This window comes from Sphingopyxis sp. LC363, assembly GCF_000756385.1.
In the GTDB taxonomy this organism is placed as follows: domain Bacteria; phylum Pseudomonadota; class Alphaproteobacteria; order Sphingomonadales; family Sphingomonadaceae; genus Sphingopyxis.
In genome coordinates this window covers 115343-228447 of record NZ_JNFC01000012.1, presented here as the reverse complement: position 1 = coordinate 228447, position 113105 = coordinate 115343, and the positions used below count along the sequence as shown (strand labels likewise).

Sequence of the window (113105 nt, the reverse complement as noted above, 5' to 3'; positions counted from 1 at the left end):
TGGCCAAAGAGGAGCTGATGACCTTCGAGGGGCAGATCGACGAGATCCTGCCCGACGGACGCTTCGGCGTCATACTCGAAAATGGCCATCGGGTGATCGTCTATACGGCAGGCCGGATGCGGCGTTTCCGCATCCGGTCGGTCGTCGGCGATGCCGTGCGCGTCGAAATGACGCCCTATGACCTGACCAAGGGCCGCCTCGTCTACCGCGAACGCGGCGGCGGGCCGGTCGCCCCGAGCCAGCGCAAGAGGCGCGGGCTCTGAACGAAGAAGACCGGCGAACCGCGCCGGCTTCCAACAAGCAAAACACTCGAAATCAAAGATAAAGATGATGACACTATTCAATAACAACAATGCAATTTTCCCCGCTCTGCCCGCGCTGTCGCTGGCCGGCAAGGCGATGACGGCGACCCCGCCGCGCCGCCGCCGCCCGACGCTGTCGCGCCGCGAGCTCCGGCGCCTGATCGCCGATATGGTCGATTGATCGACCCGAACCTTTAAAGGAGCAGCCATGTCGGCCACGATCGAATTCTATGTCGCACAGGCCGAAAAATGCACCGCGGAGGCCGAGGCCTCGGCGCTGACGCAGGTCCGCGACCGCAATTTGCGCGCCGCGGCGGCGTGGCAGGCGATGGCCGACAAGCTGCTCCACACCGAAAAGCTGCGCGCCGAAAAGAACGCCGCGATGGCGGCGGCACACGGCGGTTGACGCGAGGCGCGGCGGCGCGTCATGGCTTGGTCATGTTCACGCCCCGCCCCTTCACTCACCGTATCGCCCCCCCCGCCGACCTCGAAGCGCTGCGCGCCGTGGTGGCGCTCGCCATCGCCGAGCTGCAGAAAGGCTTTCTCGGCCCCGAACAGATCGCCGCGAGCCACGCGGTGATGGGCCTCGATACCCAGCTCATCGCAGACGGCACCTATTTCATCGTCGAGGAAGAAGGCCGGATCGCCGGCTGCGGCGGCTGGTCGCACCGCGCGACGCTCTATGGCGGCGACCACAGCAAGGATCCCGCAACCCCGCCCCGCTCGACCCCGCCACCGACGCGGCGCGCATCCGCGCCATGTATACCCACCCCGCCTTCGCCCGCCGCGGCGTCGGCCGCCTTGTCATGTCGCTGTGCGAGGATGCGGCGCGCGCCGCGGGCTTCCGCCGCGCCGAAATGATGGCGACGCTGTCGGGCGAGCCGCTCTACCGCGCCTGCGGCTACACCCCCATCGAACAGGTCGCGGCTCCCGGCCCGGGCGGCGTCGCCGTGCCGCTGGTCCGTATGGGAAAGGCGCTCGATTGATCGCTACGGGGAACCGAAAGGCCGATGCGACGTTTTCGCCGTTCAGCCCGGGTTATGGTCGATCGTGGCACGATCGGCCATGCCAAGGAAAGGATCAAAGATGCGCAAGACCCTTATCGCCGCCATGATGGCGGTCGTCGCCCTTCCCGCCGCGCCGGCGCTCGCCGACCCGCCGCCTTGGGCCCCCGCGCACGGAAAACGCGCCAAACAGGCCGCCATCTACGACAATTATGGCCGCTATTATGAGCCGCGCCGGCTCGATCGCGGCTCGCGGATCTGGCGCGGCGACGATGGCCGCTACCACTGCCGCCGCGACAACGGGACGACCGGGCTGATCATCGGCGGCGCCGTCGGCGCGCTCGTCGGGCGCGAACTCGACGGCGGTCGCGACCGAACGGTGGGCACGATTATCGGTGCCGCCGGCGGCGCGCTGCTGGGGCGCGCGATCGATCGCGGCGAGCTTCGCTGCCGCTGATGGCAAGCCGCATGCGGGCGGGTCAGTCGACGACCCAATAATCGGCCGCCCCGCCCGGTTCGTACCCACGGCGGCAAATCACCTCGTCCCCGCTCGACAATTCGGCCCATTCGCCGATCGGCTCGCGCTCCATCATCGCCAGCGCCGCGGCGACATCCTCGGCCTCGAACGCCACGCGCTTCTCCATACCGAACCAGGCATCGCGATAACGCAGGAGGAAAGGCGCCAGGATACGCGCTTTGGCGGCGGTTTCGGGGCGCGGCAGACAGTCGCAATCGCTGTCCTTTTGGCCGCTGATGGCGTGGGGAAATTTCATGGGGAGAGCCTTCGGTGGGGGAAACGAAGGGGGCGGTCGCATCGGCCTGTTCGGCCATGACCGCCGCCGGGGCGAAATTGGGTCGGCGACGCATCTCCTTTTGGGCGCACAAGCGTGATCGGATCATCGCGCAAGCCGCGACGAGTCCCGAAAAAGATATTTTATTTCATTGCCATATAGCGCGCGCTCGCCCGTCTTTCCCTTCGACGAGCGGCGCGTTCGAATCGACAAACGACTTGACGGTTATCCGCCATCCCGGCTGGCGGGGCGGCGGCGCCACAGGATCAGCCCCGCGACCCCCAGCCCGAACAGGCCGACCATCCCCGGCTCGGGCACCGGCACCGCGCCGCCGGTAGATCCCCCGCCGCTGGGCGCCCCGCCCCCGGTCGAGCTGTCGCCGCCGGTCGACGTGCCGCCCGAAGGCGGGGTCACATAGCCCCCCTTGAAGATCCCGACGTGCATCTCGCCATTCTGCTTGAGGTTGCCGAACACCCCCGATCCCTGGATGTAATTGCGCGTCTCGGCATCGGCGAGCGGCGCAAGCACCGACCCGCCCCAAGCGGTGGTCAGTTTGAGTTCCTCGGCATCGGGAAAGTTCCAGATCACCCGTTCGCCAAGATTGTTGGTGCCGCCGAGGAAATTGTCGTTGAGATTGACCGATCGGCCGCTGACGTTGACGATCGCGGTGTCGGCGCCGCCCAGGTTGAACTGGATCTCGCCGATCTTGTCGAGGTCGGCGGCGGCGATGTTGAACACGGCGAGCCCCTGCGCGTTCGGCTGCGCGTTGAAAATGCCCCGATTGCCCTGCGCCGTCATCTGGCTGTTAGCCGCCAGCGTGCCCATGTCGAACGACAGGCTGCCGAGGCTGCTCTTGAGGTCGGCCTTCTGCTGCTGCAAACCCAGGCCGAACGCCGGGTTGCTCCGGTCGAGGTTCGACAGGACGCTGTTCTGGTTGACGTTGGTGTTGCTGATCGTCCCGCCGACCTTCACCATCTGGTTCGGACCGTTGAGGTTGAAGCCGCTCGTTACATTGCCCCCGACGACCGCGCCCGCCCCGTTGTTCAGATTCTTGTGGCTGCCTGTGACATTGCCGACGACAGTTAGTCCCGGCTGGCCGTTCGGCGAGGTCGTGGCGCGGATACCGTAATTCGACGAATTGCCCGTCAAATTGCCGCCGACGAAGGTACGCCCCTCGACCTCGGAGGAGGATTCGAGATTGCCGAGCACGACGAGATTCCATTCGCGCAGCGCGTCGATGCCGGTGATCGACTTGCTCTGCGCGAGCGCCGGGATCGTCAGCGCGGTCGCGGTAAGCGCAGCGGAAAACAGGGTGCGGATGGGAAAGGCCACGAGTTTGTCCCATATTCGAAGAGGAAAGCGCCGACGCCCATAGGGCCGTTCGTCGCCACCTTACACCGAAGTGCGGCGAGCCGTTGTCCCGTTCCGGAACAGTGGCCGATTTTCGGCGAAAGACCGTTGGAAATCTGCGGCGGGCGTCGTCAATCGATCGACAGGAAAGCGGTCACTGTCAACCGCCCCCTAATCGGATCGGCCGGCAGCGGGTTGGCGGCCGAAATCGCGCCGCTGTGCAGGTTCCAGCTGCGATAGAGCAGCGCGCGATTGTAACGCGCCGGCTTAGCCCGGATGCGTTCGAACAACGGCGTATCGCCCAGCATATATCCGGGCGGCGGGACCCCGCCGTGGCGCATCTCGGTATCGAGATGGCGGAAGAAGATATCGCGCCGCGCGGCATTCACCGTCTCGAATCCCGTCGCACGATGACGAAAGAAGGCGGTCCCGTCGCCGCCTTCGGGCGAGAGATAATGGACGAGCGCGATGCGATCCTCGGTGAAGGCGTCGACATGCGGCAGGCGCTGCGGGATCGTCAGTTCGCCGGGCGGGGTCGACACGATCGAAAAGCTAGCATCGACGACGCGTAGCGCGCCCCGCCGTTCGAAGGCGGCCGCCGCGGCCTCGGCGATAAGCGGGAGCTGCGTCGACAGATAGGCCTCGGGCAGCGCCGCGCGCACTCCCGGATAATGGTTGAGCGCCAGGGCAAAGTCCGCAGCCGCCGCGAAATCGCGCAGGGCGTCGGGATCGGGCGCGAAATCGTCGAGCACGACGAGCGGCTGCCCCTCGGTGCCGATCGTCTCGATGCGCATCTCCGTCATTCGCTACACGCCGCCGCGCGTTCCAGCAGGAAATCGCGCTCGCGCTCATTTCTCGTCAGCGCGGCCGCCGCTTCGAATGCGGCCCGCGCCTCGTCGCGGCGACCGGCACGAAGCAGGAAATCGCCCCGTGCGGCGGGAAGCGGCGCATAGTTTCGCAGCATCGCCGCGTCGGCGATATCGTCGACCAGCCGTAATCCCGCCTCGGGGCCGAACGCCATGCTGTGCGCGACCGCGCGGTTGAGTTCGACCACGGGCGACGGCATCACCTGCCCCAGCCGGTCATAGAGCGCGGCGATACGCCGCCAGTCGGTCGCCTCCGCCGACCGTGCGCGGGCATGGCACGCAGCAAGCGCCGCCTGCAACGCATAGGGACCGTCGGCACCGCCCAACGCCTCGGCGCGGTTCAGCGCATTCAACCCGCGCCGGATCAGCAGCTGGTCCCAGCGCGCGCGGTTCTGCTCGGTCAGCGGCACGAAACGCCCGTCGGGCCCGGCGCGCGCCGTCAGCCGCGATGCCTGGATCTCGACCAGCGCGAGCAATCCCAGCACCTCGGGCTGTTCGGGCATCAACCCGGCGAGGATACGCGCCAGCCGCTGCGCTTCGGCGCAGAGCGGCGGGCGGACGAGCGAGGGCCCCGCGGTCGCGGCATAGCCTTCGTTGAAGATCAGATAGACGACTTCGAGCACCGAGCCGAGCCGCGCCGCCAGTTCGGCGCCGCGGGGCACTTCGAACGCGACACCTGCCTTGGCGATCGCTTTCTTCGCCCGCGTGATCCGCGCTGCGATCGTTGCCTCGTTCGACAGGAAGGCGCGCGCGATTTCCTCGACGGTCAGCCCGCCCACGAGCCGCAGCGTCAGCGCGGCGCGAGCCTCGGGCGAAATCACGGGGTGGCAGGCGGCGAAGATCAGCCCGAGCAACTCATCGCCCAGCGGATCGTCGAGCGCCGCTTCGGCGGCTTCCACGCGCATATCCTGTTCCTCGTCGAGTTCGCGGCCGATTTCGGCCTGTTTTCGCGAGCGCATCGCGTCGTGCCGGACGCCGTCGATCAGGCGCCGCTTCGCCGCGGCGGTCAGCCAGGCGCCCGGCCGGTCGGGCACACCGCTCTTCGGCCATTCGGTGAGCGCGATCAGCAGCGCTTCCTGCGCCAGCTCTTCCGCGCGGTCGACATCGCGCGTCATCCGAGCCAGCGAGGCGACCAGCCGCGCCCGCTCGATCCGGAATATCGCCTCGATCGCCCGATGGGCCTCGTCCTTCGCCATGCCTGCCTTCTCGGGCAAGGGAGCCGGGGAGGCAAGCATGGCGGCCGGCATCGATTATTGGCCGCTGAGCCTGTCGCGCAGCTGTTGCTCGCGCTCGGCCAGTTCGGGGGTCAGCGCGTCGCCGAAATCCTCCATTTCATAAAAGGGGCGGATTTCGAGTTCGCTCGGTCCCGGCATCGGGTTGGGGCAGCGTTTCGCCCACGCGACCGCTTCGTCCATATCCTTGACCTCCCAAACCCAATAGCCGGCGACCAGCTCGCGCGTCTCGGCGAAGGGGCCGTCGATCACGGTGCGGCCCGGACCGTCGAACGCGATGCGCTTGCCGGCCGATGAGGGCTTCAGCCCGTCGCCGTCGACCATCACGCCGGCATTGACCAGTTCCTCGTTGAACTTGCCCATCGCCTCGAACATTTCGGTCATTTCCTCGGTCGGCGGCAGGCCCTTTTCGCTGTCTTCGGTCGCTTTCACGAAAACCATCACACGCATTTTCCATCTCCTTTTGATCGGGCCAACAGCGGCTCGTATCCAGACGACGAACGAGCCGCCGTCAAATCGACACGGGGCGAGAAAAAATTTTCAGGCGACCTCCGCCAGCGACTGCGGCGTCGAGAAACGCTGGCGATATTCGCCGGGCGACAAGCCGGTCAGGCGGTGAAACAATTTGCGGAACGCCGCCGCATCCTCATATCCGACGCTCCACGCGATCTGGTCGACCGTCCGCCGCGTGAACTCAAGCAGTTCGCGTGCCTTTCCGACGCGGATATGCTGGACATATTCGACCGGCGTCATGCCCGTCGCAGCCTTGAAGCGGCGCTGGAAGGTGCGCTCCTCCAACCCCGCCTCGCGCGCCATGTCGCCCACGCCGCTTACCCTTCCCTCCTTCGCCTGCAGCCAATGCTGCACCTTCAGGACCGCCTCGTCCCCATGCGTCAGCCGCGGTGCGAAGCTCGCATAATTTTTCTGTTCGCGCCCCGCCGGGTCGATCAGGAAGAAACGCGCGGTTTCCATCATCACCGTGGGGCCGAGCAATCGCTCGACGATGCGAAGTCCGAGATCGGTCCATGCCATCAGCCCGCCCGCAGTGACGATATCGCCGTCGTCGACCACCATCCGGTCGGCCTCCAGCCGCACTTCGGGAAAGCGCATCCGGAACTCCTCGGCAAAGAACCAGTGCGTCGTCGCCGGCCGCCCCGCGAGCAATCCCGTCGCGGCGAGCGCAAAGGCGCCGCCGCAATTCGATGCGAGCACGGTGCCCTGCGCGTGCCGGTCTACCAGCCAGCGTGCGTAGGGCGCGACCTCGTCGGGCTCGAGCAGCTTGTGGAGGCTCCCGGGCGCGATCAGTACCGCGGGCGAATTGCTCGCCGGCTCGTCCGGATGGCTGTCGAAACAGCGCGCGAAACCCCCGCGCTCCTGCAAGCGCCAGTGGCTCGCCCGGATCGGGCGGCGCCCATGATCGATCGCGAACCGCCCGGCAACGTCGAACAGGTCGGTAATCCCGTGGACCATGCCGATCTGGCAGTCGGGATAGAGCATCATCCCTACTTCGACGAGCGCCGGCGGCGCATCGGGCACCTTCAATCTGGGCATGGTGGCTCCTTTGTCGGAATCGGCCCGCATAATGTCGCGTCCGCCAATCCCGCGCAAGGACGCAGCAGCCTATCTCCCTCTCATCGGGGCGGACACCCCGCCCCTCGAAACGAAAGGAATCAGGACATGACCACGATCACGACCAAGGACGGCACCAACATCTTCTTCAAGGACTGGGGTCCGAAAGACGGCCAGCCGATCGTCTTTTCGCACGGCTGGCCGCTGTCGGCCGACGCCTGGGACGCCCAGATGGTATTTTTCGCCAATCAGGGCTTCCGCACCATCGCGCACGACCGCCGCAGCCATGGCCGCTCGGATCAGGTCTGGGAAAACAACAATATGGACCAGTACGCCGATGACCTCGGCGAGTTGATCGAACAGCTGGACCTCAAAGACGTCATCCTCGTCGGCCACTCGACCGGCGGCGGCGAAGTCACTCGCTATATCGGCCGCCACGGCACCGCCCGCGTCGCCAAGGTAGCGCTGATCGGCGCGGTCCCGCCGCTGATGCTCAAGACCGAAGCCAATCCCGGCGGCCTGCCGATCGACGTCTTCGACGGCATCCGCAAGGGCACGTTCGACAACCGCCCGCAGTTCTTCAAGGACCTGACCCTGCCCTTCTACGGCTATAACCGCGACGGCGCGGCGGTCAGCGAGGCGGTGCGCGACGAATTTGTGCGTCAGGGCATGAACGGCGGCCTCAAGGGCCTGCTCGACAGCATCCGCGCCTTTTCGGAAAGCGACTTCAACGAGGACCTCAAGAAGTTCGATAAGCCCACGCTCGTCCTCCACGGGGACGACGACCAGATCGTGCCGATCGGCGCCGCGGCGCTTTCGACGGTCAAGATCGTCAAACATGCGGTGCTCAAGGTCTATGAAGGTGCCGACCACGGCCTGACCGTCACCCATCAGGACCGCTTCAACGCCGATCTCCTCGACTTCATCAACGGCTGACCGAACGGACGGGCGGCGACCCGCTCGCCGTCCGCTCCAAACAAGGAGTAACCACCATGATCCTCGGCCTCACCATCCCGCAGTTCACCGCACTCCATGTCGCGATCAGCCTGATCGGCATCGGTGCGGGCCTTGTCGCCCTTCCCGCCTTCGCGCGCGGGCGCCTCCTCCGCCGCGCCACCCACATCTTCCTCTGGGCGACCTTGCTCACCAGCCTCACCGGTTTCCTCTTCCCCATCCTTGCCTTCACGCCGGCGCTCGGTACGGGAATCCTCTCGACGCTGATCCTCGTCTTCGCCTTCGCTGCCTTTTACGGCCGCAAGCTCGCCGGTCGCGCCGCCACCGTCTATGCGGTCAGCGCCACCGCCGCGCTCTATCTCAACCTCTTCGTGCTCGTCGTGCAGTCCTTCCTCAAGGTCCCCGCGCTCAACGCGCTCGCCCCGAGCGGCACCGAAGCTCCGTTCGCCGCCGCGCAGGGCGCGCTCCTCGTCGCCGCGATCCTCTTCGGATATGTCGCGGTCAGGGCCAGCCGGCGCCCGATCGCAGTCTGATCGGCCCCGAAAGGATCAAGGGCGGCCAGGCGGCCGCCCTTGGTGCGTCAGGCCCACAGCGCGTTGAGCGCGATCACGATCGCGACCTCGGTGAAATTTCCCAGCCCATGCGCGACGATCGGCGCCAGCAGGCTCCGCGACCGCTCCATCAGCCAGACATAGATCAGCCCCCAGGCCAAGGCGTAAATCTGCTGCGCCATCGCCTGATAGAAGGGATCGACGGTAAAGGATTTCCAGTGCGCCAGCCCGAACATCAGCGCGACGAGATAGGCGGCGACGGGCAGGTCGAACGACCCGATCCGCAGCCGTCCGGGCACGAGTACGACCAGCATTCCGACGAGCAGCCCGCGAAAGATCGTCTCTTCCGCCAGCCCCGTCGTGATCATCCCGAGCAGATATCCCGCCGAATCGAGCGGCGCCTTTGAATAGTCCATGTTCGGCGGCGTCTGCGCGGCGAGCGCAGGCCAGTAATCGGCGACGAGCATCACCAGCCCCATCCCGATGCCGATCAACGCGGCGATCCCGACATAGCTCGCGCCCGGCGGCCAGCGCAGATGCGGGTCGGCCGCAGGCAGCAACCGGCGCATGACAAGGATCGCGGCCAGCCCGAGCAGCGCCTGGAATGCGATCGCCAGGAGCAGGAAAACCGAGATATAGCCGTCCCAGAGCGGCGCGCCGGCAAAATAGATTTCGCGGGCGGTGACGCGGCCAAGCTCGAGTATGGCCTGCATCAGCACCGCGGCGAGCAGAATCGGCCACAGTCGGAAGCGGAAACCGGAAAGCGCCACAAGCGGGCGCGGCGAAGCGGGAGAGAGGCTTGTCATACGACCGGCCTAACGTCGTTGCGCCTCACATTTCTTGAAAAAATGTGACGTGTGGCAGCTACCGGCCGGAAGCGGACGTAAGCGATCCTTCCCCACAGGGGGAGGGGAGGATTTACACGCCCGCTCTCCATCTCAATGCCGCTACGCCCTCAACCCACCGCCATCCGCCACCGCCGCGGCGACAGCCCGGTCACCTTCGTCACCGCGCGCGTCATATGCGCCTGATCGGCATAGCCCGCCTCGATCGCGACCCCGGCAAGGCTGTCCTTGCTCTCCACGATCATCCGCCACGCGCGCTTCGCCTGGCAATCGGCGCGATAGGCGGCGGGCGGCACGCCATAGAGCGTCTCGAAACAGCGCGAGACATGTTCGCGCGACCGGCCGCGCGCCGCCGCCCATTCGCCGATCCGCGGCGGCGCGGAGGTCCGCAGCGCCGCCGACAATTGGTCGGGCAAATCCCCCTCTTCACCGGCGGTCACCGGCACGACTTCGCCGAGCAGCGCGGTCACCGCCGCGACCGGATCGCGTTCGGCCAGCCGGACAATCCGGTCGGGATCGGCGATCCGCGCGCGCGCCGGCCATTCGCGCCCGTCGAACGGCAGCGGCAGGTCGAGCACCATCGTCCGCTTCGCCGAAATCCGGTCGCGGTGCGCCGAAAAAGGCCCGTGAAGCAGCCCCCCGCCCGCCTGCGCGGCGATCCGTCCGGCATCGCCCGCCTCTTCATAAGCGCCCACCAGCACGACCGTCGCATAGGGTTCGCAGTGGCGGTGGCGCGCAATGTCGGTGGCGGGGGGCAAGAGGCTGGGCTGGAGCAACTGCATCGCCCGATAATGTCGCGCCCCGCGGCCCGCCGCAACCGATGCCGGACCAACCCCCGTCTCCACTCGATGGACAGCGGGGGTAGGCACAAGTTAGGAAGTCCGTCCGCAAGAATTCGAGGAGCGATCACCGTGGACACACCCCCCTTCAGCCTTCGCGCGATCGACCATGTGGTTCTGCGCGTCGTCGACGTGGGCCGCATGGTGGCCTTTTACCGCGAGGTTATCGGCTGCACCGACGAACGCACCCAAGCCGAAATCGGACTTTATCAATTGCGCGCGGGCGGCTCGCTGATCGACCTCGTCACCGTCGACGGCAAGCTGGGCGCGATGGGCGGTGCGGCGCCGGGTGCCGAAGGCCGCAACGTCGACCATTTCGCGATCGCGATAACCCCCTTCGACGACGCGGCGATCCGCGCCCACCTCGACCGCCACGGCGTCGCCGTCGAGCAGGCGGGCCCGCGTTACGGCGCCGAAGGCGAGGGCCCGTCGATCTACATCGCCGACCCCGAAGGCAATATCGTCGAGCTCAAGGGTCCCGCCTTCGACTAGGGTCAGGACCGTAGCATCTTGCGCAACCTTCCGTTTACGTTAAGGTCAGTTGCAATTGGCAACCGGAGAGACTGATTCATGGCCCTTCCCCCGATTTTCGACCGCCTGCGCCTGCCCGTCATCGGCTCGCCGCTGTTCATCGTCTCGGGCCCCGATCTCGTCATCGCGCAATGCAAGGCGGGCATCGTCGGCAGTTTCCCCGCATTGAATGCGCGGCCGCAGTCGCTGCTCGACGAATGGCTCCACCGGATCACCGAGGAACTCGCCGCGTGGGACCGCGACAATCCCGACCGCCTCTCGGCGCCCTATGCGGTCAATCAGATCGTCCATAAATCGAACGACCGGCTCGAACAGGACATCGCGACCTGCGCCAAATGGAAGGTGCCGATCACGATCACCTCCTTGGGCGCGCGCGAGGAACTCAATCAGGCGGTCCATAGCTGGGGCGGCATCACGCTCCACGACGTGATCGACGATCGCTTCGCGCGCAAGGCGGTCGAAAAGGGCGCCGACGGCCTGATTCCCGTCGCGGCGGGCGCGGGCGGCCACGCCGGGCGCCAGTCCCCTTTCGCCCTCGTGCAGGAAATCCGCGAATGGTTCGACGGCCCCGTCGCCCTGTCGGGCGCGATCGGCCATGGCCGCTCGATCCTTGCCGCGCAGGCGTGCGGCGCCGACCTCGCCTATATCGGCAGCGCCTTCATCGCGACCGTCGAAGCCAATGCCGAGGACGGCTACAAAAACGGCATCGTCGAGGGCCGGGCTGCGGATATCGTCTATTCGAACCTCTTCACCGGCGTCCACGGCAATTATCTCCGCCAGTCGATCGTCTCGGCGGGCATGGACCCCGACAATCTGCCCGAAGGCGATTTGAAGACGATGAACTTCGGTTCGGGAGGCAATACCAAGGCAAAAGCGTGGAAGGATATCTGGGGCTCGGGCCAGGGAATCGGCCCCGTCACCGCAGTGCGCCCCGTCGCCCAATATGTCGCCGAACTAGAAGAACAATATCTCGCCGCCCGCCGCGAACTCGAAGCGAAGGTGCGGCTTTAAGCCCAACATAGCCCGGCCAGACGGCAACGGCGGCTTTGGGGTGGAGAGCGGACATTCCACAACCGTCGCCCCCGCGAAGGCGGGGGCCGCTAGCGGCCTTACTCAGCGGCATTGTGTAAAACGACAGCGGCCCCCGCCTTCGCGGGGGCGACGGCTAGGTTCGGTCGTTAGCCGCCGCCTATTCCCCGAACAACCGCTCGATCGCTTCGTCCAGATAGGGGCGGTCGACGAACAGCCGCATCGGATCGCGCCGGTTGAGCCAGAATCCCGCTCCATGCCTGTCGGTCAGCGCGCGCCGGGTCGTGTCCTGCAGCAACCTCAGACGCATAACGGCGGCGCGACGCGCAGCGCGGATGTCGGCCGCCGCCTGCAGCGCGAAATGCACCCTGATCCTTTCGACCCGTGCGGTAACGACATCGCTGTAACCGCGATGCGGCCCCCGATGCAGGGCATGACCCGATCGCAGCGGCGGCGCCCCATGCCAGCCGCGCCCGATCAACCGTCGCGGCCGAATTCGACGATCACCGTCGATCTTTGGCTCGCGCCATCCATAGGCGGCAACAGGTCGATCCACTCGCCCGCATCCAGCCCGCGCATCGTCCGCGCGGTCCGGACCGGACCGTTGAGCATCATGTCGAGCGCGAGCCGCGACAGGCGCCGTACCATTTCGGCGACCGTCCAGCCGTCCGGAATGCGCGCTTCGAGTTCCTGGTCCGCAAAGAGCGCCAACCCGCGCGTCGCCATGATCCCGCCGTCGCCCGTATCGCGTCGGCGAAATGCGACGAGATGCAGCACCGGCGGCATCCCGCTGACCAGCATTTCGGCGATCGAGGCACGGAACTGCGGCGCATCGGACCAGAGCCGCGCGGGCGACCAGAAGAGATGGCTGGCATCGAACAGGTCGATCAGCAGCAACATCATCTTGAAGAATTCGCGCATCCGCGTCGTCTGCGACGGCGATGCGCCGCGATCGTTTTCAGAAATGAAAATCCAGCAGTCCCGGCTCTCGCGCCATCCGCGCGGCAGGCTGGCGGCGAGCAGGCTCGTCGACGGATGATCGGGATCGGCCAGATCGAGCGCCGCGCCCGCCGCCGGGCCGGCGAGCACCGACACCGCCCCGAACGTCAAGCGAAAACATGGTGCCGTGATCCGCGCTTCGAGATCGGCGCCGACATCGCGAACCCGCTCGGGCTGCAACCCCATATGCCGAAGCGATGTTTCGATCGCGTCGTCCGATGCGCCGCGCATCGCGGGGCCGAGAATCAGTGCGAAGGGTTCCGGCGGAACCGGCAGGATCAACGCATCGCGGTCATCGACATCCATCTGTTGCGCGCCCTTCATGGGTTCGCGGCTTGCATCGCAAGACCGATCCGAATGTTCAAACGCTTATCGACGCATGTCGGAAAGTTAATCGGACGGCCCATGCTCCGCCGGCGGCGTCAGATCGCGACCTGGCTGCCCAACTCGACGACCCGGTTCGTCGGCAGGCGGAAATATTCCATCGCGCTTTCCGAGTTGCGGAGCATCCAGGCGAACAGCTTTTCGCGCCAGATCGGCATTCCCGGCTTGCTCGCCGCGATCAACGTCTGTCGCGAGAGGAAAAAGCTCGTTTCGAGCATCTTGAACTCGCCGCCGCAGCTCGTCACGCGTTTGAGCGCGTCGGGCACGTCGATCGGCTGCATGAAGCCGTAGTTCAGGATCAGCCGGTGGAACCCCTGCCCCAGATCGTCGAGCGCGCATTTATTCTCCTCGCGCACATAGGGCACGTCGGCGATCTTGATCGTCAGCAGGATGATGCGCTCGTGCAGCACCTTGTTATGCTTCAGATTGTGGAGCAGCGCGTGCGGCACGCCGTCGCTGCTCGACGTCATGAATACCGCGGTCCCGGGAACGCGCGTCGCACTGTTCGCCGCCGATTTCACGAACACCGGGATCGGCATCGCGCCTTCGGCCATTTCCTGCTGCATCAGCTTGCGCCCCCGCGACCAGGTCGTGAGCATGGTGAAGATCGTCAGGCCGATCGCCAGCGGCACCCAGCCGCCGTCGGGCACCTTGACCAGATTCGCGCCGAAATAGGCGATGTCGACGATGAAGAAGATCGCGAGGATCGGCAGCGCCTTCCACGCCGGCCACTTCCACAAGGTGAAGAGCACGACGCTCATCAGGCAGGTGTCGATGAACATCGCGCCGGTCACCGCGATGCCATAGGCGGCGGCGAGGTTGCTCGACGATCCGAAGCCGAGGACGAGCAGGGTTACCATCACCATCAGCCCCCAATTGACCATCGGGATATAGATCTGCCCCGCAGCAGAGGCGCTGGTGTGTTCGACGCGCAGCCGCGGCATGAAGCCCAATTGGATCGCCTGCTGCGTCAGCGAAAAGGCACCCGAAATCACCGCCTGGCTCGCAATGATCGTCGCGAGGATCGCGAGGATGACGACTGGAATCTGCCACGCGTCGGGCATCATCTGGAAAAAGGGATCGGCGATCAGGTCGCCGCGCGGCCCCATTTCGGCATCGAGCACCATCGCGCCCTGCCCCATATAGTTGAGCATCAGCGCGGGCAGGACGAAGGCCAGCCAGCTCAGTCCGATCGGCCCGCGCCCGAAATGCCCCATGTCGGCATAGAGCGCCTCGGCCCCCGTCACTGCGAGCACGACCGCGCCCAGCGCGATGAAGGCGGTGAAGCCGTCGACGTAGAAGAAACGCAGCGCGTTCATCGGGTTCAGCGTTTCGAGGATGATCCCCGGATGATCGACGATATGGATGAGCCCGAGGATCGCGAGCATCGTGAAATAGGCCAGCATGATCGGCCCGAACAGCATTCCGACCTTCGCCGTCCCGCGCGACTGGATCGCGAACAGCCCGATCAGGATCGCGAGCGCGATCGGCACGATATAGGGCTCGAACCCCTTGTTGACGTAGCTCAAGCCCTCGGTCGCCGAGAGCACCGACATCGCCGGCGTGATCATGCTGTCGCCATAGAAAAGCGCGGTAGCAAAGACGCCGAGCAGGATGATCGGCCACGTCCAGCGTTTTTCGCCCGACGAACGGCTGATCAATGCAAGCAAGGCGAGGCTGCCGCCCTCGCCCTTGTTGTCGGCGCGCATGATCGTCATGACATATTTGAACGTCACGACGAGCATCATCGACCAGAAAACGAGGCTGAGGACGCCATAGATGTGCAGCCGGTCGGCCTCGATCGGGTGATGCCCGGCAAAGGTTTCGCGAAAGGCGTAGAGCGGGCTGGTGCCGATGTCGCCGAACACGACCCCGATCGCGCCGACGGCCAGCTTCAGCTTGCCATCGCCATGATGTCCATGGCCGTGATGGCCGGTATCGGCGGCAGCCTCGATGGCGCTTTGCGCGCCTTCGGCCGCCTGTTGCGACTCAGCAGTCATGGCGCGCCTTTAGACGAGCCTGCGCTTTTGGAACAGGTTTCAATTTGGGACGCCCCCCGCTGGCGCAGCGGCTGGAGTTTCGCCAGAGGTTTCAGGGGGAAGCTGCGGGCCCAGCGCCTGCCTCAGCTGCGCCAGCCGCATCTCGAGATCTCTTCGCCACGGCGCATCGACGGGGCTGCGCGCGAGCAGCCCGCTCCACACCGCCTCGGCGCCCTTGAGGTCGCCGCCCTGCGCGAGCGCGAGTCCCGCAAAAAAGGGCGGCGCCGGATGCGACGGGTCGCGCTTCGCCGCCTCGTCGAACGCGAGCGCCGCCGCCGGCGACATCATGCCGCCGCCATGCGCCGCGAGCGCGTTGCCCAGCCCGACCCACAGGTCGACATTGTCGGGATATTTCTCGAGCCCCTTTTCAAGCGTCTTCGCCGCGAGCTCGGTCTTGCCCGTGCGCGCGAAGCCGTCGGACATGCCGAGCCACTGCGCCGCGGGTCCGAAACGTTCGGCCATGCCTTGCCGCTGGTCGGTGATCGCCTCGCCAAAGCCTTCGGGCTCCTCCGGCGCCGCGACGGGCTTGCCCGGCAACGCCGGACTCCCCTGCAGCGCATAGCCCGCGAGCCCCAGCATCACCGCCGCCGCCGCGAGCGGCCGCGCCGCCGCGGGCAGCCGGCCGAGCCAGAAAATACCGCCGATCGTCAGCATCGCGGCCAGGATGACCCAAAGCCAGATCATGCGCCGCCCTCCGCATCGTCCTTGCCGCGCCGGAACCGCCCGAACGCCAGCCATCCGCCGATCGCAAGAAACAGGAGCGGCCCCAGCCACAGCAGCGCCGTCGCGCCGTCGAACGGCGGGTCGTAACTCACCCAATTGCCATAGCGTGCGACGAGCCAGGCCTTGATCTCGTCCGGGCTCTCGCCCGCCGCAATCTTGCTCCGCACCTCGTGCCGCATGTCGCCCGCGAGCGGCGCGTCCGAATCGGCGATCGACTGCCCCTGACAGACGAGGCAGCGCAATTCCTCCATCAACGCCTTGGCGCGCGCTTCCTTGGCCGGATCGTTCAGCTGCTGATAGGCATAGGGCGCCGGCGGCAACCGGTCCTGCGCCGCCAGCGGCAGCGTCAGCGCGCCAAGCAGACAGAGCAGGATCAGCCGCAGGCTCACTTCATCGCCTCCAGCTTCGCGACGATTTCGGGCACCTGATCGGCGAGGATCACGCCCTGAATCTGCTCGCGGATGATTCCCTTGCCGTCGATCAGGAAGGTTTCAGGCACCCCCGACGACCCGAGCGCGATCTGGACGCTGCTCTGCATGTCCGACCCGATGCGGTCGAACGGATTGCCATATTCTCTCAGGAACATCGCGACATCCTCGGGGCGGTCGCGAATCGCGATGCCGTCGATCGGCACCCCCGCGGCCTTCAGCGCCTCGAGCTGCGGCGCCTCGGCGCGGCACGGGATGCACCAGCTTGCAAAGACATTGACGAGGCGCGGCTTGCCGTCGGCAAGCTGGCTGCTCTTCAGCCCTTCGACTCCAGCGGTCGCGGGCGGCAGGTCGAACAAGGGCATCGGCTTGTCGATCCACTGCGACTGGATCAGCGTCTCGGCGGGCGTCACCAGTCGATAGATGAAGGCGCCGAACAGCAGCCCCATGATCGCCAAAGGCACGAAAAGGACCCAGCGGTTCTTCATGGCGCGAAACGTTCCTGTAATTTGCGGGCACGCCGCGCGCGCCAGATTGCCAAAAGCTGCGCGCGGCCGAGCATCGACAGCGCCGCGCCGACGGCGATCAGGCCGCCGCCGAGCCAGATCCACCACACCAGCGGCTTCCACCACAGGCGGATCTGGTAGCGGTCGGCGCGCCCGTCGTCGCTCGTCACCGGCTGGCCGAGCACGGCATAAAGCTGCCCGCCCGGCCGCGTCAGCAGCGCCGCCTCGTTGGTCTCGGTCGGCGCGGTGCCCATCAGGCCGGGAAAGGTGCGTGCCTCGGGCTTCATCGTAAAGCGGCTTCCCGACGATGTCGTCGCGACCAGCGTCCCCTCGATCGCGGTATAATTCGGCCCCGCGACGGGCTTCACCCCGACGAACTTCACCGAAAAATCGCCGATCCTGATATCGTCGCCGGGTGCCGCCGCGACCAGCCGCTCCTTGATGAACGCGCTTTCGGCGCCCATGCCGGCGAGGCACACCGCGACGCCGAAATGCGCCACCACCATGCCCCACGTCGGCAGCGGCGTGCGGCGAAGATTGCGTCCCCACAGCGGCGCAAGGCTCGCGACCGCGACGATCCCCGCGACGGTCATCCCGAGCAGCGGCAAGATGCCCACCTTGCCGCCGAACAGGACCAGCCCGAACAGCACCGCGGCGCCCGCGAACAGCGCCAGCGGCAGCCGCGACCACAGCCGCTTCCCGTCATCCTTGCGCCAACTGAGCAACGGCCCCGCGACCATGACGAGGCACAGGATCAGCGCGAGCGGCCCCGCGACCTTGTTGTAATAGGGCGGGCCGACCGAAATCTTCTCGCCCATCGCCTCGGCGACGATCGGATAGAGCGTGCCGAGCAGCACGAGCGCGAGGATCGTCGTCAGAAGCAGATTGTTGATGACGAGCGAGCCTTCGCGGCTCAGCAGCGCGAATTTCTTGCCCTCGGCGACCGTTCCCGCGCGCAGCGCGAACAGGGTGAGCGCGCCGCCGATATAGATCGCCATCAGCACGAGCAGAAAGGTCCCGCGCTCGGGATCGACCGCAAAGCTGTGGACGCTCGTCAAGAGCCCCGACCGCACGATGAAGGTGCCGACCATCGACATCGAAAAGCCGATCACCGCGAGCATCACCGTCCAGGCGCGCAAGGCGTTGCGCGTCGCGGTCACCGCGACCGAATGGAGCAAGGCCGCACCCGCGAGCCACGGCACGAGCGAGACATTCTCCACCGGGTCCCAGAACCACCAGCCGCCCCAGCCGAGCTCATAATAGGCCCAGTAACTGCCCGCGGTGATCCCCAATGTCAGGAAAATCCAGCTCCCGAGCACCCACGGCCGCATCGCGCGCGCGAACGCCGGGCCGATCTCACGCGTGATCAGCGCGCCGACGGCAAAGCTGAATGCGACCGACAACCCGACATAGCCGACGTAGAGCGTCGGCGGATGGAAGGCCAAACCGATGTCCTGCAACAGCGGGTTCAATCCCTGCCCGTCGGGCGGCGCCACCGGCAGCCGTTTGAACGGGTTCGACGAAAAGAGCAGGAACGCGAAAAAACCAAGGCTGAGCGCCGCCTGCGCCGCGAGCGTCGCGACCAGCGTATCCTCGCGCAGCCTTTTCTCGAAAATCGCGATCAACCCGCCGGACAGCGACAGGATCATCAGCCACAGCAGCATCGATCCTTCGTGATTGCCCCACGTCCCCGCGATCTTGAAGATCATCGGTTTCAGGCTGTTGCTGTTGCGCGCGACGAGTTCGACCGACATGTCCGACCGCACGAACAGCGCGATCAGCAGGCCGAAGGCGGCCGTGGTCAGCACGCCCTGCGCAACGCTCGCCGGCCGGACGAGTGATGCGAGATCCTTGGGTCCGCCGCGCAGGAACAGGGTTCCAGCGATAAGCGTAAGGCATGCGAGCGCCGCGGCGATCCAAAGCAGAGCAAGGCCGAGTTCGGCGATCATTGGGCTACACCTCTACCCAACACGCCGTCACCCCGGCGAAGGCCGGGGTCTCGCCGTCTGCGCCCATACGCTCCGGCGAGACCCCGGCCTTCGCCGGGATGACGGAATAGGGTAAGCCGGATCATACCCCCGCCGGCGCTTTCATATTCTTCGGCATCTCGCCCATCTGCGGCGGCATATAGCGCTCGTCATGCTTCGCGAGGATACGATCGGCAACGAACACCCCGTCGGCGCGCATCCGGCCGTCGGCGACCATGCCGCTCTCCTCGCCGAACAGGTCGGGGACAATGCCCTTATATTCGACCGGCACCGACGCCTTGCCGTCGGTCGCGACGAAGCGGATCGTCAGCCCGTCGGCCTGCCGCGCGATGCTGCCCTTTGCGACCATGCCGCCCAGCCGCATCGCCTCGCCGACTTCGGCCTTGCCGCCCTGCACTTCGATCGGCGTGCGGAAATAGGCCGCCTCGTCACGCAGCGCGCTCGCCGCGAGCACGCCCGCACCGCCGATGCCCGCGAGTGCCACGGCAGCCAAAATCAATCTTTGATGCTTCGGTTTCATCGAGGATCCCTGCGCAGCGCATCGCTGCGCTTCTCGGCCTTTTTCATCGCACGCCAGCTCGCCCACAGCACCGCCCCGGTCAGCACGGCCGTGAGCCCATAGGCCGCGGCGACGAACGCCCATTGGCCGCCCCCGCTGATCACCCCCGTCACGCGTCAATCCTCCTCGTCGGCCAATCGCCGCAGCCGCGCCGCGACGCGATTGTCGGCGATGATCCGCCGCATCCGCATCAATACGATCGCCCCGAATAGCAGCGAAAAGCCGAGCACGGTCAAGCCCAGCGGCCACAACAAGGCGCCGTCGATGCTCGAACCGGTCAGTGTGATGCTCGGCCCTTGATGCAGGCTGTTCCACCACACGACGCTGCGGTTGATGATCGGAATATTGATCGCGCCGACGAGCGCATAGATCGCCGCGCCGCGCGACAGCGAACCGCCCTGCCGCTGGCCGTCATCGCCGCTCGTCAGCGCAATGAAGCCCGCGTAAAGGAACAGCAGGACGAGCATCGAGGTCATCCGCCCGTCCCACTCCCACCAGGTCCCCCAGGTCGGACGGCCCCAGATCGATCCGGTCGCGAGGCACAGCGCGGTGAACAGCATCCCCGGCACCGCGATCGCACGCGCCGCGATGCCCGACAAGGGATGGCGCCATACGAGCTGGACCAATCCCGCCACCGCCAGCGACGTCCAGCCGCCCATGCCGAGCCAGGCCGAGGGGACATGGACATAAAGAATGCGCGCGGTTTCGCCCTGCTTGTAATCGCCCGGCACCATCGTCAGCCCGGCGAACGCACCGCCGAGCACGAGCAACAGCCCGGCGCCGAGCAACCACGGCGTCAGCGGCTTGGCGATCGCCAGAAAACGGGTCGGATTGGCATAGGCGTGCATCGGTTTCGCGTCGTCCTTAGGCGAGCCGGAGAAAGCGGTCCAGCGATTTGCCCGGCGCGACCCGGCCCACGCTCTTTGCCACGACAAGCGACAGGATCAACCTCCGGAATGAAGAACGGCCGAATGCGGCCGATACCAGTCGTCGCCCCCGCGAAGGCGGGGGCCGCTAGCGGCCTCACTCGGCGGCGTTGCGTAAACTGACAGCGGCCCCCGCCTTCGCGGGGGCGACGGTTATAGGGAACGCCCGCTCCCCCCCCTAAACCGCCGCAAACTCACCCCTCCGGCCGCGTCCAAATCCAGCTCCCGGTCACCGCCGCGGCGAGCACCGGCAGCATCACCCATGGCCAGGGCGAAAAGATCGCGGCGAGCACGATACTCAGCGCAAAGGCGGCCGTCGCGGCGATCTTGCCCTTGCGGCTGATCGCCCCCTTCTCGCGCCACGCGACGATATGATGCCCGAAATGCGGATGGTTCAGCAGCCAGGCCTCGAGCCGCGGCGACGATCGTGCGAAACAGAAGGCCGCGAGGATGACGAACGGCACGGTCGGCAGCAGCGGCAGAAAGGCGCCGATCGCGCCAAGCCCCAACGACGCCCAGCCCGCGACCAGATAGAAATGCCGTTTCATGCCAAGCTGGCTTAGCGGAAATGAACGTCCGCACCACCCATCAATATCGTCATCCCGAAACGGATTAACCCCGCCCGATCAACTTCTGCGCCATCCGGTCCGCGACAACCGACGCCGGCGTCCCGCTCGCCTTGCTCTCGGCCCAGATTTCGGCCAGCCGGCCCGGGATCTGGTGAATGCGGCTCTCGACTTCCTCGCGGCTGCCCTGCCCCAGATATTCGAGCGCGACGTTGATGATGCCGCCCGCGTTGATCACATAATCGGGGGCATAGACAATGCCGCGATCGTGCACGCGCTGGCCATCGGCGGCGGTCGCGAGCTGGTTGTTCGCGCCGCCCGCAACGATCGGCACGCGCAGCTTGGCGATGCTTTGCTCGGTCAGGATCGCGCCGAGCGCGTTGGGGCTCAGCACATCGGCCTCGACCTCCATGATCGCCGCCGAATCGGCGAGCTCGGCGCCGAGTTCTTCGGCGAGCGCCTTCGCACGCGCCAGATTGACATCGGCTAGGGTCAGCTTCGCACCTTCGGCCGCCAGCCGCCGCGCAACGCCGCCGCCGACGCTGCCGACGCCCTGGATCGCGATGCGGACATCCTTGGCGCTGTCGGTGTTCAGCCCTTCGCGAATCGCCGCCTTGATGCCCAGATAGACGCCGAGCGCGGTGAACGGCCCTGGGTCGCCGCCGGCATCGGCACCGCTCGCCACCGGCAAGCCGCTGACATGCTTCGTCTGCTTGGCGATCTCGACCATGTCGGCGTCGGTGATCCCGACATCCTCGGCGGTCACATAAGCGCCGCCGAGCGAATCGACCGCGCGGCCGAACGCCGCGAGCAGCTCGGGGGTCTTTGCCGCGCCTTCGTCGGCGAGGATCACGCCCTTGCCGCCGCCCATCGGCAGGCCGGCCATCGCATTTTTGTAGCTCATGCCGCGCGACAGGCGCAGCGCGTCGGTGATCGCCGCCGCGCGCTGCGGATAATGCCAGTAACGCACCCCGCCCGCGCCGGGGCCGAGGTGCGTCGAGTGGACCGCGATGACCGCCGTAAGCCCGCTCGCCCGATCGCGGAACATGTGGACATGTTCATGATCGTCGAAATCGGCGAAATCCCAGACAGCAGACATGCGCGGCTCCTCGCATTAGAAAATTACGTATAGACGCAATAATCCAATAGAGATGAAGAGTCACCCCAAATCCCGCATATGCGCAACGATAGAGAAAATGGGGCGATCAACGGGGCTCGAACCCGCGACCTCCGGTACCACAAACCGGCGCTCTAACCAACTGAGCTATGATCGCCACATGCCCGGCGAAACCGCCTGCGACAGCGCGCGGCGATAGGCGCGCCCACCCCCTTCGTCAAGCATTGTTCGCTTGGGAGCAAGCCACTAAAAGCGCGCCATGGCTGGCAATGATCATGTCGACATGGCGACCTCGGACGCCGACCGCACCGCCGACCGGCTCGCCGCGGTCCCCGGCATCCGCCGCGCGCCGACGCCGAAGCTGCAGCAGTTCATGCTGCCCGGCTTTCTCGACCCCGACACCTGCGCCGCGCTGATCGCGCAGATCGACCGCGACGTGCGCCCGTCGACCATCGCCGACCCGAATGGCGACGCAGCCTTCCGCACCAGCACGACCTGCGACCTCGACCACCGCGACCCGCTGGTGATCGCTGTCAACAACCGCCTTCACGACCTGACCGGCATTCCGCTCGAATATGGCGAGCCGATGCAGGGCCAGCGCTACGACGTCGGGCAGGAATTCAAGGCGCACACCGACTATTTCGATCCGCACGGCGCCGATTGGGAAACCTATTGCGCGGTGCCCGGCCAGCGGAGCTGGACGCTAATGATCTATCTGAACGAGCCGGCGGCGGGCGGCGCGACGCGCTTCCTCGCCACCGGCAAAATGCACCAGCCCGAGGTCGGCAAGCTGCTCGCCTGGAACAATATAAGGCTCGACGGCAAAGCGAACCCCGACACGCTCCACCACGGGATGAAGGTGCGCAAGGGCCGCAAATATATCATCACCAAATGGTTCCGCGAACGGCCGTGGCCGTGGGCGGAGGGGGAGCTGGGATGACGGCATAAAAGAGACGTCACCCCGGCGAAGGCCGGGGTCTCGCTCGTGCGTCTCGACGCGCCGATGAGATCCCGGCCTTCGCCGGGATGACGAATTGAGGATTACTTCACCAGCCGATACTGGAAATTCAGCGTCAGCGTGTTCGCGACCTGCCCCGGCTCGACGGGCGTCGCTTTCGCCTCCGCCGCCATCAGCCCGCGCGCATAGGGCATCGGCGGCTGCGGGCCGCCAAAGCTGCCTTCGCTGATCGAGACCAGCTCGACGCCGCGGAAACCGGCCAGCTTCGCATAATCCTGCGCTTTCGCCTCGGCCGCCTTGATCGCCGCGCCGCGCGCGCCGACCAGCTGGGCGTCGGCATCCTTCATGCCGAACCACGGCCCGTCGATATTGGTGCCACCCGCGGCGACCAGCGCGTCGAGTAGCGGACCGATGTCGTCGATCTTGCCCGTGGTCGCGCGAACCGTGTTGCTGACCTGATAGCCGAGGAAGCGCGGCGGCTGGCCGTCGGTGCGGTTGTTATAGTCGTACTGCGGCGACAGGTTGATGCCGCTCGTCTGGATGTCCTCGGCCTTGATCCCGCGCGCCTTCGCTGCGGCGATCAGCTTGTCCATCGCCGCGGCATTGGCGCGCATCGCTTCGACCGCGGTCGGCGCGGTCGTTGTCACGCCGGCGCCGACGGTCGCCTGGTCGGGGCGCGAGCGCACCTCCTCGCTGACGCTGAAGCTCAGGATCGGACCTTGCGTCGTTGCTGCCGTCACCGTTGAACCTCCTTGCTGCGCGACAGCGGGCGCCGCCGCCATCAGGGCCAGACCGGATGCCATAGCTGCGAGCATTTGCTTCGTCATTTCATTCTCCTGCGAACCGGGCTTTCGGTTCATTATGATCTCCGCCCCGTAACGCAGACGGAGCGAACGCGTTCCGGCCTTTGCCCGCTGCGCGCTTGCATCAGGCTGAACGTATCGGTAGCGCGCCGTTCATCATGGCTGCTCCCATTCTCTCCTATGAAGGCCTCGGCCTCGTCCAAGGCAGCGGCTGGCTGTTCCGGGACCTCGACATCTATGTCGGCGAACGCGACCGCCTCGCGCTCATCGGCCGCAACGGCGCCGGCAAGACGACTTTGCTTAAACTGCTCGCGGGGCGCCTCGACCCCGACAAGGGCAAGCGCACGATCGTCCCCGGCACCCATGTCGTGATGCTCGAACAGGAGCCCGACTTCCGTCCCTTTGCAACACTGATGGACTTCGCCATTTCCGGCGACGACGGCCCGCCCGAACATGAGGTGGCCGCCATCGCCGACCAGCTCGGCATCGACATGAGCCGCACCGCCGCCAGCGCCTCGGGCGGCGAGCGGCGCCGCGCCGCGCTCGCCCGCGCGCTCGCGCAGAATCCCGACGTGCTGCTGCTCGACGAGCCGACCAACCATCTCGACCTCGCCGCGATCGACTGGCTCGAAAGCTGGCTCGCGCGCTACACCGGCGCCTTCGTCGTGATCAGCCACGACCGTACCTTTCTCACCCGCCTGACGCGTCAGACGCTGTGGCTCGACCGCGGCAGCATCCGCCGAAAGGAAATCGGCTTCGGCGGCTTCGAGGAATGGAGCGACGCGGTCGCCGCCGAGGAAGCGCGCGCCGCGCAAAAGCTCGATTCGAAACTGCGGCTCGAGGCGCACTGGCTCGAACGCGGCGTCACCGCGCGGCGCAAGCGCAATCAGGGCCGACTCGAGAAGCTCAAGGAAATGCGCGCCACCCGCGCCGCGATGATCGGCGGCCCCGGCGTCGCCAAGCTCGGCCTCGCTAACGACGATGTGCGCTCGAAATCGGTGATCGTCGCCGAGGACGTGTCGAAAAGCTTCGGTGACCGCACGATCATCAAAAACCTCGACTTCCGCGTCCAGCGCGGCGACCGCATCGGCATCGTGGGTGCCAACGGCGCGGGCAAGTCGACCTTGCTCAAACTGCTGACCGGCGAGATCGAACCCGACAGCGGCATCATCACCCTCGCCCCGACGCTCGACGGCATCATCATCGACCAGCAGCGCAGCCTGATGTCGCCCGACAAGACCGTCCGCGACATCCTCGCCGACGGCGGCGACTGGGTCGAGGTGCGCGGCGTCAAAAAACATATCCAGGGCTATCTCAAGGAATTCCTCTTCGACCCCGGCGTCGTCGAGGCGAGTGTGGGCGCGCTCTCGGGCGGCGAACGCTCGCGCTTGCTCCTTGCGCGCGAATTCGCCCGCGAATCGAACCTGCTCGTCCTCGACGAGCCGACCAACGACCTCGACCTCGAAACGCTCGACCTGCTCCAGGAAGTCATCGCCGACTATGCCGGCACCGTCCTGCTCGTCAGCCACGACCGCGACTTCCTCGACCGCACCGTCACCGTGACGCTCGGCCTCGACGGGTCGGGCAAGGTCGATATCGTCGCGGGTGGCTATGCCGACTGGGAAGCGAAGCGGACCAAGCCGAATGCCGCCAAAACCAAGGCATCGGGCACCGCGCCGCCTCCGCCGCCCACAGCGCGCAAGAAACTGAGCTACAAGGACCAGCGCGACTACGACCTGCTGCCCGCCCGGATTGAGGAGATCGAGACGGAGATGGCGGGGATCGAAACCGAGCTGTCCGACGGCGCCCTGTTCACCCGCGACAGTGCGCGCTTCAACGCCCTCACTGCAAAGCTGGACACGCTGCGTGAAGAAAAGGCGACGGCAGAAGATCGCTGGCTCGCGCTGGCGGAAGAAGTCGAAGCGTTAGGGTAAACGGCGATCGCCAGCTTCGACGGCGGGGCGGCTTAAGCATGGGGAGCTACCGTTACGATAGTGAGCTGATTTCTCCTCCCGCAAGCGGGAGGGGCGAAGAAAGGTCAGCTTCCGGTCGTTTCCTGCCATTTCGTCACCCCGTCCCGTAAAACCCCGCCAGCCGGTCGAGCGCCAGCCCCAGCACCAGCTTGCCCGACCGCGCCGGCCAGCCGAGCCCCTTCTCCGCGCAGCCGATCCCCTCGCCCGCGCAGATCACCCGCCAGCAGATATCGGCGAGCCCCGGCCCTGCCGCGTCGAGCGCCGCGTGAAAGCGCCGGTGCGCATCGATCCGGGCGAGCGACGCGTCGGATGCGGGCGCGCCGCCGCGGCTCTTTCCCGGCGGCGCGGCATCCCAGCGCATCGTCACCCGCGCCGACAGCCCCGCGCGCTCGTAATCGCTGCGAAGCCGCTCGCCCGCCCCGAGCTGCGCCGGGGTGAGCATTCCGCGTGACGCGAGCCAAGCGATCGGACTCTCGGCGACATTCACCGTTACATGCCGCATCACCTGCGGCCCGGCCTTGCCCGGATCGACCCGGTCGTCAGGATGGATGCGCGTTTCGAGGCGGCGTGCGGTCATGCGATTCTCCTTTGCTGCACGCCGGGCTTGACACTGGATTATTTTGTAGGAAAGAGGAAACCGATTTGGTTATTCGAGGGCCGTCCACATGATCAATAGCATTCGCTCCGTCCGCCGCGCCAAGGGCCTGACGCTCGAGGAGGTCGGCCAGCGCTGCGTCCCGCCGACCACGGCGCAGACGATCGGCCGCCTCGAAACGGGCACGCGCACCCTGTCGCTCGGCTGGATGAACCGCATCGCCGCGGCGCTCGGCGTCGACGCCGCCGAGCTCGTCCAGCTGCCGCAGGATACGCAGCTCACGATCACCGCGCTGCTCGGCGCCGAGGGCGCGCAGGCGCCGACGCGCGTCGAGCAGGCGCTCACCGCGCGCCCGGGCGAGGATATGGTCGCGGTGCGCGTCACCTCGTCGATCGGCGATTATCGCGCGGGCGACGAAATCTGGTGCCGCCGCATCGAGGGCGACTGGGCGGGCGTGCTCAATCGCGATCTGCTCGTGCCACGCCCCGCCGGCCGTTTCTTCTTCGCGCGCCTGCTCAACGTCGACGGCGAAAAGCTGCATCTGCTCCCGCTCGGCACCGGTCAGCGCCAGCAGGTCGTCAGCAATCCGCCTTGGGCGGCCGTCGCCGTCCGCCTGCTCCGCACGCTATAACAGCATTCCGTTCGCCCTGAGTTTGTCGAAGGGCCGTCCTTTTTCTCTAAACGCGCAAGGAAGAACGGTGCTTCGACAAGCTCGGCACAAACGGCGGCGAGGTCGGGCATGAATCAGCCCCTCCGCGTCCTCAGCATCGCGACGCTGTTCCCCGACGCCGCGCGGGCGAACTTCGGCCTGTTCGTCGAGAAAAGCCTGCGCGCGCTCGCCGCACAGCCCGGGATTGAACTCACCATCGTCGCGCCGGTCGGCCTGCCGCCCTTTCCGCTGTCGCTGCACCGGCGCTACCGCGCGCTTCGCGGCCTGCCGCGAGCCGAGCAATGGAACGGCGTCACCGTCCTGCGCCCGCGCTTCACGCTGATCCCGCGCTACGGTGTGCGCTTCAATCCCGCGCAGATTGCGCGCGGGGTCCTCGCCGCGGTGCGCGATCGCAAATTCGACGTCGTCGATGCGCAATTCTTCTACCCCGACGGCCCTGCCGCGATGCGCGTGGCCCACGCGCTCGGCCTCCCCTTTTCGGCGAAGGCGCGCGGCGCCGACATCAGCCATTTCGGCCATGGCCCCGCGACAAGATCGCAAGTGATCGAAGCCGGCGCCAGGGCCGCGGGTCTGCTTGCGGTATCCGAAGCGATGCGCGGCGACATGGCGGCGATCGGCATCGACCCGCAAAAGGTCGCGGTCCACTACACCGGCATCGACACCGCGCGCTTCCACCCCGGCGACCGCGCGGCGGCCCGCGCCGCGCTCGGCATGGGCGATGCGCCCGCACTCCTCACCGTCGGCGCGCTCATCGCGCGCAAGGGGCAGGCGCTGGTGATCGCGGCGCTGCCCGCGCTGCCCGGCGCCCACTACTGGCTCGCCGGCGCCGGCGAGGAAGAAGCCCGCTACCGCGCGCTCGCCCGCGAACTCGGCGTCGAAACCCGCGTCCATTTCTTCGGCCCCGTCGCCAACGCCGACCTGCCGCAGCTCTATCGCGCCGCCGATGCCGTCGTCATGCCTTCGGCGAGCGAGGGCCTTGCCAATGCGTGGGTCGAAGCGCTCGCCTGCGGCACGCCGATCGTCATCAGCGACGCCGGCGGCGCCGCCGAACTCGTTAGGTCACCGCTCGCGGGGCGTATCGTCGAGCGCACGCCGCAGGCGATCGCCGAAGCGGTGCAAGTGCTCCTCGCCACCCCGCCCTCTCCCGCCGACGTCGCCGCCAGCCTCGGCGGGCGTTTCGACTGGGATCGCAACGGCCGCGAGCTCGCCAATCATCTGCGTCGCTGTGCCGGGGTCTAGATACGCCAACGCCGGCCCGCTCGCGGAGCGGACCGGCGCGGGTTATTCCTGAATGCCGACGATCAGACGACTGCGCCGTCGTCCTTGCGCTCGACGCGCTCGCCGCCCTCGATCCCCGCGACGGTGCGCGGCACAAAGCTGTGCGGACCGACCTTCAGCCACACCAGCACCGGCGTCGACATCAGGATCGACGAATAGGTGCCGACGAAGACGCCGAACAGCATCGCCGCGGTGAAGCCGAAAATGACGTCGGGGCCCATCACCAGCAACACGCCAAGCGCGAGCAGGATCGACACGCTGGTCATCACGGTGCGCGCCAGGGTTTCGTTGATGCTGAGGTTCAGCAGCGGGACGATGTCCATCTTGCGATATTTTTTGAGGTTCTCGCGAATACGGTCATAAACCACAATCGTGTCGTTGAGCGAATAACCGACGATCGTCAGCAGCGCTGCAACGCTGTTCAGGTCGAATTGCAACTGGGTGATCGCGAAAAAGCCGAAGGTCAGCGCAACCTCGTGGAACAGACGGCCGAGCGCGCCGACCCCGAACTGCCATTCGAAGCGGATCCAGATATAGATCGAGATGCCGAGCATCGCGAGCGCAAGGCTGATCGCGCCGGTGCGCAGCAATTCTTCGGACACCTTGCCCGACACGGTTTCGACCGATCCGGTCTTCGCGGTCGGGAACGCCTTCTGGATGCCGGCGACAAGCTGCTGCCCCGCGCGTTCGGCCGCGGCCTTGTCGCCATCGGGAAGCGCGGTGCGGATCGACACCGCGCTGTCCGACCCGAATTGCTGGATCGTCGCCTCGCCGATGCCGATCTCGCGCACGGCTTCGCGAATATCCTCGATCGGCGGCATTTCCTGGGTGAACTCGACGCGAACCGACTGGCCGCCGACGAAGTCGATGCCAAGGTTCAGGCCCTTGACCGCCACCAGCGCGATCGAGACCACGACAAGAAAAAAGCTCATGAAGGAGGCGAGCTTGCGCCACTTCAAAAAGTCGTAATTGGTGTCGTCGGGGACGAGTTTGAGCAGGCGCATCTTTCGCTCCCTCCTTTAGATATTGATCGACGTCGGGCGATTGGTCCGCAGCCAATGGGCGACGAACATGCGCGTGACGGTAACTGCGGTGAAGACGCTGGTGACGATCCCGATGGTCAGCACCACCGCGAAGCCCTTGATCGGGCCCGAACCGAACCAGAACATCAGCGCCGCGGCGATGACATTGGTGACGTTGGCGTCGAAAATCGCGCGGCTGGCCTCGGTATAGCCGAGTTCGACCGCCTGGAACGGCCGCCGCCCGCGTTTCAATTCCTCGCGGATACGCTCGTTGATCAGTACGTTCGCATCGACCGCCGCGCCGACGGTCAGCACGAAGCCTGCGATGCCCGGCAAGGTCAGCGTCGCATTGAATGCCGCCATGATCGCGATGATCAGGAAGACGTTGAAGACCAGCGCGAGGTTCGCATAGCCGCCAAAGCGGCCATAGACGACGAGCATCAGCGTCAGCACCGCCACCGTCGCGATGATCCCCGCCAGCACGCCCTTTTCGATCGAATCCTGCCCAAGTTCGGGCGAAACGGTGCGCTCTTCGACGACCGTCATCTTCACCGGCAATGCGCCCGAACGCAGAGAGATCGCCAGCGCGTTGGCGCTCGCGACGCTGAAGCTGCCCGAAATCTGCGCGCTGCCGCCCAGGATCGGTTCATTGATCGACGGCGCCGACAGCACCTTGCCGTCGAGCACCATCGCAAAGCGCTTGCCGACATTCTGCGCGGTCACCTTGGCAAAGGTGCTCGATCCGCCCGAATCGAAACGAATCGAAACGACCGGCTGCCCGGATTGCGGGTCATAGCTCTGCTGCGCGTTGATCAACTGCTCGCCGCTGATCATCACTTGGCGGCGCAGGACCTCGAACGGCGCGCCGCTGCCCTCGCCCTCGGCATAGGGGACGATTTCGCTGCCCACCGGCACGCGACCAGCAGCGGCTTCGGCCGGGTCGGCATTGGTGTCGACCATGCGGAATTCGAGGCGCGCGGTCTTGCCGATCAGCTCCTTGAGCGCGGCCGGATCCTGCAGGCCAGGGACCTGCACAACGACGCGGTCATTGCCTTCGCGGATGATCGTCGGTTCGCGCGTGCCGAGCGCGTTGACGCGCTTGTCGATGATGTCGCGCGCCGTATCCATCGCGTTCGCGACCGCCTGCGCCTGTCCCGCGCTCGTCGGGGTCAGCACGATACGCTGCGAATCGACGACATTGATATTCCAGTCGCGCTGGCCGGTGAGGCCCGCACCCTGCGTCTCGCTGAACAGTCGCTCGCGCGCCTCGTCGAGCTGCGCCTGATCGCGAACGAGGAAGCTGATCCCGCCGCCCGCATTCGACAGCTCGCCGATCGCGATATCGTCGTCGGGACCGCTGTCGCCGCGCATCGCGGTGCGTACGGTCTTTTCCATATTGGTAAGCTGCGTCTTGCGCAGATCGGCGATATCGGCCTCGAGCAAGAGGTGGCTACCACCGGCTAGGTCGAGCCCCAGGTTGACCTTCGCCTGCGCAAAGCCCGGCAGGCTTTCGAACGCCTTGGTCGGCAGGAAGCTGGGGATGGAAAAGAGAATACCGAGCAGCAGGATGATGCTGATGCCGATGGTCTTCCAGCGCGGGAAATCGAGCATAGTCTTGAGGATCCGATAGCAAGAGCGGGGGCCGCGGGAGAGCCGGCCCCGCCGCGTCAGTCGTTGGCGGGCTTGCCACCGGGCTGCAGGACGTCGGCCAGGGTCGACTTCACGACCTTGATCTTCACCCCCTGTGCGATTTCGACATCGACGAAATCATCGTCGACGCGCGTGATCTTGCCGACGATGCCGCCCCCGGTCACCACCTGATCGCGCGGCTTGACCGCCGCGACCTTGGCGCGATGTTCCTTCGCGCGCACCTGCTGCGGGCGGATCAGGAAGAACCAGAAAACCGCGAAGATCAGCAGATAGGGGACCAGCATCAGGAAACCGGCAGCCCCGCCGCCCGATCCGGCCGCCTGGGTCAGAAGCAATTGCGTCGACATGGATGAAAAACTTTCGTTACAGGCAGCGCCCGATCCCCTCCGGAGCGAGCGCGCAAATATGGCGCGGCGCCTATCATGCAGGGGCCTTGCGCGCAACCGGTCGTGCGCCCCTCCCCCGTGGCAAGCGCGCCCGAAATGGGGTCCCGGGCGGCGAGATCAAGCCCGTGGCATCGATCGGGTCGAAAAGCCGCCATCGCGGCTTGCATCCCCCGCCAAGGCGCGCTAGGGGCCTCGCCTGCCCAATCGGGCCGGTCGGGACGTAGCGCAGCCTGGTAGCGCATCACACTGGGGGTGTGGGGGTCGGAGGTTCGAATCCTCTCGTCCCGACCAATTTTACCGGCAGGAACAGCAAAGCGCAGGGATGGCGAAAGCCACCCCTACCGCCATGCGCGCGGGCCGCGCACAGCTATGCAAGATTTGCACCCGACCGCGGGGAGTTGGCAGCTTCACGACGAACGTCTGAAAAGGGGTGGGGAGCTGTCGTCCAGATCCTCCCCTTTTGCGCAGCAATGGGGAGGTGGCAGCCCGCAGGGCTGACGGAGGGGTCGACGCCGTCAGGCGTCGGTGCAAGGCCAGACCCCTCCACCAAGCGATCCTGATCGCCACCGCTTGAGCATCGCGATACAGCGCACTACGAGCGCCCGCATGGAATTTGCTCCCGAAATCTTCGCCTTCCTGATCGCCGTCGCCTTTCTCGCGGGGACGATCGACGCGATGGCGGGCGGCGGCGGCCTCCTCACGATCCCGGCGCTGATGGCCGCGGGCGTGCCGCCGGTGTCGGCGCTCGCGACGAACAAGCTGCAAAGCACGATCGGCACCGGATCCGCGTTTGCGACCTTCTGGCGCGCGGGGCATGTCGACCTCCGCCGCTTCGCCTGGCCCGCGACCGGCGCCTTTGCCGGCTCGGTGCTAGGCGCGACGGCGGTGCAATATGTGGGCTCGGATTTTCTCGCCGCTTTCGTGCCCATCCTCCTGATTGCGATGGGGCTTTATTTCCTGCTCGCACCATCGATGAGCAGCGTCGACCGCCACGCGCGCACCGGCCCGCTCGGCCTCACCCTCATCGTCGCCGCGCTCGGCTTCTACGACGGCTTCTTCGGTCCGGGCACCGGCTCGTTCCTGACGCTGACGCTCGTCGCGCTCGGCGGACTCGGGCTGGTCCGCGCGATCGGCAACACGAAACTCCTCAACCTCGCGACCAATATCGCGGGCCTGCTCGCGATGATCGTCGGCGGCCACGTCCTCTGGCTGCTCGGCCTGTCGATGGCCGCCGCCAATGTCGCGGGCAATCAGCTCGGCGCGCGGCTCGCGATCCGCTTCGGTGGGCGCGGGGTGCGGCCGCTGCTCGTCGTCATGTCCTTCGCGCTCACCGCGAAGCTGCTCGTCGACCCCGCCAATCCGCTCTGGAGTCTGTTTTAGGACTCGCCCTCGCCGTCGCCCTCAGCCGGCGGCGGCGGCGCGGCCCGCATCTTGCGGGTGGCTTGCATTTCGGCCTTGTCGACCGCGCCATCGCCATTGGCATCGGCGCGCTTGATGAAGGCGTCGATCTTTTGGGGGCTCTTCAGCGTCGCGTCGCCCCGCCGTTCGGCACGCATTTCCATCATCTTGGTAATTTCGGCCTTGTCGAGCTTGCCGTCGCCATTGGCGTCCATCCGCTCGAACATGCGCCCGCCGCCCTGCGGCGGCTGCGCGGCGGCAACGGCCGGCAGCGCCAGACCCAGCGAAGCGACAATCCATATAGCTGTCTTCACGTCATTTCCTCTCGAATGATGCGGCGAACCCACCGCGACGCCCCGGCGTCAACCCAATGACGGCGCGATGTCGCAAAATTGTCCCAGCACCGCTCGGACCGTCACGGTTTCAGCACGACCTTCCCCACCACCGCGCGCCGCTCGAGCATTGCAAAGCCCTCGCGCCAGTCGGCGAGGTCGAGCGCGGCGTGGACGTGCGGTCGGATCTTGCCTGCATTCGCCAGCGCGTCGATCGCCGCGACATTCTCCGCCCCGCGCTCGGGAAAGCGCCGGCCATATTCGCCCGCGCGCACGCCGACGACCGAGAATCCCTTGATCAGCGGCATATTCACCGACACCTCGGGAATCCGGCCCGAGGCAAAGCCGACGACGAGCAGGCGTCCCCCAAACGCGATGCAGCGCGTCGATTCGTCGAAGACATCGCCGCCGACCGGATCGAAGATCACATCGGCGCCCTTGCCGCCGGTCAGCGCCTTCACCTCCTCGCGGAACCCCGCCCCCGCCGCGATCACCGCATCGGGCGCATAAAGCCGCGCGACCGCGTCGCGTTTTTCTTCGCTGCTCGCCGCCGCGATCACCCTTGCGCCCAGGGCCTTCGCCAGATCGACCGTTGCCAGCCCGACGCCCCCCGCCGCGCCATGGACGAGCAGCCACTCGCCCGGTTCGATCCGCGCGCAGCGGATGAGCGCGACATAGGCGGTCAGATAGGCGACCGGATAGGCGGCCGCCGCCTCCCAGCTCAAACCGGGGGGTTTCGCGCGCAACGCGCTGGCAGGAACGACGGCATATTCGGCCATCGCGCCAAAGCGATTGCCGCCGACGACCGCGTCGCCCGCCGTCCAGCCGGCCACCTCCTCGCCCACCGCATCGACCTCGCCCGCGAACTCCAGCCCCGACACAAAGGGAAGCTCGGGCTTCAGCTGATAGCCGCCCGATGTCATCAGCAGGTCGGGAAAATTCACGGCCGCCGCGCGCACGCGCACCCGGACTTCGCCGGGTCCGGGCACCGGCATCGGCAGTTCGGCCAGTCCCGCGCCGCCATGGTCGGGGAGCAATTCACGCACCTGCAAAGCCCGCATCGCGAAAAAGCCTTTCCTACAATATTCCAATATGGCTCGTTCTGCTCATTCAACCAACCAGAAGGAGCGAATCATGCCAAGACCCGACCCACTAGCCAGCGACGCCGACGCGTTGATCGACGCCGTCATCGACCGCGAAGGCCGTTATGTAAACCACCCCGCCGATCGCGGCGGCCCAACCTGCTGGGGCATCACCGAAGCGGTGGCGCGCGCCGAGGGCTATACGGGGAACATGCGGGACCTCCCGCGCGCCGATGCCGCGTCGATCTATCACCGCCTCTATTGGCTGCGTCCCGGTTTCGACCGCGTTGCGCTGCGCGCCGCGAAGATCGCCGCCGAACTGTTCGATACCGGCGTCAATATGGGCACTGGCACCGCGGCGGGTTTCCTTCAGCGCGCGCTCAACGCGCTCAACCGCGCCGCGCGCGATTATCCCGACATCGCGGTCGACCGCGAAATCGGCCCCCGCACCCTGTCGGCGCTCGACGGCTTTTTGAAAGCGCGCGGCAGGGGCGGCGAAACCGTCCTCCTCCGCGCGATGGAGGCGCTGCAGGGCGAACGCTACATCGCGCTCGCCGAGCGCCGCCCGAGCCAGGAAGCCTTTCTCTACGGCTGGCTCGCGAACCGCGTCGGCGACGCAAACCCCTGATTGGGCGCGCATAGGAGCGTCAACTTAGTCAACTTTCAAAGGATATCGATATGAGCATCATCGAAGGCCTGATCGGCCCCATCGCCAAGCTGATCGACAAGATCATTCCCGATCCCGAAGCGCGCGACCGCGCCAAGCTCGAACTGATCAAGCTCGAGGGCAGCCAGGAAATGGAGGCGATCCGCACCCGGATGACTGCGATCGTCGCCGAGGCGAACAGCGCCGACCCGTGGACCAGCCGCGCGCGGCCGAGCTTCCTCTACGTCATGTATGCGCTCTTGCTCTGGGCGATCCCGATGGGCCTGATCGCAGCCGCGCGGCCCGACATGGCAAAGGGCATCGCCGAGGGCATGAATGCCTATCTCGCGGGTATCCCCGAACCGCTCTACGCGCTCTTCGGCACGGGGTATCTGGGGTATACGGCTGCCAGAGCTTGGGGGAAAGCGAAGGGGGTCGAAAGCTAACACCCACATCCGTTCGTGCTGAGCTTGTCGAAGCACCGTTCTTCTTCTGAACATCGCAAAAGAAGGAACAGCCCTTCGACAGGCTCAGGGCAAATGGATTCAAAGATGGGTTTACTCCACCACCCCCGCCAAATTCGCGAGCGAGCTATTGAGCCCCGCTTCATGATCCTTCGCCGAAATCCCCGGCGGCACATGGTGCGCGTCGATCGTGACCAGCGTGCCGCCGCCCTTGCGCGACAGATACCAGTGCATCGCCATCGTTCCCGAAAAGCGCGGATCGTCGGACTCGAACTCGACCTCCCAGACGATCAAACGCCCCTCGTCGAGCGTCGGGATATGCACTTCGACGACATCGCTGTCGTCGTCGCTCTTGGTCTCGACATCCGGGTCGTCGAAGGTGAGCCGCAGCCGGAATCCGCCGCCCGCGCGCAAGTCGCAATGCTCGAACGCGCCCGTCGCGCCCTCGGGCGGCAACCAGCGCGCCAGCTTGTCGGCGCTGGTGAAGGCCGCGAACACGTCGACCAGTGGCGCCGCGATCAGCCGCTCGGCATGATCGGTGCGCCGCGTCTTCTTGGTGGGTTTCAAGTCCGTCGGCTTCAGGCGAGCGCGGCTTTGACCGCCGCAACGGCGTCGTTCGCCGCGCCGCCGTCGGGACCACCGCCCTGCGCCATGTCGGGACGGCCGCCACCACCCTGCCCGCCGAGCGCCGCGACCGCGGCCTTGACGAGATCGACCGCGCTATGGCTACCCGTCCGGTCGTCGGTCACCCCGACCGCGACCGAGGCGCGACCGTCGTTGACCGCGACCAGCATCGCGACGCCGCTGCCGACCTGTTTCTTGAGGCCGTCGACCGTGCCGCGCAATTCCTTGGGATCGAGCCCGTCGACCACCTGCGCGAGGAACGCGACATCGCCGACCTGCTCGACCGCGGGTCCGGCAGCCGAACCGCTGCCGCCGCCCCCGGAACCGCCGAGGGCGAGCGCCTTCTTCGCATCGGCGAGCTCGCGCTCGGCCTTCTTGAGCTGCTCGGCGAGCGCCGCGACGCGCGCCGGCACCTCGTCGGGCGAGGTCTTGAGCGCCGCCGCTGCCGCTTTCAGCGCCTCGTCGCGGCCGTTCAGCCACTGCCGTGCCGCCTCGCCGGTCAGCGCCTCGATGCGCCGCACGCCCGAGGAGACCGCGCTTTCGCTCACGATCTTGAACAACGCGATGTCGCCGAGCGCCCGGACGTGCGTCCCGCCGCAAAGCTCGACCGAATAATGATGATCGGCCGCCGCACCCATCGAAAGCACGCGCACTTCATCGCCGTATTTCTCGCCGAACAGCGCCAACGCCCCCGCCGCAAACGCGTCGTCGGGCGTCATCAGCCGCGTCGACACCGCCTCGTTGCCGCGGATCTGAGCGTTCACCTGCGCTTCGATCTCGGCGATCTCCTCGGCGCTCAGCGCCTTGGGATGCGAGAAGTCGAAGCGGAAACGATCCTCGGCGACCAGACTGCCCTTCTGCGTCACATGCCCGCCGAGCTGGTTGCGGAGAGCGGCGTGCAGCAGGTGCGTCGCGCTGTGGTTGGCGCGGATGCGGTCGCGGCGTTCGGCATCGACCGTCAGCTGCACCGTGTCGCCGACCTTCAGCGTTCCGGCTTCGAGCTTCGCCTGATGCGTGTGCAGGCGGCCGAGCGGCTTGCCGGTGTCGCTCACCGACGCCTTCGCGCCTTCGAGCGTCGCGATCGTCCCCGCGTCACCCATCTGGCCGCCGCTTTCGCCATAGAAGGGCGTCTGGTTGGTCAGCACGACGACCTCGTCGCCCGCCTTGGCTTCGTCGACCGGCTTGCCGTCCTTGACGAGGCCGATGACCGTCGCTTCGCCCGCTGTCGAGGTATAGCCGGTGAACTCGGTGCTGCCGTTGGTCTCGGCGAGGTCGAACCAGATTTCGTCCGACGCCTTCTCGCCGCTGCCCTTCCACGCCGCGCGCGCCGCCGCCTTCTGCTGCGCCATCGCCGCGTCGAAGCCGGCGCGGTCGACCGTGATATCCTGCGTGCGCAGCGCGTCTTCGGTCAGATCGTAAGGGAAGCCGAAAGTGTCGTAGAGCTTGAACGCGACATCGCCCGCCAGCGTATCGCCCTTGCCCATGCCCACCGTTGCCTCGTCGAGCAGCTTCAGCCCCTTGTCGAGCGTCTGGCGGAACTTGGTTTCCTCGCGTTCGAGCGTCTCGGCGATCAGCGGCTGCGCGCGGATCAGCTCGGGATAGGCGGCGCCCATCTCGGCGGTCAGCGACGGCAGCAACCGGTGCATCAGCGGGTCTTTCGCGCCAAGCAGATGCGCGTGACGCATCGCGCGGCGCATGATCCGGCGCAGCACATAGCCGCGTCCTTCATTGGACGGCAGCACGCCATCGGCGACAAGGAAGCTCGATGCGCGCAGGTGATCGGCGATCACGCGGTGGCTTGCCTGCGTCGCGCCTTCGGCGGGCACGCCCGTCAGGTCGACCGACGCCGCGATCAGCGCCTTGAACGTGTCGGTGTCGTAATTGTCGTGGACGCCCTGCATCACCGCGGCGACGCGCTCGATCCCCATGCCGGTGTCGATGCTCGGCCGCGGCAGGTCGACGCGCTCGCCCCCCGGCATCTGCTCATATTGCATAAACACGAGGTTCCAGATCTCGACGAAACGATCGCCGTCCTCTTCGGGCGAGCCTGGCGGGCCGCCCCAGATATGGTCGCCATGGTCATAGAAGATTTCGCTGCACGGCCCGCACGGCCCGGTGTCGCCCATCGACCAGAAATTGTCGCTCGTCGCGATACGGATAATCCGCTCGTCGGGCAGGCCGGCGATCTTCTTCCACAGGTCGAACGCCTCGTCGTCGGTGTGATAGACGGTGGCGGTCAGCTTCTCGGGAGCGAGGCCCCAGGTCTTGGTGATCAGCGTCCAGGCATGGTGGATCGCCTGTTCCTTGAAATAGTCGCCGAAGGAGAAATTCCCCAGCATTTCAAAAAATGTATGGTGCCGCGCCGTATAGCCGACATTGTCGAGATCGTTATGCTTGCCGCCGGCGCGCACGCACTTCTGCGCCGACACCGCGGTGCTGTAGGGGCGCTTCTCGAGCCCCGTGAAGACATTCTTGAACGGCACCATGCCCGCGTTGACGAACATCAGCGTCGGGTCGTTATACGGCACAAGCGGCGCCGACGGCTCGATATGGTGGCCCGCTCCCCCGAAATAGTCGAGGAAAGAGCGGCGAATGTCGTTGGTCGATGTCATGCGCGCGATCTAGTGCGGAATGGCGCGTTTCTCAAGCGCGATACGCGCGGCAGCCGAACGCCGGTGAGCGGACCCAAATCGGGTTCGGGGTCAAAAGGCGGTCGCGATGCCCTTGCCCAGATAGCAGGGCAGTTGGTGCAGCACGTCGGCCTTCGGCACTCCGTCTTCGATCAGGTCGGGCGGCACTTCGGACGTGTCGATGCGCACGACCGTCCAGCCGGCGCCCGGCGCGGCGCGGTGGACGACGACATAGCCGCAGTCCATCGTGCCGTCCTTGCGGTCGCCGCGAAAATCGAAGGCGGCATAGAGTCCCGCGGGCTGACCGGCGGGATCGAGATACCAGCTGAGGCGCAGCGGGCGGATTTGCCCGTCGGCCCACAAGGTTTCCCGCTTGCGCAGGTTCATTTCCCATTCGAGCCGCGGGTTCGATGCCTGGAACGACAGGCGAAACATCGCATAGGCGGCCGCGAAATCGCGCTTTTCGAGCGCGAGCGTATATTCGGCGAACCGGTCGACGGCGCCTTCCTCGTCGGACGACGAAGGCTGGAACGTGACGCCCTCGGGAGCGACGACCTCGCGCTCGACCTCGGGCGCGAGCGTCGGCGGCGCCGCCACAGCCGCCGGGGTCGCCGCCATCAAGGCCGCGCCGGCGAACAGCACGCAGCCCCGAAGATCAATAGCCATAATAGGCGCCGCCCTTTTCGCGCGCGCGGCGCCATGCCGGCCGGTCGTGGCACGCGCTCACAAAGGCGGCGAGTTTGGGATAGCGCGGTGCCATGCCCTGCATGATCGCGATTTCGGCGGGGAAGCTCAGCATGATGTCGGCCGCCGACAAATCGTCGCCGATGAAATGACCATTTTCGCCGACGCGGCTTTCCATATAGGCGAAATGCGCGTCGAGCTGCTGCGCGATGCGCGGCTCGAGCGGCGCCGCGGCTTCGCCGAGCCGCGCGGTATAAAGCCGCAGCAGGATCGGCGTCATCGCCGACCCTTCTGCGAAGTGCAGCCATTCAAGGTGGCTGATATGGGCATCGCTGCCGCGTTCGGGAACCAGATGCCCGCCGCCGTGCCGCTCGCAGAGATATTCGGTGATCGCGCCCGATTCGGTGATGACGCGGCCCCCACCGCCGGAGGCGGAATCGTCGAACGCCTCGATCACCGGCGACTTGCCAAGCGGATGCACCGCGAGCAGTTCGGGCGGGGCGAGATTGGTGACCGGATCGCGGTCGTAATATTTGATTTCGTACGCCGCGCCGATTTCTTCGAGCAGCCACAGGATGCGCTGCGAGCGGCTGTTGTTGAGGTGGTGGACGATCAGGCTCATGGGCTTTCCTTTGGATCAGGGCCGATAGGGGCCGTTGCGGTCGATCAGCGCCGCGAGTTCGCGTACGAGTTTGGCGCCGAGGATGGCGGTGACGCAGCCGACGTCGCGGCCGGGATGCAGCTCGACGATGTCCGCCCCGACGATCGGCGCGGTCTGTTTGTGCAGCACCGCGAGCAGTTCGCGAACCGTCAGTCCGCCGGGCTCGGGATGCGCCACGCCGGGCGCGGCCGACGGGTCGAGGCCGTCGAGGTCGATCGAGATATAGAGCGGGCCGCCCAGAACCGGGACGCGGTCGGGCGAGAAATCGGCCATCGGCACGATTTCGACACCGAAGCGCGCCGCCTGTTCGCGGCAATGATGGTTGAGGGTGCGGATGCCGACCTGCACCAGCCGCTTCGCGTGGCCCGCCTCGCAAATGCGCGCGAAGGGCGACGCATGGCTGCGCGGGTTGCCGGCGAAATCGTCGTAGAGGTCGGGGTGCGCGTCGAAGTGGAGGATCGTCACCGGTCCGTGACAAGCGGCAGCGGCCTCGACGAGCGGGAAGGTGACGGCGTGGTCGCCGCCGAGGGCGAGCGGAATTTCTCCATCTTCGCGCACATAAGCGATGTGGCGGCGGATCATTGCGTCGTCCTGCGCCGTGTTCTCGGTGAGCGGGAGATCGCCGTCGTCGGTGAGGGCGATGTCGGTCCCGATTTCGCGGCCGAGCTCGCTCGCCATATTGCCGCGGTCGCACCACAGCGCCTCGCGAATTGCGGCAGGAGCGGCGGCGGCGCCGCGTTCGAAGCTGCTGTTGATGTCGGTGGGCAGGCCGAAGAGGCGGATCGCGGGCATGCGCCGCTTGTAGCCGCTGCCAAGGTCCGCGCAAGGATCAACGGCGGGCGGGCCGACCTGCTTGGGAGGGGGAGAGCGCAGGTCAAAGGGGCTGGTGGCCCGCCGCCGTCGGCCGGCTGGTTCGAGCAAGGCGAACCGGCCGGAAACAACAGGATCAGATGTCGTCGTCGCCCTCGTCGTCGGGGCCGGCCATCATTTCCTCGGCCACTTCGTCGGTGCGGCCGCGGATCGCGGCTTCGAGCCGCTCGCGCAGTTCAGGGTTCTCGGTCAGGAAATTCTTCGCATTTTCGCGGCCCTGCCCGATGCGGATCGAGTCATAGCTGAACCAGGCGCCCGACTTCTCGACAAGGCCGGCCTTGACGCCGATGTCGAGGATCTCGCCGATCTTCGAAATGCCCTGCCCGTACATGATGTCGAATTCGACCTGCTTGAACGGCGGCGCGACCTTGTTCTTGACGACCTTGACGCGGGTGGTGTTGCCGACGATCTCGTCGCCATTCTTGATCTGGCCGGTGCGGCGGATGTCGAGGCGGACCGAGGCGTAGAATTTGAGCGCGTTGCCGCCGGTCGTAGTTTCGGGGTTGCCGTACATCACGCCGATCTTCATGCGCAGCTGGTTGATGAAGATCACCATGCAGCGCGAGCGGCTGATCGAGCCGGTGAGCTTGCGCAGGCTTTGCGACATCAGACGCGCCTGCAGGCCGACATGGCTGTCGCCCATTTCGCCCTCGATTTCGGCGCGCGGGACGAGCGCGGCGACCGAGTCGACGACGAGCACGTCGATCGCGTTCGAACGCACGAGCGTGTCGACGATTTCGAGCGCCTGCTCGCCGGTGTCGGGCTGCGACACGATCAGCTCGTCGATATTGACGCCAAGCTTGCGCGCATAGACCGGGTCGAGCGCATGTTCGGCGTCGACGAAGGCGACGGTGCCACCGGTCTTCTGCGCTTCGGCGAGCGTGTGCAGCGCGAGGGTGGTCTTGCCCGAGCTTTCGGGACCGTAGATTTCGATGACGCGGCCGCGCGGCAGCCCGCCGACTCCGAGCGCGATGTCGAGCCCGAGCGAACCGGTCGAGATCGCCTCGACCTGCATCGCTTCCTTCGAGCCCAATTTCATCACCGAGCCCTTGCCGAACGCGCGGTCGATCTGCGCGAGCGCGGCGTCGAGCGCCTTCTGCCTGTCCGTGTTGTTCACTGATTTCCCCGATTCGACGAGTGACAATTGTCCGGCCATTTGCCGTCCCTTTCCAGCTCTAGAGCGACAGCGGAAGCATCGCAACGCCCGAACCATGTGCCATATTTGTTCTCATGGAACAAGAGGGGAACAAAATATTATCGCTTGGATATCGTCGCCCCCGCGAAGGCGGGGGCCGTTGCCGGACTCGCACTTCACCGCCGGACAAGCCTCCAGCGGCCCCCGCCTTCGCGGGGGCGACGGGCTATTGCGCCCCAAATTCCTCCAGCGCCGCCTCGATATCGCTGATCCGGAAAGGCTTGGTGATCAGCGTGCGATGCGCGTGCGCGGGCGGAATGACGTCGCCTCCGCCCGAGGTGAAGGCGAAGGGAATATTTTTGGCGGCAAGCGCGTCGGCGACCGGCCAGCCCTTTTCGTCGCCGAGGTTGATGTCGACGAGCGCGCCGCCGAGCGGTTCGGCGGCGATGAGCGCGAGCGCTTCCTCGTTGCTCGTCGCCTGCGCTGGTTCGGGCAGGTCGAGCGCGTCGAACATGTCGGCGAGCATCATGCCGATCAGCACATCGTCCTCGACGAGCAGGATGCGATGGTTACTGACCATTCGGCACCCGATGCGCGGCGTCGTCGAGCGCCGCCGAAGTCGCCTCGGCGAGCTGCGCGACCGAAAAGGGCTTGGGCAGGAAGGCGACGTCGTCGATGTCGATCGACTGACGCAGTTGTTCCTCGGCGTAGCCCGACATGAAAAGGACGGGCAGGTCGGGGCGCCTGGCGCGCATCGCGCGCACCATCGCCGGGCCGTCCATCGTCGGCATCACGACGTCGCTGATGATCAAATCGACCTTCTCCATCTGCGCAAAGCGTTCGAGTCCCTCTTCGCCCTGCGAAGCGGTGACGACCTTATAACCCGCACGGGTCAGCGCACGTTCCGCGACCGCGCGCACCATATCCTCATCCTCGACGAGCAGAATGGTCCCGGTGCCCCACTGGCTCTTCTTCGGCTTGGCCGGCGGTGGCACGACCGAAGACGTATCGCCCCCGGCGCGATGGACGGGCAGATAGATCGAAAAACTCGTCCCCTGCCCCGGCTTGCTGTCGGCGAAGATGAAGCCCGCCGACTGCTTGATGATGCCATAGACGGTCGAAAGCCCGAGCCCGGTCCCCTTGCCGACATCCTTGGTCGTGAAGAAGGGTTCGAAAATCTTGGGCAGCACATCGGCGGGAATGCCCGTGCCGGTGTCGCTGACCTTGAGCGCGCAATAATCGGCGGGCGGCATGAATTCATTGCCCATCTGGCGCACGTCGGCCGCCGAGACCGGATAGGTTTCGATCGTCAGCGTTCCGCCGCCCGGCATCGCGTCGCGCGCATTGACCGCGAGGTTGATGATCACCTGTTCGAGCTGGCCCGGATCGGCGCGCACCGCGCCGAGCCCGCGGCCATGATGTACCGAGAGCTGGACGGTCTCGCCGATCAGCCGCTTCAAAAGATGCGACACTTCGGAGATCACGTCGGGGAGCTGCAGGATTTGCGGCCGCAATGTTTGCTGGCGCGAGAAGGCGAGCAATTGCCGCGTCAGGCTGGCGGCACGATTGGCGTTGCTGCGGATCTGTTGAATATCATCATAATCGCTGTCGCCCGGCGTGTGGCGCATCAGCATCAGGTCGCACGCGCCGAGCACCGCGGTCAGGATATTGTTGAAATCATGCGCGACGCCGCCCGCGAGCTGGCCGACCGCCTGCATCTTCGACGCCTGCGCGACCTGACGCTTGAGGCGCGATTCCTCGCTCGAATCCTTCAGGCTCAGGAGCACCGCGGCCTCGCCCAGCCCGCGCACGCCGACGACGCGCATCGACACCGGATCGCCGCTCTGTCCCGCGAGGCGGATCGACAGGTCGCCGCCGACCTGCTGCCCGCTGCTGTGGCGGCGGATCATGTCGGCGAGCGGCCCCTTGTCCTCACCCACGACGATGTCGCCGGGGTAGCGCGGCATTTTACCCTCGGGCAGGCTCGCCGCGCGGACGAAGGCGCGGTTCATGTAAAGGAAGCGCCCGTCGCGATCGACCATCGCGAGCCCGAAAGGCAGCAGCGACAGCAGGGTTTCGACATAGGTCTGTGCGGTGCCACGGTCGGTCGGGCCCATTTCCTCGTCGAGCAGCGCGAGCAGCATCGGCGTGTTGCTGTCGGCGGGGGCGAGCGGGATCTGGATCAGGCGCACCGGGGGCGCGCGGTCGCCTTCGCGCGCGAAATAGAGCGCGCCGGCATCGTCGAGGCGGATCATCGGCGCGACGTCGCGGCCGGCATAATGAACCGCGTCATCCTCACCCAGCGCGCGGAGGAGGAAAGCCTGATTGGCGACGCGCAGCCGCCCTTCGGAGCTGACGAGCGCCGCCATCACCCCCGAATGACCAAGCGTGCGCCCCGCGGGACCGTCGAGATGCCGGCCGATTTCAGCGACGAGATCGAGCCGTTCGAGCGCCGAGAAGCGCCAGACGAGATAATCCTCCGACTGTCCTGTGCGCGTCACCTGCGCACGCAATTGCAGCGGGCCGATCGCGATATCTTCGGCATATCCCTCGCCGTCGCGCCACGCGACGCGGCCGGCATTTTTCAGCTCTTCGGCGCCGCGCCCTTCGAGCGGCAGGCCCGGCGGCGTCACGAAGCCATTGAACCATGTTCCGAACAGGTCGTTCGCGCAGACCATCCGCCCCGCGCGGTCGGTCACTGCGATCGCGACATCGTCGTGACTGACCGCCTGGCGCAGCATCGTCCAGTCGGGCGCGACCGCCTCCCCCGACACCGCCGCGGGGAACAGGCGGCGCGCGAGCAGCACGCCACCCACAGCAACGGCAAGCCCGGCAAGGAAGCCCGCCGCCAACACCATGTCGCGCGTCGCCCAGAACAGCAATGCGGCGGACAGCGCAGCCAGTCCGCCGAGTATCGCCTTGTCGACCGGCGACAGGCTGGCCGGCGTTGACAGGAGCCCGGCGGGGCCCGCTCCCCTGATGACATCACCATCAGCGGAGGGCAGGCTTTGCACGGTCAACGGCTGTCTTTCCTAATGGCGCATCACCAGATGCGGACGCGGTCCTTGGGCGCCAGATAGAGCTTCTGGCCTTGCTTGATCTGATAGGCCTTATACCAAGGGTCAAGATTGCGCGAGACCCAAGTCCGCTGGATCGAGGGCGAATGCGGATCGGTCGTGATGCGCTGCGACAGATTCTGTTCGCGATAATTGCGGCGCCAGACCTGCGCCCAGCCGAGGAAGAAGCGCTGGTCGCCGGTCAGCCCGTCGATCACCGGCGCTTCCTTGCCGCCCAGCGACTTTTTATAGGCGTCGTAAGCGATCGTCAGGCCCGCGAGGTCGCCGATATTCTCACCCAGCGTGAAGGTGCCATCGAGCTTTTCGCCCGGCAGGACTTCATAGGCGTCATATTGCGCGACGAGCGCCTTGCCCGCCGCCTCGAACGCCGCGACGTCGGCGGGGGTCCACCAGTCTGCGAGCTTGCCGGTCTCGTCATATTTCGCGCCCTGATCGTCGAAATGATGGCTGATTTCATGGCCGATCACCGCGCCGATGCCGCCATAGTTGATCGCATCGTCGGCGTGCGGATCGAAGAAGGGCGGCTGCAGGATCGCGGCGGGGAAGACGATCTCGTTCATCCCGAAATTGGCATAGGCGTTCACCGTCATCGGGGTCATTCCCCACTCCCAGCGGCGGATCGGGCCGCCGAGGCGGCTGATATTGTCGTCGTGCGCGAACTGGTTCGAGCGGAGCGCGTTACCGAACAGGTCGCCGGCCTTGATTTCGAGCGTGCTATAATCTTTCCAGCGGTCGGGATAGCCGATCTTGGTCGTGAAATTGGCGAGCTTCTTCTTCGCCTTCACCTTGGTTTCGGGCTGCATCCACGTCAGGTTGGTAATGCGCGTGTCGAGCGCGGCAAGCACATTCTTGACGAGTATGTCCATCGCCGCCTTGGTTTCGGGCGGAAAATATTTCGCGACATAATCCTTGCCGACGGCCTCGCCCATATTGCCCGTCGTGAAGTCGACCGCGCGCTTCCAGCGTTCCTGCATCTCCGGTGTGCCCGACAAGGCGGTGCCGTAGAAGGAGAAAGCCTCCTGCGCGACGGCGTCGGGCAGCACGCCCGAGAAGCCGTCGAGGCTGCGCACGACCAGCATGTCGCGGATCACGCCGATCGGCGCATCGGCGAGCAGCTTCGCCTCGCCGGTGAAGGCGCTCGGCTGCGACACGAGGATCGAATCCTCATTGACGCCGACGCCGCGGATGAAGGTCGCCCAGTCGAAACCCGGCGCAGCCTGCGCCAGCTCGGCGATCGTCATCTTGTTATAGACTTTGGTCGCGTCGCTGCTGTCATTCTTGTCCCAGTGGACGGTCGCGACCTGCTTTTCGAAGTCATAGATCGCCTTGGCGCGCCCCGCGGCGTCCTTTTCGCCCGCGAGCGTCAGGATATTTTCGAGATGCTTCAGGTATGCGGCCTGCAGCTTGGCGTTCCGCTCATTTTCCTTCAGGTAGAAATCGCGGTCGGGCATGCCGATGCCGCCCTGGAACATCGTATAGATGTAAACCTCGGGATTCTTGTCATCCTGCCCGACATAGCCGCCGAAGAAATGCTGGACGCCGCTGCGGTCGGCTTCGGCGAGCAGCCCGGCGAGGCCGGCCTTGTCGACGGCACGGATTTTGTTCAGCCAGGGCTCGATGGGCGCGAGGCCCTTTGCCTCGACCGCCGGCGCGTCGAGATAGGAGGCATAGGCGCGCCCGATCATGCTGTTCGGGTCGGCCTTCGCCGCTTCGAGGATTTCCTGCGTGCGCTTCTGCGACAGGTCGGCGAGCGCGGTGAACATGCCGTAATTCGACTTGTCGGCCGGGATCTGGGTGTTCTTCGCCCAGGTGCCGTTGGCATAGGCATAGAAATCGTCACCCGGCTGGACGCTCTTGTCCATGCCCGAAAGATCGAAGCCGAAGTCGCCGATTTCAGGCTTGGCATCGGTTTGGGCGGCGGGCGCGGCCTGCTCCCGTGCGGTGGCCGGGACGGCGGCAAGCGTCAGCGCGCCAAGCGCGGCGGTCGCCAGCAGCGGCGAAGAGAGTTTCAAGCGAATCATGATATTCCCCGATTATCGATTTGAAGCGACGATCCGCGCCGTCGAAAAACGCCGCGGATCAGCGATGCAACAGCTATAGGCCCCGTTTTCGGGGCGGTTCAACCGGCGGCCGTGTCGCTCGTCGATGCCTCAAGTCGTTGGTCGCGTGCGCGCGCCAGCTTGCGCCGCCAGCGGAGGCGGATCCAATTGTCCCAGAACAGGGTCGCGAGCACATAGCCTACCGCCGCCGAGACGACCGAGATCACGAACAGCCCCGCAAGCATTGCAGGCGCGGCGTCCGAAAACACCCAGCGCACCCACTCGCCCGCCGACGCGCCATGCTCGATCATCGCCGAAAAGGTCGCGCTGTTGGCGTGAAGCCCGAACAGCCAGTCGCCGAGCCACACCGAGGCGAGGATGATGAACGGCGTCGTCACCGGGTTCGAGAGGAAGGTCATCGCCGCACCGATCGGAATGTTCGCGCGAACGGGCAGTGCGAGCAGCGCGACACCCAATATCTGCACGCCGGGGATCAGGAAAAAGATGCCGACGAACAGCCCGAGCGCGGTGCCGCGCGGCACCGAGGTGCGCGTGAAGCGCCACAAATGGCTGTGCGCGACCCGGTGCGCGAAGGGCTTGATGAAGCGGCTTTCGAGCAGCTCCTCGCGCGTCGGCGAGTTGCGGCGGATCCAGTTCATCACCGCCGCCTTGTCCCGCCCCTTTTGGTCGCGCTGCTTACCGCCGCTCATCCGCGGTCCTTCATCAGCCGCTGCTTGTCGCGCTTCCAGTCGCGTTCCTTGATCGACTCGCGCTTGTCGTGCGCCTTCTTGCCCTTGGCGAGCGCGAGCTCGACCTTCGCGCGGCCGCGGCTGTTGAAATAGACGCTCAGGGGGACGAGCGTCATGCCCTGGCGCATCACGCCGGCGTGCAGCTTGTTGATCTCGCGCCAGTTGAGCAGCAGCTTGCGCGGGCGCTTCGGCTCGTGATTGAAGCGGTTGCCGTGGCTGAATTCGGGGATATTGGCGTTAATCAACCACACCTCGCCGCCGGTTACCTCGGCATAGCTCTCGGCAATCGTGCCCTCGCCGAAGCGGAGCGACTTCACCTCGGTGCCCTGCAGCGCGATGCCGGCCTCGAACACCTGTTCGATCGCATAGTCGAAGCGCGCGCGCCGGTTTTCGGCGACGACTTTCTTCTTGTCGAATTCGGCGGCGGACTGCGGACGGGCCATGACGAAAGCTTAAATCACTCCTGCCGCGGACAATGCGGCGTCGACGGCGGCGCGCGACGCATCGTTCGCCGGGATGATAGGTAGGCGCACTTCGGGCGAAAACCAGTCGTGGAGACGCGACAGCGCATATTTGACCGGTCCGGGCGAGGTGTCGGAGAACATCGCCTTGTGCAGATCGAACAACCGGTCGTGGAGCGTCAGCGCGCGTGTCCAGTCCCCAGCGGCGCAGGCCGCGGCGAAATCGGCGCAGAGGCGCGGGGCGACGTTGGCGGTAACCGAGATGCAGCCCACACCGCCCATCACCGCGTGCGGAAGCCAGAGGTCGTCGTTGCCCGAGAGCTGGCAGAAATCCTTGCCCGCTCCCGCACGATGCACGGTGACGCGCGCGAGGTCGCCGCTTGCATCCTTGATCGCGACGACGCTCGGGATTTCGGCGAGCTTGCACATCGTCTCGGCGCTGATGTCGGCGACGGTGCGGCCGGGGACGTTGTAGACGACGATCGGCAGGTCGCTCGCGTCGGCGAGCGCCCGGAAATGCGCGATCATCCCCTCCTGGCTCGGCCGGTTGTAATAGGGTGCGACGACGAGCGCGGCGGTCGCGCCGGCGGCTTGCGCGTGGCGCATGTGGCGGATCGCGGTCGCGGTGTCGTTCGACCCGCAACCGGCGATCACGGGTACGCGTCCCGCCGCAGCCTGGATACAGGTGTCGATGACCTGATAATGTTCGTCGAAGCCGAGCGTCGGGCTCTCGCCGGTCGTTCCGCACGGGACCAGCGCGCTGGTACCCTCTTTGATCTGCCAATCCACGAGGCGCGCAAAGGCGGGCGCGTCGAACGCCCCATCGCGGAATGGCGTCACCAAGGCGGGAATCGAACCCGAAAACATGCTCCGCTCCTTTACAACGACCCGTTGCGACCGGTAGAATCCGGCCAGCGCGCCGCTATTGAACGTCTATTCAGCGCCCCGCAAGGAGTTTGGCACTAACATGGCCGTCATGACCACGCTGCCCCGCATTTCCCGCCTGGCCCTCGCTGCGGCCCTCCTGATCCCCACCGTCGCCCATGCGAGCGAACTCACCCCCGAGCAAATGGCCTGGTATCGCGCCCAGATGGGGCTCGCATCGGTATCGGGACCGCCGCCATCGCCCAATTCGGTCGGCGATGCGGTGATGGAGTGGCGCCGCCTGACCGCGAACACCGGCGCGTCGTTCGACCAGCTTTCGCGCTTTCTGATGGCGAACCGCGGCTGGCCCGACGCCGAAAAGCTGCGCACGCGAGCAGAGAAAGCGATCTCGCTCGACAGCTACGACCCCGCGCGCACCCTTGCCTATTTCCAGTCCTATCCGCCGCAGACCGCGAGCGGGCAGCTTCGCTACGCCCTCGCGCTCAACGCCGCAGGCCGGCGCGAGGACGCCAACGCCGCGGTCCGCCGCGCGTGGACGAGCGGGCCGCTCGACGATTATGAAACGAGCCGCGCGCTCAGCATGTTCCCCGGCGCGATCACCCCCGCCGACCATGACGCGCGCATGGACAAGCTGCTGTGGCTCAACGCGACCGCGGCGGCGAGCCGCCAGCTCGCTTACACCTCGCCCGCCAAGCGCAGCATCTTCGCGGCACGGCTCGCGATGCGCAGCGGCGCGGTCGACGCGGCTTTTCAGGCGGCGGCGGTCGAAAGCGCGAACCCGTCGCTGACGCGCACCGACCCCGGCTATATCACCGCGAAAGCGACCTGGCTGCGTGCGTCGGGGCGCGCCGGCGAAGCGCGCGCGCTGCTCGCCGCGCCGCGGTCGCTGGCAAAACCGCCGACCGATGCCGAAGAATGGCTGGAAACCTTGCTCACCAACGCACGGCTTGCCGATTCGGGCGGCGACAAGCTGACCGCCTATAATATCGCGCGCCAGCTCGACGACGCGCTGCCGCCCGGCACCGTCGTCCGCGAAACCCCGCTCGGCGTGCGCGACGATTACACATCGCTCGCCTGGCTCGCCGGGCAGCTCGCGCTGAACGACCTGCGCCGCCCGGCCGAAGCGGTGCGGCATTTTCGCGCCTATGGCGAAGCCGCACGCTCGGCGCAGACGCGCACCAAGGGCTTTTACTGGGCGGGCCGCGCGGCACTGGCAGCGGGCGACCGCACCAGCGCAAACGCGCATTTCACCGACGCGGCGCAGCATTACGACCAGTTCTACGGCCAGCTCTCGCTCGAAAGGCTGAACCGCCCGCAGCCCAAGCCGACGCCCGACCCGACGATCGAGGTCAGCAGCGGCGAGCGCCGCGCGTTCGAGGACGACCGGCTGGTGCGCGCCGCACGCGCGCTCGGCGAGATCGGCGCATGGCGCGAACAATCGGCGTTCCTGCGCGCGCTCGCGCAACAGGCCAGCTCCCCCGCCGACCATGTGCTCGCCGGGCAGCTTGCCAAGCAAATCGGGCGCCCCGACCTGGGCGTGATGATCGGACGCAGCGCGCAGGCGAACAGCCTCGACGCGGTCGAGGTGTCGGGCTTCCCGACGGTGCGCGTGCCGTCGGGCCACGAAAGCAACTGGACCTTCATCCACGCGATCACGCGGCAGGAAAGCCAGTTCGACCGCGCCGCGATCAGCCATGCCGGCGCGCGCGGCATGATGCAGCTGATGCCGGGCACCGCACGCGAAGTCGCGGGCAAGCTGGGGATGAGTTACGACGCGGGATCGCTGACCACCGACACCAACTACAACATGACCCTGGGGTCGACCTATTTCCAGCAGATGCTGCGCTATTATGGCGGCAGCTATCCGCTCGCGGTCGCGGCCTATAATGCCGGCCCCGGCAATGTGAACAAATGGCTGCGCGCCAACGGCGATCCGCGCACCGGCGCGGTCGACATTATCGACTGGATCGAGGCGATCCCGATCTTCGAGACGAAAAATTATGTCCAGCGCGTGCTCGAAAATGCGGTGGTCTATGACACGCTGCGCGACGGCGGCACCGCGCGGGCGAAGGCCCCGCTGAGCTTCTACCTCGGCAAGCGCACGCCGGGGTAAGAACCGCATGGCGGGGGACAAGACGAACATCATCAGCCCTGCGGGCTATGCCGCGCTGCGCGCCGAATATGACGCGCTGCTTGGACAGGAGCGGCCCAAGCTGGTCGAGGTGATCAGCTGGGCCGCAGGCAACGGCGACCGCAGCGAGAATGGCGACTATATCTATGGCCGCAAGCGGCTGCGCGAGATCGACCGGCGCCTGGGCTTTCTTGCCCGGCGCATGAAGGCGGCGCGCGTCGTCGACCCGGCCGAGCAACCCGACAAGAGTCGCATCTGGTTCGGCGCGACGGTCGAGCTTGCCGATGACGACGATGCGCGGCGCGTGGTCACATTGGTGGGCGATGACGAGGCCGAGGCCGGCGAAGGCCGGATCGGCTGGAACAGCCCCCTCGCCCGCGCGTTACGCGGCGCTGCGGTGGGCGATCTGCGCACCGTGCAGCTCCCCGCCGGGCCGAAGGAATGGGAAGTGATGGGGGTCGGCTATCCCACCGCTTGATTTTCGCCCCTATCCTCACGTTCGCCAAACTTACCCAAACGAATCAATGGGGGGAACGACGGCTTTCGACCGATTGCGGACATTTGGCTTTCTCGGACTTCATGTTATCTGCGGAGTATGTCTAGCGTCGTATCAGCCAGCCGTACGAGAACGGGGAGCGCTCGCAGGAAGGCGCGCGCTCACCAGTCGGTGCCGAAACTGGACGGGAGTTTAGATCATGTCGGTGACCCGTTCGGCCAGAGCAGAGCTGCCAAGCAGGCTGCGATTGAAAAGTTCAGAAGCGCTGCGGCGCTCAAAAATAAGGCAGAGTAGCTTCGGGCTTTGCTAGATGCGCGCTACGACGGGAAGCGACCGAACCTAGCCGTCGCCCCCGCGAAGGCGGGGGCCGCTGTCGTTTTACACAATGCCGCTGAGTAAGGCCGCTAGCGGCCCCCGCCTTCGCGGGGGCGACGGTTGTGGAATGTCCGCTCCCCACCCCAAAACTGACATTCCATGCAGCGTTGCGCGCGTCACCATCGACAAAGTGGATGAAGCGCTAACGGCCAATAATCCGATGCCGGGCCGACTATAATGGAGGAAAGATCACGGCTGCAGCAGCGCCGGAATGATCCACACCGCCGACAGTATGATGATCACCGCGATCAACGAAATGGCCAGTACATAGCGGACATTATGTCCCTTTACCCCGCTGCTTGCCTCGGTCTCGGTCACTTCGACATGGTCATCGACGACTTTCATGGTTCGTCTCCCTTTCTGGTTTCTTCAGAACGCGGCCCGTGTGCGGGCGTTCCCGCACGCGGGGCCTGGAGAGAGTTGCCAGAGGGTCTGTAAGCCGGGTTCTGTCCCCCCCTTGCGGGGATAGGCGATCATTCCTCTAGGCGGACGGTTGCCCGAACGCTCAAGCAGTCAACCCGGACGGCGGGGCCGGAACCGACCCTGGATAAATCCGTGCCATCCCTATTCGACCTTGCTCCCGGTGGGGTTTGCCGTGCCGCGTCCGTTACCGTCCGCGCGGTGCGCTCTTACCGCACCCTTTCACCTTTCGCCGGGCCGAGGCCTTTGGCGGTCTGCTCTCTGTGGCACTTTCCCTGAACCGGCCCTTCGGACCGGCCCGCCGGACGTTATCCGGCACCGTGGTTTCCGTGGAGCCCGGACTTTCCTCCCCCGCTTGCGCGGCGGCGATCGCCCGACCCTCTGGCGCGGATGATTATAAGCCTTCCTGCCGAGTTTGACGAGTCAATTGCCCTCGGGCTGCGGCAGCAACAGCGCGAGCAGGATCGCGCGGCATTCGCCGTCGATCGTGCCGTCGATCAGTTCGGGGCGGAAACGCCGCTGGAACGCCACCGTCGCCGCGAAGCCGTCGGTCACGTCATAACCGAAGCGTTCGAGCGCGAGCAGGAAGCCCGCGTCGGTCCACAAGGGATCGGTGAGCTTCTTTGTGGGGCGCGGCAGCGCGAGGCGGCGGCGCGCAAGTTCCTCCCAGGGGAAAAGCTCGCCCGGATCCTGTTTGCGCGTCGGGGCGATATCCGAATGGCCGACGACATTGCCGCGGGTGATCGCGTGGCGGTCCTTGACCATGTGGACGAGACGGACGACCGAGGCGATCTGCGGGTCGGGAAAGGGCACATAGCCCCATTCATGCCCCGGGTTGACGATCTCGATCCCGACGCTCGCCGAATTGATGTCGCTGACGCCGCGCCAGTGCGATTTGCCCGCGTGCCAGGCGCGCTTGTCCTCGGGCACCATATGGGTGATCTGGCCGTCCTCGCTGACGACATAGTGCGCCGACACCTTCGCCTCTGGATTGGCAAGCCAATCAATGGCTTCGGCACCGGTCTTCATACCGGTATAGTGGAGAATGATCATCGAAATGGGCAGCGAACGCTCGTCGAAGTTGGGAGACCAGCGTTCGATAAAATCGCTCATGCGCTTTGCGGGTCCATCCTGTTCTTGCCAATCCGTCGATTGCGCCAGCGGGGCGCAAAAAGCAAGGTCAGGCGGCGATCGAGCGCGAATCTGGCCGGCGGACCTGCTGGTCGGCGGGTTCGTAAAGGCCGCGCAGGCGCGGGCTCGCGACGAACTGGTCGGTCTGCCCAAGCACCGTTTCGCCGGCGCCGAGAACGAGGAAGCTTTGCGGCGCCGCCATCGCGCGCAGCCGCGCAAAGGCTTTCTGGCGCATCGGTGCCGAAAAATAGAGCAGCAGGTTGCGGCAGAAAATGAGGTCCGCCGGGCTCGCCAGCGGCGGCCGGTCGGTGAGCATATTCTGCACCGAAAAGTCAATCCGGCGCCTGATATCCGCCTTGGCGAGCCAGCCGCCCTCGGTCTGATCGAACCAGCGCACCATTCGTTGGACGGGCAGCCCGCGCTGAATCTCGAACTGAGTGTAGAGGCCGACGCGCGCGCGGCCGATCGCATGATGGCTGACGTCGGTGCCGACGATATCGACCTGCCACCCCGCCCATTTCGCGCCCTGTTCGGCGATCAGCATCGCCATCGAATAGGCTTCCTGTCCCGTCGATACGCCGCAATGCCAGATCGTCAGCCGGCGGCGCAGCTTGTTGATCTCGCGAATTTGCTCGAGTGCTGTCGCAGCTATCTCGTCAAAAACGCTGTATTCGCGATAGAAATAGGTCTCGTTGTTGAGCATGGCGTCGACCGTATCGTCGAGCAGTGCCCGGCTGGTCGAGGTGACGAGCGCGGCGACCAGCGCGTCGAGATCGGCGATGCCGTGACGCTGCATCACCGGTTTGAGCGACATTTCGATCCGCCAGATGCGGCTGGGCGAAAGCGTCTGCCCGGTGCGCGATTCGAGCACGCCCATCAGGACGCGATAGGCCGATTCGCTGGCGCTGCCCCCCATCATGACTTGCGCCTTCCGGGCAGGAAGCTGCCGAGCATCAGCGCGATCGCGTCAGGATTGAGCGTCACCGCGGCGATGCCCGACTTCGCCACCGCGCCCGGCATGCCCCAGATCACGCAGCTTTCGGGCGCCTGCGCGAAGATCGTTCCGCCCGCATCCTTCAATCGCGCCGCGCCGATCGCGCCGTCACGGCCCATGCCGCTGAGGATCACGGCGATGCCGCCCTTGCCATAGACGCCGGCGACCGAAGCGAGCATCGGGTCGGCGGACGGACAACAACCATTGTCGACGGGGTGATGATCGAGCGCGATTTCGCGGCGCCGGGCGCCCTCGACGACGATCAGATGCGCGTTGCCGGGCGCGAGATAGATAGAGTTTGGTTCGATCGCCATGCCCGCTTCGGCGACGCGCACCCGGCGCGCCGTCATCATCCCGATCTGCTTCGCGTAAAACTCCATGAAGGCGTCGGGCAGATGCTGGGTCAGCAGGATCGGTGCGCTGATCCGCGGATCGAGGTGCGCGAGGAAATTGGTGAAGGCGGGAATGCCGCCGGTCGACGCCGCGACCGCGATGCACTCGATCGGCTGGTCGGTGTCGATCGCGAGCGCGGCCGGCTGCGACGCGCGGCGTTCGGCGGCCGGCACCGGCGCCGGATGGTCCTGCCGGTGGCCGAGCGTCATGATCCGCTCGGTCAGCACATCGGCGAAGCGCCCCGAAAAGCTGCCGCGCCCGGGCTTGGCAAGCGTGTCGCTAGCACCGAGCGCGAGCGCCTCGATCGCGGCGGGGCCGCCCTCAACGCAGTTCGAGGAGAGGATGAGCACGCGGGCCTTTTCGGCGCGTTCCAATATGTGCGGCAGCGCGTCGATGCCGTTCATGCCCGGCATTTCGACGTCGAGCACGACGACATCGACGGGCTCGCGCGAGAGATAGTCGAGCGCGTCCTGCGCCGAGGCGACCGAAGCGCAGATTTTGAGCCCCGCGCGCTGATCGACGATCCGTTCGAGGATGCTGCGAACGACGAGGCTGTCGTCGACGAGCATCACGCGCACGGTGCGTGCGGTTGGCTCCGGGTCCGGTATCAGGGGTTGCGGTTGAGCCACGCGCAGGGTTTCCGGATTCAGGCGATGCCGACGAGCTGCAATTTTCCTTCCAGCGTTTCGCGGTCGAACGGCTTCATCACATATTCGTCGGCGCCCGCCTCGATCGCGGCGCGGATATGGTCGATGCTGTTTTCGGTGGTGCAGAAAACGACGCGCGGCCGCTCGTGATGCCCATAGTCGAGATCGTTGAACGCGCCGAGGAACTCCATGCCGCTCATCACCGGCATATTCCAGTCGAGCAGGATCACGTCGGGCCGATTGGCGCGGCAAAAGGTCAGCGCCTCCTGCCCGTCGGCCGCTTCATCGACGGCAAAGGACATGCTTTCAAGGATATGGCGCGCGACCTTGCGAATGACTTTGCTGTCATCGACCACCAGACAAGATTTCGACATTCAATTAACTCCGACCCCCGGGAATTTGGGATGTTTACCGCCAAGGCGTGTGCAGCCCGTTAATAAACGGCCAGATTCATGCGGCAATTAAGGTAGGCAGCGAGATAAAGTTGGACGGGTCGACGACGAGCAGCGAAGCGCCCTGATATTCGATCACCGCGTCGGCGACGCGCGCCCACCCGGGAAGCAGCTTGCCGGTGATGCGCGTCTCGGGCGCCTCGATAAAACAGACATCCTCGATTTCGTCGGCGAGCAACGCATAGCCATGCTCGGCGACCTCGACGACGATCACCCGCTGTCCCGGCGCCACGGGCACCGCGGAAAGGCCGATGACGACATGCGGATCGACGAGGGTGAAGACGCGGCTGCGCAACGCGAAAAGCCCCGCGACATGCGGCGGCGCACCGGGCACCTCGACCGGAGTGCCGACGGTGACGACCGAATGGATCGCGCGGCTGCGCAGCGCGACGCGCGTGTCGGCGATGCGCGCGACGAGATAGAGTTTTTCCATCATTTGCCCGCTCCCCCGACGCTGCGGCGCATCGCATCGAGCAGCGCCTGGCGGTCGTAGCGATAGACGGTTTCGTCCTCCGGTCCCGCCGCCGCGATCGACGTGCGCAGCCGGATCACCGGCACACCCCCGGCGAGCTGCAAGCAGAGCGCGTCGTCGCCGGTGAGGCAGAGCAGCACGTCAGGCGCCTCGTCGGACGGGTCGCCGTCCGCGATCACCCGGTAACCGGCGCTGCGCAGGATCGGGGCGAGGAAATTGTCGCCCCAGCCGTCGCGATCGTCGGCAAGCCGGCACAGTGGCTGGCGCGGAGTCAGAGCAGTCGCCGCGCCCGCGGCATATTGCTCCATCAGCCAGAAGGGATCGATGAGCTCGACCGGCTCGCCGCCGACGAGCACGACACCGGCGACCAGCCCCGGCGCCGCCGACGGCTGCACCGCGTCGGGCAGGCGGACGATGTCGATCACCTCCGCAATCGGGTAACAGAGCACCGCCTGACCGTCGTAGAGGCGAAGGAGTTTCAGCGTTCCTTGACCCCCAGGCAGCGCCGCAGCATGCACCGGGAAGATTTCGTCGCCGATCTGGGCCTGTATCCGCCCCGCGCTTTCGAACAAGGCCGACACCGGCACTTCCTCGACCCGCTCGATCACCGACAGACGAATGCCGCGAATGCGGGCGTTCGTGTCGCGGAAGAGCAAAAGCTGCGCGGCATTGCGCGCTGCCACCGCCTCGGCTTCGGCTTCGGCGGTCCGGTCGCGGCTGCGGCCCGCCTCGCTCGCATCGATGGCGGCGGCGGCGAGCAGACCCTGAACGTCGAGCAGCAGCACCGGGCGGCCGTTGTCGGGGAGCGTGGTTCCGGCATAAAGCCCGGTCGCCATGATCATCGGCGCGGCGGGCTTGATCACCAGTTCCTCATGATCGTGGATCGCGGCGACGCTCAGCGCATAGCTTTGCCCCTGCCCCGGCCGGACGATGACCAGCGCACGATCGTCGACGTCGTCGCCATCGTGGCGCTCGCGGCCGAGTATGGTTTCGAGGCGGAGCAGCGGATATTGCTCTTCGCGCACCGTCGCCAATTCGCCGCCGCCGACCCGGTCGATACGCACCGTATCGCCGCTTTCGAGCAGGATTTCACGCACCGCACCGCGTGGAATCGCGAAATATTGCCCCGCTGCACGCACCATCAGGCCCGAGATGATCGTCAGCGTCATCGGCACACGAAGCAGGATCGTCAGTCCGCGGCCCTCGTCGTTGCGCAGTTCGACAATGCCGCCGATCTTTTCGACATTCGCCTTGACGATATCCATCCCGACGCCGCGGCCGGAGATGGCGGTGACCTTCGCAGCGGTCGAGAATCCCGGCCGGAAGATCAGCTCGAGCTTTTCCTTCGGCCCCAGCGCGCGCGCTTCGGTCGCGGTCACAAGGCGCGCCGCGATGGCCTTTGCGACGAGCGCATCGGGAGAGAGCCCGCGGCCGTCGTCGCGGATTTCGATTTCGATCTGATTGCCCGACTGGCGCGCCGACACCGAAATGGTCGCCGTAATCTCCTTGCCCGCCGCGACGCGATCCTCGAGCGGCTCGACGCCGTGATCGATCGCGTTGCGGACGATATGGATCAACGGATCGCGGATATTCTCCATCATTTCGCGGTCGAGTTCGACTTCGCCGCCGCTCGTCTGGAAAGCGATTTTCTTGCCCAATTCCTGCGCCAGATCGCGGACGATGCGCGGCAGCGGCGCGAACAGCTTGTCGATCCGCTGCATCCGCATTTGGCTGACCGACTGCCGCATTCCCGCGATCGAATCGGACAGACGGTCGAACGAGGCGATCAGCGACAGGTCCGCCCCCGATTCGCGCAGCATCCGGGCGAATTCGTTGCGCGCGAGCACAATGTCGGTGACGCCCGTCATCACGCTGTCGAGCAGCGGCAGCGGGACGCGGATCGAACGCCAGCTTTGCAGATCGGCGCCAAGATCGTCCTCCCGGCGCAGCGGAACCCCCGCGATTTCGTGCGGGGCATCCGCCTCCGCCCGCTGAACCAAGGCGCCGATGACGTCGCGGTCGTCGCCTGCAGGTTCGCTTCCATCCTGTCCAAGCGCGGCGCACAGCTCGTTCAGCCGGTCGAGGACGCCGAGCACGCCCGTGACGAGCGCGGCGTTCGCGGCGCGGTTGCCGCGGCGCACCTGATCGAGCGCATCTTCGGCGGCATGCGACAGCGCCGTGACCCGCGGCAGGGCAAGGAAGCCCGAGCTGCCCTTGATCGTGTGGACGAAACGGAAAATGGCGTCGAGCTGCGCGCGGTCGGTGGGATCCGCCTCCCACGCGACGATCGCCCCGCCCGCTTCGGCGAGGATTTCCGCCGTTTCGGCCAAAAAGTCGTTCAGCAGATCGTCCATCGCCGTACCGGTGCGCCCCAAAAACTGAGGCTTCACCATGGCCGACAATGGTTAAGGTTGGCTTTACTTGGCCTGCCCGGCGACGGGAAAGCGAGGGGGCAAACCATTGTTTCGCGACCGCTCGGCGCGATCGGCGGGCAATGCGGGGGAACCCTGCCCGCGGCTGCGCGTATTCGGGCACGAGCTGACCGGGAGGAATTTCATGCGATTGAAGATATTTGCGCTGACAGGTGCGGCGGCGCTGGTGCTGACTGCGTGCACGACGAAGGAAGAGCAGGCGCAAGACGGCACGACGAACACCTCCACCGGCGGTGTCGTGCGCGAGGAGGCCAAAGCCGAAACGGGAACCCCGCCGGTCACGCCGATGCCCGCGGCGACGGTCATCCAGTCGCAGCCCGGCCCCGACGGTTCGCAGGTCGACCTGCTTTCGGTCAAGGTCACGGGCGATATCCTGACGGTCACCCTGCGTTGCTCGAGCCCCGAGCGATATAATCGCGAAACGATCCGCGTCGCCCAGGTCAGCGTGATCGACGATGCCACGTCGCAGCGCATTGGCGTGCTGAAGGACAATGAAGGCAATGCGATGGTGTCGAACCTCAGCCGCAGCAGCAGCCCTGATAACGACAATATGATGGTCGATTGCACCTCCAAGCCCGGCGTGATGTGGGCCAAATTTCCGGCGCCGCCGGCCACCAGCCCCACGGTTTCGATCAATCTTCCCGGGGTCGCGCCCTTCGACGGCATTTCCGTCCAGCGATGAAGCGGGCGCTTCTGTCCGTCGCCGCCGCCGCTTCGATCGGTGGCTGTTCGGCGAACGCCCCGGCCGATGCCGCCAACGAGGACGAAAGCCCGACCGCGACGCCGGCTGCCGCCGACCCGGCCCCACCGCCGGCTGGCCCGAGCCTGAGCGCAAAAGTCAGCCCGCTCACGGGCGCGGTCAGCGGGCTTCGGACGCGGGTCACCGACATGGGCACGATCATCGACCTGCCCGCCGACGCGCTGTTCGAATATGACAAGGCCGTGCTGACCCCTGCGGCCGAGGTGGAACTGCGCAAGGCGACCGAGATGATCCGCCGCAGCCCGTCCGGGGCGATCCGGGTGATCGGACATACCGACAGCAAGGGCGATGAAGCCTACAACCAGAGGCTTTCCGAAGCGCGCGCGAAGACCGTCGCGGATTGGCTTCGCGAGCAGGTCGGCGTTCGCCAGCGCGAGTTTCTGGTGTCGGGCCGGGGCGAAACCGCGCCGATCGCGCCCAACGAAAGTGCCGCGGGCGGCGATGATTCCGCCGGGCGCGCAAAGAACCGGCGGGTCGAGCTGGTTGTGCCGACAACAGGCAGCCGATCGTCAGCCCCCGCCGGGTGACGCCGTCGCGGGAGAAGGCCGTCAGCGCCCTCTAAGTACCGCGCCGACGAGCAGCGAGGTCGGCGTCTCGCGCGCCAGCATCACAGTGCCGTCGCTCTGCCGCGCGACCGCCTGCACCAGTACCGCGGGCGCGGTGCGCGAGGTCATGGCGGTTGCGCCTTCGCCTTCGGCGAGGATGCGTTCGACATCGGCATCGAGGAAAATCCGCTCGGCCTCTACGTGCAGCGCGATTTCGATGCCTTCCGCCTGCTTTTCGCAGCCGATATCGAGCCGGCCGCCGCGCACCAGCGCATCGACGAGCAGCAGCGCGAGGTTGAGGATGATCTTGACCGCCGGCTTGGGCAGCGGATCGCTGCCGATCATCCAGTTAAGCTCGATCGCGCGGTCGCCAATGATGCCCTGGATTGCCGATTTGGCTTCATCGGCCGGCACGAGTTCGCCGAAGCCGCCCGCCGAACCGAAGGCAAGGCGAAAGAATTTGAGCTTGTTCGCCGAGGTGCGCGCGCTCTGCTCGAGCAATTCGATGCAGCGCGCCCGCATGTCGGGGTCTTTTTCGTCGGCGAGCAGTTCGAGGCCGTTGGCGAAGGCGCCGACCGGGCTCAAGAGGTCGTGACACAGGCGCGAAGCCAGCATCGAGGCGAAATCGACGCGATCGTCGGACATGGATGAACAGGCTCCCCAGCGCAGTGGCCGGATATTTCCGGCGTGGATCGCTCCTAGGGCAGGGATAGGCGCGAGGGCAAGCTGGTTCCTGGTCCATTCACCTCACTCGCCGTCATCGGGCGCGCGCCTCCGCCCCTTGAAAATCGGTGCCCCGGCCCCATATCCCCAGCGATGTTGGGGGACGACGAGATACTTACCGTGACGCTTCAGGATCGCGCGGCCGGGTTGCGGCTCGACCGGGCGCTCGCCGAAGCGCTCCCATCCCTTTCGCGCGAGCGGTTGAAGACGCTGATCAAGGGCGGCCGCGTTGCCGATGCGAGCGGCACGATCTTGTGGGACCCGTCGGCCAAAGCCGCTGCGCCCGCGACGATCGAGGTTCGCCTGCCCGCCGCGAAGCCCGCGCATAACGTCGCGCAGGACATGGACCTTGTCATCGCGTTCGAGGACGAGCATCTGATCGTCATCGACAAGCCCGCCGGGATGGTCGTCCATCCCGCCGCGGGCAATCTCGACGGCACGATGGTCAATGCGCTGCTCCATCATTGCGCGGGGCAATTGTCGGGAATCGGCGGTGTCGCGCGCCCGGGGATCGTCCACCGGATCGACAAGGACACGAGCGGGCTGATCGTCGCCGCCAAGCACGACAAGGCGCACGAAGGGCTCGCGAAGCAATTCGCCGCGCACAGCATCGACCGCCGCTACCTCGCGATCGCGACCGGGCGCCCGATGCCCGCGAACGGCACCGTCGATGCCGCGCTCGGCCGGTCTGCTACCCACCGCAAGAAAATGGCGGTGGTCGCCGAAGGACGCGGCAAGCGTGCGGTCACCCATTACCGGACGGTCGAACCGCTGAAGAACGCGACGCTCGTCGAATGCCGGCTCGAAACCGGGCGCACCCACCAGGTGCGCGTCCATATGGCGCATATCGGCCATCCGCTCGTCGGCGATCCGGTCTATGGCCGGGCCAAAAAGCCGCTGTCGGAGGTGCTGAAAGCGCGGCATTTCGCGCGGCAGGCATTGCACGCGGCCCATTTGGGCTTTATTCATCCGGTGACCGGTAACAGGATCGCGCTCGACAGCGAACTCCCAGCGGACATGCGGGAACTGATCGATGAATTGCGCGTTTAGGTTTCGAATGAAAATCTATTTTGACCGTGGATGTCAACCGCGGCATATCTCTCCTCTGGAATTTTAGGGAAGACGCTATGGCTAACAAAAGCAACGTTCCGGCAGTGGTGCCCGCGCTCGGCGGTGAGGCGAGCCTGAACCGCTATCTGGCCGAAATCCGCAAATTTCCGCTTCTGACGCCCGAGCAGGAATATATGCTCGCCAAGCGTTTTCAGGAGCATGAAGACAGCGAGGCGGCGGCGCAACTCGTCACCTCGCACCTCCGCCTCGTCGCGAAGATCGCGATGGGTTATCGCGGCTATGGCCTGCCGGTCAGCGAGTTGATCAGCGAAGGCAATATCGGATTGATGCAGGGCGTGAAGAAGTTCGACCCCGAACGCGGCTTCCGCCTCGCGACCTATGCGATGTGGTGGATCCGCGCCTCGATCCAGGAATTCATCCTCCGCTCGTGGAGCCTCGTCAAGATGGGCACCACCGCGGCGCAGAAGAAGCTGTTCTTCAACCTCCGCCGGATGAAGAACAATCTCGAAGCCTTCGAGGACGGCGACCTGTCGCCCGAGCATGTCGCCAAGATCGCGACCGACCTTGGCGTGACCGAGGACGAGGTCGTCAGCATGAACCGCCGCATGGCGATGGGCGGCGACACCTCGCTCAACGTGCCCATGGGCGAGGATGGCGACAGCCAGTGGCAGGATCTGCTCGGCGACGAAGGCCCGCTGCAGGACGAACGCGTCGCCGAAGCGCAGGAACGCGACGTGCGGCATGCGCTGCTCAACGAGGCGCTCGAGACGCTCAACGAACGCGAGCGCCACATTCTGACCGAGCGCCGCCTGACCGACGACCCCAAGACGCTCGAGGATTTGAGCCAAGTCTATGACGTCAGCCGCGAGCGCGTCCGCCAGATCGAGGTGCGTGCGTTCGAAAAGCTGCAAAAGGCGATGCTCAAGCTCGCGGGCGACCGGCGCCTCGTCGGGGCCTGACTGCTCAGAAACGCCGGGCGTAGCCCGCGTAGAGCTGAATGTCGGCGCTGTTACGATTGAGCCCGGCATTGACGCCCATGTCCCATTGGCTGTCGGCGCCGGACTCCCATCCCAGCGACAGACCGGCCAGAGCCTCGGTCGCATGCCCGCCGGGATCGCGGTCGCGGGTCAGCGACAGTTCGGCCGTCGCCGACACCTCGTCCGACAGGGCGAACCCCAGGCCGGCGACCGATCCATAGGCGAGGTGGCGCCCGTCGCCATCGGCATCGACCGCCGCATCGACATGCGGCGAGAGCCCGAGCGAAATCGCGCCGAGTTCGAAACTGACCGGCACGATCAGCCCCGCGCCCCAGTCGCCCGCCCCGACTCCCTCCCCGCCCACCGCCAGCGTGGCGTAAGGCATCAGCGCGGCCGAGAAGCCCGAGCTGTCGGGATTGATGAGATTCTGGCGCAGCGCGAGCGTGACGTCGCCGGTTCGCGTCCATCGCGCAACATCGCCGGTCGGCCGGTCGCGCTCGCGCACATGGCCGAGCATCGTCCAGCCTATCTGGGCTTCGAGCGACGGCGTAAGTCCCGTGCGGAGCAGCGCGCCGCCGAAGGCGAAGCTGTCGGTGCGGCTGTCGGCATCGCGGTCGAGCGTCCAGTCGGCGATCCCGGTCTCAAGCATCGTTGCGCCCGAATCGAGTGTGCAGGCGGGCGTCCCCAGCCCCGGCCGGTCGGGGCAAAGATCGCGGCGCCCATCTTGCCCGAGCGCCGGCACGGTGAAAGTGAGCGCAGCGACGAGCAGGACGGATCGAAGTGGCATCGGAGCCTCTCTTTCGTCGCTTTTCTTTCCGAAACCCGATCGACCTATCAAGCCCGCTTGCCTCGAAACGGCAAGCGGTTAATTTGCCGCCATGGCAACCTCCTCCCGCGCGAAGAAGCGCAAGCTCCCCTGGTATCTCCGTCCGTTCAAATGGCTGCTCTGGTTCGTCGTCATCTCGGTCGTGTGGGTGCTCGTCTACGTCGTCGTGCCGCCGCCTGTGACGCTGACAATGCTGCTCGACAGCAACGGCATCACCAAGGATTGGGAAAGCCTGTCGAACATCGACCGCAACATGGTGCGCGCGGTGATCGCGGCCGAGGACGGCAAATTCTGCAGCCATAAGGGCTTCGACCGCGACGCGATCGAAGAGGCGATCGAGCGCAACGCCAAGGGCAAGAAGCTGCGCGGCGGATCGACGGTCAGCCAGCAGACCGCGAAGAATGTCTTCCTGTGGCAGGGCAGCGGGTGGACGCGCTATGTCCGCAAGGTACCCGAAGTGTGGTTCACCTTCCTGATCGAGACGATCTGGGGCAAAAGGCGGATCATGGAGGTTTACCTCAACGTCGCCGAGACGGGCATCGGCACCTATGGCGTCGAGGCGGGCGCGCAGCGCTATTTCAAGCATGGCGCGGCCAAGCTGACTCCGCGCGAGGCGGCGCGGATCGCGGCGATCCTGCCGCTGCCCAAGAAGCGCGAGGCGATCAGCCCGTCGGGCTTCACGCGGCGTTACGGCAACACGATCACCGCGCGTATCGGCGTGGTGCGGCGCGACGGGCTGGATGCGTGCGTTTATAAATAGCGGTTTCGCCGGGGTGGTTTCCAGTCATTCGTCATCCCGGACTTGATCGGGATCCACCGCGGCGCCGGAGTCATGGACCCCGGATCAAGTCCGGGGTGACGATTATGGGTGGGTCAGCAACCGGCCGCCAACAGCCACGCCTCAACCGGATCGCCGCTAGGCCGGCTTCCAGCTCTTGCGCTCTTCGGCCTGTTTGAGCACTTCGAACGCCGCCTGCCCCGCCGCGAAGCGCTTTGCGGCCTCGGCGTCGCCGGGCTTGACGTCGGGGTGGCATTCCTTGGCAAGATTGCGCCACGCCTTTTTCGTTGCCTCGAAATCGGCATCGGGCTCGAGGTCGAGGATTTCGAGCGCGCGCATTTCGTCGGCGCTGCGGCTGCCGTCGCCCGATCCGCCCCACGCATAATGCTGCGCACGGGCATAGCTGCGTGCACCCTGCGCCTCCTCGGCGGCGCGCGCCGCGGCGTCCTCGGCCGAAAGGCCGGCGAAATAGTCCCAGCCGCGATTATATTCGGCAGCGTGCGCTTCGCAGAAATACCAGCGTTCGGGGCTGTTCGGCGATTTGGGCGCGGGGCAATTGCCGGGGTTGGTGCAGCCATGCCGGTCGCACAGGCGCACCTTCTGCGTCTCGCGCGACGAGCCATAGGCGCGCCAGCGGGGAAAACCCCAGTCGTCGGATCTCTTGGCGCGGCTCATTCCATCCCATGTAGCGGCGGAGGGCCGGAATTGCTAGCCGAGCGGGCCGAAAAACCTAGTCTTTGGGCTTGTACCCAAACGCTTTCGCCGCGAGTTTGACGACCGCCGGATCGCGGTCGGGCGGCGTCATCGGCACCGCCGCCTCGAGCGTTTCGACAATGTGGGTCAGCGCCGCGATACGCGCGGCCTTCTTGTTGTTGCCGTCGATCACCTTCCACGGCGCCCAGCGCGTGCTTGTCTGCGCAAACATTTCTTCGATCGCGGCGAGATAGTCCTTGCGTTTCGACCGGTTGCGATAATCTTCGATTCCGGTCTTCCAGCGCTTCCACGGGTCGTCGAGGCGCGCGGCGAAACGCTCGTCCTGCTCCTCCTGCGTGATATGGACGAACAGCTTGACGAGATTGGTCGCGCTGCCGGTCAGTTGCGCTTCGAACTCGTTGATCTCGTCATAGCCCTTGCGCCATTCGGCCTCGCTCGCGAAGCCTTCGACACGCTCGACGAGGACGCGGCCGTACCAGCTGCGGTCAAAGATCGAAATTTCGCGATTGCCGGGCAGGCGTTTCCAGAAGCGCCAGAGGAAATGGCGCGCCTTTTCCTCGTCGGTCGGTGCGCCGATCGGCCAGACCTCGAAAAAGCGCGGGTCAAGCGACGCGGTCAGCCGCTGGATGATCCCGCCCTTCCCCGCCGCATCCCAGCCTTCGAACATGATAATGCTGCGCTGGCCGTGGATGATATGCGCGGCCTGGAGCCGTTCGAGCCGATCCTCGAGCTCCCCGAGATCGTCGGAATAGTCGCCGTCATATTTGGCGGCGGTTTCATAATCGGAAAGGGCAATGCTCATCCGCCCACCCTAGCGCGCGTCGCCCTTCGCACCAAGCAGGCGATGCGCCGATGTCATTTTCTGGCACAGCACGGACCGATTTAACTGGGCGCGTCCTTATCAGAGAAAATTGGCGAGCAGTGCGGCGACGCGCGCCGGATTCTCCATCGGAATAAAATGGCTATGCTCGGCCCACAGCTCGTCACGCTCGGCGCCGATCGCCGAACCGAGGCCGGTCCAGGTCGGGCTCAATGAAAAGTCGAGTTCACCGCCGCGTTCGCCGGTTGGGGCGCGGATTAACGTCGAGGGCACCGACAGATAGTGCAACCATTCGTGCGGACTGGTGCGCAGCGCGTTCTGATAGACCGATGCCTCCAGAGCCGGTGGGCAGGCCAGCTCGAACCCTTCCCCATTGGCTGCGGGAAGCAGACCATGGGTGCAATAATCGGCGAGCACGTGCGGGTCCCAGCTCGCATAGGGCGGGCGGTCGGCGAAGCGTGCACGCATCTCTTCGGCGGCGGCCCAAACGTTGCGGCGCCGCGCGACGGGATGGCCGGCGGGATCGGGAATCGGCTTGGCACTCTCGCCCTCGTAAAAGGCGGGGTGCATGATCACCGGGTCGATCAGGACGAGGTGGGCGAAGGCGGCGGGCCGCTGCGACGCGAGGCGGGTCAGCACATAGGCGCCCATGCTGTGGCCGCAGCCGACGAGCGGATGGCCGCCGAGGCCGTCGAGCAAGGGCAGCAGCGCATCCGCGGTCGCCGACCAGCTGGCGAGGGTCGCGGGGCGATAGCTACGTCCATGACCGCGATGGTCGGGCGCGATGACGTGCGTGCCCGAAGGCAAGGCCGCAACCACCTGATCCCACAGGCGCGCGTGAAAGCCCGTGGCGTGGAGGAGGAGCAGCGAGGGCCGGTCCGAACGGTCGCCCCACTCGAACCAGCAAATCTCGCCGTCCGGTGTTTCCAGCCGGTGCTCCCGGGGTTCGCTCATCCCTTAGTTCTTCGGCCCGTCGACGAGGCGGATGCTGAGTTCCTTGAGCTGCTTGTCGCTGACCGGCGCGGGGGCGCCCATCATCAGATCCTCGGCCTTCTGGTTCATCGGGAAGACGACCACCTCGCGGATGTTGGGCTCGTCGGCGAGCAGCATCACGATGCGGTCGACGCCCGGCGCCGAACCGCCGTGCGGCGGCGCGCCGAACTTGAAGGCGTTGATCATGCCGCTGAAATTCGCATCGACATCGGCCTGCGAATAGCCGGCGATCTCGAACGCCTTGTACATGATGTCCGGACGGTGGTTACGGATCGCGCCCGACGACAGCTCGACGCCGTTGCAGACGATGTCATATTGCCAGGCGAGGATGTCGAGCGGATCCTTCGTCTCGAGCGCTTCGAGTTCGCCCTGCGGCATCGAGAAGGGGTTGTGGCTGAAATCGATCTTGCCCGTGTCCTCGTCGGCCTCGAACATCGGGAAGTCGACGATCCAGCACATTTCGAACTTGTTCGCGTCGATCAGGTCGAGCTGCTCGGCGACGCGCGTGCGCGCCAGCCCTGCGAGCTTCGCCGCAATCGCTTCCTTGCCAGCGGCGAAGAAGAGGCCGTCGTCGGGGCCGATGCCGAGTTCGGCGGCGAGCGCGTCCATCTTTTCCGGCCCATGGTTCTTGGCGATCGGACCGCCCCATTCGCCGCCCTTGCGCGTCGCATAGCCGAGCCCCGCGAAGCCCTCGCCCTGCGCCCAGCTGTTCATGTCGTCGAAGAATTTGCGGCTCTTCTCGGCGGTTCCCCGCGCCGGGACCGTGCGCACGACGTCGCCCGCGGCGACGATATCGGCGAAGCGGCCGAAGCCCGATCCGGCGAAGTGCGACGAGACGTCGGTGATGATCAGCGGGTTGCGAAGGTCGGGCTTGTCATTGCCATATTTCAGCATCGATTCGCGGTACGGGATGCGCGGGAAGGAACCCGCCGGAGTCACCGACTTGCCGTTCGCGAACTCCTCGAACACGCCCGCGAGCACGGGCTCGATCGCGTTGAAGACGTCGTCCTGCGTGACGAAGCTCATTTCGAAGTCGAGCTGGTAGAATTCGCCGGGCGAGCGGTCGGCGCGCGCATCTTCGTCGCGGAAGCAGGGCGCGATCTGGAAATAGCGGTCGAAGCCCGCGACCATCAGCAGCTGTTTGAACATCTGCGGCGCCTGCGGCAGCGCGTAGAATTTGCCGGGGTGGACGCGGCTCGGCACCAGATAGTCGCGTGCGCCTTCGGGCGACGAAGCGGTGAGGATCGGCGTCTGATATTCGGTGAAGCCTTGTTCGACCATGCGGCGGCGGAGGCTAGCGATGACGTTCGAGCGCAGCAGAATGTTGGCGTGGAGGCGGTCGCGACGGAGATCGAGGAAACGATATTTGAGGCGGATGTCCTCGGGATATTCCTGCTCGCCCGCGACCGGCATCGGCAGTTCGATCGCCGCCGACTGGACCGCCACGTCGCGCGCGCGGACTTCGATCGCGCCGGTGGGCAGATTGGCGTTGGTCGTTTCGGCCGAGCGCGCGACAACGTCGCCGGTGATCGTCACGACGCTTTCGACGCGAAGGCCGTCGAGCGTGGCGAAGGCCGCATCGCTGCTATCGGCGACGATCTGCGTCAGACCATAATGGTCGCGCAGGTCGACGAAGAGCAGCCCGCCATGATCGCGCTTGCGATGCACCCAGCCCGACAGGCGGACATTCTGGCCGACGTCCTCGGCGCGGAGCTGGCCACAATTATGGGTGCGATAGGCGTGCATTTTATCGTCTTTCGATGAATGGAGGAAATCAACTTTAACGTGATTTATGGCCGCGCCTAAGGCAGGTCGGCGCGCCATTTGTCAAGGGTCGAGGCGGTTTCAGCAGGTCAAGCCGAGACCATCGAGCACCTCGCTGCCGAACAGCGCCCGGTGCGCGGGATCGGGCATCAAGCGGCCCTGCGCCGCGCGCCAGCGGCGAAAATCCTCGCCATAATCGGCGGCGACGCGCGCCGCGTCGAGGCGGCAGCTTTTCGCCCAGTGCCGGGTGAAGGCGATCCCCTCGGCATCGAGGCAGTCGACGACGCGGGCATAGGCATCGGCGGTGCGCTGGCTGCGCGGTCCATCGAAATCGATCACCGCATTGTGCGTAAAACGCGCCGGCGCAAGCAATCCCTGCGCGCGCTCCATGAAGCGCACGGTGACGACCGTAGAACCTCCGTGGCGTGCATAGACGGCGCAGATCCGCTCGAACGCGCGGGCGAGGTCGGCGCGGTCGATGGTGACCGAGGCGTTGAACAGGTCCGCCATGGGACGGTGCGTGTCGAGCCCCTCGCCCCAGCTCCCATAGACCGGAGGATCGTCGAGGTTGGGGCCGGCGGCATAGCCCATCTTCATCGCGAATTGGAGGAGCGCACCGCGCGCCCATGGATAGTCGTCGAGCAGCCGTCCCAGCAGGCTGAGTGCGTCATAGCCCGCGCCGAGCTGACCGGGCGTCGCGCGCGGATAGTCGTCGCGCCACGGTTCGCGATAGAGGAAGCGCAGCATCGCGGGCCGCTTGAACGGCTTATAGGGATTGACGATTATCTGGACGAAATCGGGGTCCTGATCGAGCGCATAGGTCGCCGAGAAGCGCCGGAAATCGCCCGCGGCGAGCCAGTCGAGCGCGCCGGGGGCGACCTTGCGCAGATTCTGGATCGGGCGGACGAGGAATCGGGGCACGCTGTCGACGACGAGCGCGGTGATGACGCCGAGCGCACCGACCGGAAGCTGGGCCGCGGCGAAGACATTGTCGTCGCGCAGCGGCGTCGATCCGGTCGCGGCGATGAACGCGTCGCTCATCACGCCACTCTCCGGCTCCACCCAGTGGATGCCGCCGGGCGTGACGACCTGCACCGCGCGTATATGGTCCTGGATACCGCCGCGCGCGATCATCGAGCCGTGGGTGCCGGTTGCCGCGGCCCCCGCGAACGTCTGTCCGTTGCCGGCGCCGCTGGTCCACAGCGAACGGCCCTGTCCCTCGAGCTTGTCCGAAACCTCGTCGACGAGCGCGCCCGCTTCGACGAGCATCAAAGCGCCCGCATCGATGCCCGGGCGGACATCGCTCGCGCCGATCCGAAAACAGCGGTTGAACCGGCGCGTGTGAAGCAGCCAGCTTTGCGACGCGATATTGACGTTCGACGGCGACCAGCCCGCACCGAGCGGGCGGACGCGGCGCTGCGCGGCGGCGGCCTCGGCGAGCCAGTCCCGCACCGCGTTCGCGGCGATCGCGACTTCGTCGCGTCCGCGCTCCGCGTCGCCGCTGCGCAGCGCGAAGCGCGTCGCCGCCTCGCAGGTCCCGGTGCCGTGATAATTGGTCCAGCGGCCTTCGTCGCGGAGTTTGAGGATAGGCATCACGCCACTCCCAGCGGCGGGACGCCAGCGTGCGCGCGCCACGCCACCGTCACCGGGCGCAGGAATCCGGCGGTCGCGATCGCGACGAGCATCTGGCGCCGTGTCGCAAATACACGCACGTCGCATAGTCCATGATCGGATTCGGGTGTGAGGAACGACTGCGCGGCCTGGGCGGCGAAGCCCCAGCCCTTGAGCGTCACGACCATCACCTCCTCGTCGAGCGGCCGCGGATTGGCGATCGAGACGAAAATATCCGCCTGCCCTGCGAGATATTGTCCGAAAAGCAGGATATAACCGAGCGCCGCAAGCGCCCAACCGAGCCACGTCATGCCCCAAATCCCTTCGTTTTTCCTTCGGCCGGCATTCCGGCTCAACGACCCGAAGAGCGCGGGCAATTTTTCCTGCCCGTTCCTTTCAACTAGCTGTATAGGCGCGCTATGCAAGTCCATCCGTTGATCGAAACCAACGCCGCGCTCGCCGAATTCTGCGACCTGATCGGGAACAGCGATTTCATCGCGGTCGATACCGAATTCATGCGCGAAAACACCTTCTGGCCAGAGCTTTGCCTGATCCAGGTGGCCGACCGCGACCATGCCGCGGCGATCGATCCGATGGCGCCCGGCATCGATTTGAAACCCCTGCTCGACCTGCTTGTCGACAATGAGGATATGCTCAAGGTCTTTCACGCCGGCGGGCAGGATGTCGAAATCATCTTCAACCTGACCGGCAAGACGCCGCACCCGATCTTCGACACGCAGATCGGCCAGATGGCGCTGGGTCAGGCCGAGCAGGTCGGCTATTCGAACCTCGTCGAGGCGTGGATCGGCGTGCAGCTCGACAAGGGCGCGCGCTTCACCGACTGGAGCCGCCGTCCGCTCGACAAGCGCCAGATCGACTATGCGATCGGCGACGTCACGCACCTCGCCAAGATTTTCCCGATGATGCTCGACAAGCTGATCAAGACCGGGCGCGGCCACTGGCTCGACGAGGAGATGGAAAAGCTTGCCGACCCCGCCAATTACAGCGTCGATCCCGACAAGGCATGGCAGCGGATCAAGGTACCGACGCGCAAGCTCGACGTGCTCGGCCGGTTGCAGGCGCTCGCCGCCTGGCGCGAGCGCGAGGCGCGGAACAAGAATCTGCCGCGCGGCCGGATCGTCAAGGACGAGACGCTCGCCGACCTCGCCGCGCATCCGCCGAAGGATCAGGACGGGCTCGGCCGCGTCCGCGGGCTGTCGGCGACATGGCGCACCAACGACATCGGCGGCCGACTGATGGACGCGATCACCAACGCCAAGCCGATGTCGAAGGACGATATGCCCGACCGCGCGCCGCGCGGCCCGGGGCTCGGCAAGGAAGGCACGTTGGTCGCCGACCTTTTGAAACTGCTGCTCAAGATCCGGGCGCGCGAGCTCAATGTCGCGGCGCGGCTGATCGCGCGCAGCGACGATCTCGAGGCGCTTGCCGCCGGGGCGCGGGGCGGCATCCAGATGATGGAGGGCTGGCGCTACGACGTGTTCGGCCACGCCGCGCTCGACCTCGTCGAAGGCCGGATGGGCTTTGCCGTCAAGAACGGCAAGCTGGTGATGAGCGAGATCGACGCGGCGACCGCGGCCGAGGTTTAAAGCAGAACGAGCTCGGGTTTGGCATCGAGCGCCTGCGCGAGGACGCGCAGGCGGCGCTCGACCGATTCGCCCGCGAGATGATGCCAGCCGGCCGCCAGACAGAGCCTGAGCTTGCCGTTGACAAGCGCGATCCCGCTCGCCTTGAGCGGCGCCTCGACGCCGCCGGTGAGCCGCTGGGCAAGGCGGATCGCGAGGCCCCATTGCCGCGCGCGGGCGAGCCGTTCCTGCGCGACAAGCGCGCCCATCGCGGGAAATTCGGCGTCGGCGCCGCCAAAGCCCGCGTAAAGCGCGCGCGCGAGCAGGATGCGTCCGGGAATGTCGATGCTGCGCCAATTGCCGTGCAGGCCGATCTCGGTGCCGCGCTCGGCGCGGAAATCGGGGTTTGCCGACCAGGCGACGTCGCTGAGCAGGCTTGCGGCGAGGCGCACGCGGCTGTCGGCCGGTCCTTCGTCGGTAAAGAGCGGCGCGATCCAGTCGGCGATCGCGCGGCCGTGCGGCGCGAAACGCGCGAGGCGGCGGCCTTCGAATTCGGCGGCGACGATCAGCGGATCCTGCGCGCGCGTCTCGGCATCGAGCGCCTGATAGAGCAGTCCTTCGCGCAGCCCCGACGACGAAACCGTCATTTCGGGAACGTCGAGGATGTTGACGAGCGCCGCGAGCAGCGCCGCCGCGTCGGGCAGGGCGGCGGCGCGGTTCGATGCCATGCCGGGGATCGCGCGCAATTCCTCGAAGCTCAGCCTTTTGGTCGCGCGGATCAGGCGGCGGAGCGCGCTGCGCGGCAGCGTATGCTGGTCGAGAACCGCGAGCGGATCCTTGGTGAGTTCGAGGTCCAGACGCGAGAGGGCGCGCCACGAGCCGCCGACGAGATAGAGCGGCAGTCCGGCGAGCCCCTCGCCGGGCCAGCCGGCGGCGCGAAGCATCTTGCGGATCGCGCGCTCGAACGCCTGCTCGCCATCTTCGCGCAGCGCCGGCAATCGCAGCACGCCGAGCGGAAAGGAGGCGCAGCGGCCGACCCGGCCATCTGAAACTTCGGCCAGCTCGAGGCTGCCGCCGCCGAGATCGACCGCGATCCCCCGCGCATCGGGAATCGCCGAAAGGACGCCATGCCCGGCGGCTTCGGCCTCCTCCTCGCCCGACAGCAGACGGATATCGAGCCCGGCTTCGGCCGCCGCGGCGATGAAGTCGCGGCCGTTCGCGGCGTCGCGCACCGCGGCGGTGGCAACGCACTGGATCGTCTTCACATCCATATGCTTCGCGAGCAGCGCGTAACGGCGGAGCGCGACGAGGCCGCGCTCGGCGTCTTCGGTGGCGATGCGTCCGTCGATCGCGAGGCCGCGGCCGAGGCCGGCGGCGACCTTTTCGTTGAAGATCACCGCCGGCGCGCGCGACGGGCCTTCATAAACGACGATGCGGACCGAGTTGGAGCCGATGTCGATGACGGCGGACCGGCTGACCGCTTGTCGGGAGGTGCGCAGGAAGTTCAACCTCTTCTCAATCTTCGCGCATATCGAAGGCCAGCGTCGGCACGTCCTGACGCTTGTGAAGCGCGGTGCCGCGGCCCGACAGCGAAGGGTTGTTCATGAAATAATGGTGCAAGTTGAAAGGTTTGTCACCCGGATCCACGCGCAGGGAGGTTCCGTCGGGTTGCAGGATCCAGCTTTGTTCATTGTCGATGAGGTTCGCGACGAGGACCTGATCGAGGATCTGGTCGTGGACGGTCGGATTTTCGATCGGGATCATATATTCGACGCGGCGGTCGAAGTTGCGCGGCATCCAGTCGGCGCTGCTGATATAGAGCTTCGCCGCGCGATGCGGGAGCGGCGCGCCGTTGGCGAAGGCCCAGACGCGGCTATGTTCGAGGAAGCGCCCGACGACCGATTTGACGCGGATCGTTTCCGAAATCCCCGCCACGCCCGGACGCAGGCAGCAGATACCGCGCACGATCAGTTCGATCGGTACCCCCGCCGCGCTGGCTTCGTAGAGCTTGTCGATGATGTCGGGGTCGACGAGGCTGTTCATCTTGGCCCAGACGCCCGACGGCCGCCCCGTCCTTGCCGCGGCGATTTCGGCATCGATCAGCTCGCACAGATGCTGGCGCATGTTGAGCGGCGACATGGTGATCAGGTCGAGCCGTTCGGGTTCGACATAGCCGGTGATGTAATTGAAGAGCTGCGCCGCATCGCGGCCCGCGCGGGGATCGGCGGTGAAGAAGCTCAAGTCGGTGTAGATGCGCGCGGTGACGGGGTGGTAATTGCCGGTGCCGAAGTGGCAATAGGTGCGATAGCCCTGCCCTTCGCGGCGCACGACCATCGAAATCTTGGCGTGGGTCTTCCACTCGATGAAGCCGTAGACGACCTGCACCCCGGCGCGTTCGAGCTGGTTCGCCCAGAGCAGATTCTGTTCCTCGTCGAAGCGCGCCTTGAGTTCGACGACCGCGGTCACCGACTTGCCCGCCTCGGCCGCCTCGATCAGCGCGCGGATGACGGGCGACTGGTTGCCGGCGCGGTAGAGCGTTTGCTTGATCGCGACGACGTCGGGATCGGCAGCGGCCTGGCGCAGGAAGGAGAGGACGACGTCGAAGCTTTCATAGGGATGGTGGACGACGATGTCCTTCGACCGGATCGCCGCGAAACAGTCGCCGCCATGTTCGCGGATGCGTTCGGGGAAACGGGGCGAATAGGCCGGGAATTTGAGGTCGGGGCGATCGACGTCGACGAGCGCCGACAGCGCCGCGAGACCGATGAAGCCGCCGATCTTGGCGACGATCGCCTCGTGCCCCTGAATATCGGAGCCCAGCACCTCGGCGATTTCGGCGGGCATGTCGGCCTCGAGTTCCATCAGGATCACGCGGCCGCGGCGACGGCGGCGGATCGCGGTGCGGAACAGGCGCACAAGATCCTCGGCCTCTTCCTCGAGCTCGATATCGCTGTCGCGGATGATGCGGAACACACCCAGGGAGCGGATCGTGAAACCCGGAAACAGCAAGTCGCCGAACAGCTCGATCAGATATTCGATCGGCACGAAGGCGCTCGGCTCGCCGGGGACCGGCACGAAGCGCGCCAGCGAAGCCGGGATCATCACCAGTTCGCGAACCGTCTCGCCATTCGTCTTGCGCTGAAGGTCGAAAATGACGCCGAGGCCGCGGTTCGGGATGAAGGGAAAAGGATGCGCCGGATCGAGCACCTGCGGGGTCAGGATCGGGAAAATCTGCTCGATGAAATATTGGCGCAGCGCCCGGCGGAGCGCCTCCTTGTCCGAGCCCGCACCGTGAACGACGATGCCCTGCTCGGCAAGCTGGCGGTGGAGCAATTGCCATTCGCTCTGCTGCTGGTCGACGAGGCGATGCACCTCGGCCTCGATCTCGGCGAGCTGCTGCCCCGGCGAGCGACCGTCGGCCGAAGGATCGTCGATCCCCTGCAGCTGCTGGCCCTTGAGGCCCGCGACGCGGACCATGAAGAATTCGTCGAGATTGCTGCCCGAGATCGACAGGAAGCGGAGGCGTTCGAGCAGCGGATGCGCGGGATTGCGCGCCTCCTCCATCACCCGCCGGTTGAAGGCGAGCCACGAGAGTTCGCGGTTGAAGAAGCGTTCGGGACCGAAGGTCGGGGCCGTCGTCTCGGCGTCATTATCTGCGCGAAGTGGCTGACCTGTTAGCGACATGTATCGGCGTCCTGTCGTTCGAGCAAATCGGGATCGATCAGCCCCTGTGACAGTAATGTTTCACGCGTAAGACGAATGCCAATGCCGCCCTTTTTTTCGAGCGAGGCGGCGTCGAGCGCCGCGACGACGCGGTGGATCATCGCATAGCTGCGTTCCATCCGGGGGACGATATAGGAGGCGACGCCGGGTGCCAATGCCACGCCGCGCTGCGCGAACAGCGCCTCGATCAGGTCGCGCGCCAGGCAGTCGTCGGGCTCGCCGATCGCGAGCACGGGAACGGCGGCGAGGCGCGAGCGAAGGTCGGGAAGCGCGACATTCCATTCGGACGGCGGCGCATCGGCGACGATCAGCAACGGCGTGCCGCTCGCCTGCGCGGCGTTCCAGGCATGGAAAATCTCTTCTTCGGAAACGCTGTTATGCCCATCGATGACGCGGCCGCCGGTATCGCGCGCGAAAAGGCGGCCCATCAGGCTGCGCCCCGAGCCGCGCGGACCGGTGAGGACGGCGGTGCGGACCGGCCAGGTCGCGACATGGCGCAAATAACGCACCGCGTCGGCGTTGCTGGTGCCGACGATCAGCGGGCCGTCGTTCGAGCCGCCCGCGCTCCAATCGAGCGGTAGCGCGATCTGTCCCATCAGCGGCTGATCCTGAGCTGGCCGCCGCCTTCCTGCACGTTGAACCCGCGCGCCGCGAGCGCCGCGCGCAGCGCCGCCATATCGCCGCGGAAGGTCACGCGCATCACCGACATGCCGCCGAGCGCGAGGCTGGTGGTCGAGGCCGACTGGACGCCGGCGACGCCGGCGACGGCGCGCTCGGTCGCGGTGACCGAATCGACGTCGGGCGAGCTGTACTGCACCGTGAAACTCTGCACGCCCGCCGCAGGCGCGGTGGATACGCTCGCGTCGATCTCGCTGGGCAGTATCTCTTCATCGGTCGCGATCTCTTCGGGCAGATCTTCCCTTTCGACCGGTTTTTCGAGCACGAGATAGGTGTCGGTCTTGAGAATGCCGGCAGTCAGCGCGTCGGTATAGATACGGTCCATCCGCGCGACCGCCTTTTCCATCATGTCGGGCAGCGCCGCAGGGCTGGGACCGGTCATCGTGAAGCTGGAGATCAGCTTGCTGTCGGGGCCGAAACGCGCGGTGAAAATGCCTTTGATCGGCCCGCCGGGATAGGAATATTCGACGCGCGCGATCGGCGTCAGCACGTCGGCGGCGCCATATTGGTCGAGGATCACACGCCACCAGACGCGGCCGCGACGACCCGTCTGCCCCGCGTTGATCAACAGGGTATCCGCCCCGGTGCCCGCGGTGCGGACATAGTCGATCGCGCTTTGCCCTGTATTATATTCGGCCCAGGCGCGCTGCCAGGCGCTGCGTTGTTCGAACACTTGGGGGATGCCGTCGATCGAATAGACCGGGATCACGAGCAAGGGCGGCGAGCGGAGCGTGCGACCGCTGACCCCCAATATCTGTCCGGCGCGGACGCGGTCGAACTGGACGCCGAGCTTGGCGACATAGCGGCGCGGGCCGATCTGCTCGTCTTCGACGACGATCGATGTGACGATCCCGTCGAGCACCGAATCGGTAAGCGCGGGGCCGTCGGTGCCGTTCAGCCGGCGATAAAGCTGCGCCCAGCCCTTGCGTTGCGCCTCGCGCCAGCCCTTCGAGCGCGCGTCGTCGGCATTGTCGCCGGTGACATCGACGAGGATGCCGCTGGCAAGGAAATCGCCGCTGCTGTTGATCGGGGTGATGCCGCGGTCACCGCGCGTGATCTGGCCATCGACGATGCCGGCGAGCAGAATCGCGAACAAAAGGCCGAAAAGAGCGGCCCAGCGCCAGTCACGCGGGCGAATGGCATCGAAGGTCAGGCGGGGCGCGAAGCGGGGGAAAGCAGCCGAAATCATATTGTTCTTACGCTTCGTTCCCAATCTCAGGGTCGACAAATCTTTCTCGTCATTCCGGCGAAGGCCGGAATCTCATCGCCGCGTTTTGGCGCGATGTCGAGATCCCGGCCTTCGCCGGGATGACGATTCAAGCATGCCCTACGCCAAAGGCAATGTCGCCGACAAGGAAATCATGGCATTTCGTGGCCAGAGTCGTTAGTCGCGCTGGCCATGGATTCCAAGCACAACCAACCCGCCTCCTACACTTATGCCGAGGCCGGCGTATCGATCGAGACCGGCAACGCGCTGGTCCGTGCCATTGCCCCGCTCGCCCGTGCGACGCGCCGTCCCGGCGCCGATGCCGATCTGGGCGGTTTCGGCGGTTTCTTCGACCTGAAGGCGGCGGGGTTCAAGGATCCCCTACTCGTCGCGGCGAACGACGGCGTGGGTACGAAATTGAAGCTCGCGATCGAATCGGGCAAGCATGACGGCGTCGGCATCGACCTGGTCGCGATGTGCGCGAACGACCTGATCGTGCAGGGCGCCGAGCCGCTGTTTTTCCTCGATTATTATGCCACCGGCAAACTCGACAACGACGTCGCCACCGAAGTCGTCGCGAGCATCGCCGAGGGATGCAAGCAGGCCGGATGCGCACTGATCGGCGGCGAGACCGCCGAAATGCCGGGCATGTATTCGGACGGCGATTACGATCTCGCGGGCTTCTGCGTCGGCGCGGTCGAGCGCGACCAGGTGCTGACCGCCGACAAGGTCGCCGCGGGCGACGTGATTTTGGGCCTCGCTTCGTCGGGGGTGCATTCGAACGGCTTCTCGCTCGTGCGCCGGCTCGCGGCGGACAAGAGGTGGAAGCTCGATCGCCCCGCCCTGTTCGATCAGACTATCCTGTTGATCGACGCGCTGATGGCGCCGACGCGCATCTATGTGAAGAGCCTGCTCCCGCTGGTGAAGACCGGCCGGATCCACGCGCTCGCGCATATCACCGGCGGCGGACTGCTCGAAAATATCCCGCGCATCCTGCCGAAGACCTTGCACGCGCATGTCGATGCCGACGCGTGGGAGCAGCCGCGATTGATGGCGTTCCTGCAGGCGCAGGGGAATATCGAGCCCGAGGAAATGGCGCGCACCTTCAACTGCGGGATCGGCATGGCGGCGGTCGTCGCCGAGAGCGATGTCGCGAGGGTGACGGCGGCGCTCGAAGCTGCGGGCGAGACGGTGTTCCGGATCGGTCATATCGCCGTGGGCGAAAAAGGCTGCACCGTGACCGGCAGCGCCGAAACGTGGAGCGCGATGAGCGCGTGGAGCGCGACGCATAATGGCTAAGGCCATAAAATCCCCCTCCCGCTTGCGGGAGGGGTTAGGGGAGGGCCTGTTTCGAGGCACTCCTTTTCGACATGCCCTCCCCCGACCCCTCCCGCAAGCGGGAGGGGAGAAGTGAAGGCGCGTGTCGCCGTCCTGATTTCGGGCGCCGGTACCAATATGGCGGCGCTGCTCTATGCGGCGAAGGCCGAAGCCAGCCCCTATGAGCTGGTGCTCGTTGCGAGCAACGATCCCGATGCGCCGGGGCTGGCGATTGCCGAAGCCGAGGGTGTCGCGACATGGGCGCTTTCGCACAAAGGCATGAACCGCGACGCGTTCGACGCGCTGGTCGACGAACAATTGCGCGCAGCGGGCGCCGAGTTCGTCGCGCTGGCAGGCTATATGCGCATATTGTCCGACGATTTCGTTGAACGCTGGACGGGCCGGATGATCAACATTCATCCAAGCCTGCTGCCGCTCTACAAGGGGCTGAACACACACAGCCAAGCGATCGAGGCAGGCGACAAATTCGGCGGATGCAGCGTGCATATCGTGACACCGGGCGTCGACGAAGGTCCTGTTCTCGCGCAGACGCCGGTCGCGATCCTACCCGGGGACACGGTCGAAACGCTGGCGCGCCGAGTGCAGTTCGCCGAACACCAGCTCTATCCCTCTACCCTCGCCGCGTTTGTCACGCGCGAGCGCAGCCCTGACTATCTGCGCGAGCGCGTGCGCGAGCTAGCGATGGCGTTGCCCGAGGCGGACGAAGTGCTGTCACACGGCATGCCCTGCTTCGGGATCGTGAAGGGTAAGAAATTCGCCTATTTCACCGAAGACCACCATGGCCCAAATAGTAAAGAGGGGGGCAAGATCGCGCTGCTCGTCAAGATCAGCGGCGCTGACGAACAGGCGGCGCTGATCGAGATGGACGAAGAGCGCTATTATCGGCCGGCCTATTTCGGAGATGGCTGGATCGGCATTCGTCTCGACCTCGGCGACACCGACTGGGATGCGATCGGCGAATGGCTGCGCAAGAGCTGGCTGTCGGTCGCGCCGAAAAAGCTGGCGGGGCTGATGGGAGTGGCGGAGGAGTTTTGACGAAAAAGGCCGCCGGATCGCTCCGGCGGCCTCTTCGTTTCGGCAATGCCGGTCGGCTTAGCCGACGATTTCTTCGGGCTTGAAGAAATAGGCGATCTCGATCGCCGCATTCTCGTCGCTATCGCTGCCGTGGACGGTGTTCGCCTCGATGCTCTCGGCGAGTTCCTTGCGGATCGTTCCGGGAGCTGCGTCCTTGGGGTTGGTGGCGCCCATGATGTCGCGGTTGCGCTGCATCGCGTTTTCGCCTTCGAGGACCTGGACGACGACGGGGCCGCTGATCATGAAGTCGACGAGTTCGCCGAAGAAGGGGCGTTCCTTGTGGACCGCGTAGAAGCCTTCGGCCTGTTCACGGCTCATGTGGATGCGCTTCGACGCGACGACGCGGAGGCCGGCGTCTTCGAGCATCTTGGTGACCGCGCCGGTCAGGTTGCGACGCGTGGCGTCGGGCTTGATGATCGAGAAAGTGCGGGTGACCGCCATGGGAAAGCTCCTGATTGCTGTGTTATATGATGCGCGCGCCTCTAGCCGCGCTTTCGCCGCACCGCAAGGACAGAGCGCGCGGGCGCTAGGGCCCTTCGGACCAGCGGCCGTTTTCGTCCTGTTTCCAGAAGCGGTTGTCGACATCGTCGCGCGCCGCGAGCGTGCGCCAGAGCGCGCGGGCGTCGTCGATGCGGCTGTTGTCGAAGAGGAGGAAGGTGCGCTCGAACCCCAGCGCCTCCTCGCGCCACTCGCCGTCGGCGAGCGCGAGGAGGGTAGCACCATTGGGGGGCGAAGGGTCGAGCGTGCCCGAAATCAGGATCGGCTCGATCGCCTCGTCGGGCGATCCGGCGTGGCCGTGCGGCAGGAAACTGGCGGGCTGGAGCGTCCACAGGGCCTCGTCGATCGCCTGACGCTGCATCGCCGAGGCGGCGACCACCAGCAGGCGATCGCCATTGCCGAGGATGCGCGCCGCGAGCGCGGGGAGCACGCGTTCGACGGGGTCGCGGGTCAGCCGGTAGAAGTCGACGCGCGCCATGCTCCCGGCCCTGCTCGCTTCAGCCTTCGTGGTTCGCGGCGATATAGCGGTCGAGCAGGCGCACGCCGTAGCCGGTCGCGCCCTTGGCATAGACAGGTCCGTCCTTGTCGCCCCACGCCATGCCCGCGATGTCGAGATGCGCCCAGGCGACGCCGTCCTCGACATAGCGCTTGAGAAATTGCGCTGCGGTGATCGAGCCGCCTTCGCGCGGGCCGATATTCTTCATGTCGGCGATCGGGCTGTCGATCAGCTTGTCGTAGGCGGGCGAGAGCGGGAAGCGCCACAGCTTGTTGTTCGACGCCTCGCCCGCCGCGAGCAGGCCGGCGGCAAGCGTCTCGTCGTTCGCGAACATGCCGGCATATTCGTGGCCGAGCGAAATCACCATCGCGCCGGTCAGCGTCGCGAGGTCGACGATCACCTTGGGATCATAGGCCTTTTGCGCCCAGCTGATCGCGTCGCAGAGGACAAGACGTCCCTCGGCGTCGGTGTTGAGCACCTCGACCGTCTGGCCCGACATGGTGGTGACGATGTCGCCGGGGCGCATCGCATTGCCGTCGGGCATATTTTCGACGAGGCCGACGACGCCCACGACATTCGCCTTCGCCTTGCGCCCCGCGATCGCCTTGATCGCGCCGGCGACGGCGCCCGCGCCGCCCATGTCCCATTTCATCATGTCCATGCCGGGGCCCGGCTTCAGGCTGATGCCACCGGTGTCGAAAGTCACGCCCTTGCCGATGAAGACGACGGGCGCGTCGCCCGGATTGCCGCCGTTCCAGCGCATCGCGAGCAGCCGCGGCGGCCGCGTCGAGCCCTGCGCGACACCGAGCAGCGCACCCATGCCGAGCGCCTTCATCTGGCGTTCGTCTAGGACTTCGAGTTCGACGCCGAGCTCGGCGAGATGCTGGCAGCGTTCGACGAAGCTTTCGGGATAGAGGATATTCGGCGGCTCGGCGACGAGCGTCTGGGTGAGCGCGACGCCGTCGGCGATCGCTTCATTTACGGCCCAGCGCGCCGAAAGGTCGCCGTGCGGCGACGCGATCGTCACCGTCTTGAGGCTCGGTTTCGCCTTGTCGGCGAGGCGGGTGCGATAAGTGTCGAGGCGCCAGTTGCGCAAGCGCGCGCCCATCGCGAACGCGAGCACATCGTCGGCGTCGCTCGGCCCGGTGCTCGCGAAATCGACCTGGACCTGGGTCGCACCGCTCGTCTGCAGCTTCGCGGTCAGCGCCGCGCCGCCGCGCTCGATGTCATGCTCCGAGCCTTCGCCGATCCCGACGAGCAACAGGCGCTTCGCCCGTTCGCCGTCGATCGCCGCGGTCTCCGCGATCGTGCCCGCCGCGCCCTCGAAGCGCGCCTGCGTCGCAGCGGCGCCGAGCAGCGCCCCGAGCGCGCCCGCTTCGCCCTTGCGGACGGGAAACGCGACCACGTCGGCAGACGCATCGATTTGCGCGACAAACTGAATGTCCATGCCTTAACTTTCTTATGCGATGATTGATTGGAACGTGGCGGACCGATAGGGGTTTCGCTTGCGAGTTGCAAAAACAAAGCTGCCGGTCCAAGCCGGAAGACGTCGATATAGGGTTCGGGACAAAGGGCTAGGGTCAGAACCTACCAATTACCCGATCGAGGTTTGAAGCGATTTTGTTCAGGGCAAGGAAGCGGGACGCAGGTATATGAATATATTCCAAGGCTCGCTGACGCGGCCATGGACAAAATCGATCAAATCCCGCAGGGACGCCGAAATGGCTTCGATCTCGCCTCCGCGCGGCCTTGCAGATGGACCCACCATCCGCTGCGGCCACGCGAAGTCGATATCTTCGCCATTTCGACGCCTCGAACGGGTAAATGGTAGGTTCTGGCCCTTGATGAGCTGGGCTTTGTTCCATCGGGCGGCGGGTGCGCGGCCGTTCTGGCTGGCGACGGCCAGCGGCCTGGCCTTGGCGGCGAGCCCGGTGCTGGCCCAGAGCGAGGCGAATCCGGCCCAGCCGGCGGAGGAAGTCGCCGGCGAACCCGATTTGCAAACACCCGACGTCGTCCCGACGACATCCGACGCGCCCGATACCGCGAGCGAGCAGCAGATCGGCTTTGCCGCGGACAACCTCAATTACGACGGCGACACCGAGATCGTCGTCGCCGAGGGCAATGTCCAGATGAACCGCGAAGCGATCGAAATGCGCGCGGACAAGGTCACATGGAACCGACAGACGGGACAGGTGTTCGCCGAAGGCAATGTCATGATCAAGAACCCCGAAGGCGACGTCGCCTATGGGGACAAGATCGAACTGACCGACAGTTTGCGCGACGGCGTCGTCGAAAATCTGCTCGTCGTGCTCGACAATGGATCGCGCCTCGCCGCGGTTCGGGGCACGCGGTTCGACAATGGCAATATCGAGTTGGAGAACGCCGCCTATACCCCCTGTCCGGTCGAGGACGACGAGGGCTGTCCGAAAAACCCGAGCTGGCAGATTCGCGCGGTCAAGGTGATGTACGACCGGGCCAAGAACAAGGTCCGCTACAAGGGCGCGCGCGTCGAGATTTTCGGCCTGCCGCTGATCCCGCTCCCCGGGCTCAGCCACTCGATCAACAATGAGGCGAGCAGCGGCATATTGGTGCCCGAAATCCGGCTCGACCGGAGCAACGGCTTCGAGATCGCGGTCCCCTATTATCTGCGCATCGCCCCCGACCGCGACATGACGATCACGCCGCACGTCTACACCGACGCGGCGCCGATGCTGGAAGGCGAGTTCCGTGCGCTGACCGATATCGGGTCGTTCCGTATCAACGGCTATGCGACCTATGGCTCGCTCGTTCCGCTGGTCGGAGAGGATCCGGACAGCCAGAAGAGATTCCGCGGCTATCTGGAGAGCGCGGGCAAGTTCCAGTTCGATCCGCGCTGGAGCCTCACCTATTCGGGTCGCATCGCGACCGATCGCACCTTCATGCGCCGTTACGATATCAGCCGCGATGACCGGCTGCGTTCGACCTTCGAACTCGAACGGATCGGCGGCAATAGCTATCTCTCGATCGCCGGCTGGGCGACGCAGACGCTGCGCGTCAACGATATTCAGGGCCAGCAGCCGATCGCGCTGCCGATCATCGATTATCGCCAGCGGCTCGACGATCCGCTCTTCGGCGGGCAGCTGGAGTTGCAACTGAACACGCTCGCGATCGGCCGCACCGCGGGACAAGACACGCAGCGCGCCTTTGCCGGCGCGCAGTGGAATTTGCGCGGGCTGACCGGGCTCGGGCAGGAAGTCACGCTGACCGCCCTCGTGCGCGGCGACGTCTATCACAGCGACGAGAATCTGCTGACCGCGATCCCCGGCTATCGCGGCAAGTCGGGCTGGCAGGCGCGCGCGATCGCCGCGGTGGCCGCCGACATGCGCTGGCCCTTTATCGGCGAATTCGCCGGCGGCACGCAGACGCTGACCCCGCGCGTCCAGGTCGTCGCGACGCCGCCGATCAAGAATCTCGACATTCCGAACGAGGATTCGCGCGCCTTCGACCTCGAGGACAGCAATCTCTTCGCGATCAACCGTTTCAACGGTCACGACCGGTTCGAGGATGGGGCGCGCATCACCTATGGCCTCGAATGGAATTACAGCCGCCCGGGATTCAACATCAACAGCATCGTCGGGCAAAGCTATCGCCTGACCGACAAACCCAGCCTGTTCCCCGACGGCACCGGCCTGACCGACCGCACGTCGGATATCGTGGGGCGGACGACGATTGCGTATCGCGATTTCCTGCGCCTCACCCACCGTTACCGGCTCGACAAGGATAATCTCGCGATCCGCCGCAACGAATTCGACGCGACGATCGGCAGCCGCTCGACTTATGCCGTGGTCGGCTATTCGCGGCTCAATCGCGACATCCTGCTGCTCGGCGAGGATTTGCAGGACCGCGAGGAAGTGCGCGCCGGGGGGCGCGTCGCATTCGCGAAACATTGGTCGCTGTTCGGATCGGCGATCGTCGACCTGACGCAGCAGAGCGACGACCCGCTGAGCGGTGCCGACGGGTTCGAGCCGATTCGCCACCGGCTCGGCCTCGCCTATGACGACGATTGCCTGTCGATCGCGCTGACCTGGCGGCGCGATTATGCCGATACCGGCGACGCGCGGCGCGGCAACAGCTTTTCATTCCGGATCGCTTTCAGGAATCTGGGGTTCTGAGGGCGGACTTCGGCCGGTAGTTGCCGTCTCCCCTCCCGCTTGCGGGAGGGGTCGCGGGGGAGGGCCTGTGACGGTGCAAAGACCGTCCCCGCTGCGACTAGCCAGCAAGCTGGCAAGTCTCGCTGCCCCTCCCGCTCGCGGGAGGGGATGATGAAACCCACCCCAAACCGGACGGCCCTCGCTCAGCCTAGGTTCAGCGTCCGCGGCGTATCTGCGGGCATCAAATGGCTCCGATGGCGGATTGCGCTGGACCATCGGGCGTGTCCGCTGATACGGAGCGTCCGGACTTTCTCGAATAGGGTAAAGATGACCAAATTTTCGACCATGACCGGCCTGATCGCCTTGGCCGCCGTCGGCGCAGCGCCCGTGCTGGCCCAGACTGTTCCCGACAGCGAAGTGCCGACGACCAGCCTCAACATTCCCGGCAATGTGCAGCTTTACGGCGATGCCAAGCCGAACGTCTATCGCCCCTCGGCGACGGTGAACGGCGAAATCATCACCGCGACCGATATCGAACAGCGCATGGCGCTGATCCGTATCGCGAACAACAATGTCGAATTGCCGCCCGAAGAAATCGAGCGGCTGCGCAACCAGGTGTTCAGCAACCTGATCGACGAGAAACTGCAGATACAGGAAGCCAAGGCGGCCGAGATCGCGATCGACGAGAACATCGTCAACGAACAATTCGCCCGGCTCGCGACGCGCTTCAAGCAGACGCCCGAGCAGTTTTCGGAATATCTGGCGTCGAAAGGCTCGTCCGCAGCGGCGGTGAAGCAGCAGATCCGCGGCGAATTCGCGTGGGATCGCCTGTTGTCGCGCAACATCCAGTCAACGACCAACGTATCGACCGAAGAAGTCGACCTGATCGTCAAGCAGATGGAAGCGGCCAAGGGGCAGGATGAATTCCACCTTGGCGAAATCTATCTGTCGGCAACCCCCGACAATATCGCCGCGGTCAACGAAAACGCAAAGAAGATCATCCAGGCGCTGCAGGCGGGCGGCAGCTTCGCTGCCTATGCGCGCCAGTTTTCCGAAGCATCGACCGCGGTCGTCGGCGGCGACCTCGGCTGGGTGAAGGCCGGGCAGTTGCCCGCGTCGATGGGCGAGGCCGCGATGCAGATGCAGCCCGGCCAGCTCGTCGGACCGATCGAGGTGCCCGGCGGCATTTCGATCATGCTGTTGATCGACCGGCGTCAGGTGCTGACCGCCGATCCGCGCGACGCGGTGCTCAGCCTCAAGCAGATTTCGCTCGATTTTCCGGCCGGAACGACACAGGAAAAGGCATCCGAACTTGCCAGCAAGTTCGCCGAAGCGACGCGCACGATCGCCGGCTGCGGTGCCGCCGACGCGGTCGCGCAGCAATTGGGCGCCAGCGTCGTGTCGCGCGACAATATCGAAATGCGCGCCTTGCCCGCGCCGCTCCAGGCGACGCTCGTCAACCTCCAGGTCGGCCAGACGACGCAGCCCTTCGGTGCCGCGAACGAAGGCGTCAGCGTCCTTGTTCTTTGCGGCCGCGACATGCCGCAGACCGCGACGGCGCCGAACCTCGAGCAGATCGAGCAGAAACTGCTGGAGGACAAGGTCAACAAGCGGGCCCAGCGCTATCTGCGCGACCTGCGCCGGGATGCCGTGATCGAATATAGCTGATGTTGAGTTACGACATTCGACGTCCGATCGCGGTCACCATGGGTGACCCGGCCGGCGTCGGCCCCGAAGTCACGGCGCGCGCATGGGCTGCGCGCGGCGAAAACCGCCTGCCTCCCTTTGTCGCGATCGGCGACGTCGCCGCGATCGAAGCGGTGTGGGATGGCCCCGTCGCGCGTGTCGGCGACATGGACGAGGTCGTAAAAGCCTTCGGCGAGGCGCTGCCTGTCTGGCATCTCGAGGACAGCGGCCCGCTGACACCCGGATCGCCGACCGCAGCCGGCGCGACATGCGCGCTCCACGCGCTCGAAACCGGCATCGGGTTGACGCGCAACCAGGCGAGCTCGGCGCTGGTCACCGGTTCGGTGTCGAAACATGCGCTGCACGGCATCGGCTATACGCATCCGGGGCAGACCGAATTCATCGCCGAACGCTGCGGCGTGACCGCCACCAACGCGGTGATGATGCTGGCAGGACCATCGCTTCGCGTCGTGCCGCTGACCGTGCATATCCCGCTCGCCGAGGTGCCCGAGCGGCTGACGAGCGAATTGATCGTCGCCAAGGCGCGGATCGTCGCGCGCGGGCTGCGCCGCGATTTCGGCATCGATACGCCGCGCATCGCGCTTGCCGGGCTCAACCCGCACGCGGGCGAGAGCGGTCAGCTCGGCGGCGAGGAAGAGCGGATCATGAAGCCCGCGGTCGCCCAGCTGGCCCAGGATGGGATCATCGTCGACGGCCCGCTTGCTGCCGACGCGCTCTTCGCGCCCGGCATCCGCGACCAATATGACGCGCTGCTCTGCGGCTATCACGATCAGGCGCTGGCGCCGTTCAAGGCGTTGCATTTCCACGACGGGGTCAATCTGACGCTCGGGCTGCCGATCATCCGCACCTCGCCCGACCATGGCACCGCGTTCAACATCGCCGGCACCGGCCGGGCCGATGCCGGGCCGACGATCGCGGCGATCGCGATGGCCGCGCGCATGGCGACGGCGCGCGAGCGCGGCTGCGCCCCCGCAAAGTGACGGTCCAGCCGCGCACGCCGCTGCCGCCGCTGCGCGAGACGGTGCGCGTCCACGGCCTGTCGGCGAGCAAGGCGCTGGGACAGAATTTCCTGTTCGACGAGCAATTGCTCGACCGGATCGCAGCGCTTCCGGGCGACTTGAAAGGCGCGACGGTCTTCGAGGTCGGGCCGGGCCCGGGCGGGCTGACGCGCGCGCTGCTGCGCGCGGGGGCGAAGGTGGTCGCGGTCGAACGCGACGATCGCTGCCTGCCGCTGCTCGCCGAGCTGGGCGACGCCTTTCCGGGGCAGCTGACGGTGATCGCCGACGATGCGATGGCGATCGACGTCGACGCGCTGACCGGCGGCGCGCCCTATCATATCGTCGCCAACCTCCCCTATAACGTCGGCACCGCGCTGTTCACGCGCTGGCTCGAACCCGCGGCGTGGCCGCCGCGCTGGCTATCGCTGACCCTGATGTTCCAGCTCGAGGTCGCCGAGCGCATCGTCGCGCCGGTCGGGACGGGCGCCTATGGCCGGCTCGCGGTGCTCGCGCAGTGGCGCTCGAACGCGAAAATCGCGATGAAGGTGCATCGGTCGGCCTTCACCCCGCCGCCCAAGGTGATGTCGGCGATCGTCCATGTGACGCCGGGCGATCAGCCCGCGGGCGTCGACCCGAAACGGCTGTCGAAGCTCACCGAAAAGGGATTCGGCCAGCGGCGCAAGATGCTGCGGCAGAGCCTGAAGGGGGTCGAAGGCGCAGTTGCCGCGGCGGAGGCGCTGGGGATCGACCCGACGCGGCGGGCGGAAACCGTCAGCGTCGGCGAATGGGTCGCGCTGGCGCGCGCGCTCGGCGCGTAGATCCTCAGTTCTGGCCGGTGGCGGGCTTGACCGTCGCGACGACCGGCGTCGGCACCAGTGCCTCGGCGGCAACGACGCGTTTCGATGCGCTCGATGCGATCGTCTTTTCGAGCGCGGCGACCTGCGGGCATTTGGCGCCGCAGACGCGCTCGGCCTCGGCGAGCTTTTCGCGCGCCAGTTCGAGCGCCCCCTTGTCAGCGAGCGCTTCGCCCTGCCCGGTCAGCGCGACGATATCCTTCGGTTCGAGGATCAGCGCCTCGCGATAGAGGCCGATCGCCTTGCCCGGCAGCCCCTGCGCACGCGCGACCTGTGCCAGCGCGATGATCGCCGAACGGTTGCGCGGGTCGGCGGCGAGCGCCGATTCATAGAAGTCGATCGCCTGGTCGAGGTCGCCGGCCTCCTGCGCCTGATGCCCCTCCTGCTGGAGCGCGATCGAGCGGGGGAAGATGTCGTTGTCGGCGCGCTGCGCATCGGAGGCGGTCGGCAGGCTGGCCAGAACAAGACCAGCGCCAATGGCCAGAAAACTGATGCGCATCGCATTCTCCCATCGCTTCATCGAAAGGGATGCTAACATGGCGATGTCAGCCGCGCGAGAAAAAATCCGTCGCAGCCGTCGGTCGCCGGAGTCAGCAGGAAACCCGCGCCCGCGGGGCGGCCGATACCTTCGGGTAGATAGCCCGCGTCGGCGGTCCAGCCCGGATTCCGGTTCAGAAAATCATCCACCTGTGCCCGCCCCTCGCGCGCGATAACCGAGCAGACAGCATAAAGAAGTTTGCCGCCGGGCGCCACCAGATCGGCGGCTATGTCCAATAGCCTGGCCTGATCGGCGAGATGGCGGTCGAGCCGCGCCGGGGTGAGCCGCCAGCGCAGTTCGGGGCTGCGGCGCCAGGTGCCGCTGCCCGAGCAGGGGGCGTCGACGAAGACATGCGTCGCGTTGCCCTGCCAGTCGGCAAGCATTTCTGCTTCCCTGCCGGGATTGAGCAGGCGCGTCTCGATGCGCGTCGCGCCGGCGCGCTCGGCGCGTGGCGGCAGTTGCTGGAGGCGCGCGCGGTTGGTGTCGCAGGCGAGGATGTCGGCGTCGTTTCCGGTGAGCGAGGCGATGGCGAGGGTCTTGCCGCCGCCGCCCGCGCAGAGATCGACGATCGCCTGCTCCGGCGCAGCGTCCAGAGCGGCGGACGCATATTGGCTCGCGGCGTCCTGCACCTCGAACACGCCGTCAGCATAGGCGCGATGCTGGACCGCGGCCGTTTCGGGCGGCAGGCGCCAGCCGTCGGGCGCGCCGGGGATCGCTTCGCCTTCGGGAAAGAGTGTAGCGAGATCGTCGCGCGTCGCCTTGATGCGGTTGGCGCGGAGGTCGAGCGGTGCGCGCGTCAGCATCGCGTCATGTTCGTCTTCGCCGACGAGCGGGTCGAAGAGACCGATCAGCGCCTCTGCCGCAAGCCCGGTTTCGGCGCGCGGTTCGTCGGCGGCGATCGGCGCCGGACCGTAGGACGAACCGTCGAACAGCGGTGCGAGTTCGGGCCGGGCATCGGCAAGCGCGAGCATCGCCGCGCGGCCCGACGCGGGCGCCGAGCGCACCGCGCGGATCGCGTCATAGACATGGCCCCGGATCGCGCGCCGGTCCTTCGACCCCGCATAGCGGCGCGCGCGCATCGCTTCGGCGAAGATCGCGTCGGCCGGCGCCCCGCCCTCGCGCGCCGCAGCGGCAATGGCGTCGAGGATTTCGATGGCGGTCTGGAGACGGGCGGCGGGGGTCATGCAATGAAGCCCCTCCCGCTTGCGGGAGGGGGGCACAGGGTGAACCAGCCCCCGGCTGGTTCAGGTCGTGCCGGGGGCACGACCGACCCCATGCCGGGTGGACCAGCAGCGTTGCAATTGCCCGCCCCGCTGCGACTAGCGAACAAGCTCGCAAGTCTCGCTGCCCCTCCCGCTTGCGGGAGGGGATAAGGAGTGGGCGGCCGCATCGCCGCCCTCAACCCGCCGGGTAGTTCGGCGCCTCGCGCGTGATCGCGACGTCGTGAACATGGCTTTCGCGCAGCCCCGCATTGGTGATGCGGACGAATTTGGCGCGCTCGCGGAAATCCCCCAGCGTGCGGCTGCCGGTATAGCCCATCGCCGCCTTCACGCCGCCGACCATCTGGTGGATGACGTCCTTCGCGGGGCCCTTGAACGGCACCTGCCCCTCGATGCCCTCGGGAACCAGCTTCATCTGGTCCTTGATATCCTGCTGGAAATAGCGGTCGGCGCTGCCGCGCGCCATCGCGCCGACGCTGCCCATGCCGCGATAGCTTTTATAGGTGCGCCCCTGATAGAGGAAGGTCTCGCCCGGCGCCTCGGCGGTGCCCGCGAGCATCGATCCGACCATCACGCTCGACGCGCCGGCCGCCAGCGCCTTGGCGACGTCGCCCGAGGTGCGGAGGCCGCCGTCGGCGATCACGGGAACGCCGAGTTTCGAGGCGGCTTCGACGCTGTCGAGGATCGCGGTGAGTTGCGGCACGCCGACACCCGCGACGATGCGGGTGGTGCAGATCGAGCCCGGACCGATGCCGACCTTGACGCCGTCGGCGCCCGCGTCGATCAGCGCCTTGGTCGCGTCGCCGGTGGCGACATTGCCCGCGAGCACCTGAACCCGGTTCGACAATTTCTTGATGCGTTCGACCGTCTGGCCGACGCCCTTGCTGTGGCCGTGTGCGGTATCGACGACGATAAGGTCGCATTCGGCCTCGAGCAGCGCCTCGGCGCGCTCGACGCCGCTATCGCCAGTATTGGTCGCCGCCGCGACGCGCAGGCGGCCGTTCCCGTCCTTGGTCGCGTCGGGGAAATTCACCGCCTTTTCCATATCCTTGACGGTGATCAGGCCGATGCAGTGATAATCGTCGTCGACGACGAGCAGCTTTTCGATGCGGCGCTGGTGGAGCAATTTGCGCGCCTCGTCCTGCCCGACTCCCGCGCGCACCGTCGCGAGATTTTCGGCGGTCATCAGCTCGCGCACCGGCTGGCCCGGATTGTCGGCGAAGCGGACGTCGCGGTGGGTCAGGATGCCGACGAGCTTACCGCCCGTTTCGACGACCGGAATGCCAGAAATCCGGTGCTGGTCCATCAGCGCGGTCGCGTAGGAGAGCGGCGCGTCGGGGGTGATGGTGATCGGGTTGACGATCATGCCGCTTTCGAACCGCTTGACCTGCCGCACCGCGGCCGCCTGTTCCTCGACGGTCAGGTTGCGGTGAAGCACGCCAATGCCGCCGATCTGCGCCATCAATATCGCCATGTCGGCCTCGGTCACCGTGTCCATCGCCGACGACAGGACCGGGATGTTGAGGCTGATCTCGCTGGTCAGCTGGGTCGACAGATTGGCGTCTGACGGCAGGATGTCCGACGCGCCGGGCACCAGCAGCACGTCGTCGAAGGTAAGGCCGGTGATGATTTCCATGGGTGCCACTTTCTGGTGCGGGCGGCGCCTGCCCCCAAGCTTTCGGGGCGGCACACGCGAATCATTTGGTGGCGGCCCATGTAACCAGTCGCGCCCGCGCGCGCCAGTGGGGGACGAACGATTATTTCGCGCGATTCGGGAGGGCGGCCGGAGCACCGCAGGAACGCACGTCATCGCCACCGATGTAACCGGTTGCATTGCTTCCGAGGCCCCGTTAGACCCGCCGCATAACATAGTAACGGCGAAGAGGATATTCCGAATGAACCTGTCCAGCCAGGCGACCGTCCAGACTGGCGGTCGGTCGAATGCCATGGCGGCCTTTGCCGCGGTGACCGTGCTGTTTTTCGCCTGGGGCTTCATCACCTCGCTGATCGACCCGCTGGTCGCCGCTGTGAAGGGCATCTTCACGCTGAGCGACGCCGAAGCCCAATTGTCGGCGTCGGCCTTTTTTATCGCCTATGGCCTGATGTCCTTCCCCGCCGCGGCGCTGATCGCGCGCTTTCATTCGGTGCCGTCGATCCTGACCGCGCTGTCGACGATGGTCGTCGGTTGCCTCGTCATGCTCGCGGCGGCGAACCTCGCCGTCTATCCGCTCGTGCTCGCGGGCCTGTTCATCCTCGCCAGCGGCATCACCATATTGCAGGTCGCGGCGAACCCGCTCGCGGCGGCGCTCGGCGACCCGAAACGCAGCCATTTCCGCCTGACCTTCAGCCAGACCTTCAACAGTTTCGGCACCTTCCTCGGCCCGCTGATCGGCGCGCACCTGTTCCTCGAAGGCGTCGAGGTCAAGGAAGGTACCGTGGTGACCGAGTCAGTGCGCGCGCAGGCGCTCGGCGGGATCGACGCGGCCTATTTCTGGATCTGCGGCCTGATCATCGCCCTCCTTTTCTTCTTTTGGTTCAGCCGGCGGATCGTCAACGAAGCGGTGCCGCCCGCGCCGATCGGCGAGCGCGCGGGGATGGGCGAACTGATCCGCGAGGCCTTTTCGTCACGCTGGGCGTTGCTCGGCGGCGCCGCGATCTTCCTCTATGTCGGCGCCGAGGTCGCGATCGGGACGCAGATGGCGCTGTTTCTTAACAGCGATGCGATCTGGGGCCAGTCCGACGCGCCCTTCGGCACATTCGGCTGGATCATGGGCAGCGACGGCGTTCCCGGCGTGTCGTTGCAGGAAGCGGGCAAGGCGGTTGCGCTTTACTGGGGCGGCGCGATGGTCGGCCGCGCGATCGGATCGCTGCTGCTCGCGCGTTTCTCGGCATCGAAGCTGCTCGTCCTCTTCACCGCCATCGCGGCGCTGCTCTGCCTCTATATCGTGGTCGTCGGCGGGTTGAGCGCGGGCTTCGTCGCGCTGTCGATCGGCCTGTTCAACTCGATCATGTTCCCGGTGATCTTCACGCTGACGCTCGAACGTTCGACCGCGCGCGCGGAGGCGACGTCGGGGCTGCTGTGCACCGCGATCGTCGGCGGCGCGGCGATCCCCTATCTCGTCGGGCAATTGTCGGACGCGGTCGGTTACAGCGCCGCGCTGATCCTGCCCGCCGCCTGCTATGTCGCGCTGTGCGTCTTTGCCATCGCCGCCGGGCGCGCGCCCGCACGGCAGGCGGGCACGGGCGTCACGGTCCACTGAGGATCGGGGAACGCGGGGGATCATGGCGGGATTATCGATCGAGCGCGCGCGCAAGAGCTTCGGTGCGACCGAGGTCCTGAAGGATGTGTCGATCGAGGTCGCCGACGGCGAATTCACGGTGATCGTGGGGCCTTCGGGTTGCGGAAAATCGACGCTTTTGCGCATCGTCGCTGGGCTTGAGGAACTGACGGCCGGCCGTATCCACATCGGCGACCGCGACGTTACCGGCCTCGCGCCGTCGGAGCGCGGGATTGCGATGGTTTTTCAGTCCTATGCGCTCTACCCGCACCTCACCGTCTATGAAAATATGGCGTTCGGGCTGCGCATCGCGAAGGTCGGCAAAACCGCGACCGATACCGCGGTGCGCCGCGCGGCGGCGATATTGAACATCGAGGCGCTGCTCGACCGCAAGCCGGCGGCACTGTCGGGCGGCCAGCGCCAGCGCGTCGCGATCGGCCGCGCGATCGTCCGCCAGCCGGAGATTTTCCTGTTCGACGAGCCGCTGTCGAATCTCGACGCCGATCTGCGCGTGCGGATGCGTTATGAATTTGCCGAGCTTCACCGCCAACTCGGCACGACGACGCTTTATGTGACGCACGATCAGGTCGAGGCGATGACGCTCGCCGACCGGATCATCGTGATGCGCGACGGGCGGATCGAACAGGTCGGCACCCCGCGCGAACTTTATGACCGGCCCACGAATATCTTCGTCGCGCAGTTCCTCGGCACGCCGCGGATGAATATCCTGCCCGCGACGGTGGCAGAAGGCGGCCGCGCGACGCTGGCCGACGGCCGCAGCATCGCCCTGCCCGCGCTCGCGGCGCCGCTGGCGGCCGGGACGCCGCTGTCGATCGGCATCCGGCCCGAGGATATCGCGATCGGCGACGCGCCGGGCGCGCTGCCGTTCACCATCGGCTTTATCGAGCGGCTTGGCGGTCTGGCGACGCTGCATCTGGGCGGCCGCGGCGAAGGCGAACCCATCGCGTGCCAGTGGCGCGACGACGGCAGCCTCGGCGAGGGCGACACGGTCGCGGTATCCTTCGCGCCCCGCCATCTCCACCTATTCGACACCGACGGCAAAGCGTTGGAGACGATGGGGAAATGACCTTGCATTTCGCCATTGTAACCGGTTACGCTGTCGCCGTTTCCGCGCTCGGCGAAAGAGCAACGGAGTCGCATCAGCGGCCCGGCGCCAAATGAGGGAAAGGGGGCCAGCGGCATGGCGACATTGAGGGACGTGGCCCGCGAGGCGGGGGTTTCGGTGGCGACGGCATCGCGCGCGATCAACGGGCTCGGCAATGTCACCGCACCGACGCGCGCCGCGGTGATGGCGGCGGTCAAGAAGCTGAACTTCGTTCCCCACAGCGGCGCGCGCAGCCTGACGCGGCGCAAGACCGACACCGTCGGGGTCATCCTGCCCGACCTGTTCGGCGAATTCTTTTCCGAAATCATCCGCGGGATCGACCTGGTCGCGCATGAATCGGGGATGCACCTGCTGCTCGGCAACATGCACGGCAGCACGCACGAGACCGCCGCGGCGATCGCCGCGATGCGCGGCCGCGTCGACGGGCTGCTCGTCATGCCGCCCGACCTGAAGCCCGAACTGCTGGCGGACTATCTCGACCCGGCGCTGCCCACGGTGTTGCTCAACTATGATGCGGGTTCGCTCGACCTGCCCTTCGTGGCGGTCGACAATTATCGCGGCGCCTATGCGATGACCGAAGCGCTCTTGGCACACGGCGCGCGGCAGGTGATCCATATCGCGGGGCCCAAGCACAACCGCGACGCGCGCGACCGCCAGCGCGGCTTCGTCGATGCGATGGCGAAGATCGCCAAGGAACGCAGCCCGGTGATCCTGCCCGGCGATTTTTCGGAGGAAAGCGGCGAGAAGGCGGCGCGGCTGCTCGTCGAGGGACAGCTTCCCGCCGATGCGGTGTTCGCCGCGAACGATCAGATGGCGGTCGGACTGATCGCCGAACTGGCGCGCGCGGGCGTGTCGGTGCCCGGTGATGTGATGGTCGCGGGCTTCGACGACATTCCGCTCGCGCGCCATTTGAGCCCCGGTCTCACGACGATGCAGGTCAATATCGACCGGCTGGGGTCGACGGGCATGATGCTGTTGCTCCGCTTGCTGCGCGGCGACGCGCTGGGCGCGGCGAGCGCGACGATCCTGACCCCGAACCTAATCGAACGCGGCACCACCGCGAGCGCACCCGGCGCCGCGCGGGCGACCGCCGCGGCAGCCTCTCCATTGTGAACCCCGCGGCGCGCCTTTGCCGATGCAGCTGACGCGCCGCCATATGACCGGCGCGCTCGCCGCGCTGCCCCTCGCCCCGTTGCTCGGCGGCTGCGGCGCGCGCGCGCGCGATACGCTGACCGTGTGGGCGATGGGCAATGAGGCGGCGAGCCTGCCCGCGCTGCTCAAGGGTATCGACTGGCCGGCGGACGCGCCGCCGATCGCGGTCCAGCCGCTGCCATGGACCGCGGCGCACGAGAAATTGCTCACGGGATTTGCGGGCGGCTCGCTGCCCGGCGTCGGACAGGTCGGCAATAGCTGGATCGCCGAGCTGGCCGCGATCGGTGCGATCCAACCGGTTCCCGCCTATGCGAAGCGGTTGCTGAGCGACCAGTTCGGCGCGGTGGTCGACACCAACCGCATCGCGGGCAAGACGTGGGGCGTCCCCTGGTATGTCGACACGCGGCTGCAATTTTATCGCAAGGACCTGTTCGCGCGCGCGGGCTATGCCGCGCCGCCGGCCGAGTGGACCGATTGGAAGGCGGCGCTTCACAAGGTGAAGCAAGTCGCTGGCGACGGCAATTACGCGCTGCTCTATCCGCTTAACGAATATGAGCAGCTGACGACGCTCGCGCTGTCGGCGGGGGCGCGGATGCTGCGCGACGAGGGCGGACGCGGTGCCTTCTCCGACCCCGAATTCAAGGCCGCGCTCGCCTTCTATAAATCGCTGTTCGACGAGGGGCTCGCGCCGCGGGTCTCGATGGCGCAAATCTCCAACGTCTGGACCGAATTCGGACGCGGTTATTTCAGTCTCTTCCTGTCGGGGCCCTGGACGATCGGCGACATGAAGAGCCGCCTCGGCCCCGAACGGCAGGACGATTGGGGCACGGCGGCGAACCCCGGTCCGGGCGGCATCGGATCGGCGGCGCCGGGTGGGTCGAGCCTCGTCGTCTTCGCCGGGAGCGAGCATGGCAAGGCGGCGTGGGATCTGGTCGCGCGCCTGACGGCGTCGGGCGCGCAGCTCGCGCTCCACGAGGCGACGGGCGACCTTCCCGCGCGGCGCTCAGTGTGGACCGCGGCGGGGTTGATGCGCGACCCCGCGGTCGCGCCGTTCCGCGCCCAGCTTGAGCATGCGACCGCGCTGCCGAAGGTGCCCGAATGGGAGCGAATCGTGACCGAGATGCAGATCGTCGCCGAACGCATGGTGCGCGGCCAATATAGCGTCGACGCGGCCGCGAAGGAGATCGACGCGCGCGCCGACCGGCTGCTCGAAAAGCGGCGCTGGATGCTCGAGAAGGGGCGGGCGCTATGACGGCCGCTGGCAGGGTGGGCGAAGTGCGCGCGGGTTGGGCGATGTCGTCGCCGGCGCTCGCGGCGATCCTGCTTTTCTTCGTGCTGCCCGCGATCGCCTCGCTGTTTTTAAGCTTCACCGATTTCGACATTTACGCGCTCGCCGACATCGGAAACCTGCGCTTCGTCGGCCTGCAAAACTACGAACGGCTGGTCGAGAACCCGCTGTTCTGGAAGGCGATGACGAACACCCTGCTGTTCGTCGCGGTCGGCACCCCCTTCATCGTCGCGCTGTCGCTGTTCGCGGCGATGCTCGTCAATTCGCGCTGGCTGAAGTGGCGGCCGGTGTGGCGCGTCGCCTTGTTCGCGCCCTATGTGACGACGCTCGTCGCCACGGCAGTGGTGTGGCGCTATCTGCTCCACACGCGTTACGGGCTGCTCAACTATCTGCTCTCCCTTTTCGGGGTGCCCCCGGTCGACTGGCTGGGAAGTCCGACCGCATCGCTGCCCGCGATCCTGATCTTCGTCGGGTGGAAGACTTTCGGCTATAATATGATCATCTTCCTCGCCGCGCTCCAGACGGTGCCGCGCGAGCTCGATGAGGCGGCGCGGATCGACGGCGCGGGTTGGTTCATGCGGCTGCGCCACGTCACCCTGCCCGCGATCGCGCCGACGGTGCTGCTCGTCTCGGTGCTCACCGTCGCGGGCATGTTCCAGCTCTTCGCCGAACCCTATGTGATGACGCAGGGCGGCCCCGCCCAGTCGACCGTCACCATCCTTTATTTCATGTATGAGGAGGGGTTCAAATGGTGGAACCTCGGGTCGGGCGCGGCGGTCGCCTTCCTGCTCTTCCTCTGCATCCTCGCGGTGACGCTGGTGCAATTGCGTCTGGCAAAGCGGAGCGGCGCGATATGAGCCTGCGCCGCTGGTCCGTCACCTTGCTCGCCGCGTTCGCCGCGCTGGTGACGATCGCGCCCTTGCTCTGGATGGCCTCGGTCAGCTTGATGGCGCGCGGCGAGGCGGCGCACTTTCCGCCGCCGCTGTGGCCCGCGAGCCCGACGCTCGAAAATTACCGCGAGCTATTCGGCAGTTTCGGCGTCGGCCGCTTCCTGCTCAACAGCATCCTCATTTCGACGCTCGCGACGGGCCTTGCGCTGCTCTTCACGATTCCGGCGGGCTATGCCTTCGCCAAGCTGCGCTTCAAAGGCCGCGACGCGACCTTCCGCCTGCTCGTCGCGGCGCTTGTCGTGCCGGGGCAGATCGGAATGCTGCCGCTGTTCCTCGAACTCAAGGCGATGGGGCTCGTCAACAGCTATGCCGGCGCGCTGGTGCCATGGCTCGCGGGGATTTTCGGCATCTTCCTCGTCCGCCAATATTGCCTGTCGATCCCCGACGAGATGCTCGAGGCGGCGCGGATCGACGGCGCGAGCGAGGGGCAGATATTGCGCCGCATCGTGCTGCCGATCCTGACCCCGATCATCGTCACGCTCGCGCTCTATGTCTTCCTGTCGAGCTGGAACGATTTCATGTGGCCGCTGATCATCCTCGCCGATCAGGATCTCTACACCCTGCCCGTCGCGCTCGCCGCGAACAGCCGCCAGAATGTGCAGGATTACGAGATCATGATGGCTGGTGCGGTCGTCACCACCCTCCCCGTCCTCATCCTCTTCCTCGCGCTCCAACGCTATTATCTGAGCGGGCTTCTGACCGGGAGCGTGAAGGGATGAAAATTATCAGGAGCAAATCGTTGAAGCTGCCCAAAAACTCGTTCGCCTTTGCTCCGCTTGCGGCCATCGCGTTGGCTTTCTCCCCGCCAGCCTTTGCCCAAAGCGACGGCCAAAGTCCGCAACCTGCGATCGAGGCGGGCAATTACCCCTACCAGCTGTTCCTGCCGCGCGGCTACACCGCCGATTCCAGGGCGAACTGGCCCCTGCTGATCTTCCTCCACGGTTCGGGCGAGCGCGGCAACGATGTCGCGAAGGTCAAGGTGCACGGCCCGCCGAAGATCGCCGACCGCACCCCCGACTTTCCCTTCGTCACCGTCTCGCCGCTGCTCGGCGCCGATCAGGACTGGGACGTCGCGAAGCTCGACCAGCTGCTCGATCATGTGACCAAAACGCTGCGCATCGACCCCACGCGCGTCTATCTGACCGGGCTCAGCCGCGGCGGCCATGCGAGCTGGCGCTGGGCCACGGCCGAGCCGCACCGCTTCGCCGCGGTCGCGCCGGTCGCGGGGCGCGGCGATCCCACGACCGCCTGCGCGCTCAAGGACACGCCGGTCTGGGCCTTTCACGGCGACCGCGACGATGTCGTCGTGCCCGAGGGCAGCTTTGCGATGGCGCGCGCGATCCGCGCCTGCGGCGGCCGGGTTTCGCGGCTGACCATCTATCCCGACCTCGGCCACAACAGCTGGGACCCGGCCTATGACGATCCCGCGCTTTACCTCTGGCTGCTCTCTCACCGCCTCCCCACTCCGCCCGACGCGGCGGCAAACAAGAAGACCAAGGAAAGAAAATGACGCAGACGATTTTCCCCGACGATTTCCTGTGGGGCGCGGCGACCGCGGCCTATCAGATCGAGGGGTCGCCGCTCGCCGACGGCGCGGGCGCGAGCATCTGGCAGCGCTTCAGCCACGACCCGCGGCTGATGGCGGCGAAAGGCGACACCGGCGACGTGGCGTGCGACCATTATAACCGCATGCCCGCCGACGTCGCGCTGATGAAGGAACTCGGGCTCAAGGCCTATCGCTTCAGCGTCAACTGGGGCCGCGTGCTGCCCGAAGGCATCGGGCGCGTGAACGAGCCCGGCCTCGACTTCTACGAGCGGCTGGTCGACGAACTGCTCAAGAACGACATCGAGCCGTTGCTGACGCTGCATCACTGGGACTTGCCCGCAGCGCTCGACGACAAGGGCGGCTGGCTCAACCGCGACAGCGCCGACTGGTTCGCCGAATATGGATCGGTGATGTACCGCCGCCTCGACGGCCGGGTGAAGAAATGGGTGACGCTGAACGAACCCTGGGTGATCACCGATGGCGGCTATCTCCACGGCGCGCTTGCCCCCGGCCACCGCAATCTGTTCGAGACACCGATCGCAAGCCACAATCTGATGCGCGCGCACGGCCGCGCGGTGCAGGCCTATCGCAGCGAGGGCGCGCACGAGATCGGGCTCGTCGTCAATATCGAGCCCAAATATCCCGCGAGCGACAGCGCCGAGGATCTGGCCGCCACGGCACGCGCGCACGCCTATATGAACCGGCAGTATCTCGATCCGGCGCTGAAGGGCAGCTACCCCGACGAACTCGCCGACGTGTTCGGCGAAGCTTGGCCGCAATGGCCCGTCGAGGATTTGAAGGACATCTGCCAGCCGGTCGATTTCATCGGTATCAACTATTACACCCGCAACGTCGTCAGGGCCGACCCGAACCAATGGCCGGTCGGCGCGTCGCCGGTGCGGCAGGTCGCGACGCACACGACCACCGACTGGGAGGTCTATCCGCCCGCGCTCACCGACATGCTGATCTGGTTCCGCGACACCTATGGCGACATTCCCGTCTATATCACCGAAAATGGTGCCGCATTCTATGACCCGCCGCAGGCCGGGCCCGACGGCATCGACGATCCGCTGCGCTGCGATTATCTCCGCACGCATATCTCGGCGATCGGCGACGCGATCCGGCAGGGGGTCGACGTGCGCGGCTATATGGCCTGGTCGCTGCTCGACAATCTCGAATGGTCCTTGGGCTTTTCGAAGCGCTTCGGTATCGTCCATGTCGATTATGAAACGCAGGTCCGCACACCGAAGCGCAGCGCGCGTTTCTATAGTAGCGTGATCGCCGCCAACGGAGGAAATCTCGGATGACCCGCAAAGCCCTGATCCTCGCGGCGGCGCTGCTTGCACTGCCCGCCGCGGCGAAAGAGCGCGCCGATCATTATGAAGCGATGACCTATAATATCCGGCTCGATATCGCGTCGGATGGCGGCAACGCCTGGCCGCACCGCCGCGCAGCGCTGATCGCACTCGTCGCCTATCAGGCGCCTGACCTTGTCGGGATGCAGGAGGTGTTGCAGCACCAGAAGCAGGCCGTCGAGGCCGATCTGCCCGCCTATCAGTTCGTCGGCGTCGCGCGCGACGACGGCAAGACGAAGGGCGAATATTCGATGCTGGGGTTCCGCCGCGACCGCTTCGCGCTGGTCGGATCGGGCACTTTCTGGTTGTCGCCGACGCCCGATGTGCCGAGCAAGGGCTGGGACGCCGCGCTGCCGCGGATCGCGACCTGGGCGCGGCTGCACGACCGGACGGCGAAGCGCAATTTGCTCGTCGTGAACACCCATTTCGACCATATCGGCGAGGTCGCGCGGCAGGAAAGCGCCCGGCAGATCCGCCGCTGGATCGACGGCGAGCGCAAGCCTGACGAAAGCGCCATATTGATGGGCGACTTCAACAGCGCCGCGACGAGCAATCCCTATGCCGCGATCGTCGAGCCCGGCGAGGGTGCGCTGCGCGACAGCCGCACGGTCAGCCGCACGCCGCATTACGGCCCGCTCGGCACCTTCACCGGATTCGACATCGCGCGGATGGACGCCAGCCCGATCGACCATATCTTCGTCAGCGACGATGTGGCGGTGCTGCGCCATGCGACGCTGACCGACCAGACCGGCGGGAAGCTGCCGTCGGATCATTATCCGGTGGTGGCCGATCTGTGCATTGGCGAGGCTTGCTGAAGATGGCGCGGTGGCTGGCGTTGCTGATCGCGGCGTCGCTCACCGCATGCTCGGCGACGCCGCCCACCTCGGTGCCGGCGCCGCCTCCATCGCCGCGCATGATCGCCGATCTCGGCGCGGGTTGGCAGTTTCGCTTCGATGAAAAACTGACGCCCGAGACGGCGGCTGCGCTGCCCGATGGCGGTTGGGCGCCGGTCGTCCTGCCCCACACATGGAATCGTCTCGGCGAATATCGCGTCGGCCGAACCGAAGCGACCGACAACAGGCAGGGCATCGGCTGGTATCGGCTGCGGCTCGACGGCGCGACTTTGCCCGCAGGCCGCCGCCATGTGATCGAGTTCGACGGCGTCGGCAATATCGCCGACCTGTGGGTCAACGGACGCAAGGCCGGCAGCCACGCCGGCGCCTTCTCGCGCTTCCGCTTCGATCTCACCGGATATCTCGATCCGGCTGGTTCGAACCTCATCCTGCTGCGCGCCGACAACAGCAAGCCCGAGCCCGGCAGCAGCACGCAGCATGTCATCCCGCTCGACGGCGATTTCTTCATTCACGGCGGCATTTATCGCGGCGTCCGGCTGCTCCATGTCGCACCCAGCCATATCGCGCTCGACGATCATGGCGGGCCCGGCGTCTACGCGACCCCGCGCTTCGCCGCCGATGGCCGCGCGACGCTGGCGGTGCGCGTAAAGCTCGCGGGCGCGGCGGCTGGACAGAGCCTCGTCGTCACCTTGCGCGATGCCGAAGGACGCCCCATCGCCGAAGCGACGACGCCGCTCGATGCGCAGCAGCGCGAGGCGCAATTGACGCTCGACGTCCCCGCTCCGCGCCGCTGGAACGGGCGCGCCGACCCCTATCTCTATCGGCTAGAGGCGAGGATCGCCGATGCGGGCGCGTCACTCGACAGCGTCTCGGTGCCCGTGGGTTTTCGCGAATTCCTTATCGATCCGAACAAGGGCTTTTTCCTCAACGGCAAGCATCTGCCGCTGCATGGCGTCTCGCGACATCAGGACTATCTCGGCAAGGGTTGGGCGCTCGCCCCCGAGGACCATGAACGCGACATGGCGCTGATCGCCGAAATGGGCGCAAACACCGTGCGCTTCGCCCATTATCAGCACGCGCCCGAATGGTTCGAACTCGCCGACCGTTACGGCATGATCGTGTGGGCCGAAATTCCCTTCGTCAACCGGCCGTCGAACGACGGCTCGACCGGATCGCCCGAACTGGTCGCCAATGCGAAGGCGCAGATGGTCGAACTGATCCGCCAGAATTACAACCATCCCTCGGTCGTCACCTGGGGCATCGGCAATGAGGTCGACCTCGACATGGCGACCGGCCGTGCCCCGCCGAGCGCCGACGCCCGTCCGCTGCTGCGCGACCTCGACGCGCTGTCGAAGGCCGAGGATCCGACGCGCCCGACGGTGATCGCCGATTGCTGCGAGGCGACGCACGAGGGCGCGGCTCCGTCCGGCGAGCGGCCCCGCCAGCCGGTGCTGACGGGGCTTGCCGACCTGATGGGATACAACCGCTATTTTGGCTGGTATTACGGCGACGTCGCCGACCTTGGTCCGCATCTCGACCGTATGCACGCGCGCTATCCGGCGATCCCGATCTCGGTTAGCGAATATGGCGCGGGCGGCGCGCTCAGCCAACATGTCGAGGATGGATCGACCCACAAGATCGCGCACGCCAGCCGCATGCACCCCGAGGAATTCCAGAGCTGGTATCACGAGCAAAGCTGGTCGCAGCTTCGCGACCGCCCCTATCTCTGGGCGAGCTGGATCTGGAACATGTTCGATTTCTCTTCGAAAATTCGGCAGGAAGGCGACGCGACCGACGTCAATGACAAGGGCCTCGTCACATTCGACCGCAAGGTGAAGAAGGACGCCTTTTTCTATTACAAGGCCGAATGGTCGACCGAACCCGTCGTCCATATCAACAGCCGGCGCTGGACGCGGCGCACCGAAGCGACGACGCGCATCCGCATCTATAGCAACGCACCGAAGGTCATGGTGATGCTGGGCGACAAGCCGCTGGGCGAGATCGCCTGCGCCGCAAGCATATGCGAGATCGGGGACGTGCGGCTCGCGCCCGGCGTCAACCGCGTGACCGCCTCCGCCCGCTTCGCCGGCAGGGTGGTCAGCGACGTCGTCGAATGGACGCTGACGCCGCGCTGAGCGTCGCTATTTCGCTTCGTCCAGCCAGCCGCCGGTGAAACCGATGCGCTTCAATCCGCGAACGATATGCGGATTCTTGCGCATCACCTTCCACACCAGTCCGCTGCGATGGTTCTCCATCATCGCGAGGATCGGGCCCTGGTCGATGCCGAGATAATCGTTCGCGACCCACCCGTGAACGGGGTCGACCGCGCCCGATTTCGAACCGGAATCGGCGAAGGTGAAGCCGGGGTTGAACGCGTCCTTGAAACCATAGCGCGTATAGAGCCGGGGGCCGTATTGCGTGCGCATCGCCATCAGCGCGGGGATCGCCGCTTCGGGTGCAAAGGCGACCGAGCCGCCGGCCGCGGTCGGGACGACGGTACCGTCGTCGACGACGCGGATCGCGCTGACGCCGCGCGCCATATAGCCGTTGAAATCGCGCGGCGTGCTGTTGACGCTATATTTGCCTTCCGAATAGCCGGGCCCGTCGGAGGCGGTCCAGCCCCAGATGTCGGCGCTATAGCCCGGCCATTTGTTCGGATTGTCGGCGCCATAGGCGCGCTGCGCCAGCGTCGCGCGGCGGCTGTTCTCGAAATAGTCGATCCCCTTGCCGCGCATGAATTCGTCGCGAATACCGCGGAAGTCGACCCAGACATGGCTGTACTGGTGCCCGAACAGCGGCTCGAACTGGAGATGCTCTTGCCCGTAATAGGTACCCCAGTCCTTTTCGAGGTCGGCCGCCCAGCCCGTGTCCCACGCATCCTTGCCGACGGGGTGCGTCGGCGAACCCAATGCGAGGATATAGACGAGCATCCCCTCATTATAGCCGACCCAGTCGTGGGTCCCGAAATCGCCGCCTTCGCCGCGTTCGGGATACCAGCCCATCGCGATCGCCTTTTGCCCGCCGCCATTGGCTGATGGAATCCGGCTGTTTTCGCGCTGGACGAAGGTCCAATCGACGCGGGCGTAGATTTTTTCGGCGAGGTCGCGAATCTCCGCCTCGACGGGCGTGTCGCGGTCGTAATAGCTCTGCGCGAAGAGCACGCCGCCGAGCAGCAGCGACGTATCGACGGTCGAAAGCTCGGTCTTGCCGCGCCGCGTTCCGTCCTCATTGTTGAGGAAATGATAGAAGAAGCCCTTGTGACCCGCCATCCCGGTCGCGGCGGGTCCCTGCGGGGCGGTCCAGTAGAAGCGCAGGCAGTCGCGCGTCCGCTCCGCCGCTTCGGCGCGCGTGACATAGCCGCGCTCGGCGCCGACGCCATAAGCGGTGAGCGCGAAGCCGGTCGCGGCGATCGACGAGAAGGGATTGCTCGGCCAGCGATCGGGCGCGAGGCAGCGCTTGGTATCGGTCGTGTCCCAGAAATAGCGGAAGGTCCGCTCGCTCAGCTCTTCCGAAAAGGCGGCCTCGGTCAGCGGGGCGAGCGTCGATGCGGGGACGGCGGCGGAGGGCGCCGGGCTCGGAGCGCAGGCGGTGGCCAGCGCGATCAGGGGCAGGACAAGGACCCCGCTGCGGAACGACATGAAATACTCCAAAAATTGAGGCGCCCGGCCCACGGGAGGGGGGTGCAGGCCGGGCGCCCGGTCAGCCGGTCAGAAAGAGAAGCCGGCCGAAAACTTTAGCGTACGCGGCGGGTTGCCGCCAACGCCATTGCCCGAAATGCTCAGATAGTCGGGCGACGTCGGGTCATTGTTGTAATCGACATAGTTGCGGTCGTTGAACAGGTTCAGAATGTCGACGCGGAGCCGCAGGCGCGATTCCTCGCTGATGAACCTGAACGGGATATATTTGGTGATCGCGATGTCCATCTGGCGGAAACCCCAGCGATCGCCGTTGCCGTCGGCCTCGTTCGAGATCACGTTGCGCGACGGATTGGCGCCGCCGACATCGATGAACCGCTTGAGATATGGCGGCGAGGCGATCTGGAACTTGCCCGACAGCGTAACCCCGATCGGCAGATCGACCGACCCCGTCGCGACGAGGCGATGCTTGCGCACCCCGCTCGACCGCGTAATCGGATAATCGTCGAGCGACGGAAAATCGAGGCTGAACGTCTCGCCAAAGTTTCGGTTCTCCTCGGCCTCGGTATAGGTGTAGGTCGCCGAGAAGCTCCACGGCGAAGCCGCCGTGTAGTTCTTTACGAGCTTCAGATAGCCCGAATCCGCACTGGTTTCGAGGCCGTTCGTTCCGATGATGATCGAACCGAAGCCCGGCGGGGCGAAACCGAAGGGCGATCCCGGTGCCGCCGGCGCGGGCGGGAAGAAGGTGCCGTCGGGCCGGCGATTGCCCAAGAGATAGGCGAAACCATCCTTGCTCTCGATGTGGCTGTAACCGACTTCGGCTTCGAACAGCGGAGTCACGCGCGCACGGAAGCCCAAGCTGAACTGGTCCGAATAGGGCACCTTCAGGTCATTGTCGATGAAACGCAGTTCGCGTCCGCCGCCCGGCCCGGCCTGCGCCAGCAGTTGAGCGCGGCCGGCTTCGGTCAAATAGACCGGATCCCAAGGAACGCAGGTCGGTCCGGGAACGCATGTGTTGTTCGGGTCACCCGTGATGAAGTTGAATGTCCGGGTCGTGTAGGAACCGACGCTGATCTCCTGTTGCAGGAAGTCGAACTGGTTGCGGTCGTACGAGCGGCCGAAACCGCCGAACAGGACATAGCGTGCCTCGTCGTCGAGTTCGTAGCTGAAACCGATGCGCGGTTGCCATGCCCCGGTGAACGCCTTGCGTTCCGATCCCGTCGAGATGAAGTCGTTGATGTCGTAATCGGCGTTGATCAGGTTCGGATAATTGGCCGGCGACACCGCATTGACCGCGTCGGCGGGGTGGACGAAGTCGAGGAAGGCCGGCGTCCGCTCATAGTCCCAGCGCACGCCAAGATTGAGCGTCAGCCGGTCGGTGACCTCCCAGTCGTCCTGGACATAGATGCCGAACTGGAAATTCTTCGAATTGACGATCGGGCTGCCGTTGCCGGTCTGCGCACCGAACTGGACGCGATACGGAACCTCGTCGTTGAAGCTGCCGCCGCCTGGATTGAAAGCGGGATTATAGGTATAAAGCGGGTTGAAATTGCCGAGCTGGAGTGTGTTGAGTTCGACCCATTTGGCCTTTGCGCCAACCTTGATCGTGTGGCCTTCGAAACCGGTCCAGGTGAAGTCGTTCTGGACGCCCCAGCCCTTCTGGCCCTTGTCCTGATAATTGCCGCCGCCGCCGGTGCGCAGAATGTCTCCGCGCACGACCACGCCCGGCTGCGGGTTGGTCGGCGACGGACCCGCATAGGCAAAGAGGAACGCGTTGCCGAATTCGACCGGCGTGGGCGCCCATTTGACGTCTTCATAGGTCAGCTTGAAATCATTGATCCAATTGTCCGCCGTATGTTCCCACCGGCCGGTCACGCGCAGTTCCTCGACATCTTGCGAACTGATCGTGCTGCGGGCGTTGATGCCGCTCGACAGAAACTCGCCGCTTTCCTTGCGATATTTGCCCGACACCTCGATCAGGTCGCTGTTCGAAGGCTGGAAACTGAGTTTGCCGAAATACAGATCCTCGTTGAAGGTCGCGTTGGTCGGCCCGAACACCCCCTGATATTCCGAAGGAAAATAGCTGACCGGCAGGTTGAGCCCCGGCCGGACATCGACCGGATTTTCTTGCCTTTTGCCTTCATAGGTCACGAAGAAGTGCAGCATGTCCTTGATGATCGGACCGCCGAGCGCACCGCCGAACTGGAAATCCTTGGTCTTGACCTTGCCCGTCGTGAGCTCGTTCGGACGCGCGTCGCGCAGGCTCTGGTCGGTATAGTCGATGAAGGCTTCGCCGTGGAATTCGTTGGTGCCCGATTTGGTCACCGCCGTAATCGCGACCGAACTCACCTGGTCGAACTCGGCCTTATAGTTCGATGACAGGACGCGATACTCGCCGACCGCGAGCTGCGGGAACGGGTTGCCTTGCGTCGAATCCTGCCCGGTAACCCCGTTCTTGAGAACATAATCCTTCTGCCCGACACCATCGATGAAGATGTTGACGCTGCGGCTGTCCTGCGCGCCGCCCTGGAGGCGCGACTGCCCGTTACCGCCGGTCACGAACTGGACGCCCGGCGCGAGATCGGCGAAGGCGAGGAAGTTGCGGTTATTTTGCGGCAGCACCTCGATCTGGCGCTGCGTGATGTTCGAGCCGACCTCGCCGCCCTCAAGTGAACGGATGCGCGTACCGGTGACGATGATCGCGTCGCCCTCGGCCGACGCGATGTCGGGCTGCGAGAAATCGAAATCGAGCACCGCGCTCTGTCCCACCGAGAGCGTAAACTCGTCGGTGCGGCGGACACCGTTCGGCGTCGTCAGTTCGAGGCGATAGGTGCCGACGGGGAGCGAGGCGATATTATAGCTGCCGTTCGCGCCCACCGCGACGCTGCGCGTCAGGCCGGTATCGACATTGATCGCGGTGACCTGCGTCACGCCGCCTTCGGCCTTCACCGTGCCGCGCAGCGAGGCGTTCGACACCTGCGCGTGCGCCGGCGTCGCGACGGCAACGGCAACGGCAACGGCAACGGCCAGTGCAGCGCCCGCGCTGCTCCATGCAAGCGCCGCGGCGAGCCGGCGTGCGCGCGACCGGTGCGCGGTCATGGTCTGAAATTCATACGAAAACTTCACGGCATCCTCCCTTTTTGTGCCCCGACCATTTCCGCTCTCGCCTTGCCAGCCGCCCGGCCTTGCCACCGTGCAGCAACGAGTCGCGAAAACCGCGTCGTTGTTTTTTTGATTTGTAACCGGTTTCACGATAGCTGTATAGGGGGAAGCGACACAGATGGATATGATCGGGGGCCAGCCGGTTTTCGGCCGAAATTCGGCCAATCCGCGTGACAATGTATAAGCAAACCCGACCGGGAAGGACGAATCATGCCGCCGATGACGCGCAACCTGACATGCCTGACGCTGGCCACCCTGATGGTGGCAGGACAGCTCACCCCCGCTCCGCTCATGGCGAAACCGGCGACGAGCAAGAGCGAGGCCGCCCCGGAGGATTCGACGGGATGGATGCGCCCCGATCCGAAGATGGATCGCTTCATCGCCGAACTGATCGCGAAGATGACGCTCGACGAAAAAATCGGGCAATTGTCGCTGCTGACCAGCGACTGGGATTCGACCGGGCCGACGATGCGCCAGGGCTATCAGGACGATATCCGCAAGGGGCGGATCGGGTCGATCTTCAACGCCTTCACGGCCAAATATACGCGCGACCTGCAGCGGCTGGCGGTCGAGGAAACGCGGCTCAAGATTCCCCTGCTCTTCGGCTATGACGTCATCCACGGTCACCGCACCATCTTCCCCATCTCACTCGGCGAATCGGCGAGCTGGGACTTGAAAGCCATTGAAAAGGCAGCACGAATCGCGGCGACCGAAGCCTCGGCCGAGGGCATTCACTGGACCTTCGCGCCGATGGTCGACGTCGCGCGCGACCCACGCTGGGGCCGCATGTCCGAAGGCGCGGGCGAAGATGTCTATCTCGGCAGCAAGATCGCCGCCGCGCGCGTGCGCGGGTTCCAAGGCGACGATTTGAAGCGCGTCGATACCGTACTGGCGACGGCGAAGCATTTCGCCGCTTACGGCGCCGCGCAGGCGGGCCGCGATTATCATACGGTCGACATTTCGGAGCGCACGCTGCGCGACATCTATCTGCCGCCCTTCAAGGCAGCGGCCGATGCCGGCGCGGCGACCTTCATGACGTCGTTCAACGAGTATGACGGCGTCCCGGCGTCGGGCAGCCACTATCTGCTGACCGACGTCCTGCGCGAGAAATGGGGCTTCAAGGGCTTTATCGTAACCGATTACACGTCGATCAACGAAATGGTCGCGCACGGCTATTCGAAGGACCTGAAGCAGGCCGGCGAACAGGCGATCAACGCCGGCGTCGACATGGACCTGCAGGGCGCGGTGTTCATGGACCATCTCGCCAAGTCGGTCGCCGAGGGAAAGGTCGACGTGAAGCGTGTCGACGCCGCGGTGAAGGCGATTCTCGAGATGAAATACCGCCTCGGCCTGTTCGAGGATCCTTATCGCTATTCCGACGAAGCACGCGAGAAAGCGACCATCTATCGCCCCGACTTCCTCGAAGCCGCGCGCGATGTCGCGCGCAAATCGATCGTTCTCCTCAAGAACAAGGACAATGCCCTGCCCCTCGCCGCAGCGGCGAAGTCGATCGCGGTGATCGGCCCGCTCGGCAACAGCAAGGAGGACATGATCGGCAGCTGGTCGGCGGCGGGCGACCGCAAGACGCGGCCGGTCACCCTGATCGAGGGGATGCAGGCCGGCGCACCGAAGGGGACGAGCGTCGCTTTTGCCAAGGGCGCGAGCTATGCGTTCGCCGACGCGGGCAAGACCGACGGGTTCGCCGAAGCGATCGCGCTGGCGCAGAAATCCGACGTGATCATCGCGGCGATGGGCGAACGCTGGGACATGACCGGCGAGGCGGCGAGCCGCACCTCGCTCGACCTGCCCGGCAATCAGTTGGCGCTGCTTGAAGAGCTCAAAAAGACCGGCAAGCCGATCGTCCTCGTGCTGATGAGCGGGCGGCCGAACAGCATCGAATGGGCCGACGCCAATGTCGATGCGATCCTCGAGGCCTGGTACCCCGGCACGATGGGCGGCCATGCGATCGCCGACGTCCTCTATGGCCGGTACAATCCGTCGGGCAAGCTGCCGGTCACCTTCCCGCGCAATGTCGGGCAGGTGCCGATCCATTACGACATGAAGAATACCGGGCGGCCGATCAATCCGGCGGACCCCGATGCGAAATATGTCTCGCGCTACCTCAATACGCCGAACACGCCGCTCTATCCGTTCGGCTATGGCCTCAGCTACACCAGCTTCACCTATTCGCCGGTGACGCTCGACCGGAATAAGATCCGCCCCGGCGAGACACTGACGGCGAGCGTTACCGTGACCAACAGCGGCGCGCGCGACGGCGAGGAGGTCGTGCAGCTTTACGTTCGCGATCTTGTCGGATCGGTGACACGCCCGGTGAAGGAATTGAAAGGCTTCGAGAAAATCAACCTCAAGAAGGGCGAAAAACGGACGGTCCGCTTCACCCTGACCGACGCCGATCTGGCCTTCACGCGGCAGGATATGAGCTGGGGCAGCGAGCCCGGCCAGTTCAAGCTGTGGGTCGGGCCGTCGTCGGCCGAGGGGCAGGAAGCCAACTTCGAGCTGACCGAATAGGATGCGCTTTCGCCTTCCTCTCGCGCTCGCGCTCCCGCTCGCTTTCGTTGCCGCGGCGGGGGCAGAGCCGGCCGCACGCCCGAACATCGTCTACATCATGTCGGACGATCATGCCTATCAGGCGATTTCGGCCTATGGCTCGCCGCTGTCGAAGCTGGCGCCGACGCCCAATATCGACCGGATCGCGAAAAATGGCGCGATCTTCACGCAGAGCTTCGTTGGCAATTCGCTGTGCGGTCCCAGCCGCGCGACGTTGCTCACCGGGCGGCAGAGTCACGCGCATGGTTTCACCCAGAACGGCCAGCGGTTCGACAATAATGTCTGGGTCTGGCCGCGCGCGCTGGGCCAGGCGGGCTATGCGACCGCGATGTTCGGCAAATGGCACATCAACTATTCGCCCGAAGGCATCGGCTTCGACGACTGGAAAGTGCTCGACGATCAGGGCGAATATTATAACCCTGACATCATCACGCCCAAGGGACGCAGCGTCGTCGAGGGCTATGCCACCGACCTCATCACGCAGTACAGCCTCGACTGGCTGAAAACCGGGCGCGACAAGTCGAAGCCCTTTGCGATAATGATCCACCACAAGGCGCCGCACCGCAATTTCATGCCTGCGCTGCGCCATGTGCGGAAATATCAGGGCGTGACCTTTCCCGTGCCGGGCAATTATTTCGACGATTATCGCGGCCGCATCGCCGCAGGCACACAGGAAATGAACATCTATCGCGATATGTATGAGGGGCACGACCTCAAGATGACGGTCGCGAAGGGGTCGGCGCAGCTGCGCTACAACCGCTGGCCCGGCGCTTTCGACCGGATGACGCACGCACAGCAGGCCGAATGGGACGCGGCGATGCAGGCCGACAACGACCGGCTCAACGCCGCGCCGCTGTCGGGCCGCGACCTCGCGCTGTGGAAATATCAGCGTTACATGCAGCAATATCTGGGCACGATCGCGGCGGTCGACGAAGGCGTCGGCGCGGTGCTCGACTATCTGGAAGAAAGTGGCCTCGATCGGAACACGATCGTCGTCTACACCTCCGACCAGGGCTTTTACCTGGGCGAGCATGGCTGGTTCGACAAGCGCTTCATCTATGAAGAATCGATGCGCACGCCGTTCCTGATCCAGTATCCGGGGCATATTCGCCCGGGCACCCGCATCGCTGCGCCGATCCAGAATATCGACTATGCGCCGACCTTCCTCGACTATGCCGGGGTCAAGGGTCCGGCGACGATCCAAGGCCGGTCGATGACGCCGCTACTGGCCGGCCGCACGCTGCGCGACTGGCGCAAGGATGTTTATTATCATTACTACGAATTTCCAGGGTTCCACGCGGTGCGCGCGCACTATGGCGTACGCGGCGAGCGGTACAAACTCGTGCGTTTCTATGGCGAAGGGCTCGACGCGTGGGAGTTTTACGACCTGAAGAAAGATCCGCACGAGATGGACAATCGGATCGGCGATCCGGCGATGAAGGGTCCGATCGC

General features: G+C 66.0%; 106 protein-coding genes, 2 tRNA genes, 1 other RNA gene and 2 pseudogenes (2 of these 111 running past the window's edge). 43 read left to right on the top strand and 68 right to left on the bottom strand.

The features are described 5' to 3' along the window. The 5 genes and pseudogenes from infA to FG95_RS06435 all read left to right on the top strand — a co-directional run. Positions 1–263: the 3' portion of a translation initiation factor IF-1 gene (gene infA / locus FG95_RS06450; RefSeq protein ID WP_037554755.1), read on the top strand. 1 nt of this gene lie to the left of the window's left edge; the window shows 263 of its 264 coding nt (coding positions 2–264); the start codon is cut by the window's left edge — 2 of its three bases fall inside, at positions 1–2; the stop codon is at positions 261–263. Between the two features lie 64 nt (positions 264–327). After that, positions 328–483: a hypothetical protein gene (locus FG95_RS20730; protein ID WP_161786538.1), complete on the top strand. Its 156-nt coding sequence runs from the start codon at positions 328–330 to the stop codon at positions 481–483. 27 nt (positions 484–510) lie between these two features. Next, entirely contained in the window at positions 511–708 is a 198-nt protein-coding gene (locus FG95_RS06445; protein ID WP_037554754.1) for a hypothetical protein, read from the top strand. 32 nt (positions 709–740) lie between these two features. Continuing rightward, positions 741–1288 (top strand): annotated as a pseudogene (locus FG95_RS06440) (GNAT family N-acetyltransferase). A gap of 100 nt (positions 1289–1388) precedes the next feature. Further along, positions 1389–1763: a glycine zipper 2TM domain-containing protein gene (locus FG95_RS06435; RefSeq protein WP_037554753.1), complete on the top strand. Its 375-nt coding sequence runs from the start codon at positions 1389–1391 to the stop codon at positions 1761–1763. A 22-nt stretch (positions 1764–1785) separates the two neighbouring features. Here FG95_RS06435 and FG95_RS06430 read toward each other — a convergent pair whose 3' ends face one another. From FG95_RS06430 to FG95_RS06405, 6 genes and pseudogenes are all read right to left on the bottom strand, one after another. Then, on the bottom strand, positions 1786–2079 hold the full coding sequence (locus FG95_RS06430; RefSeq protein ID WP_037554752.1) for a hypothetical protein: 294 nt from the start codon (positions 2077–2079) through the stop codon (positions 1786–1788). Positions 2080–2322: 243 nt separating this feature from the next. After that, the gene (locus FG95_RS06425; protein WP_443027701.1) at positions 2323–3429 is read right to left on the bottom strand and encodes a choice-of-anchor A family protein; all 1107 of its coding nucleotides are present in this window, start codon (positions 3427–3429) and stop codon (positions 2323–2325) included. 149 nt (positions 3430–3578) lie between these two features. Further along, positions 3579–4250, bottom strand: coding sequence for a DUF6445 family protein (locus tag FG95_RS06420; protein WP_037554751.1), 672 nt, complete (start codon positions 4248–4250; stop codon positions 3579–3581). Beyond that, positions 4247–5527: an RNA polymerase sigma factor gene (locus FG95_RS06415; protein WP_235211479.1), complete on the bottom strand. Its 1281-nt coding sequence runs from the start codon at positions 5525–5527 to the stop codon at positions 4247–4249. The genes FG95_RS06420 and FG95_RS06415 overlap by 4 nt, the downstream gene beginning before the upstream one ends. Positions 5528–5635: 108 nt before the next feature. Beyond that, positions 5636–5995: pseudogene (locus FG95_RS06410) on the bottom strand (YciI family protein); the annotation flags it as partial. Positions 5996–6085: 90 nt separating this feature from the next. Continuing rightward, a complete protein-coding gene (locus FG95_RS06405) occupies positions 6086–7096 on the bottom strand; it encodes a GlxA family transcriptional regulator (protein ID WP_037554816.1) in 1011 nt (336 codons plus the stop codon). A gap of 126 nt (positions 7097–7222) precedes the next feature. Between FG95_RS06405 and FG95_RS06400 the strand changes: the two genes are divergently transcribed. Next, entirely contained in the window at positions 7223–8050 is an 828-nt protein-coding gene (locus FG95_RS06400; RefSeq protein WP_037554748.1) for an alpha/beta fold hydrolase, read from the top strand. A gap of 56 nt (positions 8051–8106) precedes the next feature. Next, the gene (locus FG95_RS06395; RefSeq protein WP_037554747.1) at positions 8107–8601 is read left to right on the top strand and encodes a hypothetical protein; all 495 of its coding nucleotides are present in this window, start codon (positions 8107–8109) and stop codon (positions 8599–8601) included. A gap of 47 nt (positions 8602–8648) precedes the next feature. Here the strand turns inward: FG95_RS06395 and FG95_RS06390 are convergent, their stop codons facing one another. Continuing rightward, positions 8649–9389, bottom strand: coding sequence for a CPBP family intramembrane glutamic endopeptidase (locus FG95_RS06390; protein ID WP_200880161.1), 741 nt, complete (start codon positions 9387–9389; stop codon positions 8649–8651). Positions 9390–9574: 185 nt separating this feature from the next. Then, positions 9575–10246: a helix-turn-helix domain-containing protein gene (locus tag FG95_RS06385; RefSeq protein ID WP_052182147.1), complete on the bottom strand. Its 672-nt coding sequence runs from the start codon at positions 10244–10246 to the stop codon at positions 9575–9577. 129 nt (positions 10247–10375) lie between these two features. On the opposite strand from FG95_RS06385, the gene FG95_RS06380 reads away from it, so the two are divergent. Beyond that, complete coding sequence (locus FG95_RS06380; protein WP_235211478.1) at positions 10376–10795, top strand: VOC family protein; 420 nt, start codon at positions 10376–10378, stop codon at positions 10793–10795. Positions 10796–10873: 78 nt separating this feature from the next. Beyond that, complete coding sequence (locus FG95_RS06375) at positions 10874–11845, top strand: NAD(P)H-dependent flavin oxidoreductase (RefSeq protein ID WP_037554745.1); 972 nt, start codon at positions 10874–10876, stop codon at positions 11843–11845. A 178-nt stretch (positions 11846–12023) separates the two neighbouring features. On the opposite strand, the gene FG95_RS21040 is transcribed toward FG95_RS06375, so the two are convergent. The 13 genes from FG95_RS21040 to FG95_RS06315 form a co-directional block, all read right to left on the bottom strand. Further along, entirely contained in the window at positions 12024–12230 is a 207-nt protein-coding gene (locus tag FG95_RS21040; protein WP_152567589.1) for a hypothetical protein, read from the bottom strand. Positions 12231–12340: 110 nt separating this feature from the next. Continuing rightward, the gene (locus FG95_RS06365; RefSeq protein ID WP_037554743.1) at positions 12341–13186 is read right to left on the bottom strand and encodes a hypothetical protein; all 846 of its coding nucleotides are present in this window, start codon (positions 13184–13186) and stop codon (positions 12341–12343) included. A 98-nt stretch (positions 13187–13284) separates the two neighbouring features. Further along, positions 13285–15246, bottom strand: a complete 1962-nt coding sequence (locus FG95_RS06360; protein ID WP_052182146.1) for a potassium transporter Kup — start codon at positions 15244–15246, stop codon at positions 13285–13287. Between the two features lie 39 nt (positions 15247–15285). Continuing rightward, positions 15286–15969 (bottom strand): tetratricopeptide repeat protein, encoded by a 684-nt coding sequence (locus FG95_RS06355; protein ID WP_037554742.1) that lies wholly within the window; start codon positions 15967–15969, stop codon positions 15286–15288. Continuing rightward, positions 15966–16391: a cytochrome c-type biogenesis protein gene (locus FG95_RS06350; protein WP_037554812.1), complete on the bottom strand. Its 426-nt coding sequence runs from the start codon at positions 16389–16391 to the stop codon at positions 15966–15968. Before FG95_RS06350 ends, FG95_RS06355 begins: the two co-directional genes overlap by 4 nt. Positions 16392–16393: 2 nt before the next feature. Continuing rightward, positions 16394–16924, bottom strand: coding sequence for a DsbE family thiol:disulfide interchange protein (locus tag FG95_RS06345; protein ID WP_037554740.1), 531 nt, complete (start codon positions 16922–16924; stop codon positions 16394–16396). Continuing rightward, entirely contained in the window at positions 16921–18891 is a 1971-nt protein-coding gene (locus FG95_RS06340; protein ID WP_037554738.1) for a heme lyase CcmF/NrfE family subunit, read from the bottom strand. The genes FG95_RS06345 and FG95_RS06340 overlap by 4 nt, the downstream gene beginning before the upstream one ends. A gap of 121 nt (positions 18892–19012) precedes the next feature. Next, positions 19013–19450 (bottom strand): cytochrome c maturation protein CcmE, encoded by a 438-nt coding sequence (gene ccmE / locus FG95_RS06335; protein WP_037554736.1) that lies wholly within the window; start codon positions 19448–19450, stop codon positions 19013–19015. Then, the gene (locus FG95_RS20470; RefSeq protein WP_152567588.1) at positions 19447–19602 is read right to left on the bottom strand and encodes a heme exporter protein CcmD; all 156 of its coding nucleotides are present in this window, start codon (positions 19600–19602) and stop codon (positions 19447–19449) included. Before FG95_RS20470 ends, ccmE begins: the two co-directional genes overlap by 4 nt. A 3-nt stretch (positions 19603–19605) precedes the next feature. Continuing rightward, positions 19606–20337 (bottom strand): heme ABC transporter permease CcmC, encoded by a 732-nt coding sequence (gene ccmC, locus FG95_RS06330; RefSeq protein ID WP_037554734.1) that lies wholly within the window; start codon positions 20335–20337, stop codon positions 19606–19608. A 272-nt stretch (positions 20338–20609) separates the two neighbouring features. Then, complete coding sequence (locus FG95_RS06325) at positions 20610–20963, bottom strand: YbaN family protein (protein WP_037554733.1); 354 nt, start codon at positions 20961–20963, stop codon at positions 20610–20612. Between the two features lie 64 nt (positions 20964–21027). Beyond that, positions 21028–22080 (bottom strand): Glu/Leu/Phe/Val family dehydrogenase, encoded by a 1053-nt coding sequence (locus FG95_RS06320; protein ID WP_037554731.1) that lies wholly within the window; start codon positions 22078–22080, stop codon positions 21028–21030. Positions 22081–22178: 98 nt separating this feature from the next. Beyond that, positions 22179–22255 (bottom strand) — tRNA-His (locus FG95_RS06315). Positions 22256–22357: 102 nt separating this feature from the next. Between FG95_RS06315 and FG95_RS06310 the strand changes: the two genes are divergently transcribed. Continuing rightward, positions 22358–23038 (top strand): prolyl hydroxylase family protein, encoded by a 681-nt coding sequence (locus tag FG95_RS06310; RefSeq protein WP_052182145.1) that lies wholly within the window; start codon positions 22358–22360, stop codon positions 23036–23038. 101 nt (positions 23039–23139) lie between these two features. On the opposite strand, the gene FG95_RS06305 is transcribed toward FG95_RS06310, so the two are convergent. After that, positions 23140–23859: an SIMPL domain-containing protein gene (locus FG95_RS06305; RefSeq protein ID WP_037554810.1), complete on the bottom strand. Its 720-nt coding sequence runs from the start codon at positions 23857–23859 to the stop codon at positions 23140–23142. 158 nt (positions 23860–24017) lie between these two features. On the opposite strand from FG95_RS06305, the gene FG95_RS06300 reads away from it, so the two are divergent. Further along, positions 24018–25793: an ABC-F family ATP-binding cassette domain-containing protein gene (locus tag FG95_RS06300; RefSeq protein WP_037554809.1), complete on the top strand. Its 1776-nt coding sequence runs from the start codon at positions 24018–24020 to the stop codon at positions 25791–25793. 133 nt (positions 25794–25926) lie between these two features. Here the strand turns inward: FG95_RS06300 and FG95_RS06295 are convergent, their stop codons facing one another. Then, positions 25927–26409 carry a DUF6456 domain-containing protein gene (locus FG95_RS06295; RefSeq protein ID WP_052182144.1) on the bottom strand — a complete coding sequence of 161 codons (483 nt, stop codon included), beginning with the start codon at positions 26407–26409 and terminating at the stop codon, positions 25927–25929. An 88-nt stretch (positions 26410–26497) separates the two neighbouring features. On the opposite strand from FG95_RS06295, the gene FG95_RS06290 reads away from it, so the two are divergent. Beyond that, positions 26498–27058, top strand: a complete 561-nt coding sequence (locus FG95_RS06290; protein ID WP_037554729.1) for a helix-turn-helix domain-containing protein — start codon at positions 26498–26500, stop codon at positions 27056–27058. 108 nt (positions 27059–27166) lie between these two features. Next, positions 27167–28336 (top strand): glycosyltransferase, encoded by a 1170-nt coding sequence (locus tag FG95_RS06285; RefSeq protein WP_037554728.1) that lies wholly within the window; start codon positions 27167–27169, stop codon positions 28334–28336. 62 nt (positions 28337–28398) lie between these two features. On the opposite strand, the gene secF is transcribed toward FG95_RS06285, so the two are convergent. From secF to yajC, 3 genes are read right to left on the bottom strand one after another with little or no spacing between them, the layout of a single operon-like run. After that, entirely contained in the window at positions 28399–29379 is a 981-nt protein-coding gene (gene secF, locus FG95_RS06280; RefSeq protein ID WP_037554727.1) for a protein translocase subunit SecF, read from the bottom strand. Positions 29380–29394: 15 nt separating this feature from the next. Next, complete coding sequence (secD, locus tag FG95_RS06275) at positions 29395–31008, bottom strand: protein translocase subunit SecD (RefSeq protein WP_037554726.1); 1614 nt, start codon at positions 31006–31008, stop codon at positions 29395–29397. 56 nt (positions 31009–31064) lie between these two features. After that, positions 31065–31394 carry a preprotein translocase subunit YajC gene (gene yajC / locus FG95_RS06270; RefSeq protein WP_052182143.1) on the bottom strand — a complete coding sequence of 110 codons (330 nt, stop codon included), beginning with the start codon at positions 31392–31394 and terminating at the stop codon, positions 31065–31067. Positions 31395–31647: 253 nt separating this feature from the next. Between yajC and FG95_RS06265 the strand changes: the two genes are divergently transcribed. Both FG95_RS06265 and FG95_RS06260 read left to right on the top strand, forming a co-directional pair. Next, a tRNA-Pro gene (locus FG95_RS06265) sits at positions 31648–31724 on the top strand. 315 nt (positions 31725–32039) lie between these two features. Beyond that, positions 32040–32813 carry a TSUP family transporter gene (locus FG95_RS06260; RefSeq protein WP_037554725.1) on the top strand — a complete coding sequence of 258 codons (774 nt, stop codon included), beginning with the start codon at positions 32040–32042 and terminating at the stop codon, positions 32811–32813. Here FG95_RS06260 and FG95_RS06255 read toward each other — a convergent pair. Both FG95_RS06255 and FG95_RS06250 read right to left on the bottom strand, forming a co-directional pair. Further along, positions 32810–33145 carry an EF-hand domain-containing protein gene (locus FG95_RS06255; RefSeq protein WP_037554724.1) on the bottom strand — a complete coding sequence of 112 codons (336 nt, stop codon included), beginning with the start codon at positions 33143–33145 and terminating at the stop codon, positions 32810–32812. The two genes, FG95_RS06260 and FG95_RS06255, sit on opposite strands and share 4 nt — an antisense overlap. 101 nt (positions 33146–33246) lie before the next feature. Continuing rightward, complete coding sequence (locus FG95_RS06250; RefSeq protein ID WP_037554723.1) at positions 33247–34224, bottom strand: NADPH:quinone oxidoreductase family protein; 978 nt, start codon at positions 34222–34224, stop codon at positions 33247–33249. A gap of 73 nt (positions 34225–34297) precedes the next feature. Between FG95_RS06250 and FG95_RS06245 the strand changes: the two genes are divergently transcribed. Then, entirely contained in the window at positions 34298–34873 is a 576-nt protein-coding gene (locus FG95_RS06245) for a glycoside hydrolase family 108 protein (RefSeq protein WP_052182142.1), read from the top strand. 50 nt (positions 34874–34923) lie between these two features. Beyond that, positions 34924–35337: a holin family protein gene (locus tag FG95_RS06240; RefSeq protein ID WP_037554721.1), complete on the top strand. Its 414-nt coding sequence runs from the start codon at positions 34924–34926 to the stop codon at positions 35335–35337. A gap of 111 nt (positions 35338–35448) precedes the next feature. On the opposite strand, the gene FG95_RS06235 is transcribed toward FG95_RS06240, so the two are convergent. From FG95_RS06235 to dapA, 12 genes are all read right to left on the bottom strand, one after another. Further along, entirely contained in the window at positions 35449–35922 is a 474-nt protein-coding gene (locus FG95_RS06235) for an SRPBCC family protein (protein ID WP_037554720.1), read from the bottom strand. An 11-nt stretch (positions 35923–35933) separates the two neighbouring features. Continuing rightward, the gene (gene alaS, locus FG95_RS06230) at positions 35934–38591 is read right to left on the bottom strand and encodes an alanine--tRNA ligase (RefSeq protein ID WP_037554719.1); all 2658 of its coding nucleotides are present in this window, start codon (positions 38589–38591) and stop codon (positions 35934–35936) included. A gap of 90 nt (positions 38592–38681) precedes the next feature. Next, positions 38682–39275: a hypothetical protein gene (locus FG95_RS06225; RefSeq protein ID WP_037554718.1), complete on the bottom strand. Its 594-nt coding sequence runs from the start codon at positions 39273–39275 to the stop codon at positions 38682–38684. Beyond that, entirely contained in the window at positions 39265–39915 is a 651-nt protein-coding gene (locus tag FG95_RS06220; RefSeq protein WP_037554717.1) for a glutathione S-transferase family protein, read from the bottom strand. The genes FG95_RS06225 and FG95_RS06220 overlap by 11 nt, the downstream gene beginning before the upstream one ends. 15 nt (positions 39916–39930) lie before the next feature. Further along, positions 39931–40746, bottom strand: coding sequence for an agmatinase (speB, locus tag FG95_RS06215; protein WP_037554715.1), 816 nt, complete (start codon positions 40744–40746; stop codon positions 39931–39933). Positions 40747–40900: 154 nt separating this feature from the next. Next, positions 40901–41980 (bottom strand): recombinase RecA, encoded by a 1080-nt coding sequence (recA, locus tag FG95_RS06210; RefSeq protein ID WP_037554714.1) that lies wholly within the window; start codon positions 41978–41980, stop codon positions 40901–40903. Between the two features lie 205 nt (positions 41981–42185). Further along, complete coding sequence (locus tag FG95_RS06205) at positions 42186–42539, bottom strand: response regulator (protein WP_037554712.1); 354 nt, start codon at positions 42537–42539, stop codon at positions 42186–42188. Beyond that, positions 42529–44913, bottom strand: a complete 2385-nt coding sequence (locus FG95_RS06200) for a hybrid sensor histidine kinase/response regulator (protein ID WP_200880162.1) — start codon at positions 44911–44913, stop codon at positions 42529–42531. The genes FG95_RS06205 and FG95_RS06200 overlap by 11 nt, the downstream gene beginning before the upstream one ends. Positions 44914–45002: 89 nt before the next feature. Then, entirely contained in the window at positions 45003–47057 is a 2055-nt protein-coding gene (locus tag FG95_RS06195) for a M13 family metallopeptidase (RefSeq protein WP_052182141.1), read from the bottom strand. A 98-nt stretch (positions 47058–47155) separates the two neighbouring features. Next, entirely contained in the window at positions 47156–47785 is a 630-nt protein-coding gene (locus FG95_RS06190; protein WP_152567587.1) for a DUF2062 domain-containing protein, read from the bottom strand. Next, the gene (gene smpB / locus FG95_RS06185; RefSeq protein WP_037554711.1) at positions 47782–48267 is read right to left on the bottom strand and encodes an SsrA-binding protein SmpB; all 486 of its coding nucleotides are present in this window, start codon (positions 48265–48267) and stop codon (positions 47782–47784) included. The genes FG95_RS06190 and smpB overlap by 4 nt, the downstream gene beginning before the upstream one ends. 9 nt (positions 48268–48276) lie before the next feature. Continuing rightward, the gene (gene dapA / locus FG95_RS06180) at positions 48277–49152 is read right to left on the bottom strand and encodes a 4-hydroxy-tetrahydrodipicolinate synthase (RefSeq protein WP_037554709.1); all 876 of its coding nucleotides are present in this window, start codon (positions 49150–49152) and stop codon (positions 48277–48279) included. Between the two features lie 100 nt (positions 49153–49252). On the opposite strand from dapA, the gene FG95_RS06175 reads away from it, so the two are divergent. Both FG95_RS06175 and greB read left to right on the top strand, forming a co-directional pair. Next, positions 49253–51283 carry a lytic transglycosylase domain-containing protein gene (locus tag FG95_RS06175; RefSeq protein WP_037554707.1) on the top strand — a complete coding sequence of 677 codons (2031 nt, stop codon included), beginning with the start codon at positions 49253–49255 and terminating at the stop codon, positions 51281–51283. A 7-nt stretch (positions 51284–51290) separates the two neighbouring features. Further along, positions 51291–51779, top strand: a complete 489-nt coding sequence (gene greB, locus FG95_RS06170) for a transcription elongation factor GreB (protein ID WP_037554706.1) — start codon at positions 51291–51293, stop codon at positions 51777–51779. A gap of 582 nt (positions 51780–52361) precedes the next feature. Here the strand turns inward: greB and FG95_RS20900 are convergent. From FG95_RS20900 to FG95_RS06140, 8 genes are all read right to left on the bottom strand, one after another. Next, positions 52362–52517 carry a hypothetical protein gene (locus tag FG95_RS20900; RefSeq protein WP_200880159.1) on the bottom strand — a complete coding sequence of 52 codons (156 nt, stop codon included), beginning with the start codon at positions 52515–52517 and terminating at the stop codon, positions 52362–52364. 74 nt (positions 52518–52591) lie between these two features. After that, positions 52592–52977: RNase P RNA component class A (gene rnpB / locus FG95_RS19815), an RNA gene on the bottom strand. Positions 52978–53015: 38 nt separating this feature from the next. Next, a complete protein-coding gene (locus FG95_RS06165; protein WP_037554705.1) occupies positions 53016–53705 on the bottom strand; it encodes an N-acetylmuramoyl-L-alanine amidase in 690 nt (229 codons plus the stop codon). Positions 53706–53772: 67 nt separating this feature from the next. Further along, positions 53773–54642, bottom strand: coding sequence for a CheR family methyltransferase (locus tag FG95_RS06160; RefSeq protein ID WP_052182140.1), 870 nt, complete (start codon positions 54640–54642; stop codon positions 53773–53775). Then, entirely contained in the window at positions 54639–55688 is a 1050-nt protein-coding gene (gene cheB, locus FG95_RS06155; RefSeq protein WP_268746857.1) for a chemotaxis-specific protein-glutamate methyltransferase CheB, read from the bottom strand. Before cheB ends, FG95_RS06160 begins: the two co-directional genes overlap by 4 nt. Positions 55689–55756: 68 nt before the next feature. Beyond that, positions 55757–56131 (bottom strand): response regulator, encoded by a 375-nt coding sequence (locus FG95_RS06150; protein ID WP_037554703.1) that lies wholly within the window; start codon positions 56129–56131, stop codon positions 55757–55759. A gap of 76 nt (positions 56132–56207) precedes the next feature. Further along, positions 56208–56645 carry a chemotaxis protein CheW gene (locus tag FG95_RS06145; RefSeq protein WP_052182138.1) on the bottom strand — a complete coding sequence of 146 codons (438 nt, stop codon included), beginning with the start codon at positions 56643–56645 and terminating at the stop codon, positions 56208–56210. Next, positions 56642–59074, bottom strand: a complete 2433-nt coding sequence (locus FG95_RS06140; protein ID WP_235211477.1) for a chemotaxis protein CheA — start codon at positions 59072–59074, stop codon at positions 56642–56644. The genes FG95_RS06145 and FG95_RS06140 overlap by 4 nt, the downstream gene beginning before the upstream one ends. A gap of 163 nt (positions 59075–59237) precedes the next feature. Between FG95_RS06140 and FG95_RS20720 the strand changes: the two genes are divergently transcribed. Beyond that, positions 59238–59795 (top strand): hypothetical protein, encoded by a 558-nt coding sequence (locus FG95_RS20720; RefSeq protein ID WP_161786537.1) that lies wholly within the window; start codon positions 59238–59240, stop codon positions 59793–59795. Continuing rightward, positions 59792–60400, top strand: coding sequence for an OmpA family protein (locus FG95_RS06130; protein ID WP_052182137.1), 609 nt, complete (start codon positions 59792–59794; stop codon positions 60398–60400). The genes FG95_RS20720 and FG95_RS06130 overlap by 4 nt, the downstream gene beginning before the upstream one ends. Before the next feature lie 21 nt (positions 60401–60421). On the opposite strand, the gene FG95_RS06125 is transcribed toward FG95_RS06130, so the two are convergent. Then, entirely contained in the window at positions 60422–61063 is a 642-nt protein-coding gene (locus FG95_RS06125; RefSeq protein WP_037554697.1) for a histidine phosphotransferase family protein, read from the bottom strand. 171 nt (positions 61064–61234) lie between these two features. Between FG95_RS06125 and FG95_RS06120 the strand changes: the two genes are divergently transcribed. Together FG95_RS06120 and rpoH are read left to right on the top strand one after the other, a co-directional pair. Further along, positions 61235–62191: an RluA family pseudouridine synthase gene (locus tag FG95_RS06120; RefSeq protein WP_037554695.1), complete on the top strand. Its 957-nt coding sequence runs from the start codon at positions 61235–61237 to the stop codon at positions 62189–62191. Between the two features lie 77 nt (positions 62192–62268). Continuing rightward, complete coding sequence (gene rpoH, locus FG95_RS06115) at positions 62269–63171, top strand: RNA polymerase sigma factor RpoH (protein ID WP_037554693.1); 903 nt, start codon at positions 62269–62271, stop codon at positions 63169–63171. Between the two features lie 4 nt (positions 63172–63175). Here the strand turns inward: rpoH and FG95_RS06110 are convergent, their stop codons facing one another. After that, positions 63176–63976: a transporter gene (locus FG95_RS06110; RefSeq protein WP_052182136.1), complete on the bottom strand. Its 801-nt coding sequence runs from the start codon at positions 63974–63976 to the stop codon at positions 63176–63178. 91 nt (positions 63977–64067) lie between these two features. Here FG95_RS06110 and mtgA point away from each other — a divergent pair, with 91 nt between their 5' ends. Further along, positions 64068–64775, top strand: coding sequence for a monofunctional biosynthetic peptidoglycan transglycosylase (gene mtgA / locus FG95_RS06105; RefSeq protein ID WP_037554692.1), 708 nt, complete (start codon positions 64068–64070; stop codon positions 64773–64775). A gap of 156 nt (positions 64776–64931) precedes the next feature. Here the strand turns inward: mtgA and FG95_RS06100 are convergent, their stop codons facing one another. The 6 genes from FG95_RS06100 to FG95_RS20715 all read right to left on the bottom strand — a co-directional run bounded on the left by FG95_RS06100 (position 64932) and on the right by FG95_RS20715 (position 71006). Then, positions 64932–65468: a J domain-containing protein gene (locus FG95_RS06100; RefSeq protein WP_037554691.1), complete on the bottom strand. Its 537-nt coding sequence runs from the start codon at positions 65466–65468 to the stop codon at positions 64932–64934. Positions 65469–65523: 55 nt separating this feature from the next. Continuing rightward, positions 65524–66309 carry a polyphosphate kinase 2 family protein gene (locus FG95_RS06095; RefSeq protein WP_037554690.1) on the bottom strand — a complete coding sequence of 262 codons (786 nt, stop codon included), beginning with the start codon at positions 66307–66309 and terminating at the stop codon, positions 65524–65526. Positions 66310–66408: 99 nt separating this feature from the next. Next, positions 66409–67281 carry an alpha/beta fold hydrolase gene (locus FG95_RS06090; protein ID WP_037554689.1) on the bottom strand — a complete coding sequence of 291 codons (873 nt, stop codon included), beginning with the start codon at positions 67279–67281 and terminating at the stop codon, positions 66409–66411. Between the two features lie 3 nt (positions 67282–67284). Continuing rightward, entirely contained in the window at positions 67285–69066 is a 1782-nt protein-coding gene (gene aspS / locus FG95_RS06085) for an aspartate--tRNA ligase (protein ID WP_037554688.1), read from the bottom strand. 99 nt (positions 69067–69165) lie between these two features. Continuing rightward, positions 69166–70677, bottom strand: a complete 1512-nt coding sequence (locus FG95_RS06080) for an FAD-binding protein (RefSeq protein ID WP_037554686.1) — start codon at positions 70675–70677, stop codon at positions 69166–69168. Then, entirely contained in the window at positions 70677–71006 is a 330-nt protein-coding gene (locus FG95_RS20715; protein WP_037554685.1) for a hypothetical protein, read from the bottom strand. Before FG95_RS20715 ends, FG95_RS06080 begins: the two co-directional genes overlap by 1 nt. A gap of 108 nt (positions 71007–71114) precedes the next feature. On the opposite strand from FG95_RS20715, the gene rnd reads away from it, so the two are divergent. Next, positions 71115–72302, top strand: a complete 1188-nt coding sequence (rnd, locus tag FG95_RS06070) for a ribonuclease D (protein ID WP_037554684.1) — start codon at positions 71115–71117, stop codon at positions 72300–72302. Here the strand turns inward: rnd and FG95_RS06065 are convergent. Genes FG95_RS06065 through FG95_RS06050 form a run of 4 tightly spaced genes read right to left on the bottom strand, consistent with a single transcriptional unit; the run spans position 72299 to position 77775 of the window. Then, positions 72299–73786: a Ppx/GppA family phosphatase gene (locus FG95_RS06065; protein ID WP_200880158.1), complete on the bottom strand. Its 1488-nt coding sequence runs from the start codon at positions 73784–73786 to the stop codon at positions 72299–72301. The genes rnd and FG95_RS06065 overlap by 4 nt on opposite strands. 7 nt (positions 73787–73793) lie before the next feature. Further along, a complete protein-coding gene (locus FG95_RS06060) occupies positions 73794–75962 on the bottom strand; it encodes an RNA degradosome polyphosphate kinase (protein ID WP_037554682.1) in 2169 nt (722 codons plus the stop codon). Then, entirely contained in the window at positions 75953–76597 is a 645-nt protein-coding gene (locus FG95_RS06055; protein ID WP_037554680.1) for an HdaA/DnaA family protein, read from the bottom strand. Before FG95_RS06055 ends, FG95_RS06060 begins: the two co-directional genes overlap by 10 nt. Next, the gene (locus FG95_RS06050) at positions 76597–77775 is read right to left on the bottom strand and encodes a heavy-metal-associated domain-containing protein (RefSeq protein ID WP_235211476.1); all 1179 of its coding nucleotides are present in this window, start codon (positions 77773–77775) and stop codon (positions 76597–76599) included. The genes FG95_RS06055 and FG95_RS06050 overlap by 1 nt, the downstream gene beginning before the upstream one ends. Positions 77776–78078: 303 nt before the next feature. Here FG95_RS06050 and purM point away from each other — a divergent pair, with 303 nt between their 5' ends. Then, positions 78079–79185, top strand: a complete 1107-nt coding sequence (gene purM / locus FG95_RS06045; protein ID WP_037554677.1) for a phosphoribosylformylglycinamidine cyclo-ligase — start codon at positions 78079–78081, stop codon at positions 79183–79185. 111 nt (positions 79186–79296) lie between these two features. Then, the gene (gene purN, locus FG95_RS06040; protein WP_037554675.1) at positions 79297–80259 is read left to right on the top strand and encodes a phosphoribosylglycinamide formyltransferase; all 963 of its coding nucleotides are present in this window, start codon (positions 79297–79299) and stop codon (positions 80257–80259) included. Between the two features lie 57 nt (positions 80260–80316). Here purN and ndk read toward each other — a convergent pair whose 3' ends face one another. The 3 genes from ndk to FG95_RS06025 form a co-directional block, all read right to left on the bottom strand. After that, a complete protein-coding gene (ndk, locus tag FG95_RS06035) occupies positions 80317–80739 on the bottom strand; it encodes a nucleoside-diphosphate kinase (RefSeq protein ID WP_037554674.1) in 423 nt (140 codons plus the stop codon). Between the two features lie 85 nt (positions 80740–80824). Continuing rightward, positions 80825–81274, bottom strand: a complete 450-nt coding sequence (locus tag FG95_RS06030; protein WP_037554672.1) for a DNA polymerase III subunit chi — start codon at positions 81272–81274, stop codon at positions 80825–80827. 19 nt (positions 81275–81293) lie between these two features. Further along, a complete protein-coding gene (locus FG95_RS06025; RefSeq protein ID WP_037554670.1) occupies positions 81294–82739 on the bottom strand; it encodes a leucyl aminopeptidase in 1446 nt (481 codons plus the stop codon). Between the two features lie 397 nt (positions 82740–83136). Between FG95_RS06025 and FG95_RS06020 the strand changes: the two genes are divergently transcribed. The 4 genes from FG95_RS06020 to rsmA all read left to right on the top strand — a co-directional run bounded on the left by FG95_RS06020 (position 83137) and on the right by rsmA (position 88945). Then, positions 83137–85443, top strand: coding sequence for an LPS-assembly protein LptD (locus FG95_RS06020; protein ID WP_037554669.1), 2307 nt, complete (start codon positions 83137–83139; stop codon positions 85441–85443). A 306-nt stretch (positions 85444–85749) separates the two neighbouring features. After that, positions 85750–87090, top strand: a complete 1341-nt coding sequence (locus tag FG95_RS06015) for a peptidylprolyl isomerase (RefSeq protein ID WP_052182135.1) — start codon at positions 85750–85752, stop codon at positions 87088–87090. Between the two features lie 38 nt (positions 87091–87128). After that, on the top strand, positions 87129–88109 hold the full coding sequence (pdxA, locus tag FG95_RS06010) for a 4-hydroxythreonine-4-phosphate dehydrogenase PdxA (protein ID WP_037554798.1): 981 nt from the start codon (positions 87129–87131) through the stop codon (positions 88107–88109). Beyond that, positions 88106–88945, top strand: coding sequence for a 16S rRNA (adenine(1518)-N(6)/adenine(1519)-N(6))-dimethyltransferase RsmA (rsmA, locus tag FG95_RS06005; RefSeq protein ID WP_235211475.1), 840 nt, complete (start codon positions 88106–88108; stop codon positions 88943–88945). Before pdxA ends, rsmA begins: the two co-directional genes overlap by 4 nt. A gap of 4 nt (positions 88946–88949) precedes the next feature. Here the strand turns inward: rsmA and FG95_RS06000 are convergent, their stop codons facing one another. From FG95_RS06000 to guaB, 3 genes are all read right to left on the bottom strand, one after another. Beyond that, positions 88950–89501, bottom strand: coding sequence for a tetratricopeptide repeat protein (locus FG95_RS06000; RefSeq protein WP_037554668.1), 552 nt, complete (start codon positions 89499–89501; stop codon positions 88950–88952). A gap of 11 nt (positions 89502–89512) precedes the next feature. Then, the gene (locus FG95_RS05995; RefSeq protein ID WP_037554667.1) at positions 89513–90703 is read right to left on the bottom strand and encodes an RsmB/NOP family class I SAM-dependent RNA methyltransferase; all 1191 of its coding nucleotides are present in this window, start codon (positions 90701–90703) and stop codon (positions 89513–89515) included. Between the two features lie 214 nt (positions 90704–90917). Next, positions 90918–92375, bottom strand: coding sequence for an IMP dehydrogenase (guaB, locus tag FG95_RS05990; RefSeq protein ID WP_037554666.1), 1458 nt, complete (start codon positions 92373–92375; stop codon positions 90918–90920). 259 nt (positions 92376–92634) lie between these two features. On the opposite strand from guaB, the gene FG95_RS05985 reads away from it, so the two are divergent. The 10 genes from FG95_RS05985 (at position 92635) to FG95_RS05940 (ending at position 104423) form a co-directional block, all read left to right on the top strand. After that, entirely contained in the window at positions 92635–93999 is a 1365-nt protein-coding gene (locus FG95_RS05985) for an MFS transporter (protein ID WP_235211474.1), read from the top strand. Between the two features lie 22 nt (positions 94000–94021). Continuing rightward, positions 94022–95104, top strand: coding sequence for an ABC transporter ATP-binding protein (locus FG95_RS05980; RefSeq protein ID WP_037554665.1), 1083 nt, complete (start codon positions 94022–94024; stop codon positions 95102–95104). A 114-nt stretch (positions 95105–95218) separates the two neighbouring features. Next, positions 95219–96256: a LacI family DNA-binding transcriptional regulator gene (locus tag FG95_RS05975; RefSeq protein WP_052182134.1), complete on the top strand. Its 1038-nt coding sequence runs from the start codon at positions 95219–95221 to the stop codon at positions 96254–96256. Positions 96257–96278: 22 nt separating this feature from the next. Then, a complete protein-coding gene (locus FG95_RS05970; protein ID WP_037554664.1) occupies positions 96279–97547 on the top strand; it encodes an extracellular solute-binding protein in 1269 nt (422 codons plus the stop codon). Next, positions 97544–98440 carry a carbohydrate ABC transporter permease gene (locus FG95_RS05965; protein WP_235211473.1) on the top strand — a complete coding sequence of 299 codons (897 nt, stop codon included), beginning with the start codon at positions 97544–97546 and terminating at the stop codon, positions 98438–98440. Before FG95_RS05970 ends, FG95_RS05965 begins: the two co-directional genes overlap by 4 nt. After that, entirely contained in the window at positions 98437–99252 is an 816-nt protein-coding gene (locus tag FG95_RS05960; protein ID WP_161786536.1) for a carbohydrate ABC transporter permease, read from the top strand. The genes FG95_RS05965 and FG95_RS05960 overlap by 4 nt, the downstream gene beginning before the upstream one ends. 20 nt (positions 99253–99272) lie before the next feature. Then, positions 99273–100043, top strand: a complete 771-nt coding sequence (locus FG95_RS05955; RefSeq protein ID WP_200880157.1) for an alpha/beta hydrolase-fold protein — start codon at positions 99273–99275, stop codon at positions 100041–100043. Next, positions 100040–101386: a GH1 family beta-glucosidase gene (locus FG95_RS05950; protein WP_037554662.1), complete on the top strand. Its 1347-nt coding sequence runs from the start codon at positions 100040–100042 to the stop codon at positions 101384–101386. The genes FG95_RS05955 and FG95_RS05950 overlap by 4 nt, the downstream gene beginning before the upstream one ends. Next, complete coding sequence (locus tag FG95_RS05945; RefSeq protein ID WP_037554660.1) at positions 101383–102249, top strand: endonuclease/exonuclease/phosphatase family protein; 867 nt, start codon at positions 101383–101385, stop codon at positions 102247–102249. Before FG95_RS05950 ends, FG95_RS05945 begins: the two co-directional genes overlap by 4 nt. 2 nt (positions 102250–102251) lie before the next feature. After that, the gene (locus FG95_RS05940; protein WP_037554658.1) at positions 102252–104423 is read left to right on the top strand and encodes a glycoside hydrolase family 2 protein; all 2172 of its coding nucleotides are present in this window, start codon (positions 102252–102254) and stop codon (positions 104421–104423) included. Between the two features lie 6 nt (positions 104424–104429). On the opposite strand, the gene FG95_RS05935 is transcribed toward FG95_RS05940, so the two are convergent. Continuing rightward, a complete protein-coding gene (locus tag FG95_RS05935) occupies positions 104430–105926 on the bottom strand; it encodes a glucoamylase family protein (RefSeq protein WP_037554656.1) in 1497 nt (498 codons plus the stop codon). A gap of 69 nt (positions 105927–105995) precedes the next feature. Then, positions 105996–109049: a TonB-dependent receptor gene (locus tag FG95_RS05930; RefSeq protein ID WP_037554654.1), complete on the bottom strand. Its 3054-nt coding sequence runs from the start codon at positions 109047–109049 to the stop codon at positions 105996–105998. A gap of 246 nt (positions 109050–109295) precedes the next feature. Here FG95_RS05930 and bglX point away from each other — a divergent pair, with 246 nt between their 5' ends. Further along, on the top strand, positions 109296–111614 hold the full coding sequence (bglX, locus tag FG95_RS05925) for a beta-glucosidase BglX (protein ID WP_037554652.1): 2319 nt from the start codon (positions 109296–109298) through the stop codon (positions 111612–111614). 1 nt (position 111615) lies between these two features. Then, positions 111616–113105: the 5' portion of a sulfatase family protein gene (locus tag FG95_RS05920; RefSeq protein ID WP_037554651.1), read on the top strand. 70 nt of this gene lie beyond the right edge of the window; 1490 of the gene's 1560 nt are visible here — the first part of the coding sequence; it begins with the start codon at positions 111616–111618; its stop codon lies beyond the right edge, outside the window.

Excerpts from the sequence above, each read along its gene's own strand:
- FG95_RS20730 (WP_161786538.1), top strand. The coding sequence starts at position 328 with ATGATGACACTATTCAATAACAACAATGCAATTTTCCCCGCTCTGCCC.
- FG95_RS06445 (WP_037554754.1), top strand. The coding sequence starts at position 511 with ATGTCGGCCACGATCGAATTCTATGTCGCACAGGCCGAAAAATGCACC.
- FG95_RS06435 (WP_037554753.1), top strand. The coding sequence starts at position 1,389 with ATGCGCAAGACCCTTATCGCCGCCATGATGGCGGTCGTCGCCCTTCCC.
- FG95_RS06430 (WP_037554752.1), bottom strand. The coding sequence starts at position 2,079 with ATGAAATTTCCCCACGCCATCAGCGGCCAAAAGGACAGCGATTGCGAC.
- FG95_RS06420 (WP_037554751.1), bottom strand. The coding sequence starts at position 4,250 with ATGACGGAGATGCGCATCGAGACGATCGGCACCGAGGGGCAGCCGCTC.
- FG95_RS06405 (WP_037554816.1), bottom strand. The coding sequence starts at position 7,096 with ATGCCCAGATTGAAGGTGCCCGATGCGCCGCCGGCGCTCGTCGAAGTA.
- FG95_RS06400 (WP_037554748.1), top strand. The coding sequence starts at position 7,223 with ATGACCACGATCACGACCAAGGACGGCACCAACATCTTCTTCAAGGAC.
- FG95_RS06395 (WP_037554747.1), top strand. The coding sequence starts at position 8,107 with ATGATCCTCGGCCTCACCATCCCGCAGTTCACCGCACTCCATGTCGCG.
- FG95_RS06385 (WP_052182147.1), bottom strand. The coding sequence starts at position 10,246 with ATGCAGTTGCTCCAGCCCAGCCTCTTGCCCCCCGCCACCGACATTGCG.
- FG95_RS06375 (WP_037554745.1), top strand. The coding sequence starts at position 10,874 with ATGGCCCTTCCCCCGATTTTCGACCGCCTGCGCCTGCCCGTCATCGGC.
- FG95_RS06365 (WP_037554743.1), bottom strand. The coding sequence starts at position 13,186 with ATGAAGGGCGCGCAACAGATGGATGTCGATGACCGCGATGCGTTGATC.
- FG95_RS06360 (WP_052182146.1), bottom strand. The coding sequence starts at position 15,246 with ATGACTGCTGAGTCGCAACAGGCGGCCGAAGGCGCGCAAAGCGCCATC.
- FG95_RS06355 (WP_037554742.1), bottom strand. The coding sequence starts at position 15,969 with ATGATCTGGCTTTGGGTCATCCTGGCCGCGATGCTGACGATCGGCGGT.
- FG95_RS06345 (WP_037554740.1), bottom strand. The coding sequence starts at position 16,924 with ATGAAGAACCGCTGGGTCCTTTTCGTGCCTTTGGCGATCATGGGGCTG.
- FG95_RS06340 (WP_037554738.1), bottom strand. The coding sequence starts at position 18,891 with ATGATCGCCGAACTCGGCCTTGCTCTGCTTTGGATCGCCGCGGCGCTC.
- ccmE (WP_037554736.1), bottom strand. The coding sequence starts at position 19,450 with ATGAAACCGAAGCATCAAAGATTGATTTTGGCTGCCGTGGCACTCGCG.
- ccmC (WP_037554734.1), bottom strand. The coding sequence starts at position 20,337 with ATGCACGCCTATGCCAATCCGACCCGTTTTCTGGCGATCGCCAAGCCG.
- FG95_RS06325 (WP_037554733.1), bottom strand. The coding sequence starts at position 20,963 with ATGAAACGGCATTTCTATCTGGTCGCGGGCTGGGCGTCGTTGGGGCTT.
- FG95_RS06320 (WP_037554731.1), bottom strand. The coding sequence starts at position 22,080 with ATGTCTGCTGTCTGGGATTTCGCCGATTTCGACGATCATGAACATGTC.
- FG95_RS06310 (WP_052182145.1), top strand. The coding sequence starts at position 22,358 with ATGGCTGGCAATGATCATGTCGACATGGCGACCTCGGACGCCGACCGC.
- FG95_RS06305 (WP_037554810.1), bottom strand. The coding sequence starts at position 23,859 with ATGGCATCCGGTCTGGCCCTGATGGCGGCGGCGCCCGCTGTCGCGCAG.
- FG95_RS06300 (WP_037554809.1), top strand. The coding sequence starts at position 24,018 with ATGGCTGCTCCCATTCTCTCCTATGAAGGCCTCGGCCTCGTCCAAGGC.
- FG95_RS06295 (WP_052182144.1), bottom strand. The coding sequence starts at position 26,409 with ATGACCGCACGCCGCCTCGAAACGCGCATCCATCCTGACGACCGGGTC.
- FG95_RS06290 (WP_037554729.1), top strand. The coding sequence starts at position 26,498 with ATGATCAATAGCATTCGCTCCGTCCGCCGCGCCAAGGGCCTGACGCTC.
- FG95_RS06285 (WP_037554728.1), top strand. The coding sequence starts at position 27,167 with ATGAATCAGCCCCTCCGCGTCCTCAGCATCGCGACGCTGTTCCCCGAC.
- secF (WP_037554727.1), bottom strand. The coding sequence starts at position 29,379 with ATGCGCCTGCTCAAACTCGTCCCCGACGACACCAATTACGACTTTTTG.
- secD (WP_037554726.1), bottom strand. The coding sequence starts at position 31,008 with ATGCTCGATTTCCCGCGCTGGAAGACCATCGGCATCAGCATCATCCTG.
- yajC (WP_052182143.1), bottom strand. The coding sequence starts at position 31,394 with ATGTCGACGCAATTGCTTCTGACCCAGGCGGCCGGATCGGGCGGCGGG.
- FG95_RS06260 (WP_037554725.1), top strand. The coding sequence starts at position 32,040 with ATGGAATTTGCTCCCGAAATCTTCGCCTTCCTGATCGCCGTCGCCTTT.
- FG95_RS06250 (WP_037554723.1), bottom strand. The coding sequence starts at position 34,224 with ATGCGGGCTTTGCAGGTGCGTGAATTGCTCCCCGACCATGGCGGCGCG.
- FG95_RS06245 (WP_052182142.1), top strand. The coding sequence starts at position 34,298 with ATGCCAAGACCCGACCCACTAGCCAGCGACGCCGACGCGTTGATCGAC.
- FG95_RS06240 (WP_037554721.1), top strand. The coding sequence starts at position 34,924 with ATGAGCATCATCGAAGGCCTGATCGGCCCCATCGCCAAGCTGATCGAC.
- alaS (WP_037554719.1), bottom strand. The coding sequence starts at position 38,591 with ATGACATCGACCAACGACATTCGCCGCTCTTTCCTCGACTATTTCGGG.
- FG95_RS06225 (WP_037554718.1), bottom strand. The coding sequence starts at position 39,275 with ATGGCTATTGATCTTCGGGGCTGCGTGCTGTTCGCCGGCGCGGCCTTG.
- FG95_RS06220 (WP_037554717.1), bottom strand. The coding sequence starts at position 39,915 with ATGAGCCTGATCGTCCACCACCTCAACAACAGCCGCTCGCAGCGCATC.
- speB (WP_037554715.1), bottom strand. The coding sequence starts at position 40,746 with ATGCCCGCGATCCGCCTCTTCGGCCTGCCCACCGACATCAACAGCAGC.
- recA (WP_037554714.1), bottom strand. The coding sequence starts at position 41,980 with ATGGCCGGACAATTGTCACTCGTCGAATCGGGGAAATCAGTGAACAAC.
- FG95_RS06205 (WP_037554712.1), bottom strand. The coding sequence starts at position 42,539 with ATGGTCAGTAACCATCGCATCCTGCTCGTCGAGGACGATGTGCTGATC.
- FG95_RS06195 (WP_052182141.1), bottom strand. The coding sequence starts at position 47,057 with ATGATTCGCTTGAAACTCTCTTCGCCGCTGCTGGCGACCGCCGCGCTT.
- FG95_RS06190 (WP_152567587.1), bottom strand. The coding sequence starts at position 47,785 with ATGAGCGGCGGTAAGCAGCGCGACCAAAAGGGGCGGGACAAGGCGGCG.
- smpB (WP_037554711.1), bottom strand. The coding sequence starts at position 48,267 with ATGGCCCGTCCGCAGTCCGCCGCCGAATTCGACAAGAAGAAAGTCGTC.
- dapA (WP_037554709.1), bottom strand. The coding sequence starts at position 49,152 with ATGTTTTCGGGTTCGATTCCCGCCTTGGTGACGCCATTCCGCGATGGG.
- FG95_RS06175 (WP_037554707.1), top strand. The coding sequence starts at position 49,253 with ATGGCCGTCATGACCACGCTGCCCCGCATTTCCCGCCTGGCCCTCGCT.
- greB (WP_037554706.1), top strand. The coding sequence starts at position 51,291 with ATGGCGGGGGACAAGACGAACATCATCAGCCCTGCGGGCTATGCCGCG.
- FG95_RS20900 (WP_200880159.1), bottom strand. The coding sequence starts at position 52,517 with ATGAAAGTCGTCGATGACCATGTCGAAGTGACCGAGACCGAGGCAAGC.
- FG95_RS06165 (WP_037554705.1), bottom strand. The coding sequence starts at position 53,705 with ATGAGCGATTTTATCGAACGCTGGTCTCCCAACTTCGACGAGCGTTCG.
- FG95_RS06160 (WP_052182140.1), bottom strand. The coding sequence starts at position 54,642 with ATGATGGGGGGCAGCGCCAGCGAATCGGCCTATCGCGTCCTGATGGGC.
- FG95_RS06150 (WP_037554703.1), bottom strand. The coding sequence starts at position 56,131 with ATGTCGAAATCTTGTCTGGTGGTCGATGACAGCAAAGTCATTCGCAAG.
- FG95_RS06145 (WP_052182138.1), bottom strand. The coding sequence starts at position 56,645 with ATGATGGAAAAACTCTATCTCGTCGCGCGCATCGCCGACACGCGCGTC.
- FG95_RS06140 (WP_235211477.1), bottom strand. The coding sequence starts at position 59,074 with ATGGTGAAGCCTCAGTTTTTGGGGCGCACCGGTACGGCGATGGACGAT.
- FG95_RS20720 (WP_161786537.1), top strand. The coding sequence starts at position 59,238 with ATGCGATTGAAGATATTTGCGCTGACAGGTGCGGCGGCGCTGGTGCTG.
- FG95_RS06130 (WP_052182137.1), top strand. The coding sequence starts at position 59,792 with ATGAAGCGGGCGCTTCTGTCCGTCGCCGCCGCCGCTTCGATCGGTGGC.
- FG95_RS06125 (WP_037554697.1), bottom strand. The coding sequence starts at position 61,063 with ATGTCCGACGATCGCGTCGATTTCGCCTCGATGCTGGCTTCGCGCCTG.
- FG95_RS06120 (WP_037554695.1), top strand. The coding sequence starts at position 61,235 with ATGTTGGGGGACGACGAGATACTTACCGTGACGCTTCAGGATCGCGCG.
- rpoH (WP_037554693.1), top strand. The coding sequence starts at position 62,269 with ATGGCTAACAAAAGCAACGTTCCGGCAGTGGTGCCCGCGCTCGGCGGT.
- FG95_RS06110 (WP_052182136.1), bottom strand. The coding sequence starts at position 63,976 with ATGCCACTTCGATCCGTCCTGCTCGTCGCTGCGCTCACTTTCACCGTG.
- mtgA (WP_037554692.1), top strand. The coding sequence starts at position 64,068 with ATGGCAACCTCCTCCCGCGCGAAGAAGCGCAAGCTCCCCTGGTATCTC.
- FG95_RS06100 (WP_037554691.1), bottom strand. The coding sequence starts at position 65,468 with ATGAGCCGCGCCAAGAGATCCGACGACTGGGGTTTTCCCCGCTGGCGC.
- FG95_RS06095 (WP_037554690.1), bottom strand. The coding sequence starts at position 66,309 with ATGAGCATTGCCCTTTCCGATTATGAAACCGCCGCCAAATATGACGGC.
- FG95_RS06090 (WP_037554689.1), bottom strand. The coding sequence starts at position 67,281 with ATGAGCGAACCCCGGGAGCACCGGCTGGAAACACCGGACGGCGAGATT.
- aspS (WP_037554688.1), bottom strand. The coding sequence starts at position 69,066 with ATGCACGCCTATCGCACCCATAATTGTGGCCAGCTCCGCGCCGAGGAC.
- FG95_RS06080 (WP_037554686.1), bottom strand. The coding sequence starts at position 70,677 with ATGCCTATCCTCAAACTCCGCGACGAAGGCCGCTGGACCAATTATCAC.
- FG95_RS20715 (WP_037554685.1), bottom strand. The coding sequence starts at position 71,006 with ATGACGTGGCTCGGTTGGGCGCTTGCGGCGCTCGGTTATATCCTGCTT.
- rnd (WP_037554684.1), top strand. The coding sequence starts at position 71,115 with ATGCAAGTCCATCCGTTGATCGAAACCAACGCCGCGCTCGCCGAATTC.
- FG95_RS06060 (WP_037554682.1), bottom strand. The coding sequence starts at position 75,962 with ATGTCGCTAACAGGTCAGCCACTTCGCGCAGATAATGACGCCGAGACG.
- FG95_RS06055 (WP_037554680.1), bottom strand. The coding sequence starts at position 76,597 with ATGGGACAGATCGCGCTACCGCTCGATTGGAGCGCGGGCGGCTCGAAC.
- purM (WP_037554677.1), top strand. The coding sequence starts at position 78,079 with ATGGATTCCAAGCACAACCAACCCGCCTCCTACACTTATGCCGAGGCC.
- ndk (WP_037554674.1), bottom strand. The coding sequence starts at position 80,739 with ATGGCGGTCACCCGCACTTTCTCGATCATCAAGCCCGACGCCACGCGT.
- FG95_RS06030 (WP_037554672.1), bottom strand. The coding sequence starts at position 81,274 with ATGGCGCGCGTCGACTTCTACCGGCTGACCCGCGACCCCGTCGAACGC.
- FG95_RS06025 (WP_037554670.1), bottom strand. The coding sequence starts at position 82,739 with ATGGACATTCAGTTTGTCGCGCAAATCGATGCGTCTGCCGACGTGGTC.
- FG95_RS06020 (WP_037554669.1), top strand. The coding sequence starts at position 83,137 with ATGAGCTGGGCTTTGTTCCATCGGGCGGCGGGTGCGCGGCCGTTCTGG.
- FG95_RS06015 (WP_052182135.1), top strand. The coding sequence starts at position 85,750 with ATGACCAAATTTTCGACCATGACCGGCCTGATCGCCTTGGCCGCCGTC.
- pdxA (WP_037554798.1), top strand. The coding sequence starts at position 87,129 with ATGGGTGACCCGGCCGGCGTCGGCCCCGAAGTCACGGCGCGCGCATGG.
- FG95_RS06000 (WP_037554668.1), bottom strand. The coding sequence starts at position 89,501 with ATGAAGCGATGGGAGAATGCGATGCGCATCAGTTTTCTGGCCATTGGC.
- FG95_RS05995 (WP_037554667.1), bottom strand. The coding sequence starts at position 90,703 with ATGACCCCCGCCGCCCGTCTCCAGACCGCCATCGAAATCCTCGACGCC.
- guaB (WP_037554666.1), bottom strand. The coding sequence starts at position 92,375 with ATGGAAATCATCACCGGCCTTACCTTCGACGACGTGCTGCTGGTGCCC.
- FG95_RS05985 (WP_235211474.1), top strand. The coding sequence starts at position 92,635 with ATGAACCTGTCCAGCCAGGCGACCGTCCAGACTGGCGGTCGGTCGAAT.
- FG95_RS05980 (WP_037554665.1), top strand. The coding sequence starts at position 94,022 with ATGGCGGGATTATCGATCGAGCGCGCGCGCAAGAGCTTCGGTGCGACC.
- FG95_RS05975 (WP_052182134.1), top strand. The coding sequence starts at position 95,219 with ATGGCGACATTGAGGGACGTGGCCCGCGAGGCGGGGGTTTCGGTGGCG.
- FG95_RS05970 (WP_037554664.1), top strand. The coding sequence starts at position 96,279 with ATGCAGCTGACGCGCCGCCATATGACCGGCGCGCTCGCCGCGCTGCCC.
- FG95_RS05965 (WP_235211473.1), top strand. The coding sequence starts at position 97,544 with ATGACGGCCGCTGGCAGGGTGGGCGAAGTGCGCGCGGGTTGGGCGATG.
- FG95_RS05960 (WP_161786536.1), top strand. The coding sequence starts at position 98,437 with ATGAGCCTGCGCCGCTGGTCCGTCACCTTGCTCGCCGCGTTCGCCGCG.
- FG95_RS05950 (WP_037554662.1), top strand. The coding sequence starts at position 100,040 with ATGACGCAGACGATTTTCCCCGACGATTTCCTGTGGGGCGCGGCGACC.
- FG95_RS05945 (WP_037554660.1), top strand. The coding sequence starts at position 101,383 with ATGACCCGCAAAGCCCTGATCCTCGCGGCGGCGCTGCTTGCACTGCCC.
- FG95_RS05940 (WP_037554658.1), top strand. The coding sequence starts at position 102,252 with ATGGCGCGGTGGCTGGCGTTGCTGATCGCGGCGTCGCTCACCGCATGC.
- FG95_RS05935 (WP_037554656.1), bottom strand. The coding sequence starts at position 105,926 with ATGTCGTTCCGCAGCGGGGTCCTTGTCCTGCCCCTGATCGCGCTGGCC.
- bglX (WP_037554652.1), top strand. The coding sequence starts at position 109,296 with ATGCCGCCGATGACGCGCAACCTGACATGCCTGACGCTGGCCACCCTG.